Genomic DNA, 85,822 nt, shown 5'->3' with positions numbered 1-85,822 from the left:
TACGACGTGACCGGGGATCGGCATTGGAGAGACGCGGTCATGTTGTGCGAAGCCTGGTTCCGTGGCCGCAACGATATCGGGGTCCCGCTGCTCGAAACCGGCTGGTCATCAGGGGTAGGTATCCAGTCCAGGGGGGTCGCAAGCTCTGTGAGGTTGCTCAATCGGCACTAATTCTTGTTACGACCCTGGTGCGGTGGTGATCGGCTGTGCATCGATCAGATCTTCGACCAGGCGGCGAAAAGCAGGACACTGGGTGAGCGTCTCGGCTTCGCAGTCCATCGCGTGCTCGATCATCTGTTGTGACGCGAGCGCCGCGGCAATGTGATCGGCCAACTTCGCATGCTGGTCGGCCAGGATGCGGCGGCGAGCAGCGCGGCTCGGTGCGTCCAGCCACTCGCGTAACTGCTCCAGGCTCAGGCCCGCTGCCTTACCCCGCACGATCATAGCGACGCGGAGCACATGGTCCTGGTTGTACTTTCGCCTACCGTTCACCCGCTCTGCGGGGAGCAGCAGCCCCACCGATTCCCAATGGCGCAGTACATGTGTGGCGAGATCGAAGCGGGTTGCCAGCTCGCCGATCGTGAGGTGGTCGGTCGCGGGTCGGTCGGGTCGCCGCTCCGACTCGGCTATTGACTTCATGTTGACATTAACATGCAGAGTGGTCCGTGCTGTCAAGCGATGACATCACAAGGAGGACCGAGTGTTCGAGGTAATCATTGTCGGAGCCGGCCCGGCGGGACTGTCGGCCGCGCTGTCCCTGGGGCGCGTCCACCGGCGCGTCCTGGTGCTGGATTCCGGGTCGGGACGCAATGCGCCGGCTGCTGCGGTCCACAACTTCGTGACCCGGGACGGCGTCGCCCCGGCAGAATTCCGAGCGATCGGACGTGCCCAGTTGGCGTCCTACCCGACCGTCGAAGTGTGTGATGCCGAGGCGGTCGAGGCCGAACCGTTCGCCGAGGGGTACGGCTTCACCGTGCGGACCGCCGATGGCGCCGAGTACCTGACCAACCGGCTGCTGTTGGCCAGCGGGATGGTCGACCGATTGCCGACGATCCCTGGTCTGGCGCCCCTGTGGGGCCTGTCGGCCTTCCACTGCCCGTACTGCCACGGGTTCGAGATCAGCGGACAGTCGATCGCTGTCCTGGGTGGTGGACCGGATCGGATCCGACTGGCCCTGCATCTGAGCAGGTTCAGCAGCGATGTCGTGCTGTGCACCAACGGCCCGGCCGACCTCGCGTCGCCGGCGGCGCAGGTACTGTCCAGCGCGGGTGTGCCCGTCCGTTGCGGACCGATCACCGGGCTCGAAGCGACGGGTCCGAAGCTCGAAGCCCTCGCCTTTGCGGAAGGCCCGGTACTGCCGCGTGACGTGGTGTTCGTCAAAAGCTCGCCGGCGCAACGCTCTCCACTGCCGAGCCTGCTCGGCTGCGGCGTGTTCCCCGACGCGACCGTCGAGGTGAGTGAGTTCCATCAGACCAGCGTGCCCGGGGTGTACGCCGCCGGTGACATGGCCCGACGGGCGACCGTGCCCATACCCTTCTCCGCGGTGATCGCGGCGGCCTCCGCCGGGACCGTCGCTGCGGGGGCCATCGATCAAGACCTGCTGAGTGCGGACTTCGACCTGTCGAACCCTTTTGCTGTACAGGAGCGCTGACCCATGGCAACAACCACTTCCGGGACAGCGCCGGCCGTGCCGACCGGCAGTGTTGCGCTCGCTGCTGCCGGCCTCGGCCTCGGCATGCTGCTGTCGGTGCTGGATCAGACCATCGTCAGTATCGCGCTACCGGACATCGCGGCCGATCTGGGCGATATCGGCTCATTGAGCTGGATCGTGACCAGCTACATCCTCGCATCCACGGCGACCGGCGCACTGTATGGAAAGCTCAGCGACCGGTTCGGTCGACGACCTGTATTTCTCGCCGCTGTCGCTGTATTCACCGTCGCATCGGCACTGTGCGGGATGGCGGATTCGCTCATCCAACTGGTGGTGTTCCGTACCCTCCAGGGCATCGGTGCGGGCGCTCTGTTCACGATCCCGACGATCGCCCTGGCCGAATTGTTCCCGGTCGAGCTACGCGGCCGGGTCCAGGGTGCGGTGGGCGGAATCTTCGCCCTGGCCGCGGTGGGCGGTCCGCTCGTCGGCGGGGTCATCACCGATGCAGCGGGTTGGCGTTGGATCTTCTATGTCAATGTTCCGCTCGGTCTACTGTCGATGATTCTGGTCTGGATTGCGCTACGGCTGCCACGCAGTGCGCACACTGTGCGGTTGGATATCGGCGGGTCGTTGTTACTTGTCGGCGTAGTCGTCGGGGTGCTGCTGATCACCGAGTGGATCGGCGGCATCCATTCAGGTGGTGTCGGTCCGATCCTGGCCCCAACGGTGGCCGTGGCGATATTACTGGCCGGTTTCATCCGGCGGGAACGGCGTTTCAGCGATCCGGTACTGCCGATGCACCTCTTCACCACCCGGGCGACCGGCGTGGTCCTCGCCGCGACCCTGTTGCTCGGCGCGCTGATGTACGCGTCGATCGTCTACCTGCCGACCTACCTACGCAGTGCGTTCGATATGAGCGCGACGGAAGCCGGGCTGGCTTTGAACCCGTATGTCATCGCATTCATGATCGCCTCGTTTTTGTCGGGCAGTATCGCCGGTAAGACGGGTCGATACCGCGCCTTCATCTCCGCCGGCGCTGCGGTCATCGTGATCGGGCTCGTGTTGCTGAGCCTGCTCGACGCCGAGTCCGGCTATCTTGTAGTCGCGTCGAGCTTGCTCGTGCTGGGTATCGGTGTCGGGATGATTCTGCAACTGTTGGTTACCGTTGCGCAGAACAGCGTCGCGGCAGCAGATCTCGGCGCGGTGACCTCCGCGGTTTTGTCCGTGCGCGGACTCGGTATGTCTTTGGGGATTGCGATCTACGGCAGCATTCTCGGTCACCAGTTGTCCGGGCAGCCGGTGCACCCGGCAACAACCGCCGACGCCATTCCGGACATGCTGCTCTGGGCGCTTCCGCCAGCGCTGGTACTGCTCCTGCTGACCCTGCTGCTTCGCGATCGCCTCCCAGCGAAGGGAGAACTCGTCCGAGCCGTCGCTGCAGAATCGGGTTCTGAATCGCACCCCGGATGATTCGGTCGCTCCGCGCTGCAGCGTTCGAGTCCGACGATATAGGCGAGGTCGACGGCCACGACGAGTTCGAGTGCTGAAGCTGCCGACCCGGCCGTATCCGGCTGGGTCGGCACGGAAACGGTCGCCGAGGCGGTATCGAGCTCTGTGCCCACAGAGTTTTGCTTCGACCACCTCCGCGGGTAGCTTCGACCGGTCGCCGGCCGCGATCAGCCACCGGCCACCGACCGTCGAAAACCTCCGCTGAACTGCGTAGACATGCTGTGCCCTCGGCAGGACACACAAAACATGGGCAACAGGAAAACGCCTGGTCATCGCGGGTTCGTATCCGATGTGATGATCGCGACGTACAGGTCGGCCGATTGTTTTTCAGGTTCATGGTGCGCGGTCGGATCACCGGTATCCCCATCATCGCCGCCCCGAAAAGCTCCGGTTTCTCGGCGCGCGGGCGAATCGGCTGTCACATTCGGGCGACCTGTTCGGTTCCTGATAGTGCAAGGCGACTCGTCGGCCGATACGGAGGAAAAGATGACGAAGCGGATATTGGTTACCGGCGGTACCGGTCGGCTCGGGCGTGTCCTGGTGCGACAGCTGCTCTGCGGGATTCGCCAGGAGTTCCCGTCTGAGCTGCTTCAGTCGACCCTGGGCGACATCAAAGGCGGCAGCAGTGCGGTCCAGAAAAAGGGTTGGAAGCTGCTGAACGACAATCGTTTCAAGAAGTAAGGTAAGGAGTGCGTTAGTGGCCAAGAGCCCATACATCGCCATCACACTGTTCAAGTTCACCTCCGACGCTCCGGACTACGTGCCCCTGTACAGGGAGGATGTGACCCTTCTGTACGCGGACACCGAAGCGGAAGCGCGAGAACTCGCCGAGAAGAACTTCCGGAGCGACGCGGAGACCTACAAAAACGAAGCCGGCTACAACGTAACCGTCACTCCGACGGCATTGATCGACGTCGTGGCCGCATTGATCGACGACCTGTCCGAGGGCGGTGACTTGTATTCACGCCACTTCCATGACTTCGAGTCCTACTCGAAGTGGGAGCCAATGCTCAACGACTGAGTTTCCGACAATGACGTGATGACTATCGGTCGTGGGCGGCCGCCGCGGACACGTTCCCGGCACAGCCCACGACCATCGTCGTTTCAAGAGCCTCTGGGGCCATTGTTCGTCTCCGGTCTGCTCGACCGCGGACACGCTCCGAACACGAGAATCTGACCCGGTGGACCCGAACAACAGCGTGCCACGTCGAATGCTGTAGCAGAGCAAGTTTCGAACCGGCTCGCCACATCGACGAACAGACGGTGCAGGACGCGCCGGAGCAGGGAGGACTCAAATGCTGATGGATGTATCGGCGGTTCAGGGCATCGCCAGGGCCCTGGCCGCCGGGGATGCGGCTTGTGGTGCGCAAGGAACGACCACATCCGGGGGCGCAGTTCCCCGGCCGGTGTGGCTGGTCTCGAATCCCACAGGCGTGTCGGAAACGCGCTGTGCTGCATCATTGAGCGTCCAGTCGTCGTCGCCGAGGTCGTCGAGAGCAGGCAGATGACCCGGCCGCTCTGACCGCAGTCGCAACCCGCATCGGATACGGCGCCAACGCCCGCCACGGCCGGGCGTTGCTGCGGACGCGCGTCACGGGCAGCGGTGCCAGCCTGCTGTTGTGTTGTCTGACGAGACTCCGACCGCGAAGATGCATCACACCTCAGGGCTACGGCAGGACCGTGCGGGGCGTCCCCGAAGTCGGTGGTCGGGCATGACCATTTCTCCGTTGGGCGCGCGTTCCCATGTTGGCTGTGCCCTATACGGCACACGGGCCAATGCGACTGACCTGCGGTTTTGTAATTCAGGCTCGTCAGGATCGCAAGGGCGAAGCCGCTGAACTGCGGAAACCTGTCGCAGGTTTGTGCCCTCGGCAGGATTCGAACCTGCGACACCCGCTTTAGGAGAGCGGTGCTCTATCCCCTGAGCTACGAGGGCGTGACCTTCGGAATTCGTGGCGGAGTTCCGGGTGGTCAGTCCTCGGCCACGAGGTTCGCGTCGGTCGCGGTCCGAGGCGGGCGCCGGGCGCGCGAATCGGACCCTGGAAGTCTACGACAACCTCCCGGCCGGTAGCGCGATGGGTGAGGTGCGGGCGGGCGACCGGTTGTCCGGGCGTCAGGTCAGCGGGCAGATATCGAACCGGTCGAATTCGCTGCCGCACTGCCAGGAGTTGAGGCCGACCGCGTCACCGGTGAGCGCGGTGGTCCACCAGCCGAGTGGGTGCCGGTCGAGGGCGCCGTCGAAGCGGTAGTAGGCAGTACGCCGCGCGCGGCGTGACAGAAGAAATCACCGACCGGTAGCCCGCCGCCGGGTTCCGGGCGTCGTCCAGGTAGAACCGTACAGTGCCGCCGTCCTCCACGAAGGAGTCACGGGTGCTGTCGGCGCCCTCCGCGGCGAACCACACCTGTCGGATCGACCCGGTGCCCCAGGCCTCGGCGAGGACGAGAGGTTTCGGTCCGCCGGGGGCCGTGGTGGCGGCACACGCCAGGGCGAGTTCCTGTGCCACGCCGACGGTCCGGGTGCCTTCGGCCGATCGGAAACCCGGGGGAGCTGTGAGGTTCCGGCTCGCGGGTCCCGGCTGATCGCTGACGTCCGCCATGACGACTCCTGGCCGGCGCGATCGACGCGCGCCCGGAAATCGGGTTGGGTATCACGCGACCGGAATACGTTGGTGTGCAGCCTCTTTCGATCGGGTCGGTGATATGCCGGTGTTCCGACTGTCCCACGGGCGGCGGGTGTCCGTGCGACGTTCGGCGCGATCGTCACCGATTCCGCCGAACGGTCAGGCGGTGGTGGTGGTTTCGTAGTCGGCGGGGTCGAAACGGCGGGTCTTCCAGCGGTAGAGGATCGTGGCACCCGGCCAGTTGTTGGTGATCCGGCCCGAGGCGTTGCGATACCAGCTGGAGCAGAAATTCCAGGGGGTGTCCTTCAGGCGCTTCTGTAGCCAGTCGTCCCAGCGCTGCTCGGCTTCCGCGTGGGCTGATACCCCGCGGCCGGGGTGATTGCGCAGGTATTCGACGGCCTGGCGGATGTAGCGGGCCTGCGATTCCAGCATGTAGACGATGGAGCCGGATCCGACATTGGTATTGGGGCCGTACATCATGAACAGGTTGGGGAACTTCGGGACCGAGACGCCGAGGTAGGCGCGAGCGCCCTCGGCGGCCCAGGTGTCGGCGAGTTTGCGGCCGTCGGTGCCGTAGATGTTCATGGGGGCGAGGAATTCGGTGCCCTTGAAACCGGTGCCGTAGATGATGACATCGACTTCGTGGTGGATACCGTCGGCGGTGCGCACACCGGTGGGGGTGATCTCGGTGATGGCGTTGGTCTCCACGGTCACGTTCGGCCGGGCGAGGGCCGGGAAGTAGTCGTTGGAGAACAGGGCCCGTTTACAGCCGGGGGCGTAGTCGGGGGTGAGTTTCTCGCGCAGGATCGGATCGGGAACCTGCCGGGCCCGGTGTCCGTCGGCAACCTTCACCACGGGTTTCTGGATGCCCTGGAGATCGGTGAGGGCGAGCGCCATCACCTCGAAGAACATCCACCAGCCGAAGCGTTCGGCCCAGCGGACCGGGGGGAGGTACTTGAACACGGCGTGATGGCGGGGTTCGTAGGCGGCGTCGGCCTTGGGCAGTACCCAGGCTGCGGAACGCTGGAACAGGGTGAGGTGTTCGGCGAGCGGCTGGATGCGCGGAATGTACTGGATGGCGCTGGCGCCGGTGCCGATGCAGGCGATGCGTTTGCCGGTGAGGTCCGCGGAGTGGTCCCATTCGGCGGAGTGGAAAGCGGGCCCGGCGAAGGTGTCGATACCGGGGATGTTCGGCATGGCCGGCCGGGAGAGCTGGCCGACGGCGGAGATCAAGATGGCGGCGGTGAGCCGGTCGCCGTCGGTGGTGCGGATCTGCCATATCGCGTTCGCCTGGTCGTATTCGGCGTCGCTGATCTCGGTGCCGAAGCGGATATGGCGTTCGAGATCGTATCTGCCGACGACGCGGCGCATGTATTCGTGGATATCGGCCTGTTCGGAGAAACGGCGGGGCCAGTCGGAGCGTGGCTCGAAGGACCAGGAGTACAGCGGGGACGGTACGTCGCAGGCCGCGCCCGGGTAGGTGTTCTCCCGCCAGACGCCGCCGAGGTCCTGGGCGCGTTCGACGATGGTGAAATCCCGTACGCCCGAACGCAGCAGTTCCAATCCCATACCGAGCCCGCCGAACCCGGCCCCGATGATGACGATCGACGGCGATGGCGTCGGCGATGACGATGACATGTTCTCAGAGTAGGTCCGGCGGTAGCCGGTCCGAAGGTAACTGAGGACAGTGAATAGAGATTTTCGGCCAGGAAATCGGGCCGCCGGGGGGCGATGCGCGTGCATATGTAAGCAAGTGCTCGACACCTTCTGTGGTTCCGGCCGGAAATGCCGAAACCGGTGGTCCGCGGGCTCTGTAGCTGCGGATATTCGTCCCATCAATGGGTCATGAGCCGGGTCTGTGTCTCGTTTGGATGTCATTTCGTTATCTGACTTGGCGGCGGGCCGGATTCCCGGCTATCACAGTGGGGTGCTCGGCGGCGATGGCGCAGTGCCGGTGGCCCGCAGGGGGCGTCGCGGGCATTGCGTCCCATCCCGCCGTCGGGCGCCGATTCTGTCTTCCTACGGCCCCGCGCCGACCGGTGGTGCCGGGGAAGTCCGCTCGTTTCCGTCGACCTTCACCATGCCTGCGTACTCCACGGTAGTGTTCGGCCTGTGATGTGAGTCATGTCCGTTCCTGTGTCTCACAGGACGCGATCGGACTCACGGCACCGTCGCCCGCCGCCCAGATGAGTTAGGGGTATTTCCGATGCTGAGCACCATGATGGACGACCAGCTGTCATTGGCCACGCTGCTGCGTTACGCGTCCACCTTCGTCGGTGATTCCACGGTGTCCACCTGGACCGGGGACGGGGTGCGCACCATGACCTATCGCGAGGTCGGCGCGGATTCCGCCCGGCTGGCCAATGCGCTGACCGACCTCGGCATCGGCGAGGGCGACCGGGTCGGCACCTTCATGTGGAACAACAACGAACATTTCCTCGCCTATATCGCCATTCCCGCCATGGGGGCGGTGCTGCACGCGCTGAACATCCGGCTCTCGGCCGAGCAGTTGATCTACGTCGCCAACCACGCCGAGGACCAGGTGGTGCTGGTGGACGGCAGTCTGGTCCCGCTGTTCGATCAGTATCTGCCGCAGCTGAAGACGGTCCGGCACGTGATCGTGGTCAACGGTGACGTCGCGACCGTGCACGCGCCGGAGGGGGTGACCGTGCACGACTACACCGACCTGCTGGCGAAATACCCCGCGGAATACGACTTCCCGGTGCTCGACGAGCGCACGGCCTCGTCGATGTGCTACACCTCCGGCACTACCGGCGACCCCAAGGGCGTCGTCTACTCGCACCGGTCCAACTGGTTGCACGCCATGCAGGCCACCACGCCCGCGTCGATGGGGATCCGCAACGACGACACCATGCTCGCCATCGTCCCGCTCTTCCACGCCAACGCGTGGGGGCTGCCGTATGTGGCGTTGATGTCCGGCGCGAATCTGCTCATGCCCGACCGGTTCCTGCAGCCGGCGCCGCTGCTGGAGATGATGGAAGCGGTGCGGCCGACGTTCGCGGCGGCGGTGCCGACGATCTGGGGCGGGGTCCTCGCGGGGCTGAATGCCGCCCCGCAGGACATCTCCTATCTGAGCCGGGTCGTGGTGGGCGGTGCGGCCGCGCCGCCGGCGATGATGAAGGCGTTCGAGGAGAAGCACGGTGTCCGGGTGATCCACGCGTGGGGGATGACCGAGACCTCGCCGCTGGGCAGTGTGGCGCAGCCACCGCAGGGCGTGACCGGGGAGGATGTCTGGGCCTACCGGGTCACTCAGGGGCGGTTCCCGGCCGCGGTCTCGGCCCGGCTGGTCGGCGACGCCGGCGACGTGGTGCCCAACGACGGCAGTTCCCTGGGTGAGGTGGAGGTCCGCGGTCCCTGGATCACGGCTTCCTACTATTCACCCGACGGCTCGGACGTGGATCCGAGCAAGTTCGACGACGGCTGGCTGCGTACGGGTGATGTGGGCAAGATCAGCCCGGACGGCTACCTGACTCTCGTCGACCGGTCCAAGGACGTGATCAAGTCCGGCGGCGAATGGATCTCCTCGGTGGATCTGGAGAACGCGGTGATGGGCCACCCGGCGGTGGCCGAGGCGGCGGTGGTCGGTATTCCGGACGAGAAGTGGGACGAGCGTCCGCTGGTGGCGATCGTGGTGGCCGAGGGTGCGACGGTGGAGCCGGCAGAACTGCGGGAGTTCCTCGCGGACCGCTTCGCGAAATGGCAGCTGCCGGAATACTGGGCCTTCATCACCGAGGTGCCCAAGACCAGCGTGGGCAAATTCGACAAGAAGCGGCTGCGGGCCCAGCACGCGGACGGTGAGCTGACCGTCGCGACTGTTCGCTGACGGTTTCCTGGCTGTCGCACGCGGTCCCCGGCGCGAATTCGCGCCGGGGACCGGTGTTGTCAGCAGTTGCGCAGTTCCGGACTCTGGTTGAGCAACTGGTTGCGGGGACTGATGAACCGGCTGTAGGTCTCGCCGCCGACCGCCGACAGCGGGAACGCCGCCACCCGGTGGCAGTTCTGGAAAGCCAGCTTCACGCCGAAATGCCGTTCCAGCCCGCCTCGGATGGCATCCGAGGCCAGGGCACGGAGCAGCTGACCGCGTGCCGTCTCGTCGGGCGGTGCCACCTCGTTATCGGCGAATTCCGCGGTGCCCGAACCCAGTTCGCTCGCGACCCGGCTCACGACCTCCCAGGCATAGGGCAGCGAGGTACGGACACATTCGACGAATTCGGCGTCGGTGACATCACCGCGTTCGGCACGTTCCAGCAGAGCGGTGGGGACATCTAAGGACACGGCGACCTCCTGGGGTCAACTCGTCTTCGGCTGAGGGTGCGGGAAGCCCGCGTGCAGATCTGCCGGGTCGAGTCTAATCGAAATTGGTTGTCAATAGCAGTGGATTGAGCGCGAAAGTCGTTAGAGGGGTGAAACTTTCGGAGGGTAGCGAGTCCGTTGCCGGGCGGGTGACCGGGACTGCAAGAAGTGGGGAGAATGTCCTTTTTCGGGTCATACGGTCGTCGTGGGATGGGGTTGCCGGGGGGTGTCCGGGTCGGTCCCGGGGGTGTGGAACCGAGGCGCAAATATTACGAAAAAGGCAGTGTTCACAACTTGGCCGGCGGACTGTATTACCCATCTGAACTGGCCGTTCACCGGAAAGGTTGCGATATGGTCACGGGCCGGTAGAGTTACCGTCACAACGGATGCCGAAACGTTACGTTCAGCCGGCTGGAGTAGCCGGATCCGCGTACGGCGTTCGTGACCCTGATGATCGGATAGCGAGGACGGACCTTTGGCGCACCATCGATTAGGCCCCAGCTCCATCACCGTTATGAGCCTGATCGGTGACGAGGTGCAGGTCCGTCCCCGGCGCCATCGCGCGGATGCCACCGCGGCCGAAAAGGTACGTGCCGCAGCCGGAGCCGCCGTCGCGGCCGGCGCACTGATCGGCACCGCCTCCCAGGTCGCGCCCGCCATCGCCTATGCCGCGCCGTTGCTGCCCGGCGGCGGAAACGACGAAGCCGTGAAGGCCGAGGTCGCACCCGTGGCAGACGCGGTGGCCCCGGCCGCCGCGCGGATGGCCCAGGCGGCGCCGGTCGCCGACACCCAGCCCGCGCCGGTGCAGGCCGCGCCGGTCGCGGCACCGGCCCCCGCGCCGTTCGGTCTCCAGAATCTCCCGCCCGAGGTCGCCGCCCCGCTGACCCAGGCCGAGCAGACGCTGAAACAACTGCACCAGCAGATCGCCCCCGCGGCCGCGGTCCGGCCGGTCGCCGGTGTCGTCAGTTCCACCTACGGCAGCCGCTGGGGCGCCATGCACTACGGTGTCGACTTCGCCGATACACTCGGCGCGCCGATTCATTCGGTGTCCTCCGGCACCGTGATCGAAGCCGGTCCGGCGTCGGGATTCGGAATGTGGGTCCGGGTACTGCACGATGACGGGACCATCGGCGTCTACGGGCACGTCAACGATATCTACGTCAGCGAGGGACAGCGGGTGAACGCGGGTGATGTGATCGCCACCGTCGGCAACCGCGGACAGTCCACCGGCCCGCATCTGCATCTGGAGATCTGGGACCAGGGTGGTAACAAGATCGATCCGATGCCTTGGATGTTGTCGAAGGGGGTGCCACTGGAGTGGGGACCCTCGCACTGAGATCGACAGAATCGCTCGACCGTCCGATGCTTGCCACCCCCACCGGGTTGCAGGCAGAACTGCGAACCCCCGGCGTGACCGAACTGGCGGATATCTTCGAACCCGATTCGATCCACGGTCGCGTATACGCGGCCCTGGTCCATCGGCCGCGCTCGGGTCTCGCCGATATCGCACGGCACACCGGGTTGTCCGAGAACGAGGTCGGGAACGCGCTCGACGAACTGTGTGGATTGCGCGCGGTCATCCGGCTCACCGACCCGGACGGCACCCCGCGCTGGGACGCGCACGCGCCGGAATCGCTCTCCGAAGCCGAGGCTCGGCGGCGCCGCCAGGAGATCAGCACCATGCACGCGGCCGCGGCGCGGCTCAGCGAGACCTTCCGTTCCGTTCGGCGCTCGCAGGGCTGGAACGGCGTGATCTCCCCGGTGTTCGAACGTGCCGAACTACTCGCCGATTTCGAAGCCCTGCACGCGAACGCGGATACATCGGTGAAGATGGTCGAGCGCAGCCCGCATTTGAGCGACCCCGAGCGCGACACCCGCATCGCCGAGCTCAAACAGGCCCGGATGGCCGAGGGGGTGCGCTATCGGATCCTGTACCAGGACACGATCTACCAGGATGCGGACCGCCTGCGGCACACCCTGGCCACCAACGCCCGTGGCGCGCAGGCGCGCACCCTGCCCGATCCGCCGTTCAAACTCATCATCGCCGACGACGAACGCGCCAGTCTGGTGTTGCACACCGACGAACGCCGTCCCGATCCGATGGCGCTGCGGATCAACGGGTCACCGCTACTGGATATGTTGATCCGTAGTTTCGATGTGTTGTGGACGCTGTCCGCGCCGATCTCGGTGCAGCCGGAAGCCGACGAACTCGACGAACGCGATCGCGCGATCCTCACCATGATGGGGATGGGCGCGACCGACGATACGATCGCTCGCCGGTTGGGCATGTCCCGGCGTACCGTGGTCCGCCGCACCGCGCGCCTGCTGGAAAGGCTCGGCGCCAGCACCCGGTTCCAGGCCGGGGTACAGGCGATCCGGCGCGGCTGGCTGTGAAGCGGGTCGCCTGCCGGGTGCCGGCGCCCGCACCGGCCGACCGGGGGTAGCCGGCGCCGATCCGCGGTGCGATTCCGGGAACCTTCGGCGGCTCCCGGGAGGCTCGTTCCCCGGACAGCGGGCGGGGGCACTCCCGAATATGATGGCCACACCGCGCCGGCCCGATCGATATGCCCTTCCGCCCCCAGGGCACGCATGAGGCCGGGTTCCGGCTCGATGCGAGAGGTGAACGCACCCGAATGCAAACTGCCCGCCGTCCTTTCAGTGTCACCCGACGGCGCCGTTCGGGCAGTCCGCTGTTCGCACAGCTGCTGACAGCCGCGGTCGAATCCGCGGCCGCCGAGGTGGCGATCCGGTTCAATCCGACAGGCCGGCCCGGCGACCAACAGGAGATGACCTACCGGGAACTCGACGAAGCCTCCTCACAGCTCGCCCGGGAACTGATCGAACGCGGAATCGGGCCCGGTGACGTGGTGGCGATCGGGCTCGCGCGCAGCCCCGAATCGGTACTGGCGGTCTGGGCGATCGCGAAAGCCGGTGCCGCGCATCTGCCGGTCGACCCGGCGCTCCCCGGCGACCGCATCGACCGGATCGCCGCCGGCTCCGGTGCGGCCCTCGGCCTGACCACCTCCCGGCACCGATCCGCCCTCGGCCGGTCGCTGTACTGGATGGAATTGGACGACCCGGTGCAGTCGGCCCGGATCGCCCGGCGGCCCCGCCACCCCATCTCCTACGCCGACCGGGTCCGGATGCTCGACGAGCGTCATCCCGCCTATATCGCGCACACCTCGTGCCCCGCCGGCGATCCGGTCGCAGTGGTGGTACCGCACAGCGGGCTGGCACCGGTGGTCGCGGCGGCCACCGATCTCTACGGGATCACCAGCGATTCCCGGGTGACGCATATGTGTTCCCCGAACACCGACGTCTCTGTGCTGGAACTACTGCTGACCTTCACCACCGGCGCGACATTGGTGATCGTCCCCGCCGGTGTACTCGGCGGGCGGGATATCACCGAGCTGCTGGCCAGGGAGCGGGTGACCCATATGATCACCACCCCGGCCGCGCTGGAAGCCGTCGATCCGGCGGGGCTCACCGAGCTGCAGAGTGTGGCGGCGATCGCCGCGGAGTTCGACCCGGAACTGGTTCGCCGCTGGGCGCACGGGCGCAGCGTTCTCATCTCCTACGGTTCCACCGAGACCACCGTCCTCGCGACCGGCGACGGCGCCGTGAACCCGGGGGAGACGCTCACCGTCGGTACCGCGCTGCACGGGTTCGGTGCCTTCGTGCTCGATACCCGGTTGCGGCCGGTGCCGCCGGGGACGGCCGGTGAGCTCTACCTGTCCGGTCCGGCGCTGGCACACGGCTACCTCGACCGGCCCGGTCTCACGGCACAGCGTTTCGTGTCCTCGCCGTTCGGCGCCGACCCGGCCGGGCCAGGGGCCCGGATGTACCGGACCGGCGCGCTGGTACGCCGGATCCGGACATCGCGCGGCGAAGAGATCGAATATCTGGGCCGTGCCGATTCGCCGGTGCCGTCGCCCGGTATCGAAGCCGGCGAAATCGACAGTTCGCGTCACCCGCTCCCTGCTCCCCCCTCCCCGCTTCCCGGGGGTCGCCGTCCGGTCGCGCCCGGCCGTCCGGCGCCGGTCGCCCCCGCGTCCGATACGCCGCCACGCGCCCACTGGGCGGCGCGACCGGGCGGGCCCGGTCGCACGGTCGCACCGGTGCCCCCACCCGGGCCGCCGGTTTCGCGCGCACCGTCCGGTGAGCCGGAGGTCCGGCTGGCCGCCCTGTTCGCCGAGGTGCTCGGGTGCGATCACATCGGGGCCGACGATCCGTTCACCGCGCTCGGCGGAGACCACGCATCGGCTGTCCGGCTGGTGGAGCGCGCGAGTTCGACGGGTATCCGGTTCACACCGCGGGATGTGTTCGAATACCGGACGGTCGCCGGGTTGGCCGAGGTAGCAGTGTTCGGGAAAGCCCCGGGGGCGGTTCCGGCGGAGCTGCCCGGCGGCGGCACCGGGCCGATACCGCCGACTCCGATCCTGGCCGAGTATCTGGCCGGGGGCGTGCATTCCGGTTTCGCGCAGACGGTGGTGCTGGCCCTGCCGGAGGGGATCGATCGTGCCGGGCTGGCCGCAACACTGGGTGCCGTGCTGAGCCGGCACGAGATGTTGCGGGCCCAGCTGGTGGCCGAGGACGGGCGGTACCGGCTGGAAGTTCCCGATCTCGGGCCGGTCGCGGTGACCGCGCGGATCTCGGAGGTGGAGGTGCCGGCGGGAGCCCGGGCGGCCGAACTCGCCGACCTCACCGCTTCGGCAATGAATTCCACTGTGGCCCGACTCGATCCGCTGGGTGGCCGGATGCTCGCCGCGACCTGGCTGCGCCGCCCCGAAGCAGCTGACGCGCTGCTGCTCGCGGTGCACCACTATGTGCTGGACGGCCGGTCCTGGCATATCGTCGTCGCGGATCTGATGGCGGCCTGGTCCCAGGTGGTCCGGGGGCGGCGGCCCGTGCTGCCCGCGGTGGGCACCTCGTTCCGGCGCTGGGCACATGCGGTGTCCGAAGCCGCCGCGGCGGCCGGAACCGAACTCGCGCACTGGCGTGAGGTGCTGGCCACTCCTGATCCGCTGCTCGGATCGCGTGCGATCGATCCCACCACCGATACCCGGGCCTCGGTACGCGGATTCACGGTGGAGATCGCCGCGGATATCGGTGAGGTAGTGCGCACCGAGGTCCCCGCGCTGTACCGGACCGGATCCGCCGAACCGCTGCTGGCCGCCCTCGCGCTGGCGGTGCGGAATTGGCGGTCCCGGCGTGGCGTCGACTGCGCGACCACCCGGATCCGGGTCCACGGCGACGGACGCGCGGAATCGATACTGCCCGGGGCAGATCTCGGCCGCACCGTCGGCTCGTTCACCACCGCCTACCCCGTCGCTCTGGACCTCGCCGCCCTGGATCCCCGCGCCGCGCTGGCCGCGGGCCCGGTGACCGCCGCGCTGGTGCGTTCGGTGAAGGAGCAACTCGTCGCGACCGGCCGAGGCATCGATTTCGGGCTGTTGCGCCGCGCGCCGCACGGTACCGGTGAACTCGACGGCGCCGTGGCACAGATCGGCTTCGGCTATCTGGACCGGGTGTTCGACGGTCCGGTGTCCGGAACCGATGGGTCGGCCTGGCTGCCCACAGGCGATCTCGGCGGTTTCGGTACCGAATTCGACCGGGATATGCCGGCCGAGCTGGTGATCGATACCGGTGCCGCCGCCCGGCCCGACGGTGGGATCACATTGTCGTTCGCCTACGCCGCCGAAATCGTCGACGAGCCGGCGGTCCGGGAACTCGCCGACGAATGGCTGGCCGCCGTGAACGCGCTGGCCCGGCATATCAGCGATCCCGCGGCGGGCGGTCTCACTCCGTCGGATCTGCCGTTGGTCCGGGTCGGGCAGGCCGAACTCGACGCCTGGCGCGCGGACCGGCCGGGCCTGGCCGATGTGCTGCCGATGTCGCCGCCGGCGGAGGGTCTGTACTTCCGGTCCCAGTTCACCGTCGACGGACCCGACGACTACGTGATGCTGTTCGCCGTCGAACTCGGCGGTGTGATCGATACGGAGCGATTGCATATCGCCGCGCAGCGTCTGCTCGATCGGCATCCGGTGCTGCGCACCGCATTCGTGCCGGCGTCGGACGGGTCGCCGGTGCAGTTGGTGCTCACCGATGTCGAGTTGCCTTGGCGGGTGGCCGACGATGTCGGCGACTACGAGATCCCGGAGCTGTTGGAGAACGAGCGGCTCATCCGATTTCCCCTCGACACCGCGCCGCTGCTGCGGATCACGCTGTACCGCACGGTCTCCGGCCGGACCCATCTCGTACTGGCCACGCACCGGCTGCTCTTCGACAACAGGTCTTTCCCGATTCTCGTGCGAGATCTGCTGAGCGCTTACGCCGCTCGCGGTGATCTGTCCGCGCTGCGACCGGCCCCGGCATACCGCGACTATCTGCGGTGGCTCTCGGTCCGCGACACCGCGACCGCGCGCACTCGATGGTCGGAGGTGCTGCGCGGAGCCCGGCCGACCGAACTGGCGCCGGTCCTGACTCCGCCCGAGCAGCCGGGAACCGGAATCGGGGAGGTCGATCTCGTCCTCGGCGAGATCGAGGCTGCCGCCATGACGGCCTATGCGGCCGAGGCCGGAGTGCCGACCGGAATCGTGGTGCAGGCCCTGTGGGCGCTGGTGCTGGCCGGCCTGACCGGCGGTACGGACGTCGTGTTCGGGGTGGCGGTACCCGGTCGTCCGCTCGAACTGAACGGCGCGGACGATACGGCCGGACTGTTCGCGAATACGATCCCGGCCCGGGTCCGGTTCGCGACCGAATGGACCGTGCGCGACCTGCTGACCCGTATCCGATCCGAACAGGACGCCCTGGCCGAGCATCACTTTCTGAGCCTCGCCGATCTCGCGCCCGGCGCATCGGGACTCTTCGACACCCTGCTGGTCCACGAACCCCGGCCGGTCGCCGACGAGGTGCTGCGGGTGGCGGACGGGGGAGCCGACGGTCTCGAAGTGCTGGACCTGATCTCGCGGACCTTCACCCACTACCCGGTGACCCTGCTGGTGGAATCGGGGGACCGGTTGGCGCTGCGGTTGTCGTATCGGCGCGATCTCGTGGCCGAACCCGCTGCTCGTGCCCTGTCCGGACTGCTGCACGCGCTGATCGGGCAGCTGCTGGCGGTGCCCTGGTCGCCGGCCTCGGCACCGGTCCAGGACTGGTGGCAGGGTTGCGGCGGACCCGGCGACCACGGTGAGCTGCCCGCGGACCATCCGCGTCCGGAGGTTCCGTCCGGTCGCGTCGGCCAGGTGTCGCGTGAACTGGCTCCGCAGATGCTCGATTCGCTCAACGATATTGCGGCGCGGCAGAACACGACCGCGTTCACGGCGGTGCAGGCGGCACTGGCGATTCTGCTGGCGCGGCTCTCCGGGCACCGGGATATCGTGGTCGGTGCGTTCAGCACCGGCGAATCCGCGCCCGGTCTCTCCGTTCTGCACACCACGCTGGATCCGGCACTTCGCTTCGGCGAACTGATCGCGGCCGCCCGGGACGGCGGCGCGGTGACCGTCGCCGGTCGCGGCGCCGAACGCCTCGGACAGCTGATCGATACCGTGCGAACGGCGGCCGGCCGGCCGCCGTTCCGGGTGCTGCTGGCTTCCGGTGAGGGGCCCGCCAAGCTACCGGACACTCTGGACCTGCGGGTGAACCTGGTCGATACCGGTATCGATACACGGCTGATCTTCACCTACGCCCGCGATCTGTTCGACGCGCCCACCGTAGGCGATCACGCGGACCGGCTGCTGCGGCTGCTGCACGCCGTGGTCGCCGACCCGGGGCTCGTGGTCGGTGATATCGATCTGCTCGCACCCGGCGAACGCGATCTGGTTCTGCGGGAATGGAACAGCGGCGGTGTCCGGGTTCCGGCGGTGACCCTGGTCGATCTCATCGAGGCCCAGGCGCGGCTGCGGCCGCGTGCGCCGGCAGTGCGTTCCGGCGGGACCACCCTGAGCTTCGACGACCTGCTGCGCCGTTCGTATCGGGTGGCGCGTGCCCTGATCGCGGCCGGTGCGGGTCCGGAAACCCTGGTGGCCGTGGCGATGCCGCGGACCGAGGATCTGCCGGTCGCGTTGCTCGGCGTACTGGTTTCCGGTGCGGGCTATCTACCGCTCGACACCACCGACCCCCGGCGGCGGCTGGCCTTCGTTCTCGACGATGCCCGCCCGGTCGCCGTGCTCACCACCGCCGCCGAACACGATGCCCTACCTGCCGGGGACGTGCCGGTGATCCTGCTCGAGGACACCGCGCGCCACTCCGGTGAACCGGTCCGCGACGATGAGCGCCGTGCCCGGTTGCGCCCGGACAACCTGGCCTATGTTCTCTACACCTCCGGTTCGACCGGTCTCCCCAAGGGTGTGGGTGCGGTACACCGGAATGTGGTGGAACTGTTCGCCAACACCCAGCTGCTGTTCGAATTCGACGACGCCGATGTGTGGACCCTGCTCCACTCCTGCGCCTTCGATTTCTCGGTGTGGGAATTGTGGTGCGCGCTGGCCAGCGGCGGTTCGGTGGTGGTGGTCGACCGGCCGGCCACCCGGGCGCCCGAACTGCTGCGCGAACTGCTCGTCCGTGAACAGGTGACGGTCCTCAATCTGACTCCGTCGGCGTTCGACGAATTCGCGGAGGCCGATCGCGTCGCCGCGCTCGACGGCGCGGACGCGCTCGCGCTGCGCTATGTCGTGTTCGGCGGGGAAGCGCTGGATCTGCGCCGGCTGCGGCCCTGGTACGAGCGGCACGGTGGACCCGGTGGGGCCGAAGCCGATTCGCCGTGGCCGGTGAACATGTACGGCATCACCGAGACCACGGTGCACATCTCGTTCCTGGCGCTCGACGAACAACTCGTGGACAGTCCGGCCGGGGTGATCGGCCGGGCGCTACCCGGCTCGGACATATTCGTACTGGACGAGCGGCTGCACCCCGCGCCGGTGGGGGTGCCGGGTGAGATCTATGTGGCGGGAGCGCAACTGACCCGCGGCTATCACGCCCGCCCCGGCTCGACCGCGACCCGGTTCGTGGCCGACCCGTTCGGCCCGCCGGGATCCCGGATGTTCCGGTCCGGCGATATCGCCCGCTGGGCCGGTTTCGGGGGTCGCGCGAATCTGGAGTACGCCGGACGCGGTGATACGCAGGTAAAGGTGCGCGGACACCGGATCGAACTCGGCGAGATCGAAGCCGCGCTGCTGCGCTGTCCCGGGGTGACCCGGGCCGTGGCGCTGCTGGGTGCCGGCGACCGGCTGCTCGGGTATGTGGTGCCGGTCGCGGGCCGAGCGGAGCCTGCCGACCCGGTGCGACTGCGCGAGCAGATCGCGGAATTCCTGCCCGGCCACATGCTTCCCGATACCGTCGTCGTCCTCGACGCACTGCCGTTCACCCCCAACGGAAAACTCGACCGGTCCGCGCTGCCCGATCCGGCCGGGACCGGCGAGGTGCCCTACACCGCGCCGTCGGAGCCGGTCGCGAAGACGGTGGCCGGAGTCTTCGCCGATGTGCTGGGCGCCGAACAGGTCGGCGCCGATCACGATTTCTTCGCCCTCGGCGGGAACTCGCTGACCGCTGTCCGGGCAGTGGCCCGGATCAACGCGGCACTGTCGGCGGAGATCACGGTGCGCACGTTGTTCGACGCACCGACGGTCGGCGCACTTGCCACCCGGGTGGTGCCCCGGGTTCCCACCGAGGTGGAGCGCCCGGTACTGGTGCGCGCGGATCGGCCCGAACGGATTCCGCTGTCGCCGGCCCAGCATCGGATGTGGTTGCGCAACCGGGCCGATCCGGAGTCGGCGGCCGACAATATCGTGCTCACCATCGGTCTGACCGGCGCGCTGGACATCTCCGCGTTGCGCTACGCCCTCTCCGACGTATTGGAACGACACGAGCCGCTGCGTACCTGTTACCCGGCTGATCCGGACGGCCGGCCGTATCAGGAAATACTGCCGGTCGCCCGCGCGGTGCGTGGTGGGCTGGAATCGGTGACCACCGACGATGTGCCCGGCCGGATCGCCGAGATGCTCACGCCCGGTTTCGACATCACCGATCGGGCGCCGATTCGCGGTCTGCTGCTCACCACCGATACCGACGAGCACGTGCTGGCGATGGTGGTGCACAACATCGCCGCCGACGAAGCGTCGTCGATACCGCTGATGCGCGATCTGATGATCGCGTACCGGGCTCGGGTCGGCGGCGAATCGCCACGCTGGTCACCGCTGTCGGTCCAGTACACCGACTACGTCGTCTGGCAGCGCGCGCTCGTGGGTACGGTCACCGACGACAACTCCGTCGCGGCAGTGCAATCGGCGTACTGGCGGGATCGGCTCCGGGGATTGTCCGGGGTACCGGAACTCCCGCTGGATCGGCCACGCCCGGCCCGGCCTTCGATGCGCGGTGGCAGTACCGGTTTCGCGGTGCCGACCGAGGTGCACGAGGCGCTGGACCGGCTGGCGCGCGACCGGGGCGCAACACTGTTCATGGTGTTGCACGCCGCGGTCGGTGTGCTCCTGCACCAGTTGACCGGTGCGGACGATTTCGCCGTGGGTACCCCGGTCGCCCGGCGCGAGGAACGAGTACTCGACGATCTCGTCGGTAGGTTCGCCGATACGGTCACGCTGCGCACCCGGCTCGAATCGGAGCTGCCGTTCGCCGAATTGCTCGACCGGACAAGAGAAATAGATCTGGCGGCGTTCGCGAACGCCGATATCCCGTTCGAACATGTCGCGGAGCTGGTGGTGCCGGAGCGGGGCACCGCGCACGACGCGCTGTTCGGCGTGGTGCTGTCGGTGCGCGACCGGGAACCGGCCGCCCTGGAACTGCCGGGGCTGGTCGTGCGGGCGCCGTATCGCGGTGGGCTCGCCGCGAAATACGATCTGCGAATCGATATCGACCCGGGTCGTGACGCCGACGGCGCCCCCGGTGAACTGCGGGCCGCGCTGACCTATCCCACCGATCTCTTCGACGAGACGACGGTGCGGTCGTTCGGCCGCCGGTTGGCGCGAATCCTGACCGCGGTCGCCGCCGATTCGCGTATCCCCGTGGGCGAGCTGGATATCCCCGATATCGCGGGCCGCCGGCGGGAGATCGTCCCCGCCGATCCGGTCACGCCGACCGCCACCGCGGGGACCGCGCTGGCACAGACCCTCAGCGCATCGGTGGAGGACGAGCCGGACGGCCCCGCTGTGGTGTGGGGCGAATCCGCGGTGACCTATCGCGATCTCGACGCCCGGTCCTCGCGACTGGCGCGGGTGCTGATCGCGCGCGGGTTCGGACCGGGTACCGGCGTGGTCAGCGCACTGGACCGCGGTGTCGACGCGGTAGTGGCCGTCTGGGCGATCCTCAAGGCCGGCGCCACGCTGGTGCCCGCCGACGCTCTGGATATCGCGACGGGTGCCGATCTGATGGTCGAGGCCGGACTGGCCGTCGGGCGGGCTCCGGACGATCCCGCGGTGAAATGGTTGCTGCTCGACGATCCGGTGGTCGCCGGCGAGATCGCCGCCGAATCTCCGCGCCCGGTCACCTATGCGGATCGGGCACGGCCGCTGCGGGGCAGCGATCTGGTGGTGCTCGACGGTACCGGGAGCCTGGTGAGCTACGACCGGATGGCCGCCGCGGTGACCCGGGTGCATTCCGCCACGGAGCTGAACTACGAAGCTCGCACCTTCCGGGCCGGTCGCGGCGACAGTCCGGCGGGACTGCTGGAAATCGTGGCCGCGGGTGCCGCGGGTGCCGCCGTGGTGCTGGTCCAGGAGCCCGGTGCGACCCCGGCGGGTGAATGGGTCACCCATCTGTGGTCCGACGGTGCGAGCCTGGCGATGCTCGACCCGTACGAGCTGGAGGATCTGTTCGTACTCGTGCTGGACGAGGCAGGCCCGCCGGGCGCGGCCTGGGCGGAAATCGGCACGGTGCTGGATCTGCCCTCGCTGCTGGGCGGCTGAGGAACCGGGATGGGAAGGCGGCCGGTATCCGCGGAATGTAGCTGTGCGCGTCCCCGCCCGGTAACCTGCCGGGTGCCATACCGGGTACCGGCGCATTGTGGCAGGCTGCTGTCCAAGCCGCGGCCACGGTAGGGCGCGGCGGTGAAGTGCGACAGGCAGGCGAGGCGGACAGATGGATGCGGTAGTCGGTCAGCGGTGTGACCACCTCCGGAGGGCGGAGTCGGTATGACGCGGCCAGTCCGGACCCGGCCCCACCGAACCCGGCGGCCCCGCGTGACAACCCTTCCGCAGCTGATCGCGAACGCTGTCGAGACCAATCCCGACGGTGCGGCGTTGATCCTCGCCGACGGCACCGGTCCGCTGGAACAGGTGAGTTACGCGGATCTGGACGCGTGGTCCAGCCGGTTGGCCCGCTCGCTCATGGCGCGCGGTATCGGGCCGGAGGACCTGGTGGCCGTGGCCATCCCGCGCTCGCTGGACGCGGTGCTGGCGGTCTGGGCGGTCGCCAAGACGGGTGCGGGTTTCGTGCCGATCGATCCTGCCTATCCACCCAACTGGATCGCGCATCTGCTGGTCGACGTCGGCGCGGTGTACGGCCTGGCGGTGTCCTGGGTCCGCAACGAGCTGCCCGACGAGATCGAATGGCTGCAGGTCGATACGGTCGGCGCCGCCCGCGCCCTGGAGGAGTTCTCCGCCGAACCCGTCACCTATGCCGACCGGATCCGGCCGCTGCGGGCCGAGCATCCCGCGTATGTCAGTTACGCCAGTGACGGGGAGTCCTCGCCGGACGGCGTCGTCGTGACCCAGGCCGGCCTGTCCGGTCTGTGTTCCGAACAGCAGGGTCGCTACCGGGTGGAACCCGAGGACCGCACCCTGAACTTCGCGCCGCTTCCGTCGGATTCGTCGGTCCTGGAACTACTGCTCGCGCTCGGCGGCGCCGCGACCATGGTGGTGGTGTCACCGCTGGTGTCCACGGCGGACGAACTGACCGAGCTGCTGCTCCGCACCGGAGTCACCCACGCCTATCTGACTCCCGATGCGTTGGAAGTGATCGATCCGGCCGGGCTCGACGAACTGGGCGTGGTGATCACCGGTCGCCGGCCGTGCCCGCCCGAACTGGTGTCGCGCTGGGCGATTCCCGTCGGTGCGGGTTCGACGAGGGTTCTCTACCAGGGTTACGGTCCGGCCGAGTCCACCGTCATGACCAGTATCAGCACCGCGCTGACACCGGGCCGGCCCCCGACGATCGGTGCGCCGATCCGCGGTGTGACGGCCCATATCCTCGACGAACGACTCGCCCAGGTGACCGACGGTGAACCAGGGGAGCTCTACCTCGGCGGACCGCAGCTGGCACGCGGCTATCACCGCAGGCCCGGGCTGACGGCGCAATTGCTGGTCGCCGATCCGTATGCCGACGACGGCTCCCGGCTCTTCCGCACCGGTGACCTGGTGCGCCGCATCGGCGACGGCGAGATGGAATACCTCGGGCGGACAGAACTGCCCGATACACAGCCGGGGCCGGTGGACACATCCCGGCCGGCCGGCACCGAACAGGTCCCCACCGCCGAGTCCACCGCCGATCCGGTACTCGCGCCCGCCGGACCGCCGCCCGACTTCGAACAGAGCCTCCCGATCCGCGAGACACCGGCCGAACAGCCGCGGCCCGCCGACGCCGGGCGGTCGGCCGGTGACGATTCCTTCGCCGGGTACGGCTACGGCATGTCCGGCCCGGAATCCGGTGGTGCCGATGCCGCACCCGAACTGCCCGTGCGGGCCGTGACCGAAAGCCGCCTCGCGTCCGAACAACGCGATATGGAGCTGCCGGGTCGCGGTTACCTGGAAATGCCCGACCGCCAGTCTCCGCTGGGCGGCCGCAGTGCCCGGACCGCGGACCCACTCGCGTCCGCTGCCGGAGAACCGGATGCGCGGCGGTCGCCGGACAGCACCGACGACGGCTGGCTCGGCGGCGGCCACCGGTCTGCCGCGTCGGGCGACCCGCAGCTCTCCCGTGGCGGTTCGCCGGTGCCGACCGGTGGTGACGCCCTGGCGTTCTACGAGAACGCCAGGGACTACCCGGCGGCGAACCGGGCACCACGGCCCGCGGTGCGCCCGGAGGAATCGCACGCCTCGGATTTCCCGTTCGGTGCCCGGCAGGACAATTCCCCGAGTCCGCTCTGGCCCAGTCCTGCCGGTATCCCGGCCGTGGCCCCCGAATCCCCGGCGCCGGAACCGTTACCGGCACCGAGCGAAAGCCCGATCGCCGCACCACGTCCCGAGTCGATACCGCTCTCGCCGGGCCAGCTGCGATGGTGGGAACGTAACCGGTTCACGCCCGACGAGGGCTCCGATACCGTCACCGCCGCGATGACCCTCACCGGCACGCTCGACGCGACGGCCATGCAGGCCGCCGTCGCCGATGTCGTCGACCGGCACGAAACGCTACGCACCGTCTATCCGGAGACCGGCGGCACCCCGCATCAGGTGGTGTTACCGCGCGAACAGGCTGTACCAGAAGTGATCGCCGAACCGGTCGACCCCGCCGACCTGGCGGGTTGGCTGGCCGCGTTGTCGCGAACCGATTTCGACGCGGCCGACCCGGAGCAGGTACCGGTACGGTTCGCGCTGGCCGAAACCGGTCCCCGGGAACATGTGGTCGCGGTGGTCGTACACCGCATCCTGGCCGACGAGATGTCGGCCGGATTGCTGCTGCGGGACTTGCTGCGAGCGTTCCTGGGCCGGCGCAACCGGTCACGGCCGCTGTGGCAGCCGCTTTCGGTGCAGTACCTGGACTATTTCCTGAGCCGCCGGGCCGAACTCGGCGAGGCCACCGATCCGGATTCGCTCGCCGCGCGGCGGCTGATGTTCTGGCGGGAGTATCTGGCCGGGTTGCCGCCGCGGCTGGAACTTCCGGCCGCGGTCGCCCGGGGCGGAGCAGCCGGTTTCGGAGTGCACGGTTTCGAGATCGGTACCCGCACCCATCGCCGGATCGCCGATATCGCCCGCCGGGCCGAGGTATCGGAGTTCATCGTGGTCCGCGCGGCCTTCGCGGTGCTACTGGCCCGTTCGGCCGCGGTCACCGATATCGTGCTCGGCAGTTCGGTGCGTGGTCACGACGAACGCGAACTCGACGACGCGATCGGGCCCTATGCCAACACCGTGGTGCTGCGTACCCGGATCGACCCGGCCGAATCCTTCCTGGACCTGGTCGCGCGGGTGGCGGAATCCGATCGCACCGCCTTCGCCCACGCCGATCTGCCCTTCGAGATCCTGGACGCGGCCATCGGTGGCGGTGCGCCGCTGTTCGAGATGGCCATTTCGCTGCGGCACAACGATGTTCCGCGGCTGGAGATGCCCAGTCTGTCCACCGAGCCGATCGATATCGCGAACGCGGCCACGGAGTGCCCGCTCCGGCTGGTCATCGACCCGAATCGCGCGCCGGACGGCTCGCCGGACGGGATCACGGCGGCGTTCCAGTTCGCCGCGGACCGGTTCGATGCCGCCACGGTCGCCGAGATCGCGCGCCGGTTGCAGCGGGTGCTCACCGTCGCCGGCGGCGACCCCGACGGTCCGGTCGGGGACATCGATCTGCTGTCGCGGGCCGATCTCGACAGGTTGCTGGTGGTCTGGAACGACACCCGCTACCCGGTGGCGCCCGACCTGTTGCTCGACGGATACCGCCGCACCGTCGCTACCCGCCCGGATACGGTGGCGGTGGCCGACGCGACGACCGAGCTGACCTATCAGGAATTCGACGCGCGGGTGAACCGGCTGGCCCGGCGGCTGATCACCGCGGGGGTCGGGACCGAGACCCCGGTGGTCGTGGCGGTTCGCAACTCTCCCGAGCTGCTGGTCGCGATCTACGCGGTGCTGACCGCCGGCGGGGCCTGCCTACCGCTGGACCCGGACGATCCGGCCGGTTGGAACGCGCTGGTGATCGATACGGCCGGACCCGCCTGTGTAGTGGTGGGCCGGTCGGACGAATCGCGACTGGCGGCGGCCCTGAAGGCGACCGGGGCGCACCGGGCGGCACCGGTTCTCGTGGTCGATGTGGACGATCCCGCCGGTTACCCGGCCGGTCCGGTGCGCCCGGAGGAACTGATCCGGACAGTGCTACCGGGTAATACGGCGTATCTGCTGTGCGCATCGGTGACACCGGACGGGCCGGAGCTGGCCGCTCTCTCGCACAGCGCGATCAACAACCAGATCACGCTGATGCTCGCCCAGCACCCGATGGGTTTCACCGACGTCTATCTCCAGCAGAATCCGCCGACCCGCGACACCTCGCTGTGGGGGAACTTCCTGCCCTTGCGCGCGGGTGCGGAACTGGCGCTGGTCCCGGCCGGTGCGCAGGATCCGGAGCAGATCGCGGCGGCGATCGCCGCACGCGCGGTCACGGTCACCGATTTCGGACCGGACGAACTGGCCGCTTTCGCCGGCCACGCCGACCCGGGGCCGGTGCGCAGCCTGCGCGAGGTCTTCGTCACCGGTGGTCCGTTGGCGCCCGACACCGTGGTGGCGTTGCGGGAGCGATGCGGAGCGCGGGCACAGAACCTGTACGGAACCTGCGAAACCGCCGTTTCGGCGACCTCCTGGCCCGCCGCCGGCTCGGCGGAACGGTCGGTCCCGATCGGGCTGCCGCAGTGGAACACCCGGGTGTACGTGCTGGATTCGCGGCTGCGCCCGGTTCCGCCCGGAGTCCCCGGTGAGCTGTATCTGGCCGGTGACCAACTCGCCCGTGGATATGCCGGCCGGTCCGCGCCGACCGCGGATCGGTTCGTGGCCAACCCGTTCGGATACGGCCAGCGTATGTACCGGACCGGGGATACGGTGCTGTGGCACGAGGCCACCGCCACCACACCGCAGCGACTCGATCACCTGGGCCGCACCGACGACAGCTTCGGATACCGCGGGCATCGGGTCCGGCCGGCCGTGATCGCGGCCGCGCTGCGCGCCCTGCCCGGTATCGCCGAGGCCGTGGTTCTCACCCGCGATACCGGTCCGGCCGTATCGTCGGCCGCGCGTCCGGGTGCGCGTCTGGTCGCCTATGTGGTGCCCGAGCAGCCGGGGACCGAACCCGATCTCGCCGCGATACGTGCCGCACTCGGCCGGACGATACCGGGCAGGCTGGTACCCGCGGCCTTCCTGGCGGTCGAGCGGATCCCGCTGACCGGTACCGGTGCCCCCGATCACACCCGGTTGCCGGATCCCGGCAGTATCGCGCCCCTGCCCCCGGACCCGGGTCCATGGGCCGGGGAAGTTCTGCCCGGGCTCGACGAGGTCTCACGCAGCGCGGAATTCGACCCACCGGCCGCGGATGGGTCACCTGCCGCGGCGTCGTCGGACGGCTTCACCGCCGGTGCGGCACCGGAATCGTTCGCCGGCACCGTTTCGGAGGCCGTCGATGAGCTTCCGCCGACGCCGACCGCGGCGCGGTTGCTGGACAATCCCGTCCCCGGTGTCGAGATCCGGTCGATCGTGCTCGAACTGCCCGGCGACCGGCCGCTGAGCCGAACCGAGGCCGCGGTGCGGTCGCTGATGGCCCGGCATCCGATGCTGTCGGCCCGATTCGACCCGGCCGGGCGACCGGCCGTCCTGCGGATTCCGCCGCTGGAACGGCGGGGCGAACAGCAGTACTGGTGGCTCGGACCCGAATCCGGTGAGAACACGGTCGCCACCGACGATGTGGTGCAGGCCGCGGCCGACGCCCTGGACCCGGCGTCCGGGCGCAATATCCATTTCGTCGTCACCGGTACCGAGCCGGAACGCCGGTTGGTGCTGGTAGCCAACGGATTGGCGGTCGACGACCGTTCGTGGCGGATCGTCGTCGACGAGCTGATCGCCGGCTGGGCCGCCGCCGATCCTGCCGCGGCCGCGCCGGAGAGCGAACTACCGCAGCTGGTGCATGCGCTGGACGCGCGTGCCCGCTCCATCGAACTACTCGACGAGTCCGGCTGGTGGCGCCGCAACCTGGCCGGCGCGCAGATCGCGCCCCCGCTGGAACCGGCCGATCTGCGGTTGCGGCGGCGGGTTTCGCTGGCCATCACCGCCGAGGGCACCTCCGCGGTGACCGCCGCGGCCGACGTCTATCGGGCGACCGTGACCGAAGTACTGCTGACCGCCGTGGCCATCGCACTGCGGACCGGTGAACAGGGTGCGGTGGCCCGCGCGATCGGGTCGCTGGTGCGCTGTGACACCGACGCCCGCTCGTTCGCCGGCGGAAGCACCGATCTGGTGGGCGGTTTCGCTACCGAATTCCCCCTGTCGGTCCGGGTCGCCGATATCGATACCGCCGAGGCGCTGGTCGGCGGCCCTGCCGCGGGCCGGGCCCTGGTCCAGATCCGCGATCTGTATCGGTCGGTGCCCGACGGCGGTGCGGGTTACGCGCTGCTGCGGTATCTGAATCCGGAGACCACCGCCGAGTTCGCAGCCGCCGAATCGGGCCGGTTCACCCTGCGCTACCGGGATCTGCGCCCTGCCCGCGTCCACACCGACGGCCCGGCCGACGGTGTGCCGCTGGTCCTGACCGTCGATGCCACCGACGACGGCCTGCTGTGCCGGTTCGACTACGCGACCGAGGTGTTCGTCGGCGAGGATGTGAAAACCTTCGCCGAACACTGGGTCCGGGCACTGGGCGGTCTCGCCGAACACGGGTTGCGCCCGGGGACCGGTCACGCGGAGCCCGCACCCGAACCGGAGCCCGCCCGCGCGCCCGAACCGATCCCGGATGCCGAGGTCACCTCCCTGCTGCGTCCGATCACCGATGCGACCGGTCCCGGTGGGTCCGCGGCGAGCCGTGGCGTCCTCCCGCGCCGGCAGCCCACCGGGGATCGGATCCCGGAGGGGCCGGGTGCCGCAGGAGGCGGTCTTCCACAACGTGCCCCGGCCGGAGATCGGGTGCCCGATGCTTCCGGTGCCGGTTCTGTCGGGCTCCCGCAACGGTCGTCGGTGCAACCTCCGGTCCCGGACACGACCGGCCCGTCCCCCACCGGCGGGCTTCCGCAGCGCCGGTCCCGGCCGGCCGATTCCGTTCCGTCCACGGAGTCGGCTGCCGCCACGTCCGCGCCGACCGATCTTCCGCACCGCCGGCCGGCCGATACGGCCGGATTGCCTGCGGAACCGGATGCGCGGGCCCGGCCGACAGCCACTCCGCTCCCGCGATACGGCACCGGGGCCGCGGCGGGTACCGAGACCGAATCGGCAGAGCACGAAGTGGATTCGGTAGCGACCCCGTCGCTGCCGCGACGGCGTCGACGGCCCGAAACCGATCCCGCTTCCGTATCGGGCCCGTTGCCGCACCGCCGGCCGGATCCCGGTTCGGCGCCGGTGCCCACCGATTCCCGGGCCGGGGATCCGGGTGGATCCGGATCGGGCCCGATTCCCGCGCATTCCGCCGACTCTTCGCCGGTGTCGTTGCCGAACGGATCCGGCGCGCCGCCGGAAGAGGAGCGTTCCGGTACCGACCCTGTGTCGGCCGAAGCCCCGGGGGTACTTCCGCGGCGCCGGTCCGGACTCGACGACGGGGCTGCCGCGGAGCCGGTGCCGCAGGCCGCCGATCCCTCGCCGGTATCGCTGCCGCAGCGACGGTCCCGGCTCGGTGCGCAGCCCGATGCCGAACCCGTTCCCGCCGCGTCGGATCCACTGCCGCAGCGGGGTCTCGGGTCGGCTGTGCCGGAGTCGCGCACCGGTTCCGAGGCGGGGGCTCCCGCGCTGCCGCAGCGTAGGTCCCGGTCCGACAGCGGAGCCGACGGACCCGCCGACCTCCCGCGCGACCCCGCTCCCGCGCCGCTGCCGCAGCGCGGCGTGCCGAGCGAGCCGGTGGCGGAGTCGGCTCCGGCCCCGCTGCCGCAGCGCCGCCCGAAGCCCCTCCGCGACGAGACGGAGGGCCCCCGGGACTGGACGCTGAAGCGGTCGCGGCCCGCGGCGGCCCCGGAGTCCGAACTCACTTCCGGGCCGGCTCTCACCGCGGAACCGGAACCGATCGCGGATCCGGAACTCACTGCCGATCCCGAACCCACCACTTTCCTGCGGCCGATCGCCGATGTGGAGACCACCGCCTATATGTCGCCGGTCATCGATCTGGGTGGACGGGACGACCAGAGCACGCTGCTGTCGCTGTTCGACGAACAGGTGGCCCGCACTCCGACGGTCCCGGCCGTGCGACAGGGCGCACGGGTGCTCAGTTACATCGAACTGGACCGTAAGTCCCGGGCGCTGGCCGTGGAGCTGATCCGCTTCGGTGTCGGGGCGCAGACCCTGGTCGCGGTGGCCATGCGTCCCGGTATCGACCTGGTCGTCGCGGTGTGCGCGGTATTGCGGGCCGGTGGCGGATACCTGCCCGTGGACCCCGGGCGTCCGGCCGGAGAGCTCGACGAGTTGCTGGCCACGGCCGCGCCGATCTGCGTGCTGAGCACCTCGGACGAGGGAGTCACCACCGGTACCGGGATCTCGGTGGTCGCCATCGATCTGCTGTACCTGGACCTGCCCACCGACCCTGCCGCCGATCCGGCGGTGGTCGCCGACGATCTCGCCGATATCCGGTACGTCCCGGATGGGGTGGCCGGTGTCGCGAGTACGCACCGGCAGCTGGTCGAGCGGCTGCGCCGGGCTCAGCGCAGCCATCCCTACGATTCGGCCGATCTGGTGCTGCACGCGGCGCCGACCGTCGCCGATATCACGCTGTGGGAGCTCTTCCGGCCGCTGCACCACGGCGCCCAGATCCTGATGCCCGATCATCCGGGCCGGGCCGCCGATCTGTCGCGCTCGATCGCCGCGAACAGGGTGACGATCGTGCACGTCGTCCCGTCGCTGCTCGACCGGTTCCTCGATTCGGTGACCGACGGCGGCGGCCGGTCCTCGCATCCGAGCCTGCGGCGGGTGGTCGTGGACGGTGCCGCGCTGCCGCCCGGTGGCGTCGAACGGTTCATGACCCTGCTGCCCGGCGCGGAGCTGGTCATCTGGTACGGCCACAACGAAACCGGCGTGATCACGGTGGGTTCGGTCGGCGGGCGGCCGGTCACCAACGACCGGGTGTACCTGCTCGACGAGCAATTGCGCCCGGTTCCGCCGGGCACCGTCGGCGAAATGTATATCGGTGGCCCGCAACTGGCCCGCGGCTATTACGCTGCCGGCGGCGAGACGGCGGCACGGTTCATCGCCACCGGTGGCGGGGGCCGGCTGTACCGGACCGGCGATTTGGTCCGCCGGCGGGACGGTGTGTTGGAATACGTCGGGCGTGTCGAACATGTCGGCGGGTCGCTCATGAGCGGTTCCGGCCGGGGCGGGCATGATTGACCCGGCCCGGAGTGTTACAGGTCACCGGGCGGACGCCCGTACGTACCGAATCGTCACGATCCGCTCGACCGGAACGAGATGTTCGGGCAACGCTACGGTAACGATATGTCCGCAAGGTACGACTACAGGGACAGAACTCCCGGGGTGGGTGAACCATGCCCGGTTACTGTGAGGCGTTCGGGCCCTGGAGCCGGTAGTTGCGGTGCGGAAAGAGCCCGATGGAAATTCGAGACGAAGCGAAGGTGCGAAATTGATACGTCGACTCTCCCGGCGTGGCGGTAGGCGCGCCGCGGCGATGGTCGCGGCTACAGCAGTGCTGACCGGTGTGATGACGGGGCTCGGCGGTAGTACCGCCGGCGCGGATCCGATCATCGAATCCAAAACCCTGCTGGCCGACCCCACCGCGCCCGACGGGTCGCGCATCGTGAAGGCCGAGTACAAGGACGACCGTAGTCTGCGGCTGTACGTCAACTCGGTGGCCATGGACAAGGACATCATCGTCGATGTCCAGCGCCCGGCCGATGCCTCGGAGCCCCGGCCGACCCTTTACCTGCTCAACGGTGCGGGTGGTGGCGAGGATTCGGCATCCTGGCAGGCCCAGACCAACACTCTCGAATTCCTGTCGGACAAGAACGTCAATGTCATCCAGCCCGTCGGTGGTGCCTGGAGCTACTACACCGACTGGATCAAGGACGACCCGGCTCTGGGCCGCAACAAGTGGAAGACCTTCTTCACCGAGGAGCTTCCGCCGCTGGTCGACGGCGCGCTGGGCACCAACGGCGTGAACGCCATCGCCGGTCTGTCCACCTCGGGCACCACGGTGCTGGCCCTGCCGATCGCCAAGCCCGGTCTGTACAAGGCGGCCGCTGCCTACAGCGGTTGCGCCCAGACCAGCGATCCGGTCGGTTCGGAGTTCGTGAAGCTCACTGTCAACACGTGGGGTGGCGGCAACACCGACAACATGTGGGGCCCGGAAGGCTCGCCGGAATGGGTCGAGAACGATCCCTTCGTCCACGCCGAGGGTCTGCGTGGTCTGGGGCTCTACGTCTCCACCGGTAACGGCCTGCCCGGCCGCTGGGACACCCTGAACGGCCCGCATACGCTGCCCGGCGCCTACGGCCTCGCCAACCAGATCCTGGTCGGCGGTGTCATCGAGGCGGGTACCAACTACTGCACCCACAACCTGAAGACCCGGCTCGATTCCCTCGGTATCCCGGCCACCTTCAACTTCCGTGATTCGGGCACCCACTCCTGGGGCTACTGGGAAGACGAGTTCAAGGCTTCCTGGCCGGTCCTGGCCGGTGGTCTGGGCATCTAGTCCCAGCTGTTCTGCCACGCCCGTGCCGGGGCGGCCGACGGCCGCCCCGGCACGGGCGTTTTCGTACCCGGGTGACCGGATATCAGGCGTTCTGAACGGAGCCCTGCGGGAGGAACGCTTCGATATTGCGTGTGCACCAGGCCGCGAAGGTGCCTGGACGGCGGCGAAGAATGTGTTCGACGGTCTCGGTGCGCAACCCGGTGGTGTCCCGGCGCATCAGCGTGAATCCTTCGAGGACGGCGTCGGCAAGTGCCGGTGGAGCGCCGTCGGGGTACCGGGACGCTACCGCCTGTTCGGGCGTCGTGGCCTCGTGGATCTCGATATCGCGGCCGATCGCCGCCCCGATGACCGCCACCTGTTCGGCGATGGTGAACATCTGCTCACCGGTGAGGCAGTACTCCTTTCCCTCGTGGCTGTCCTGGGTGAGAACGACTGCGGCCACTGCCGCTATATCGGCCGGGTCGACCGGTGCGTAGCGACCGGGGCCGGTGGGGTCGTCGACGGCGCCGCCGGCGCGGATCACCGGTGCCCACTCGAGGGCATTGGTCATCAGGCCGCCGGGGCGCAGGATCGTATAGGGGATGCCCGAATCCCGGATGATCGTTTCGCGTCTGTGGTGCCAGCGCCCCATCGCGGGTATCGGGTCGCCCAGCACGTTGTACGACGACAGCAGCACGATCCGGCCGACCCCGGCTTCTCGCGCAGCGGCGACCATATGGCGGGTGTGGTCGATGCCGATGCCGGGGACGAGCAGGAACAGTCGGTCGACTCTGTCGAGAGCCGGTGCGTAGGTGCTCGGGTCGTTCAGATCGCCGACTACGCGTCGGGCTCGCTCCGGGAGCCCGACGGCGCGGCGCGTATCGCGGACGAAGATGCGGAACTCGGTATCTCGGGCCGCGAGTTCGCGTACGAGCTCGCGGCCGATGTTCCCGGTCGCTCCGGTGACAAGTAGCATTACCACTCCAAGTTGTTAGCCGTCTAATGAAAACGATAGACGGCTAACGACTTGTGGACAAGCCGCCGCTGCGAAGGTTCTGGAGGGTTTCGGTGCCGGAGTTTCTCGATCTGCACAGCCGTACGTCGAAGCTGCTGCGGGCGCTGGTGGAGCGCGGCGTACGCCCACTCGGCCTGTATCCCGGTCAGGATCTGGTCCTCGGTGTGCTGTGGGACCACGACGGCCGGACGCCCGGCGAGGTGGCCGCCGCACTGCACGTGACGACCCCGACGATCGTCAAGACGGCCAACCGCATGACCGAGAGCGGGCTACTGACGCGACGCCGGGACCCCGCCGACAACCGGCTCGTCCGGTTGTGGCTCACCGAGAAAGGGCGGGATCTGCAGGAAGCGATCGAGGCCGGCCGTAGAACGCTGGAGGAGTCGATCACCGCCGACCTCACCGACACCGAAATCCGGGCCCTGCTCACCGCGTTGGACAAGATCCATAATTCGGCGACGCGGCTGCTCGAACAACCACCGCGATCCGGCCCGGCCTGACCGGGGGCGAGTGCACGCCCTACGGCAACGACCGGGATTTCCTCGGCAGGGGGGGATCGCGCCTACTCCGCGAATACCGCTTTGCGTTTACCGAGCATGGCGCCGGCGCCTTCGAAGAAATCGGGCGACTGCAACAGTTCGACCTGTCCCGCTTTCTCGTCGGCCAGCGCCGTGTCGAGGGCGGTCAGGGTGGCCCGGTTGAGCGCCTTCTTGGTGAGTTCGAGGGCGCGACGCGGACCGTGCGAGATCTTCTCGGCCGCGGCCTCTACGGCGGCGTCCAGTTCCTCGGTATTCGCCAGGACCTCGGTGAACAGTCCTTCGGCATGTGCGGCCGGGGCGGGCAGGCGTTCGCCGAGCAGCGCCATCCGGGCCGCCAGCGGGCGGCCGGCGGCGGCGGCGACCAGGGCCGCGGCGCCGCCGTCGGGCATCAGGCCGATATTGATGAAGGCCAGCAGCAGATAGGAGTCCGCTTCGGCGTAGACCAGATCGGCGGCCAGCGCGATACCGACACCCACTCCGGCGGTCGCGCCGCGCAGGCGGACGATCACCGGGACCGGTAGGTCGACGATGGCGCGGACGAGCCGGTTGGCGGCATCCATCACCTGGTCGGGGGTGATACCGCGAGCACCTTCCGCGGCGCTGGCGGCGAGGTCGGCACCGGTGCAGAAATCGCCGCCCTCACCGGTGAGCACGACCACCCGCACAGCCTTGTCCTGTGCCGCGGCGAGGAAGGTATTGCCCAGTGCGACCATGGAGTCGTAGTCGAGCGCGTTCTTCCGTTTGGGCTTGGTGAGGGTCACCCGCAGTACACGGCCGTCCTGCGCGGCGGAGAAACCCGCCGGCTGCGTCGCAGGGGGAGGTGTGGGGGAATCTGTGTCGACCATGCGCGCTCCATCGGGTGCGGTCCGGTGCCAACCGGGTGGCGAATAGCGGTTAACGTTGCGAATTGTGGTTAACTTAGGTTGACTTGTCGGGCGCTGTCAACACCGGCGGCGCCGCCGAGGCGAACGGAGAATGCATGGTCGCGGATAGCAGCCGGGTGGACCCGGTGCGCGTGCGTCCGGCCGACCGTGGCAACGGCCAGGGCGGGCGGCGCCGGCCCAAGGACCGCAAGGTGCAGATCATGCGTGCCGCGGCCCGGGCCTTCAGCGAACGTGGCTACTACCCGGTCGGCGTGGACGAGATCGCCGCCGAGGTCGGGATCTCGGGTCCCGCACTGTATCGCCATTTCGCCAACAAGTACGCCCTTCTGGTCGCGGCGGCTGAGGAAGGCGCGCGGCAGCTGCTCGAGGCCGCGCGCGCCGCGGACGATCCTGGGGCGAGCCCGGACGCACGCCTCGACGCTCTGATCCGGGCCGTCGCCGAGCACACCATCGAGATCCGTCGCGAGGCCGGTCTGTACCGGTGGGAGGGCCGCTATCTGGAGCAGCCCGACCGTGCCCGGATCCGCACTCTGTACAACGAGATCAACAACGCGTTCGCCGCGCCGATCGAGGAATTGCGCCCAGGCGCCCCGCCGGAGGACATCGCCCTGCTGGCCGCGGCCGTTCTCAGTGTGATCGGCAGTATCTCGGCCCATCGCACCGCGCTGTCGAGCGCCAAACTCCTCCCGTTGCTGCACGATATGGCCTGGTCGATCGTGCGCGCCGAGCTACCGCCGGCGCCCGGCGCCGGGGAACCGGACAACACCCCGCGTGGTCTGCCGGTGACCTCCAAACGCGAACAATTGCTCACCGAAGCGATCCGGATCTTCGGTCGCCGCGGCTATCACGAGGCCAGTATCGAGGAGATCGGCGCGGCTGTCGGCATCAACGCCTCCAGCGTCTACCGCTACTTCAGCAGTAAATCCGATCTACTGGCCGCGGCGTTCCACCGCACCGGCGACCGGCTGGCGTTCGCCATCACCGAGGCGCTGGCCGAGGCCAGCGGGCGCGCCGACGCGGTCGACAAGATCGCCGACCGCTATGTCCGGCTCAGCTTCACCATGCCGGAGATCATGCCGGTGTACTACGCGGAGTTCCCGAATCTGCCGCCGGCCGAACAGCACAAACTCCGTGCCATTCAGCGCCAGAACGTGCACGAATGGGCCAACCTGCTCGACGGCGACCCAACCGAGGCCCGCTTCCGGGTGCATTCGGCGATCGGCCAGGTGATCGATGTGGGCCGGTTGATCCGCTTCGATTCCCGGCCGCCGCATACCGCCCGGGTCCACGCCCTCATGATGGCGGTGCTGCTCGGATCTTCGAACAGCTGACCGGTATTCGCCCGAGCGCGGCAGATACGGGCATATCTCGGGAGGGCGTTGTCCGTCGACTCTGTGTCCGCACATCGGCGGCGGCGTTGCGCTGCGCTCGATTCTGTCCGGCGTCGTTGTGGCCCTGAGCCCGAAATCCGGGTTCGGGGCTTGACCTTGCCCCTGGGGCAAGGTCGGACGATCGTTTCCATGAACGAGATGGAACAGAAACTGGCGGAATTCGTTGCGGCTTCGGCCGCGGAGCTGGGGGTACCCGGTGTGGCGGTCGGCGTCTGGGCCGACGGTCGTGAGCATTTCGTATGCCACGGTGTGACCAGTGTGGCGAACCCCCTTCCGATCGATCGGGACACCGGTTTCGTCATCGGGTCGGTCAGCAAGACGTTCACCGCGACCGCCCTCATGCGGCTTGCCGACCGCGGGCTCGTGGAACTGGACGCGCCGGTAAGCCGATACGTTCCGGAATTCGCCGCTCCCGATGTGGCGGCGCGCGATATCACCGTGTCCCAGCTGCTGAACCACACGGCCGGACTGGAATGGAAACTCGGTGCCGACACCGGGGAAGGGGCCGACGCACTGGCCCGGCATGCCGAGCTGCTGGCGGCGGCACCGCTGCTCACGGAGCCGGGAACCCGGGCGTCCTACAGTCAGGCCGGTTTCAACCTGGCGGGCCGGATCATCGAGAACGTCACCGGCGAGACCTTCGAACGAGCTGTGCGCACCCTGCTCTTCGAGCCCATGGGCCTGGCGGGCAGTCAGTACTCGCACAATGACGTGATGACCCGCCGGTTCGCGGTCGGGCACAACACCGGCGCGGACGGCACGCTCATGGTGGCCGGGCAGTGGAAGGACAACCGCTCGAACAATCCGGGCGGTGGTGCGGTGTCCTCGGTGGCCGACCTGCTGCAGTGGGCCCGGTTCCACCTCGGTGACGGCCGGACCGCCGAAGGCGATCGGCTGCTGTCCACCGCGGCGCTGCACCGGATGCGGCGGCAGACCGTGGAACTGCGTGGCAGCAGCCTGGGTGACGCATTCGGTCTGTGCTGGTTCCTGCGCGAGATCGACGGCGTGGCGACCATCGGGCACGGGGGATCGGGTAACGGCCAGTTCGCCGACCTGCTGATCGTGCCCGAACGGGACTTCGCCGTGATCGTACTGTCCAACGCGGGGCCGGACGCGGGCCTCGAATTCGATCGCGGCGTGGTGCGGTGGGCGCTGGAACATTTCCTCGCCGTGCTGGACCGCGATCCCGAACCGTTGCCCTACGACGCGGTGCGGGCAGCGGAGATCACCGGTGCCTACGAAAACGAGATGATGCGGCTCACCCTGGACACCGACGGGTCGGCGATGACCATCGGATGTGCCATCAAACCGGAGGTCCGCAGTGCCGCCGACTCCGAACTGCCGCCCGATCTGCCGCCCGCGGCCCTCGGCCTGCTGCCCGGTGACGCCGGCGAATACATCGTGACGGCCGGTGGCCTGGTCGGGCAGCGCGGGTACTTTACCCGGGACGCATCCGGTGCCGTGATGGCCATCGACCTCGCCGGCCGGATGTTCGAGCGAACCCGGTGACGGATCCGGATCGCGCGGCGAATCGTCGGAAGGGCACAGAGTGATCACCATCGGCCAGCTCGCGCGGTACGCGGGCGTCACGACCAAGGCCGTGCGCGTCTACCACGATCGCGGTCTGCTTCCCGAACCGCCGCGCGACTCCTCCGGCTACCGGCGCTACCGAGCCGAGGACGCCGTCGCCCTGATCAGGATCAGGACATTGGCACAGGCAGGGGTCCCGCTGGCGCGGATCGAAGAGTTGCTCGCGGCCGACTCCGGGGAATTCGCGGCAGCGCTCGCCGAGATCGATTCCGCGCTCGCCGAACGTGCCGAGGAGATCGGGCGGATCCGCGCCCGGCTCGCTCAGCTGGACAGCGGCGAGCGGCTTTTCGTATCCACGGAGGTGGCGGGATACCTCGATCGGCTGCGCTGCCTGGGCGCGAGTGACCGGGCTGTCCGGATGGAGCGCGATATCTGGATCCTGCTGCAATCCTCGGCTCCGGCGCAGGCGGCGGCCTGGCTCGCCGATAAATCGGAGGCCGTCGACGATCCGGAATTCGCCGCGCTGTATCTCGACTACGATCTCGCGTTCGACTGGTCGCCCGATGATCCGCGGTTACCGGATCTGGCCGAGCGCACCATGCGTTGGACGGCGGGGCGAAGTACCGAGGCGGGCAGTGCGATTCCGGCGCTGGATTTGGAACTGCTCGGCTTGGTCACCGCCTCGATCGATATCACTTCACCCGCCTGGGATCGTCTGGCCCGCCTCACCCGGCACGCGGACGGATGAGGCGGAGAACCAGGTCTCACCGGGCGATCCAGGTGCGGTGAGCGCTCGATGCCGGGAGCTACGTGGGACACACGAGGATCGGTGTCCGGCGGACCTCGAAGCCCCCGTTCAGCCGTGCCGGAACCGGAAAACCGTGCGCGCCAGGCGCAACCGTCGGCCGTTGCGGTTGAAGCTGGACAGGCCCAGCGGTTCGCCGTACCGGTTGCGCGCGATGGACAGGGTCCGGCTGAATTCGCGTAGCCCGTGGACGCCGTGGCTGTGGCCCTGCCCGTATTCGCCGATGCCGCCGAACGGTAGCGCCGGAATACTGGCGTAGGTGGTGGCGGTGTTGACCGTGACCACTCCGACCCGCAACCGTTCGGCATAGACCTCGACCTCGGCGATATCACGGGTGAACACCGATACCGCGATACCGCGTCCGGCATCGTTGATCCGAGCCACCGCATCGTCGAGGTCGCGCACCTTGTTCACGATGAGGACCGGGCCGATGCCCTCCTCGGTGATGGCGATGCTCTCCTCCGGTACATCGACCAGCACGATCGGCTCGACATAGGGTTCGCGAATCGAATCCAGCCCGCCGACCACCGCGCGTCCGCCACGGGCCAGCGCGTCCCGGACCTGTTTGCGTACCACCTCGGTCTGCGATTCCAGGATCATCGGTCCGTAGGACGAGCGGCGGTCCCCGCCAGGTTTGAGCGCGCGGGCCCGCTGGACCACGAGATCGAGGAACTGCTCGTAGACCGAGGCCGCGACATAGGCCCGCTGGACGCCGGTCGCGTTCTGCCCCGCGTTGGCCATCGCCCCGAATACCGCGGCGTCGGCGGCATCGTCGAGTTTCGCATCGACGTGCACGATCATCGCGCCTTTCCCGGAGTTCTCGACCACCACCGGGGTCATGGTCCGGGCGCACAGTGAGATCACTTCGCGGCCTTCGGCTTCCGGTCCGGCGTAGGCGATCTTGTCGACACCGGACCGGCACAGCGCCGCCGCGGTGGAATCGTCGCCGGTGACCGCCGCCAGGACGGGCCGATCAGCGGCGACCTCACGCCAGGTATCGGCCAGCCACAGCCCGGTGCCGCTGGTCACCTCGTGCGGTTTGAACACCACCGCGTTACCCGCGGCCATGGCGTAGGCGATCGAACCCATCGGCGTGAAAACCGGGTTCTGCCAGGGTCCCAGGACGCCGATCACGCCGAGCGGCAGGTAACCGACCGAGGCGCGCTGGTTGCGGGTCAGCCAGTTGGAGGCCAAGGGGCTGCGGCTCAGCGCGCGCTGCGCGTTGCGGGCCGCCCAGTCCAGGTTCTCTACGGCGAGCATGACCTCGATCGCGGCGTCGGCCTCGGGTTTACCGGTTTCCTCCCGCAGGATCTCCACCAATTGCGCGGCCCGCCGCGCTATCACCCGTTTCCACTCCAGTAGCAGCCGCTTACGGGTTCCGAAACCCGCTGTCGACCACCAGCTCTCGACAGTTCGCGCGGCGTGGACCGCCCGTTCGAGATCGCTGGGACCGGCAACGGCGTAACTGCCCACGACTTCGCCGGTCCGGGGGTCGTGGGATGTGAGCACGCTCGGTCGGCCGGATCCTCCCGAACGCGCTGCCACCTCGGGCTGCGCGGTATCGGCCATGAAAATCAGATTATGGTGGTGCAGTAGCGCCGACAAGGTGCCGTTACTGCCCATCGACTGTCCCTGCGCCGCCGACCAGGGTGGATAACCGGCCACAGCGCTGCTGTGAGCAAAGGCACAATTGATTCGACCCGGCTCGGGGTAGAGGCGGCGCTCCAGCGTCCCGGATCCGAGCCGGTAACATCGCGCCCGGCGCCAGGGATCATCCAGGGGGATACCGATGCGCCGGTCACCCCGCAGCCCCATCAGGCCGATAGTGGAGAGTTGATGCCGAGTTCGAACGAAGCCGGAGCAGCCACCGGCGAGAATGCCCCGCCGATTGTTTCGGTGGATTCCCGCCCGCCCGCTGTGGACATACCGGACTCCGTGCCCGTCCACACCAACGGCCACGGCCCCGCCGCGACGGCGACCACGGACGCGGTCCGAGTCGAGGACATCACCAAATCCTTCGGTGATGTGCACGCGTTGCGCGGGGTGAGTTTCTCGGCCCCACGCGGCACGGTGCTCGGCATCCTCGGACCCAACGGCGCGGGCAAGACCACCAGCGTCAAGATCCTGTCCACGCTGCTGCGTCCCGATTCCGGGACCGCCGTCGTGGCCGGTCACGATGTCCGCAAGGATCCCGCGGGGGTGCGCCGGTCGATCATGATGACCGGCCAGTACGCCGCCCTCGACGAGAACCTTTCGGGCCGCGAGAATCTGGAGCTCTTCGGCCGGTTGATGGGCCTGGGCAAATCGTCGGCCCGTAAACGCGCCGATACGCTGCTCGCCGAATTCGACCTCGTGGCCGCCGGTCGGCGGCCCGTGCGGCAGTACTCCGGCGGTATGCGGCGGCGGGTCGATATCGCCTGCGGTCTGGTGGTGCGGCCGGAGGTGGTGTTCCTCGACGAACCGACCACCGGTCTCGACCCGCGCAGCCGTCAGGGGGTGTGGGATCTGGTGAGCGCGCTGAAAGAGCAGGGCATCACCGTGCTGCTCACCACCCAGTACCTGGAAGAAGCCGATGTGCTGTCGGACAACATCATCGTGATCGACAAGGGCACGGTGATCGCGGAGGGCACCGCCGACGAACTCAAGGAGAAAACCGGCGGCAGCTACTGCGAGATCGTGCCGCTGGACCCCACCCAGCTGGGCCGGGCCGCCGATGCCCTGGGGGATCTGGTTCCGCCCGCCCATGCCGCCGATCTCGTCGGGGCCGAGCGATTGTCCATTCCGGCACCGGACGGTGCCGCGACCCTGGCCGAGGCCTTGCGCCGCCTGGACGCCGCCGATATCGCGCTGGCCGATATCGGGCTGCGTCGCCCCTCGCTCGACGATGTGTTCCTGTCCATCACCGGCCATCCGGGTGGCGACCGGCAGGGTGGCCCCGCGTGAGCCGGTCGGGCCCGGAGACGGTGACGCGGCAGAAGCACGCGGTGCTCGCGCCCGCGCGCGGAGAACAGAGCGTGGCCGGCGCCGCGGTGGCCCGCCCCGACCTGTTCGCGGACCTCGCACGCACCCGGTTGTCCTCGTTCGCGCAGTGGCGGGCGCTGACCGGACGCGTCGTCTGGACCATGGCCACCAAAGGCGAAATGATCGCCGCGATCGTGATGCCGCTCGTGTTCACCGTCGGTTTCTATCTGCCGCTGCGCTACGTGATGCAGTTCCAGGGCATCGACTACGCGCAGTTCGTCATGCCGATCGTGGTGCTGCAGACCATGGCGTTCACCATGATGTCCAATGCCCAGCTGGCGGCCGTCGAGGCGCTCACCGGGTTCAGTACCCGGTTGCAGACCATGCCGATCGGCCTGCTGGTACCGCTGACCTCGCGTATCGCGGCGGGCCTGGTCCGCTCGACCGTCTCGCTGATCGCGGCCCTGATCTACGGACACGTCATCGGATTCGAGTTCACCGCGGGCTGGGGCCAGACGGTGGGTTTCTGCGCCTTCGCGATCGCCGTCGGCACCGTGCTGGCCGTCGGTGCGGACGGGCTGGGCAGTCTGACCAAGAGTCCCGCTTCGCTGAGCCAGGCGCTGACCCTGCCGACCTTGATCTTCGGCATGATGTCGTGCGGCTTCGTTCCGGAGACGGGCTTCCCCGAGTGGGTCCGGCCGTTCGTGCGCAACCAGCCGATCACCCAGTTCGCCTACGCATTGCGCGATATGGCCGGGGACGGGGTGACCTGGGAGGTGCTGCGCGTGGGGTTGCTGTGGCTGATCGGCGCGGCCGCGCTGTTCACCCCGTTCGCGGTATGGGCGAGTGTGAGGCGGTCATGACCAGAGGACACGGCATGAGCGAATCGGGCCCGGAGGCGGTAGCGGAGCGTGACCACGCAGGGCTCTCGCTCATGACCAGAGGACACAGCGCATGACCGTAATCGAACGATCGGTGGCGGTCGACGAATCGCCGCTGGATATCGCTGCACTCGAACTGCCGCGGGTCGACGCCCGGTCGGAGCGGTCGCCGGTGGTGTGGGCGGCGCACAGTTCCATCGAGTGCAAGCGACTGCTGACAGCCTGGCTGCGTGACCCGGCCACCACCATTCAGACGATCGTGTACCCGGCGCTGACCCTGGTGATGTTCTGGATCGTGCTCGACGATTCCATCTCCGGTTTCACCGGGAAACCCGCGGTCTACGGCACCGTCCCGATGATCACGCTGGTCGCGGCGATGACGGGTGCGGTGGTCAGTGCCCTGGGCTTCAAGGTCGAAAAAGCCACCGGCCTGCTCGGCCGGTTCTGGACCATGCCGATCCATCGTGCGGCGGGCCTCACCGGCCGGCTGCTCGCCGAGACGATCCGGATCACCATCACGACGATCATCATCATCGCCGTGGGTTTCGCGCTCGGATTCCGCTTCGACCAGGGGCCGTGGGCCGCGTTCGGGCTCATGGGAATCCCGATCCTGTTCGGGCTGGCGTTCGCCGTCTTCATCACCGCGCTCGCGACCATCTCCGAAGGCCCGCTGCTGGTCCAGCTGGTCGGCATCATCATGAACCTGCTGCTGTTCTTCAACTCCGGTTTCGTTCCGGTGCTCGCCTATCCGAGCTGGCTGCGATCGACAGTGGAGAACCAGCCGATGAGCTGTGCCATCGAGGTGATGAAAGGACTGTCCTACGGCGGGCCGGTCGCGGAACCGCTCGTCGACACGCTGCTGTGGGTGGCCGGTGCCGTGCTGGTGTTCGGCTACCCGGCGATCCGCGGCTACCGGAAGGCCGCCGAGAGCAGCGGCTGATCGTGGCGGGCTACTTCCGGGATCCGGTCTCGGAAGTAGCCGGCGCGAACGGGTAACCGACCCAGCGGTCGCGGTTGGTCCAGCCGACGAGGTCGTAGCGCCAGCGGAACGGCCAGGTACGGGAGACGGTGTTGAACAGCACCGCGCCCAGCACCGCGTAGTCGTCGTGGGCCGACAGCAGTGCGCGCTGCCCGCGCGGTGAGGCCGAGAAGAAGGAATCGAACATGGCGATCGACTGTTCGGTGGTCAGCCGGCCGAGCCCCCACAGTCCGCGCATCCGCATCCAGTAGGTGAGACGGGCCTGCCACGGCCACAGTGCGGCGATCGGATCCGACCCGGCCAGAATCGCGGTGACCGCGGTATCTGCCAGCGCGAACGAATCGGCGACACTGTAACCGGTGCACGGGTGCATCATTCCGCCCCGCGAACCATAGGGCACCACCCGGCCGACCCCGTTCTTCGGCGGCGGGGTGTCCAGTGGATAGTGCGCGGCCTCGCTGGGCTCTTCACCGGTCAGTTCGATACCGTGCGCGGCCAGCCGCGTGAGGGTGCGTTTGCGGAGTTCGTGCTGGGGCATACCGCCGCGCAGCCCGAGGCTGGTCTCCTCGAAGATCACCGTGCCGTCACCGAGCGGTACCGCGTACAGGAACGATGGCGGCTCATCGGGTCCGGCGCCGTTCTCCGGCCGCCAGTCCAATAGCAGACCCTCACCCTCGCCGACCATCGGCGCCGCGGTTTCGGCGTTCACGAAGATGCCGTGCGCACTGGCCGCCCGGCGGTCGCCGAGGGTGGGCATACCGCGCGAATCCACCACCACCGCGGCACGTATCAGCGTCCCGTCGGCGAGCTCGACCTCGCGCGCCGCCACCCGGATCGCCCGGCCCGCGTAGACCCGGGCGTCGTCCAACGGCAACGCATCGCGGAGCAGCGGCTTCGACAGCACACAGTAGGGGCGTTCGATCTCGATCTTTCCGGTCGTCCAGACGACCGGAGCGGGGATCCGGCTCGCGATCACACTGTGCGGCAACCAGTCCGGGAGTTCGTCGATCCAGCAGGAGAAGGTCGGCGGCCACAGGCGGTCGGGGCGGGGGTCCACCGCGGCGACACGCAAACCGGCAACGGTAGCCCGGTGGGCGAGCGCACGCCCGGACGGGCCCAGCCCGACCACACAGATATCGAACTCACCGACCGCGCTGTCTGCCATGTAGTGCATTCAACGGGGTACGGCGGGGGAGAGCAATAGGGGGTGGGTCCTACCAGATGGGGCGGCGGGGTCAGGATTTGGGGGTGACCCAGGTGGTGATGTCGGCGTGGACTACTTCTCCGCCGGTTTTGTCGTAGATCGAGACGGGGACGGTGAGATCCTGTCCTTCGGTGATGGTGGTGAAATCCGGGATCTCCGGTAGTTCGGCCACGGCTCGCAGGCCGGTGGTGGCCTTCGTCAGGTACTGGACCTGCATCGCCTTGGGGATCCAGCGATGGGTGGTGGGTACCGTCGCCTCGCTCAGCATGCCCATGGCGATCTCGGCGAGGTTGCAGGCGGCGATGGCGTGGAAGGTGCCGAGATGGTTGTGCACGCCGAACCATTTCGGCGCTTTCACCTCGCAGATGCCCGGTTCGAGGCGGACCACCCGGGGCAGCACCGTGGCGAAGTACGGGACCCGCGCCACCATCGACAGGGAGAACAGGCCGTGGCCGAAGGGGTTGTCGGGCAGTTTTCGCCAGCCGCGGTAGGTACCGGTCTCGTTCGTCATACCGCTATCTTACTCATCGGTAAGATAGCGGTGGCGCGGTATGGTTGCCGCAGTGCCGGAACTCGGCCGACCCCGATTTGAAACGCCTCGGGGGGCTCGTGCATACTGTTCGGGTTGCCTTGCCCCGGGTGGCGGTTGTTTCCGTGAAACGACCAGGCCGGGCGGGGTGAGCAAAACCAGCGAGTACCTCATCGTTCACCGATGTGGGTACGTCCGGGACATAGTTCCGAAGGCCATGACGAAGTTTTCTTCCGGGGCCGAGGAATGAGCGGCGGGGCGACACGCCCGACCGCGTGGACCGGAGAACCATGACAGATGAACAGCGGCACGGACTGGGTTGACCCCTGGTCGTGGTCTCCACTGCGCCGGATTCATCCTGGTCGGGGCCCTGCGTGGTTACGCAGGCTGCCTCCTCCGGGCCTGATCCGCCCAGGACGGGACGTCATCGTGTGTTCGGGCTGTGCAAATGAAGGTGGTACGGACGCCCTAGCCGGTATCCGGATCACGGACGAAAGCGGAGAAAAGGACACTTAGCGTGGCGGGACAGAAGATCCGCATCAGGCTCAAGGCCTACGACCACGAGGCGATCGACGCGTCTGCGCGCAAGATCGTCGAGACGGTGACCCGCACCGGGGCCCGGGTCGTCGGGCCGGTGCCGTTGCCGACCGAGAAGAACGTGTACTGCGTCATCCGTTCGCCGCACAAGTACAAGGACTCGCGCGAGCACTTCGAGATGCGTACGCACAAGCGGCTTATCGACATCCTCGACCCGACGCCGAAGACGGTGGACGCGCTCATGCGCATCGACCTGCCGGCCAGCGTCGACGTCAATATCCAGTGACGGGGACTCGAGCTATGACTGACAACAAGAGCAGGCCCGCGGCCGGCATCCTGGGCACCAAACTGGGCATGACCCAGGTGTTCGACGACAAGAACCGGGTCGTCCCGGTCACCGTCGTCAAGGCCGGACCGAATGTGGTCACCCAGATCCGCACTGTCGAGCGCGACGGCTACAGCGCCGTTCAGGTCGCCTTCGGTGCCATCGACCCCCGCAAGGTGAACAAGCCGGAGTCCGGCCAGTTCGCCAAGGCCGGTGTCACCCCGCGCCGGCACGTCGCGGAGATCCGGATCGCCGACGCCTCGACTTTCGAGGTCGGCCAGGAGATCTCGGCGGAGGCCTTCGAAGAGGGCACCTACGTCGATGTGACCGGTACCAGCAAGGGCAAGGGCTTCGCCGGCACCATGAAGCGTCACGGCTTCAAGGGCCAGGGCGCCTCCCACGGTGCGCAGGCCGTGCACCGCCGCCCGGGTTCCATCGGTGGCTGCGCCACCCCCGGCCGTGTGTTCAAGGGCATGCGCATGTCGGGCCGGATGGGTAACGACCGTGTCACCACGCAGAACCTGTCGGTTCACAAGGTGGACGCCGAGAACGGCCTGCTGCTGATCAAGGGAGCGATCCCGGGTCGCAAGGGCGGCGTCGTGATCGTCAAGAGCGCCGTGAAGGGTGGTGCGCACGCATGAGCAGCTCCGCTGTGAATACGGAGAAGAAGTCCGCAAACCTCACCCTGCCGGTGAAGGAACTGGGCGGTAAGACCAACGGCACCGTCGATCTCCCCGCGGAGATCTTCGACGTGACCGCCAATATCGCGCTGATGCACCAGGTGGTCGTGGCCCAGCAGGCCGCCGCCCGCCAGGGCACACATTCCACCAAGACCCGCGGTGAAGTCCGCGGTGGTGGTAAGAAGCCATACCGGCAGAAGGGCACCGGCCGCGCCCGCCAGGGTTCGACCCGCGCGCCGCAGTTCGCCGGTGGCGGCATCGTGCACGGCCCCAAGCCGCGCGACTACAGCCAGCGCACCCCCAAGAAGATGATCCAGGCCGCCCTGCGTGGTGCGCTGTCGGATCGGGCGCGTAACGAGCGGATCCACGTGATCAGCGAACTCGTCGCGGGCCAGGACCCCTCGACCAAGACCGCGAAGACCTTCCTGTCCGAGATCTCGGATCGCAAGAAGTTCCTCCTGGTCGTCGGCCGCGACGATATCGCCGCCTGGAAGAGTGCCCGCAACCTGGAATACGTGCACACCATCGCACCGGACCAGCTGAACACCTACGACGTGCTGGACAGCGACGAAGTCGTTTTCAGCGTCGAGGCGCTCAACGCCTTCGTGCACGGCCCGGCTGAGGCTGCACAGGAGGAGAGCAAGTGAGCACCATCGCCGATCCGCGCGACATCCTGCTGGCGCCGGTCATCTCGGAGAAGTCCTACGGCCTGATCGAGGAAGGCACCTACACCTTCCTGGTCCACCCGGACTCCAACAAGACCCAGATCAAGATCGCGGTCGAGAAGGTCTTCGGGGTGAAGGTCACCAGCGTCAACACCGCCAACCGTCAGGGCAAGCGCAAGCGGACCCGCTTCGGTTACGGCAAGCGCAAGGACACCAAGCGCGCGCTCGTGACCATCTCGGCCGACAGCAAGCCCATCGAGATCTTCGGAGGCCCGGTCGCGTAAGCGGCGGGGAATCCAGAAAGTAGAGAAGAACTCATGGCAATCCGTAAGTACAAGCCGACTACCCCGGGCCGCCGCGGGTCGTCCGTCTCGGACTTCGCCGAGATCACCCGGTCGACCCCCGAGAAGTCGCTCATCCGCCCGCTGACCAAGAGCGGTGGCCGTAACGGCCACGGCCGCATCACCACCCGGCATCGCGGTGGCGGTCACAAGCGCGCCTACCGGCTGATCGATTTCCGCCGGCTGGACAAGGACGGCGTGCCGGCCAAGGTCGCTCATATCGAGTACGACCCCAACCGCACCGCCAATATCGCGCTGCTGCACTACCTGGACGGCGAGAAGCGCTACATCATCGCGCCCAAGGGCATCGCGCAGGGCACGAAGATCGAGTCCGGTCCGACCGCGGATATCAAGCCCGGCAACAACCTGCCGCTGCGCAATATCCCGACCGGTACCACCATCCACGCGGTGGAGCTGCGTCCGGGCGGCGGGGCCAAGATGGCCCGCTCGGCCGGTGCCAGCATCCAGCTGCTGGGCAAGGAAGGCCCCTACGCCACGCTGCGCATGCCCTCCGGTGAGATCCGCCGCGTCGACGTGCGCTGCCGCGCCACCGTCGGCGAGGTCGGCAATGCCGAACAGTCGAACATCAACTGGGGCAAGGCCGGCCGTATGCGCTGGAAGGGACGTCGTCCCACGGTCCGTGGTGTCGTCATGAACCCGGTCGACCACCCGCACGGTGGTGGTGAGGGCAAGACCTCCGGTGGTCGTCACCCGGTCTCGCCCTGGGGTCAGCCGGAAGGCCGTACCCGTAAGCCGAACCGTCCGAGCGACAAGCTCATCGTCCGTCGCCGTCGCACCGGCAAGAAGCGCTAAGGAGGAGGTAAGAAATGCCACGCAGCCTCAAGAAGGGCCCGTTCGTCGACGACCACCTCCAGGCGAAGGTGGACGTGCAGAACGACAAGGGCACCAAGCAGGTCATCAAGACCTGGTCGCGTCGTTCGACCATCACCCCCGATTTCATCGGCCACACCTTCGCCGTCCACGACGGTCGCAAGCACGTGCCGGTGTTCGTCTCGGAGAACATGGTCGGGCACAAGCTCGGTGAGTTCGCGCCGACGAGGACGTTCCGCAGCCACGTCAAGGAAGATCGGAAGAGCAAGCGGCGATGAGCACAGAAACTCAGAATCCGACTGCGCGCGCGACCGCCAAGCACGTGCGCGTGACCCCGATGAAGGCCCGCCGAGTGGTGGACCTGGTCCGCGGTAAGCGCGTCTCCGACGCGCTCGACCTGCTGCGGTTCGCCCCGCAGGCCGCCAGCGAACCGGTCGCCAAGGTCGTGGCCAGTGCCGCGGCGAACGCCGAGAACAATCTCGGCCTCAACCCCGACACCCTGGTCATCTCGACGGCGTATGTCGACGAGGGCGCGACCATGAAGCGGTTCCAGCCGCGCGCCCAGGGCCGGGCGTTCCGGATCCGCAAGCGCACCAGCCACATCACCATCGAGGTCGAGAGCGTCCCCACCGCCGGTGGCACTCGTGGCCGCCGGAAGGGAGGGGCAAAGTAAATGGGACAGAAGATCAACCCCCACGGCTTCCGCCTCGGTATCACCACCGACTGGAAGTCCCGTTGGTACGCCGACAAGCAGTACGCGGACTACGTCAAGGAAGACGTCGCCATCCGCAAGCTGCTGAGCACCGGTATGGAACGTGCCGGCATCTCCAAGGTGGAGATCGAGCGCACCCGTGACCGGGTCCGCGTCGATATCCACACCGCGCGTCCGGGCATCGTGATCGGCCGCCGCGGCGCCGAGGCCGACCGGATCCGCGCCGAGCTGGAGAAGCTCACCAAGAAGCAGGTCCAGCTGAACATCCTCGAGGTCAAGAACCCCGAATCGGATGCGCAGCTGGTCGCCCAGGGTGTGGCCGAGCAGCTGTCCAACCGGGTGGCCTTCCGTCGCGCGATGCGTAAGGCCATCCAGTCGGCCATGCGTTCGCCGAACGTCAAGGGCATCCGCGTGCAGTGCTCGGGCCGCCTCGGTGGCGCCGAGATGTCGCGCTCGGAGTTCTACCGTGAAGGCCGCGTCCCGCTGCACACCCTGCGTGCCGATATCGATTACGGCCTGTACGAGGCCAAGACCACCTTCGGTCGTATCGGTGTCAAGGTCTGGATCTACAAGGGCGATATCGTCGGTGGCAAGCGTGAGCTGGCTGCCCCGAGCGCGCCGGCCGGGGATCGCCCGCGCCGGGAGCGCCCGAACCGTCCGCGTCGTTCCGGTTCCTCCGGCACCACTGCGACCAGCACCGAGGCCGGGCGCGCCGCTACCGCGGTGGCCGAGCCCCCGGCAGAAAAGCAGGAGGGCTGACCAATGCTGATGCCCCGCAAGGTCAAGTTCCGCAAGCAGCATCATCCCGGTCGTTCCGGTATGGCGAAGGGCGGCACCTCGGTGTCGTTCGGCGAGTTCGGCATCCAGGCGCTGGAGCCGGCCTACGTGACCAACCGGCAGATCGAGTCGGCGCGTATCGCGATGACCCGCCACATCAAGCGTGGCGGCAAGATCTGGATCAACATCTACCCGGATCGCCCGCTCACCAAGAAGCCGGCCGAAACCCGCATGGGTTCCGGTAAGGGTTCGCCGGAGTGGTGGGTCGCGAACGTCAAGCCCGGTCGCGTGATGTTCGAGATGAGTTTCCCGAACGAGGAGATCGCTCGTGAGGCCCTGCGCCGCGCGATGCACAAGCTCCCCATGAAGTGCAGGATCGTGACGAGGGAGGAGCAGTTCTGATGGCAACCGGTACCCCTGCCGCAGAGCTCCGCGAGCTGACCGAAGAGGAGCTCGTCTCCCGTCTGCGCGAATCGAAGGAAGAGCTGTTCAACCTGCGCTTCCAGATGGCGACCGGTCAGCTGACCAACAATCGCCGGCTGCGTGTGGTGCGTCACGAGATCGCGCGTATCTACACGGTCATGCGTGAGCGCGAGCTCGGTTTGACCACTGCCCCCGCTGACAAGGGAGATGCGGCATGAGTGACAAGGTGGAGGAGCAGCGCAGTACCCGCAAGGTGCGGACCGGCTACGTTGTCTCCGACAAGATGCAGAAGACGATCGTCGTCGAGCTGGAGGACCGTCACCGGCATCCGCTGTACGGCAAGATCATTCGCACCACCTCCAAGGTGAAGGCGCACGACGAGAACGAGACCGCCGGTGTCGGCGATCGCGTGCAGCTGATGGAGACCCGGCCCACGTCGGCCACCAAGCGGTGGCGGCTGGTCGAGGTCCTGGAGAAGGCCAAGTAAGGTCGCTCTTCGGCTGCGAAGGTCGTAAACGTAAGGCCCGCTTCCCGGTTCGGGAGGCGGGCCTTCGTCGTTCCGGGTTCGTCCGGTGGTGGGCTCGTTCGAGCAGCGATCCGAGCGCGAACTGCTATCTGTCGTCGGGGTGGGCAGCCGGGACGACCGTGACCAACCCTTCGAGTCCCGGAACGTCCTTCGGGTTCGCACGGCTGCGCAGACCAGGGCTATGAGGGCCGGTGAACGCATGGTGCCGAAGGTAGGGGTGCGCTACGGAAGGGCACATCGGATTGTGGTACAGCGTTTCATCGCCCCGGAGTACCGGCACCGATCGCACTCGGCCCGTTTCGTCGAGTGCGCCCGCCGGAGGAGTGGTGCTATGGGCTCGGGGTGCCGATCGGGCCGGCCGGAGGTAGCCGATCCCTGCGGGTTCGCCCACTGTCCGGGCTCAGGGTGGTTTCGCGGGACCGAGCGCAGGGCGGGCGAGCCGGGCACGGTCACACTGCTTCTCGCCGATATCGCTCGCCCCACAATTCGAGCAACCTCGCGACCGGCTGCAGGCTCGCGCCGAGCTCGGTGAGGTCGTACTCCACCTTCGGCGGCACCTCCGCGTACACCGTTCGCCGGATCAGTCCGTCTGCTTCCAGCTCGCGGAGCTGGCGGGTGAGCATGCGCTGGGTGACCGAAGGCATGGCGCGGCGGAGTTCGCCGAAGCGCAGGGTGCCGTCGAAGAGATGGTTGACGATGGCCATCTTCCATTTGCCGCCGACTACTTCCATAGCCGCTTCGACGGTGCAGTAATCCGGTACCTCGTCGTGCATGTGACCTCCATGGGTATACAAAATGTGCCTACAGCACAGAAAAGACCGTACTTGTTCGAAGAGTTCGTAACACGGAATCTGTTCCCGAGAAGTTTCCGGTGAGTGCGAGGAGTTCCCGTGACCATCCATCCTGTTCTGTCCGAGGTGCGTATCGGCACGCTGCGGCTGCCCAACCGTGCAGCGGTGGCTCCCATGTCGCGGGTCAGCACGGCCGGTGACGGCGTGCCCACGGCCGCTATGGCCGAGTACTACGCGCGGTTCGCCGCGGGTGGGTTCGGGCTGATCACCGCCGAGGGGACATATATCGACGAGGAGTTCAGTCAGGCATACCCCGATCAGCCCGCCATCGTGACCGCACGTCAGATCGACGCATGGCGGGCGGTCACCGACGCGGTCCACGCCGAGGGCGGGACGATCGCGCTGCAGCTGATGCATGCCGGGGCGCTCCTCCAGGGCAATCGTCACAGTGACCGGAGTATCGCGCCCTCGGCCGTGCTGCCCAAGGGGGCCAAGATGCCCTCGTACGGTGGTGCGGGCCCCTTCGCGTTACCCGCGGCGGCCGACCGGGCGGATATCCGGCGGATCCAGGGTGGATTCGCCGCGGCGGCGGTGCGGGCCCGGGCGGCCGGGTTCGACGCGGTGGAGATCCACGGCGCGAACGGGTATCTCGTCGACCAGTTCCTCACCGAATACACGAATCGCCGCGAAGACGAGTACGGCGGCGATCCGGCCGGGCGGGTGCGGTTCGCGGTCGAGGTGGTCGGGGCGGTACGGGCGGCAGTGGGGCCGGAGTTCCCGGTGGGCTTGCGGCTCTCCCAGACCAAGGTGAACGACTTCGGCTATCGGTGGGCCGGCGCCGCCGAAGCCGAGACGATCTTCCGCGCGGTCGGCGGGGCGGGCATCGACTACCTGCATCTCGCCAGCGAGGGGCGGGACTGGTACGACACCGCCGTCCTCGACACCGGCGAGACGATCACTCGGCTGGCCAGGACAGTCACCGGGCTCCCAGTGATCGCCAACGGCGGTATGCATATTCCTGATCTCGCGCGGACGGTGCTCGAGGAAGGGCACGCAGACCTGGTGGCGCTCGGGCGTGGGGCGCTCGCGAATCCGGATTGGCCGCGGGTGATCGCAGCCGGAACCCGGCCGGCCGCATTCGATCGCGCGATGCTCGATCCCGAGGTGACGCTCGCCGGGCAGGCATCCTGGGAGCGTGCGCACAGCGGGCGGCGCGTGCTCCGATAGGAGGTCCAACAGGCGATGGGAGCGGAGTTCGCGCAGGCACGGCTGGCGGCGGGCGCGCTGTTCGCGCGGCCGTGCGCGGGCGGTGTGGCGGTACTGCTGGTGCACAAGACCTACGGCATCGGCTGGGATCTGCCGGGCGGATATGTGGAGCCCGGCGAATCGCCGTCGGTGGCCTGTCGGCGGGAGGTCGCCGAAGAACTCGGCATCGACTGTTCGCCCGGGCTCCTGCTGGTGCACGACTGGGCGCCGAATCCGGGCGAGGGGGACAAGGTGCTGTATGTGTTCGAATGCGGGCAACTCGACGATCGGGGCATCGTATTGCAGGCCGCGGAACTCGACCGGTGGGAATGGGTCGCGGCGGATCGGTTGGACAGCCTGGTTGTGCCGCGGCTCGGGCGCCGGCTGCGGTGGGCGCTGGCGGCCCGGCGGCAGGGATCGGGAATGTATCTCGAACGGGGTGAGCCCGTGACGGGAACGCGGCAGTAGTGAACGGTGGCGGGCGGAATCTCGGGATCGTCTACCTGCCGGCACGCGACTACAGCGTCGAGACCGGTCGCTGGGCGCCGCTCGACGACCACGGGTACCCGATGCGGCACGGAAGTTTTCGCTGAGACCGGCATGGCATACCCGGTGCGTCCTGCCTGTGACGGATGTCGTATCCGGGTGCCGAAATGTGATATAGGGGAGGGCGGTTGACGAACCGGGGGGCCTCGGGGCTACGGTGTACGAGCTATGAGGGACGCTGCGACAACGATTTCGGGGGCCTGGCAGATCGAGGACGGCACAGCGGTTACCTTCCGCGATGCCGCGGTGGCCTGGGCGATGGCCGCCTACGAGGTGCTGGGCGAGACCGCGACAGAGTACGGGTACTACGTCACCGTGCAGGAATTGGCCGATCGGGTGCAAGAGATGTCGGGGGTGCGTACCGACGCCCCGACCCGCACCTGGATGGACGCGATCCTGCGCAAGGTGGCACGCCGCTGCCACAATGCCGGCGAGCCGCCGCTGACGGCGCTGTGCGTCAAACGCAACCTCAAGGTCGGCGACAGCTACAAATATGTGCTCGAACTGGCCGCGTTGCCGATCCCGGCCGATATCGAGACCCATGCGGCCTACGCCCGGTGGGCCTGCTACGCGGCCTACGGCGCGGATGTCCCGGCCGACGGGGGAACGCCGCCGCTGATCCGGGGTGGCAGCGCCCGGCAGGCCGCGGCCGTCACCAAGCAGGCCGCGGCCAAATCGGATCCCGGGGTGCGCACCGTGGTGTGTTCCAGCTGCTTCATCCAGTTGCCGGCCACCGGGATCTGCGAACACTGCTGAGGCCCGGCGTGCTCATGCCAGCGTCGTATGCCAGAGCAGTGCCGCGGTGAGAGCACCGGCCCCGTTGACCGCCCAGTGCAGGGCGATGGGTGCCAGCAGGCTGCCGCTGCGGTGGCGCAGCCAGGTGAACACGACGGCGGCGGCCGCGGTGGCGACGACGGCGATCAGCACACCGGCGATCCGGCCGAGCGGACCGCCGCCGATCAGCTCGGACAGACCGCGGTTCCCTGCGGTGAGTCCCAGGGACGAAGCGATATGCCAGAGTCCGAACAGCAGTGATCCGGCCGCGAACACGCCCCGGGCGCCCCACGCCCGATCGAGGGTCCCGTGCAGGACCCCGCGGAACGCGAGTTCTTCGGGGATCACGGTCTGCAACGGGATCACGATCATCGAGGCGATGAGCGCGCCGGAGATGGTGGCGTAGCGGTCGGCCAGGAAGAACGGACGGGTCAGTGGTAGCGCGGCCCCGATGATCACCGCTGCCAGTACCACCCCCACCGCGGCGAGTGCGTATTTGGTCCCGGTCCGCCAATGGCGGGGCGACAGGCCCAGCTCCGACCAGTGCAGACCACGTCGGCGCATGATGCCCAGCAGTACCAGCGCGGCGACCGGCACGCTCACGATGTTCGCCCACGCGGTGGTGAAATGGGCGATCAGATTGGTGCAGGTGAGCACGACCACGACGACCGCCACATCGGCGTAGGCGTGGAGGCGCGGGCGCGGAGCGGCAGCTGTTTCCTCGGTGACCGGGTAGAGCATTCGGCCCAGTGTACGGATGGCCGATATGTGCCCGCTGTGCGTACCGGAACGGTGCTCAGGGGGCGTCGGCCCCGGCCCAGCCCCGCGGGTCGGTCCAGGCATGGAGGTCGCGAGTGCTGTCGAAGCGCCTGTTCTCGCCGGTCACCGGATCGGTGAAGGCGAGGGTGGCGGCGAGCAGCTGTAGCGGGCGGGTGAAATCGTCGACGGACTTGTCGGTGATCACGGGGTAGAAATCGTCGCCGAGGATGGGGATCCCCAGTGAGTTCATGTGCAGGCGCAACTGATGGGTGCGACCGGTCGCGGGATAAAGCCGGTAGCGGGCTATATCGCCGCGCCGCTCGAGTAGTTCGACCCGGGTGCGCGCGTTGGGTGTGCCGGGCACCTCCTGGGCGGCCAGGACGTGCTTCTCCTTGATGATGCGGCTCTCCAACGAGAGCGGGAAGATCAGCCCGCTGCGGTATCCGGCGACGGCCTCGTACTCTTTTCGCACCAGCTGCCGCTGGAACAGGGTCTGGTACGCGCCGCGGCGGGCCGGGTCGACGACGAACAGGACCAGACCGGCGGTGGCGCGGTCGAGGCGGTGCGCCGGGATCAGGTCGGGCAGGTCGAGTTCGCGCCGCAACCGGACCAGTGCGGTCTGCAGAATATGGCTACCGCGCGGAATGGTGGCCAGGAAATGTGGTTTGTCGACGACCAGGATGGTGTCGTCGCGATAGACGATGGGCAGGTCGAAGGGCACCGGCTTCTCGTCGGGCAGATCGCGATGGAACCAGACCGCGCCACCGGGGATGTAAGGAGCGTCCGGTGCGAGCGGTCCGTCGAGGTCGACGATTTCACCCGCGCGCAGCATTTCGTCGATCCGCGCGGGTTCGACCCGGGGCAACCGGTGGACCAGGTGATCGCGGACGGTCGCCCAGTCGCCTTCCTCGGGTAGCCGCAACCGGGCCGGGTCCAGCCCGAACCGTTTCGGCAGCGGAGGCTGCTGCCTTCTCCTCATCGATCGGAGCATAGTCCGCGCGGCGTGGACGGCATCCGGCCCGCCCGCGCCGGGTGACGACGGTTACTTCCAGTAGCCCTGCGCCTTGATCTGGGTTTTCGGCAGTGCGTGGGTGGTCCGCAGGCTTTTCACGATGGACCGGGTGCTGGCGGTGTCGCAGGCGACCCAGGCGAACGCGTCCGCGGCGACGGTCAGTTGTTCGGCTTGTTCGCGCATACCGCGGCCGTCGTCGATGCGCTGGATCCAGGTGACCTCGTGGTGCGGTTTGTTGCGGACGGGCAGTCCGGTATCGGATTCGTACTGCCATTCCAGCCAGACCCGGGCCGGGACGTCGCCGATGGATTCGAGCAGGGTGTTGATCGCGGGCAACGAGGCGGAATCGCCGAAGACCAGGTACTCGCCGGGGGCGGTCGCGGGCAGTTCGAATCTGGAGCCGAGTACGGAGGTTTCGATCACGTCACCGACTCGGGCGCGTTCGGCCCACTGGCTGGCCGGTCCGCTGTGCACGGCGAATTCGATGTGGAAGTGGTCGTTGTCGGGGTCCTGATCGATCAGGGTGTAACCGCGGTGGTGCAGTTTGTCGGTATCGGCGTCGGGGATCCACAGCCGGATGAACTGGGTGGGGTGCACCGGGTGGTCGGCCAGCAGACCGCCGGCGGTGAATCCGATGCGGATGTACTTATCGGTGATCCGCTCGGTGGAGGTGACCGTCAGCCGGTAGTCGTCGGCCCGCCATACCTTCATGATTACGCCATCGCTGCCTCTTCCCATGCAGGTTAGCTTAACCTAAGTTCCCCGGCGGGTCAGTGTTTCGCCGGGTGGGTCGGAGCAGGCCGAAGGCCGGGGATTGCCAACTTAGCCTTACCTATCTTTTTGGTGGTTGCTATGTGAAGATGAGTCGCGAATTCAGCACATCGGCCGAAAGGCGAGGGATATGACGGTGGAGGCCGCGCCGCCGACGGCGGTGGAAACGGGGAATCGGCCCCCGCGCGCACAACAGAAGGCGCAGAAACAACGGGAAGCGCAGGCGCGCAAGGAGATCCTGGCGCCGGTCAACGGGGTACTCACGGCGGCGAGCGCGCTCGTCGCGGTGGCCTCGGTGCTCAATGTCGTACCGTTCGTGCTGATCGTGGAGGCATGTCGGGAACTGCTGGCCGGCCGGGCCGATACCGACCGTGTCTGGATGCTGCTGTGGACGGCGGTGACAGTGCTGATCGCCCGCGGCGTGCTCCAGGCGGTCGCGCTGACGTGGTCACATCACGTGGACGGCGGCTTCCAGCTGGCTGTCCGCCGGTCGCTGGCCGATAAACTCACCCGGGTGCCGCTGGGTTGGTTCGGCGAACGCACATCGGGGGATGTGAAGAAGTACCTGCAGGACGATGTCGAGGCCCTGCACTATCTGGTGGCCCATGCCCGGCTGGACTTCGTCGGCGGCGTCGTGGTTCCGGTGGTGACGCTGGTCTACCTGTTCACCGTGGACTGGCGGCTCACGCTCGTACTGCTGATCCCGTTGCTGGCCTACGGGATCGCGCTGAGCCGGATGCTCGATCAGACCAGCCGGGACCGGATCGCGGTGTACAACCGCTGGGAGCGCCGCGTGCAGGCGGCCACCATCGAATTCGTGGACGGCATCCAGGTGGTGCGGGCCTTCGGCCAGGCCGGTAAGGCCCACCACGAGTTCCAGGCCGCAGTGGACGGGCAGACCGCAGCCTTCACCCGATGGAAGACGCCCATGATCCGGTTGCAGGCGATCGCCGATATCGCGCTGACCCCGGTCTTCGTCATGATCGTGATCGTGGCGGCCGGTCTGGGCGCGGTGGGTCTGGACTGGGCGCAGCCGCTGGATCTGCTGCCGTTCCTGCTGGTCGGACTCGGTCTGGGAAGTTCGCTGCTCGGGCTGGGTTACGGCGGGGAGGCATTGCGCGCGGCCGGGGCGGCGGCGATGCGGTTGTACGACCTGCACCAGGCCCCGGAATTACAGGCCGGTGCCCCGGAGCCGGTGGCGGAGAACGACAGTGGCGTACCCGGTCTCGTCCGGTTCGAAGGGGTGACCTTCGGATACCGCGACGATCACCAGGTGTTGCGCGATATCGACCTGGAGATGCGTCCCGGCACGCTGACCGCGCTGGTGGGACCCAGCGGTTCGGGTAAGTCCACCTTGGCGAAACTGCTGCCCCGCTTCTACGACGTCGATTCCGGCCGGATCACCATCGGCGGCCGTGATATCCGCGATTTCGGCAGCGACGAGCTGTATCGCACGGTCGGGTTCGTCTTTCAGGATGTCCGGCTGATCCGCGGTTCCCTCCGCGACAACTTGTTGCTGGCCCGGCCCAGCGCGGACGACGCGGCGCTGGAGATCGCCGCGCGGGCGGCACAGATCCACGACCGCATCACCGCCCTGCCTCGCGGGTACGACTCCGAGATCGGGGTGGACGCGATCCTGTCCGGCGGTGAAGCGCAGCGGCTGTCGATCGCCCGGGCGCTGCTGGCCGACACCCCGGTACTCGTCCTGGACGAGGCGACGGCCTTCGCCGACCCGGAATCGGAGGCCGCGGTGCAGGACGCGCTGGCCCGGTTGGTCGCCGGGCGCACCGTACTGGTGATCGCGCACCGGTTGCACACCATCGTCGGGGTCGACCGGATCCTGGTGCTGGACAACGGTGCCCTGGTGGAACAGGGCGAGCACGCGCAGTTGAAGACCGCGGGTGGCATGTACCAGCGGCTGTGGGAGATCAACGAGGCCGCCGTGGGCGCGGTCGCGACGGTGGACAGCGGGGATATCCGATGATCAAGAAATTGCTCGCGCTGATACCCGCCGAATTCTCGCCGCTCACCCCGAAACTGCTCGCCGCGATTCTCGCCCAGGCATCGAGCCAGGCCCTGGCGTATCTGCTGCTGGTACCGGTACTCGAGGCGCTGTTCGGTGACGATCTGCCGCGCGCGTGGTTCTGGGCGCTGTTGATGCTGGTCGCGGTCGGTGTGGCGGCCGTATCCGGTTATCTGCAGACGATTTTCGGGCTGCGTATCGCGGTCGGAATGCAGCGCGGTCTGCAGACCCGTATCGGCGACCATCTCAACGCGCTCCCGCTGGGCTGGTTCGAAACCCACGGCGCCGGACCCCTCTCGCGGCTGGCGGTCGAAAATGTCCGCGAAATCCAGCAGGCGCTGGCCTATCTGATGGCCAAGGTGCTCAACAGCGTCGTGGTGCCGCTGGGCGTCGCGGTGGGCATGGTGTTCGTGGACTGGCGTATCTCGCTGGCCATGCTGCTGTCGGCCCCGGTGCTGCTCGTGGTGAACAATCTCGCGGCCCGGTCGTACGCGGCCGCGGACGCACGGGCGCACGCCGCCGCGGCCGAAGCCGATGCGCGGGTGGTGGAATTCGCCCAGGCCCAGCCGGTGCTGCGGTCGCTGGGTGCGGTCGGCGCGGGGAACCGGGCCCTCGATTCCGCACTGGCCGAGCAGAAATCGGCGTCGACCCGGGTGCTGTTCGCGTCGGTCCCCGGCCTCATGGTCTTCTCGCTCTGTGTCCAGGCGGTGTTCCTGGTCCTCGCCTATGTCGTGGTGAGCCGGGTGACCGGTGGATCCCTCTCGGTACCGGCGGCGATCGCGCTCATCGCGGTCAGCGCGCGGTTCATCGAACCGCTCAATCTGGCGGCGCAGCTGGGCAACGGACTGCGCGGTGCGGCGGCTGCTGTCGATCGGCTGACCGAGTTGTTGAACGAACCGACACTGCCGGAGGCGACGGAGCCGGTCACGCCCGGGGCGCCGGGGGTGGAATTCGACGATGTCGGCTTCTCCTACCGCTCCGGCGCGGCGGTGCTCTCGGGTCTCACCTTTCGGGTGCCGCCGGGAACCACCACCGCGGTGGTCGGCCCGAGTGGTGCGGGAAAGACCACGCTGCTGCGGCTGGCGGCGCGTTTCTACGACGTGGACTCCGGCCGGGTGACCGTGAGCGGGCACGATGTGCGGGATCAGCCGTCGGCGGTACTGCTGGACCAGGTGTCACCGGTATTCCAGAACGTCTACCTGTTCAACCGGTCGGTGGCCGAGAACATCCGCATCGGGCGACTCGACGCCACCGATGAGGAGGTACGGCGGGCTGCCGAGGCGGCTCGGGTGGACGAGATCGCGGACCGGCTGCCGGAGGGTTACGAATCCACCGTGGGTGAGGGCGGATCATTGCTGTCCGGTGGTGAACGGCAACGGGTTTCGATTGCCCGGGCGCTGCTCAAGGACGCGCCGATCGTTCTGCTGGACGAGGCGACCAGCGCGCTGGATCCGCACAGCGAGGCCTCGGTGGTGCGCGGTATCCACGAGCTCACCAGAGGTAAGACGGTGATCGTCGTGGCGCATCGGCTGGCGACCATCGCGCACGCTGATCAGATCCTGTTCCTCGACGCCGGCCGGATAGTCGAACGCGGGACCCACGCCGAACTCCTGGAGCTCGGCGGCCGCTACGCCGATTTCTGGAACGAGCGGTCCCGGGCCGGCGGCTGGCGATTGGAACAGACTGTCGGATAAGCGATTCCGGAGTATCCAGGGAGAGAGCGGGGCCGCGGGTGTGTCTCCGGTCGAGCCCGCGACCAGGTGTGTCAGCTTAGCCTAAGCAATTCTTTCCATTGGGTGGGCATCCGGTATGGAGAATCGCACTCTCGCAATGTAAGGTGAGCCTAAGCTCAGGCGTGACAGTGGTGGTTCGGCGGTGGCCGTACCGAGCAGTGAAGGAGGTCCGGTGGTCGATCCGCTCGTGGTCCACGCCGTCTCCGCTGCCCGTAGCAGGAGGTGACTGATGACCGTCGTCGACGATATCAGGAGTGTCGAGCCGCGCACCGCGGCCGCCCCGACCACGGTCGAGCGTGAGCGGATCCTGGGGGAGTGGGCCACCGGCGTCGAACCCTACGACGTGTCCGCGCTGGTCACCGTGATCCGGCACGGTCATATGGTTCCGACGGGCCGTGCGGCCGCCCGCTGCGCCGACGAACACCTCACCTACGGCGATCTCTTCGACGGACTCGACCGATTCCGGGGTGTGCACCGTTCCTCGGCCGTGCCCACGGCCACCGGTGTCGCCGCGTTGCTGGCCGAATTCGTCACCGCCTCCCGGGTCGGGGTCGGCCGTTTCGGCGGCGACGGCCTGCTGCTGGGTGCCGACGCGCTCGCGGTGGCGGTCGCCGACCGTCGCGGCGTCGCCGCCGACCGCCGGTTGCGCCGGTACGATCCGGCGGCCCGGCCGGCGGATGTGCGCCTGCTGGCGCTGCCGTGGGGCAATCCGCAGAATGCCGTGGATCTGCTGGCGGCATGGTCGGCCGGTGCCTCCGTGGTGGTGCCGACCGAGATCCAGCGCCGGGACCCGGCGCTGCTGGCCGGGCTGATCGAGAGCTACGGGGTCACCCAGGTCGTGGCCGACGCCGAACTGCCGGTGCTGCTGATGGCCGAAGGTGTCGACCGGCTGCCGACGGTGGCCCGCTGGGACCTCGTCGGCACCTATGGCGGCTCGGCGCTGGGGGAAGCGGTGCGCTGTCTGTCGCCGGACGCCGTGGCGACCGTCGCGTTCCACTCGGCCGCCTATCTCGGAGCCGTCTCCCGGGGGCCGCTCGCGCCGACCAGCTGGACCCGGCCGGTGCCGGGAGCGAAGGTCCTGGTGCTGGACGACGGCCGGTTGGTCCCGCCGGGCGTGATCGGCGATATCTACGTGGGCGGGCGAGCTCTCGCGGCGGAACTGGCCGGCGGCCGCGACCGGGAGTGCTTCGTGGACGATCCCTACGAATCCGGCGCCCGGTTGTTTCGGACATCGCGGCGCGGTTGGTGGACTCCGGAAGGCCGGTTGATCGTCGAATCGTGACGCGCGCGCCCGGCCGGGCGTCGGCGTGACAACTTGCGGGGGGTATGGAATACGGCTTCGTCGCGGGTTCGCCCGCGGCGGAGCCGTCGGTCTATCCGGCCCATTGCCGGGTGGCTCCCGTCTGTAGGTGTCCGGACCTGCGGTTTCGTGAATTCCTGTACTCAGGCAGAGGTTTCGCGACCCTCCCTCATGTAAGGTAAGCCTATGCGAAGTCGGGTGGATCGGATCGCGCCGTCGCGCGATCGCCACCACGCCAGATGAGGCGCGACGCCAACGGGGCTGTCGGGAAAGTTGGGAGAACCAGTGGACAGACTTCTGGTCGTCGGTGCGGGTCCGAAAGCAATGGCGGTAGCGGCCAAAGCGTATGTGCTGCGGGAGCTGGGATTGCCCGCGCCGCAGGTCACTGTCGTGGAACCGAACGCGGTGGGCGGGAACTGGCTGGCCGCGGGTGGCTGGACCGACGGCAGGCATCGTCTGGGTACGAGTCCGGAGAAGGATATCGGCTTCCCGTACCACTCCACCTGGGCCCGCGGGCACAATCATGCGGTCGACGAGGCCATGATGGCATTCGGCTGGACGGCTTTCCTGGTCGATCGCGGCACCTACGCCGAATGGGTCGACCGGGGTCGGCCGAGCCCGGAACACAATCTGTGGGCGAAATACCTGCAGTGGGTCGCCCGCCGGTCCGGTGTCGAGATCCTGCGCGGCAGGGTGCGAAGCATTCGCGCCGAAGGCGCGGGCTGGCGGGTCACGGTGGCCGATGCCGAGGGCGGCACCGTCGAGACCGAAGCCGCCCGGCTGATGATCACCGGCCCTGGCGACAGCAGGCGCGCGCTCGCGCAGCATCCGAAAGTGCTGAGTATCGCCGATTTCTGGGATCTGGCCGGGCGGCGGCAGTTGCCGGTGTCCTCGCGGGCCGCGGTGATCGGTGGCGGCGAGACGGCGGGTTCGGCGATGGACGAACTGGTCCGTCACGATGTGCTGACCGTATCGGTGATCTCGCCCGGGGCGACCATCTACACCCGTGGTGAGAGCTACTTCGAGAATTCCCTTTTCAGCGATCCCGCGAAATGGCGGGCGTTGAGTATCGCCGAACGCCGGGATGTGGTGCGGCGTACCGATCGCGGTGTGTTCTCGGTGCGGGTGCAGGAGACCCTGCTCGCGGACAACCGGGTCCATCATCTTCAGGGGCGCGTGGTACGGGTCGCCGATCAGGGCGACGGTGTCGCGCTGACGCTGCGCAACGAATCGCGGCCCGACCAGATGCACGCCTTCGATCTGGTCGTGGACGCCACCGGTGGGCAACCGCTGTGGTTCCTGGATCTCTTCGACGAGGAGGCCGCCGATCTGATCGAACTGGCCGTCGGCGGTCCGCTCACCCAGGCCCGGATCGAGGCGGCGATCGATCACGATCTGGCGGTCGGCGGGTTGCCCGCGAAGTTGTATCTCCCGAATCTCGCGGGTTTGTCGCAGGGGCCCGGATTCCCGAATCTCAGCTGTCTGGGCGAACTCTCGGACCGTGTCCTGGCGTATTCGCCGGCGGAGGCGTCGGCCGGCGGCGGGTCGGCGGTGCGGTCCGGGGATCCGGCCGGTACCCAGCGGGCGGCGGTCTGAAACTAGGCTAGGCTTGCCTTACTTTTATCGGCTATATGAGGATGAGGTTGGTTCATGCGTATCGTCTCGTTCGGGTTCCAGACCTGGGGGCGAAAGACTCTGCAGGCGCTGATCGACTCCGAGCACGAGGTTGTGCTCGCGGTCACCCACCCCGCCAGTGAGGACTCCTACAAGGGGATCTGGTCGGATTCGGTGGAAGAGCTCGCCCGCGAACACGGCATCCCCGTGCACCTGACCGAACGCGCCGACACGGAGACCATAGACCTGGTCGAACGCGCCGAGCCGGACGTGATCGTGGTGAACAGCTGGTACACCTGGATGCCGCCGGAGCTGTACAACATGCCCACTCACGGCACCCTGAACCTGCACGATTCGCTGCTGCCGAAATTCACCGGGTTCTCCCCGGTGCTGTGGGCGTTGATCAGTGGTGCCACCGAATTCGGCCTGACGGTGCACCGGATGGACGAACAGCTCGACACCGGCGATATCCTCGTCCAGCATTCGCTGCCCATCGGGCCGCGGGCCACCGGGACCGAACTGGTGCTCGCGGGTATGGAACTCATCCCCGGCGCGGTGCACGAGGCCCTCGCCGCGCTCGCCTCCGGTACGGCCCAGTGGCGGCCGCAGGACAAGGCCGCCCGCACCTACTTCCACAAACGTTCCGATCGGGACAGCCGTCTCGACTGGAACCGGTCCGCGACGGATCTGGATCGATTCGTGCGTGCCCTCTCGGCCCCGTACCCGCGGGCGTACAGCCACTACCGGGGCGAGCGGATCGAGGTGCTCGAGGCCGCAGTTTCCGCGGCCCGCTACGGCGGCACCCCGGGCCGGGTCATCGTGCAGGAGGACGGCGGTGTCGTGGTGTCGGGTCCCGATGCCCATCGCGGCGACAACCACGGTCTGCTGATCACCCGGATCCGGACCGCCGACGGTACCGAGCACACCGGCGCCGAATTCTTCCGGCGCGGCGGATATCTGACCGACACACCGGAATGACCCGGTCGGGCCGGCGCGTCGGCACCGGCCCGACCGGCCGCATCGAAGCGAACCAGTTCAAGGGCCGAAGGGAATCATGTCGATCATCGCCAACGACGCGAATCACGAGGTCCGGCCCGTCGAACCCGTCCCGTACGGCCGGGACACGACACCGCGGCGCCCGCTGTCGTCCGGGCAGCGCCGCGCCTGGTTCCTGCAGACCCGCGATCCCGACGACAGCACGCTGAACATTCCGCTGGTCTACCGGATGCGCGGGCCGCTCGACCCCGAACGGCTCTGCGCGGCTGTGGAGGCGATCGTCGAACGGCAGGACGTACTGCGCACCACCTACGGGCTGGGTCCGGACGGCGAGCCGTATCAGGTGGTGCGCACCGATCTGCCGTTCCGTTGGCAGGAGCACGACCTGTCCGCGCTGGCCGAGGAACCCGCCCGCCGGCGCGTCGAGGTGCTGACCCGGCGAGCGCTGGCGCAGCCCTTCGATCCGGCCGATGAGGCGCCGCTGCGGATCACCTCGATCCACCTCGGCCCGCGGGATCATGTGCTCCTGCTGGTGGCGCATACGATCGCGTGGGACGACGAATCGGCGTCCGTTTTCGCCACCGAGCTGACGGCGGAATACAACGGCACACCGCTGCCGCCGCCGGTCCGGTCCGAGGAGATCCCGGACGCTGCGGACGACGCCGGTATGGAGTACTGGCGCCGGGTGCTGCAACCACTGCCCGATCCGCTGGAACTGCCGGGTGGATCCGCCCGCCGGGTGACGGGACCGGATACGGCCGTACATACTTCGGTGCCGCTGCCGGCGGATCTGCTCGCGCGAGTACGAGCTGTCGCCGCCGCCCGGGGCACCGGCGAGTCGGCGGTGCTGCTCGCCGCCTTCGCCGCGCTGATCCATCGCTACACGGCCACCGACGATTTCCTGGTTGCCGTACCGGCCGGGCTGCGCGGCCCCCGCGAATCCGCCACCATCGGTTATTTCGGCAACACCCTGCTGGTCCGGGCCACCCCGCGGCCGGAACAGACCTTCGCCGAGTTCCTCGACGAGATCGCGACGACACTGGCCGCCGGTCACGATCATCGGCATATCGGTATCGACCGGGTGGTCCACGCGATCAACCCGGACCGGACCGGGGCACGGGACGGGCTGGAGCAGATGGCCCGGATCGCGTTCGGGGTGCGCTCGCCCGTCACCGTCCCGGAACTCGACGGCATCGAAACCACGCTGGAGACATTCGGTTCGCCCGGCGTACCGGTTCCGTTGCGGGTCACGGTGGTACTCGACGAGCGGGCGCCGCGGTTGGAGGCCGGATACCGGCCGCGACGACTGGCCCGACCGCTGGTCGAACAGCTGCTCACACACTGTGTCCGGCTGCTCGACAGTGCAACCGCCGATCCGCGGGCGCGGCTGGGCGATCTCGATCTCTTCGGGGCACGGGAGCGGGACCTGCTGCTCGCGCGGTCGCACGGTGAACTGGTGGCGAACGCACCCGCGACACTCGTCTCGCTGGTCGAGGAGCGGGTCGTTCGCGACGGTGCCGCAACCGCCGTGATCGCTCCGGGCACGAACGGCGAGCCCGATCTCGAACTCACCTACGCCCGGCTGAACGGCCGCGCAAATCGGCTGGCCCGCTGGTTCGCCGGACAGGGCATCGGTACCGAGGATCTCGTCGCCCTGCGCATCGCGAACTCGGCCGAATTCGTGGTGGCGGTCCTGGCCGTACTGAAGTCGGGCGCCGCCTATCTCCCCATCGACCCCTCCTACCCGGATCAGCGCATCGACTTCATGGACACGGACGCGCGACCGCGACTGGTACTCGGCCGGGTGGAGCTGGCGGTCGCCGAGGAGAGCGCCGCCGGGCTGCCGGAGCACGATCTCGGCGACGACGACCGATTGCGGCCGCTGCGCCCGGACAACCTCGCATACGTGATCTATACCTCGGGATCCACCGGAACTCCGAAAGGTGTCGAGGTCTCGCATGCGGCGATCGCCGACCATCTGCTCGGCTTCGGCGCCGAATGGGAGATGACCGCGGCCGACCGGCTGTTGCAGACCTCGTCGGTGAGCTTCGATGCCTCGCTGCTCGATATCTTCGTGACGCTGAGCCTGGGTGCGTGCCTGGTGATACCGAAACCCGATGCGCTGCGCGATATCCCTTATGTCTCCGATCTGATCACCCGGCACGGGGTGACCGTCCTGCATATGGTCCCCTCGCTGCTGAGCACCTTCCTCATGCTGCCCGAGGTGACCGAATGGCGTGCCCTGAGCCGGGTGCCGGTCGGTGGTGAGGCGCTGCTCGGTGAGGTGGCCGACCGGTTCGCCCGGGTCTTCGACGCCGAACTGCGCAACCACTACGGCCCGACCGAAGGGGTCGTATCGGCCACCCACCTCACGGTTCGAGGACCGCAGGGTACCCGGATCGTCCCGGTGGGCTCGCCCAACCGGAACGTGTACGTCCATCTGCTCGACGATCGGCTGCGATTGGTACCGGACGGGGTGATCGGGGAGATCTACCTCGGCGGGGAGCAGCTGGCCCGCGGATACCTGTACCGGTGCGGGCTCACTGCCGAGCGGTTCGTGGCCGATCCGTTCCGGCCCGGGCGGCGGCTGTACCGGACCGGTGATCTGGCGCGGCGCAACAGTGCCGGGGAGATCGAATTCATCGGGCGCGCCGACGAGCAGGTGAAGGTGCGCGGGTACCGGATCGAATCGGGTGAGGTGCAGGCGGCACTGTCGGCGCATCCGGGCGTCGGCGCCTGCGCCGTGGTGGCGTACCAGGATCCGGCGACCGGCACCGCGCTGGCCGCCTACCTCGTTCCCGCCGCGGGCGAACTCGATATCGCCGAGGTCCGCGCGTACGCGGCGCGCTCGCTTCCCGACTACATGTTGCCGACGGCGTGGGCGGTACTCGACGAGATCCCGCTGACCGAGCACGGCAAGCTGGACAAACGAGCCCTGCCCGCGCCCCGGCGCATCGGGACCGCGCAGGTCCGGCCGCCGAGTACCCCCACCGAGGCGCGGCTGGCCGCGTTGTTCGAGGAGATCTTCGGATGCGCGGGTGTGGGTGCGCACGATTCGTTCTTCGAACTCGGCGGCCATTCGTTGCTGGCGAATCGGCTCGTATTGCTGATCTGGGAGGAATTCGGCGTCACCGTCGACGTCCGGGCGCTGTTCGACGAGCCGACCGTGGCGGGACTGGCGGCGGTGATCGACGCGACCCCGATCGCGGGTTCGGGCCGGCCGCAACTGGATCGCCGGCCCCGCCCCGAACGGATACCGCTGTCCTACAACCAGCGTGCACTTGCCGGAGTCGGCGCGGTCCGGCTCGCGGTCCGGCTGGACGGTCCGCTCGACCGTGCTGCGCTGGCCACCGCCTTCGGTGATGTGTACGCGCGGTACGAGATCCTGCGTACTGTCTTCGCCGGGGAGGGCAACGCGCGGTATCAAGTGGTACAGCCGGAATCGGGCGCCGAACTGATCTGTACCGAACCGGACGAGGCCGGATCGGCGGCGGCGTTGTCCGCGCCGGTCGTATCGGATCGCGCTTCGGGGCCCCTGCTGCAGGCCCGGCTGTTCGTACTCGGCGCGGACCGGTACACACTGCTGCTCACGGCGGATCGGCTGGTGGCCGACGACCGGTCGTTGCGAATTCTGCTCGCCGATCTGGCCACGGCCTATCGCAGCAGGGCCGGGGCGGATGCTCCCCCGCAATGGGCCGGGCCGGCGATCGATTACGCCGACTACACCCTGTGGCAGCTGGCCGTCGTCGAATCGGCGGGGCCGCAGCTCGAGCAGTGGCGTGCCGCGCTCGCCGGATTGCCCGGTATCCCGGCAGCGGGCCGGGACACCGCGACGGAGTTCCGGTCGGCGCACTTCGCGGTGCCCGCCGGTCTGCGCCGCCGGTTGCGGGCCCACGCCGAAACGATGGGGGCCTCCGAGTACATGCTCTATCAGGCAGTGGTGGCCGCGCTGTGCTGTGGGCTCGGCGCGGGTACCGATATCGCGCTGGGCGCACCGCTGTCGGGCCGGGCCGACGATTCCGTTGCCGAGGTGGTCGGGCCCCTGGCCGCGGGTGTGGTGCTACGCCACGATCTGTCGGGTGATCCCACCCTGCGTACCGTGCTCGACCGGGCACGGGCCACCGCGCTCGGGGTCTACGGCAGCCGCGACATGGTGATCGACGGGATCGCCGCCGCGGTGCGCCCGGACCGTTCTCCGTACGACCTGTGCCGGGCGGTAGTGGATTTCAGCGAGTATTCCTGGCCCGGGCAGGCCTGGCTCGGCGACGAGGTCGCGGTGCGCGTGCTGGATACGGGTGTCGATCCGGTGCATCCGCTGGTCTTCGCGTTCGGGTCCACGGCCGGCGGGGATCTGCGGGTGGCCGTGCACGCCGCTACCGAGATCTGTGATCCGGCCGGGGCCGAGCAGCTGGCACGGCAGCTCGAAGGGCTGCTCACGGCCTTCGTCGACGCCCCGGATGTACCGGTCTCGGAGGCGGTTCCGGCGAGTGCGGTACGCCTGCGGTGGGTGGTCGGGGGCGAATCCGAACGGTTCTGATCATGGTGTGTTCCGGATTATGGGGCGAGGGCTGCACAACGCTTCCGGCATCGTTTAGGATAGGCTAACTTTCCTCGACGAGGCGCCGACACAGTCGTTCGCGCCGACCGGGGATTCCATCGGTGAGCTGAGGATCGCAATGCCAGATTCACTCGTGCAGCAAGCGGATACGCGGGCAGTCCCCGGCGCCGTCGCAGCGCCCGGGCGGTCCGCCGCGGGGCGCCCGGTGCCGTTGTCGCTGTCCCAACAGGCGGCGCTGCTGCCGGAACGGTTGCGCGCCGGTCAGGGCGGATCTCCGGTGCCGAATCTGTTCGTCGCGGTGGAGATCACCGGGGGACTGGACGTGGCCGCGCTCGATCGGGCGGCCCGCGCCCTGCTCACCGAACACGAGATCCTGCGCAGTGTGTTTCCCGACGATCGCCGGATGCCCTATCAGCAGCCGCTTCCCGAGCCGGAGTCGGTGCTGGAGATCGCGGAAGGGGTGACCGACGAGGCCGCGCTGGTCGCGGCCCTCGCCGGCGATGCCGGGCATCGGTTCGATCCCGTCCGGCGGATTCCACTGCGGATGCGGCTGTACCGGCTGTCCGGGCGCGATGTCCTCACCGTCGCCGTCCACCCCGTCGCGGCGGACAACGCGGGCCTCGATCTGATCGTCACCGGTCTGTTCGCGCACTACACCGGCGAATCCGTGCCCGCCGCGGGCCAGTACCGCGAGTACGCCGCCGCCCAGTTGCGCAATCTCGCCGCGACCGCGGCCGACGATCCGGCTCTCGCCTATTGGACCGATCGGCTCGCGGGGGTGCCCGAGCGGACGCCGGTCATCACGGTGGGCGCGGGTGGCGGTCTCGCGCATCGCACCGTGGAGCTGCCCGCGGAAACGCTCGCGGCCCTGGCCGCTCCCGGCGTGGAGAGTGCGCCGTTGCTCGCATCGGCGGCGGCAGCGCTGCGTGCCGCCGGGCTCGGGGACGATATCGTGGTCGGATTGGCCGATCCGGCACGTACCGCGCAATCCGCCGCGGTGATCGGTAATTTCACCAACTATCTCGCGATTCGCCTGGATGCCGCCGGTGGGACCGCACGTGACTCGATCGCTCGGGCGGCCGCGGCCGTCGCGACGGCGCGGGAGCACGCCGGACCGCGTATCGAACGGCTGACCCATCTGCTGCGCGGGCACGCTGTTCCGGCCGAGGGCGGGCTGTTCCAGGCCCTGGTCCAGATCCGAACCGGCGGCCCCCTCGAGCTGGAAGGTCACGGGCTGTCGGTCCGGGAGATCGGGCGGCAGGTGGCGCGACCCTACGGCGTGGACATCGTCTTCGATATCGTGCCCGCCGCCGACGGTTCCGCCGCGGTGCACATCGTCTTCCCGCCGCAGCTCGCCGGACGCCCCGAGATCGACACCTTCGCATCCGGTTTCGCGCAGCGCGCCACCGCCTGGGCGGCCGACCCCGACACTCCGATCGGGATCGACGATGCAGCTCCCGCGCTGTTCGCCGCGGCCGCCGGATTCGTTTTCATGACTTCCGGTCTGGGCGGGCCGCCGCAGTCGGAGCCCGAACGCGTGATCGCCGCGGCGATCCGCACCGTGCTCGATCTGGACGAGGACGACGAGGTTGGTCGCGAGGACACCTTCTTCTCACTCGGCGGCGACAGTATCGCTGCCCTGCGCATGGTCACCGACCTGGCCGACCAGGGCTACTCGCTGGACGTCCAGACCGTTTTCGGGCATCCGGCCGTGCACGATCTGGCCCGGCAACTCGAGCGGGCGGAGGCGGGTGCCGATGCCGGTGCCGAGGCCGGCCAGGCGCCCACGATCTCGCCGATGGGGGCGTCGGGGCTCGATGCGGCGACACTGAGCGCGCTGGGGAAGAAGTTCGGCGCTCGCTGAGCGGCCGCGGACCTTTCCGCTCGGCGCACCGCCGTCGGCCGGGGATAAGTCCGAATCGACCGGATTTCCGCATCGCCGCAGGTGAATCGGTCTCGGTGGCCGATTGCCGGGCGATTGTCCGGAGGTTCCCCAGTAGTGGGCACCTCCGCTATTGTTAGGCAAGGCTTGCCTATATTCTCTGGGCAGGTTCTTGTGGTTGAGGAGTGGGATGCTCGACAAATCCGAGGTACGCGACGTTGTGGCGGTAGCCATCGGCGTACCGCCCGAGTCGGTGGGCTACGACGACGATCTCGTCGGTCTGGGCATGCATTCGATGCAGCTCATGAAACTCTCCGCAGCCTGGCGCAAACAGGGACTCGAGGTCCGCAGCTCGGAGTTGGCGCTGGAGCCGACGATCACCGCGTGGACCCGCCTGCTCACCGCGTCCGGGGGTGCGGCGGAGCCGCCCGCGCCCGCAGCCCGGCCGGTCGCCGCCCCCGAACCCGGCGGTGAATTCGGTCTCGCGACCATGCAACACGCGTACTGGATGGGCCGGCGCGGCGACCAGCGACTGGGCGGGGTGGCCGCTCATCTGTACGTCGAATTCGACGGGCACGGGGTACGAGCGGATCGGTTGGAACGTGCGGTGGCCCGGTTGGTCGCCCGCCACGATCAGTTACGCGCACAGTTCCTCGACGCCGGTACCCAGCGAGTACTGCCGGTGGGCCCGCAGGTGTTCGGCACAGTCGATCTGACCGGATCCGCCGACCCGGACGCCGAACTGGAACGGTTGCGCCAGGACAAGAGTCATCAGCGGATGGACGTCGAACAGGGGCGGGTGGTCGATATCACCCTGAGCCTGTTGCCCGGCGGCCGGCACCGGCTGCATCTGGATGTGGACATGCTCGCCGCGGACGCGCAGAGCTACCGGCGGATCCTCGACGACCTGGCACAGCTCTACGACACCGACTCCGAAAGCCTCGAACCCGTCGGCTACACCTTCCGGGACTATCTCGGGGACAAGGAACGTAGGGCCGCGGACAATACCGCCGATCGGGACTGGTGGGCCGAACGCCTGGCCGATATGCCGGATATTCCGGCGTTGCCGGTGGTCCCGGAGACCGAGCGCGCCGATCCGACCCGCAGTATCCGGCTGCACCACTGGTTCGACGCCGAGACCAGGGCGCGGTTACAGCGTCGCGCCCACGGCAACGGGGTCACCCCGGCGGTCGCGCTGGCGACCGTGTTCGCCGAGGTGATCGCACGCTGGTCGGTGCGTCAGCGCTTCCTGCTCAACGTCCCACTGTTCGCCCGCGAACCGCTGCACGACGCGATCGACTCCGTGGTCGGTGATTTCACCAATTCCGTGCTGGTGGACGTCGATGCCACCCGGCCGGAATCCATGACCGCCCGGGCCGGGCGGTTCCAGCACGCTCTGCACACCGGTGCCGCGCACGCCCAGTACGAGGGCCTGGACGTACTGCGCGATCTCGGCCGGCTACGCGGTGCCCCGGTCACGCCGTCGGTCGTTTTCACCTCCGGTCTCGACCTGGGTGAACTGTTCTCCGACCGGGTCACCCGGATCTTCGGCGAGCCGGTGTGGATCCTGTCGCAGGGACCGCAGGTGGATCTGGACGCGCAGGTCGCGGAGGTGAACGGCGGTCTGCTGGTGAACTGGGACATCCGGCGCGACGCGTTGCCCGCGGGTGTCGCGACGGCGATGTTCGAGCAGTTCCGGCTCATCCTGGCGGCCCTGGTCGAACCGGATGCCGACTGGTCGGCGCCGCTGGCGATCACGCTCCCCCAACAGCAGCGTGCCGTACGAACGGCAGCGAACGCGACCGCCGCGGACCTCGGCGCGCGCACCCTGCACGACTCGTTCTTCGCACAGGCGGCCCGGGACCCGCACCGCATCGCGCTGGGGTGGCGTTCCGGCTCGCTCACCTATGGTGACCTGGCCGGACAGGCACTGGCGGTGGCCGGTGCGCTGGACGCGGCCGGGGTGCGGCCCGGGGATACGGTCGCGGTGATCGTGCCCAAAGGCTATCGGCAGATCCCCGCGGTACTGGGTGTGCTGGCGGCCGGGGCGACCTATCTCCCGATCGGTACCGGGCAACCGGCCGCGCGCCGGGAGAAGATCCTGCGGCGCGGTGGCGCCCGGATCGCTGTGGTCGGCGATGCCCTCGAACTGCCGGACGAGGTGACGGCGCTGGCGCTGGAGAGCGCATTGTCCGGTGCGCCCCTCGCGGCGCCCCGGGAGGTGGCCGCCGACCGGGTCGCCTACGTGTTGTTCACTTCCGGCTCCACCGGTGAACCGAAAGGTGTGGAGGTGGGGCACCGCGCGGCGGCCAACACCATCGATGCGCTCACCGCGTATTTCGGTCTCGGTTCCGGTGATCGCACGATCGCGCTGTCCTCGCTGGAATTCGATCTGTCCGTTTTCGATATCTTCGCTCCGCTCGCCCTGGGCGGTGCCGTGATCTGTGTGGACGAAACCACCGAACGCGATGCCGTGGCGTGGAGCGAACTGATCGAAGAGCATTCGGTCACCGTGCTGAACTGCGCGCCGGGTCTGGCCGCGATGCTGGCCGATACGGCCACCGCCGCTCAGCTCGCCGCGGTGCGGCTGGTGATCACCGGCGGCGACCGGGTGCCGGCCGATCTCGGCCACCGGCTGCGTGCCCGGGTGCCGGGCCTGCGGTTCGCCGGGCTCGGCGGGACCACCGAAACCGCTATCCACTCCACCGTTTACGAGGTCACCGACGAATTCCCGGCCGGATGGGCCACGGTCCCCTACGGTGCGCCGTTGGCGAATGTGGCGCTGCGGGTGGTGAACGAGCGCGGTGAGGACTGCCCGGACTGGGTGCCGGGTGAACTGTGGATCGGTGGAGTGAGCGTGGCCGACGGCTACCGCGGCGACCCCGAGCGCACCGCCGAACGGTTCGTCGAACTCGACGGAACCCGCTGGTACCGCACCGGTGATCTGGCCCGCTATCTGCCCGACGGCACGGTCGAATTCCTGGGCCGGGCCGACCATCAGGTCAAGATCCGCGGTTACCGGGTCGAACTCGGGGAAGTGGAGTCGGCGCTGGCCGCGCTACCGGATATCCGCGCGGCCGTCGCGCTGGTCACCGGGTCCGGCCGGTTGGTGGCGGCCGCGGTGACCGTGCCGGGTACCACCCCGGCCGACCCGGCCGCGCGGCTCGGGGAACTGCTGCCCGCACATATGATCCCGGACTCGGTCCGGTTCCTGGACGAGATGCCGTTGACCGCCAACGGCAAATCCGACCGGGCCGCGATCCGGGCGCTGTTCGCCGACACCGACAGCGAACCCGCGGCCGGTTACATCGAACCCGCCGGTGATATCGAGGCGGCTCTCGCCTATATCGCGGCCCAGGTGCTCGGAGTGCCGCGGCTCGGCGTGGAAACCGATTTCTTCGAGGCCGGTGGTAATTCGATTCTGGCGACCACCCTCACCGCCAAGATCCGCAGTCTGCTCGCTGTCACCGATTTCGGGGTCACGGTGGTCCTGGCGGAGCGGACCGTGCGGGGGATCGGCGCGGCGCTGCGGGCCGCGGATACCTCCGGGCGGCTGGAGCGGGTGGCCCGCATTCTGCTGGAGGTCGCCGCCGTCGGTGCTTCCGAGGGCGTGGAGGTCGCCTGATCATGCCGACATTGGATGAACTCGCGGAACTGATGCGGGTCCGGCTGGCCGAGGAAGGGCTGGCCGCCGCACCCGAGGTACCGGCCCGCCGTGATCCCGGGCGGGCCCCGCTCTCGTTCGGGCAGCGGTTCGTCTGGGCCCATCAGCAGATCGACCCGGACAGCACCGCCTACAACGTATGCCAGGTCCTGACCTTCCGCGGCGAGGTGCGCGATACCGCGCTGCGCGCGGCGTTCTCGGCACTGGCCCAGCGGCACGAAGTGCTGCGCACCACCTATCACGTCGACGAATCCGGCAATCCCTACCAGCGGATACACGCCGATCTCCCGCCGCGGATCACCGAGACCGAGCTGATCGGCGTGGACACCGCGACCGCGCGTCTGCGGGTCGACGAGCTCGTGGCCGCGGCCGCGCGCGAGAGCTTCGATCTGTCCGCGGATTCCGCCATGCGGCTCACCTTCGTCCGCCTGGATACCGAGACGGTGGTCGTGGTGGTGGTCATCCAGCACATCGCCTGGGACGGAATGTCGCTGCCGGCGTTGTCGCGGGATGTGGGGCGTTTCTATCGGCAGGCGCTCGCCGGTGCGATCCGGGTCGAACCGCCGGTCCGGCAGATCGCCGACTACGCGGAATGGGAGCAGGATCGCTACGCCGACGCCGACCATACGGCCGCCGGCGAATTCTGGGCCGGGCGGTTCGACGGGGAGCTGCCGGAACTGGCGCTGCCCTACGACCGGCGGCCGAGTGCCGTCACCGAGCGCGGAATGCGGTCGGACCGCTTGCTGGGCGCCGCCGCGGAGGCGACACTGCGCACCCTCGGCGAGCGGCTGCGGGCCACGCCGCTACAGGTCTTCCTCGCGGCCTGCTATCTGTCGCTGCGCCGGATCACCGGTACCCGGGACATGGTGGTGGGCACCGCGGTCGCCAACCGCGAGGAATCGGGCACCGAGGATCTGATCGGCAACCTGATCAATATGCTGCCGCTGCGCCTCACCGGCGGAGCGGCCGCCACCTTCGCGGATCTGGTCCGGCATACCGGGGAGGTCAGCAACGCGGCCTTCGCGCACAAACACTTTCCGCAGGAGGCGATCGTCCGGGCCGTCAACCGGGCCACCGGCAATATCGGTTCGCATTTGTTCGATGTGCTGGTGCTGTTCGTGCAGCAGCAGTTCGCCGGACCCGACCTACCCGGTGTGCGCACCAGCTGGCGGCTGGCCGACCACGGCGCGGCCCTGCTGCCGCTGGCGGTGGAGGGATTCGTCCACGCCGACCGGGTGGAGGTGCAGATCACCTATCGCACCGATCTCTTCGACGCGGCCACCGTCGACCGGCTGCACGACTACCTCGATCGCATCCTGGCGAACGCGGCCGCCGATACACCACTGGACCGGCTGCTCGAGCTGTCGGACGCCGATGCCACGAAACTCGCCGGCTGGTCGGCCGGACCGCGAGTGCCGATCCGGCGCGACACTCTCGACGGGATGATCCGCGACGCCACGGCGACCCATCCCGACCGGGTGGCCGTGGTGTTCGGCGATATCGAACTGAGCTACGCCGAATTCGGTACCCGGGTGGCGGCGCTGGCCCGGCTGCTCGCCGACCGCGGTGTGCGACCGGGCGACCGGGTCGGGGTGTTCGCCGAACGCAGTGCGCAACTGCCGGTGATCTTCGCCGCGGTACTGCGGGCCGGGGCGGTCTACACCCCGATCGATCCGAGTTATCCGGCCGACCGGATCGCGTTCCTGGTCGCCGATGCGGCACCGGCGCTGCTGGTGCGCTCGGTCAACGGTGATCGTGCACTTCCCGGGGCCGACGGTATCCCGGTCGTCGACCTGGCCGACGACGAGATCGTCGCCGCGCTGGAGCGGCTGCGGGGTGTCGCCGCCGAACCCGCCCGGCCGGTGCACCCCCTCGATGCCGCCTATCTGCTCTACACCTCCGGTACCACCGGGCGGCCCAAAGGCGTGGTGGTCGGCCATCGTGCCGCCGCCAACCATGTGCAATGGATGCACGACCATTTCGGCTTCGGTGCCGAACGTATTCTGCAGAAGGCGCCCATCGGGTTCGACGTCTCGGTGTTCGAACTGGTCAACGCGCTGTGCACCGGTTCGGCCACCGTACTGCCGCCACCGGACTGGTGGCAGGCGGATGTGGAGGCGCTCACCGAGATCATCGCCCGGCACCGCATCACCCAGATCTCGCTGGTACCCAGTGTGGTGCGCGCACTCCTGGATTCCGGACCCGATCCGGACCGGTTCCGGTCGATGCGGTTCGTGTATCTCGGCGGGGAGGCGGTGCCGCCGGCGCTGGTCGCGGAATCGACCCGGGTGTTCGGCGGGACGGTACTGGGTCTGTACGGGCCGACCGAAGCGGCCATGGACATCACGCACGAGGACTTCGCGGGAGCGCCCGAACAGGGGCCCGCGCTGATCGGGATTCCGGAGGCGAACTCCTCGGTCTTCGTACTGGACGAGCAGTTGCGCCGGGTACCCGTCGGGGTCACCGGTGAGCTGTATCTCGCGGGCGTCCAGCTGGCACAGGGATATCACCGGCGTCCCGGCACCACCGCAGCGACCTTCGTGGCCTGTCCGTTCCCGGTCGAAGCCGGGGCGCGTATGTACCGGACCGGCGATATCGCGCGGTGGAATTCCCGCGGACGTCTGGAATACCTGGGCCGGGCCGACGATCAGGTGAAGATCCGCGGGCACCGGATCGAGCTCGGCGAGATCGGGACGGTGCTGAAGCAGGTACCCGGGATCGCGGCCGCGGCGGCGATCGCGGTGGCCAGGGACACCGATACGGCATTGGCCGCCTACTACGTACCCGAGACCGATTCGGTCTTCACGACCGACAGCGAGGCGGAGAACGCCACTCGTATCCGGGCCCGGCTGGCCGAACGGTTGCCCGATTACATGATTCCCGCGGCTCTGGTCCGGCTGGACCGGCTGCCGCTGACCGCCAACGGGAAACTCGACCGCAAGGCGCTGCCGCTACCCGATCTGGGCAGCGACGCCGGGCGCGGCCGGGCATTGCGCGCCGGTGCCGAACAAGAAGTGGCGCAGTCCATCCGGTCGGTACTGGAGATACCCGCGGCGACGATATTGGCGGCCGACGACGATTTCCTCGCCCTGGGTGGTGATTCCATCAGCGCGATCCGATTGGTCTCGGCGCTCAGGAAACGCGGCCTGGCCGTCACCACCAGCGCCCTGTTCGAGGCGCGCACGGTCGCCGCGATCGCGGCCGCCGCCGCGCCGATACCGGCATCGGATGCCCCGGTTCTGCCCGACGCGGGTGACAGCGGCTGGATACCGCTCGGCCCGGCAGCGCAACGCACCGATCCGGCCGCCGCGTCCCACCGCACCCGCGGCCGGGCCACGGCGCTGGTGACCCCGGCGGGTACCACCGCACCGGATCTCGCCGCCGCGCTCCGGGTTCTCGTCGACCGGCATCCGCTGCTGCGAGCCCGGATCGGCACCGGCCCCGACGGCCGGAGTTCCTACTGTGTACCGGCGCCCGGCGAGCCGGTGCGCTATCCCCGGATCGGCGAGATCGAACTACCGGCCGGGCAATGGGACCGGGCCGCGGAGGTTCTGGCCGAACAGGCACAGGCCGCCGCGGCAACACTGGACCCCGCGACCGGGGCCGTGCTGGAAGCGGTCTGGGTGCGGACGCCCGATGCGGTGATCGGCCGGCTCCTCCTGGTGATCCACAACCTGGTGACCGATGCGGTGACGTGGCAGATCCTGCAGGACGATCTGCGCCGGTTGTGGGCCGGTGAACCGCTCGCGCCCGGATCGGGTACCTCGGTGCGGACCTGGAACACCAACCTGATCCGCTACGCCGATACCGTGACCGGGGAACTCGAGCATTGGCGGCGGGCCACCGCGGGCCCGGACCCGCTACTGGGCACCGGAGAACCCGACCCCGCCGATACCGATACCGGTACCGTGACCGTCACCGCCGAACTCGACCGCCACGACACCGCTGTGCTCGCCGAGACCGCCACCCGGGCTTTCGGCTGCGATTTCGCCGATATCCAGATCGCCGCGCTGACTGTGGCCGTACATCGGTTCCGGCGCGCCCGGGACCGGGACGCGGCCACCGTTTCGCTCATGGTCACCGGGCACGGCCGGGCCGAGAAGCTCTTCCCCGGAGCTGATCTGACGCGTACAGCCGGCTCGTTCGCGAGCCCCTTTCCGGTGGTGTTCGATATCGCCGCCGAATCCGATGAACCGGATATGACCGCCGCGGTCAAGGCGGTCAAGGAACAACTGCGCGCCGTACCCGGATCCGGTATCGGCTACGGGCTGCTGCGCGGGTCCACCGCCGGTGCGTCCCTGCGGAACGCCGCGGAACCACAGCTGGGCTTCGGCTATCTGGGCCGGTTCCCGATGGGTGGCGCGGACGAGGTGGGCGCGATCGCGCCGGAGTCGATCCTTCCGGGCGCGTACGCCGCGGCCGATCAGCCCGCAGAGGTACCGATCGCGTTCGAGACGGCCGTGCTGGCAGACACCGGTGAACCGATACTGCGCGCTGTATTGCGCTGTGCTGCAGGGGAACTGACCTGGGCCGAAGCCCGTGAACTGGGCTACCTGTGGCTGGGTGCGCTGCGCGAACTGGCGAAGACGGTACGCGAGGATCCGGGCCGCCGGCCGACCCCCAGCGATGTACTCGCCCGCGAGGTGACCCAGCTCGATCTGGATCGCTGGCAAGCCGGTCACGGCACCTATGCGGATGTCTATCCGCTGGCGCCGATGCAGTCCGGCCTGTTCTTCACCGCCCTCAGCGCCGGATCCGCCGACCTCTACAACGTGCAGACCCTGATCGGTGTGCGCGGCGACCTCGATATCGGGCGGCTGGCCGCCGCCTACGACACGGTGCTCAACCGCTATCCGAATCTGCGGATCACGATCTCGGTCTCGCATGCGGGCACCCCGTACGGCATCGTGGCCCCGCACGTCGATATCCCGGTCCGCGAAGTCGATTTCGCCGACGACCCGGATTCCGACATCCGGGTGGCGGAGTTGATCCGGGCCGACCAGGCCGAACAGTTCGACCTCGGCCGGGGGCCGATGTTCCGGGTCACCGTGGTAAGGCTGCCCGGAGCACGCCACCTGATCGTGCTGACCATGCATCACCTGCTGCTGGACGGTTGGTCCGGACAGCTGCTGACGCAGGAGATCTTCGCCGAGTTCGCGGTACCCGGGGCCGAACCCCTCGCCGACCCGGAGACCTTCGCCCGCTTCCTGGACCGGGTCCGCGACGACGAAGCGGCCACCGAGGCGGCCTGGAGCGCAGTGCTCGACGGGATCGAACCGTGCCTGGTCGCGCCCGGGCGCGCACCGGGTGGATCGACCCAGCCGGTCGCCTGCGAGTTCGCGATCGACGACGACCTGGTGCGCCGCCTGACCGCGTTGGCGACCGAGCTCGGTACCACCTTCGGTGTGGTGTGCCAGCTGGCCTGGGCGAACGTCCTGCGCTACGTGACCGGGAACGAGACCCCGGTGTTCGGCGAATCGGTGTCGGGCCGCCCGGCCGATCTCGACGGCGTGAACGAGGCCATCGGCTGTTTCGCCAATATCGTGCCCGCCGTCGTACCGATCCGGCGGGAGCTGACCTGGCGGGAACTGCTCGCCGCGACCCGATCGCGGCGGGTGGAACTCATGGAGTACCACCAGTACCCGCTGACCTCGGCCATCCGGGCAACCGGGGCGCGCAGACTCTTCGACAGCATGTTCGTGCTGGAGTCGTATCCGGCGCGCCGCCGGGAGCTGGCCGGACTGCTCGATGACGCGGGGCTGGAACTGGTGTCCTTCGACGCGGGCGGCGCCACCGACAACGCGCTGCTGCTGATGATCTTCCCGGCGAATTCGCTGCTGCTCAGCGACAAGGTCGAGGCCATCATCTTCTACGCCGAGGACGCCTTCGAACCCGATGACGCGCGGATCGTGCAGGCCGCGTTCCTCGACACCCTCCGCGCTGTCGCGGAGCATCCGGACCGTCCGGCCGGTGCGGCATCGATTCTCACCGAAGAAGACGAAGGACTGCTGGTGATGCGGAGGATGTGGCAGTGAACGCCGAGATCGAAGACGTCCTGGCGCTGAGCCCGCTCCAGGAGGGGCTGTTCACCCTGGCCCAGCTGACCGCCGCGGGACACGATGTGTACTCGATTCCGTTCGCGGTCGATATCACCGGCCCGCTCGATATCGCGGTGCTGCGCCGCAGCCTCGAGGCACTGCTGGTCCGCCATCCGAACCTGCGGGCGGTGTTCTGGGACGAGGATCTGCCCAAACCGGTGCAGATCATCCCGACCGCGATCGATCTGCCCTGGCTCGAACTCCACGCCGACGACACCGAGGTGGACGCGGTCACCGAGGCCGAAACGCGGCGGCCGTTCGATCTGCGCAAGGGCCCGGCGCTGCGTGCCGCCCTGGTGACCCGGCCCGCGGCCGCGGACGGTACCGAGCGGCACCGGCTGATCGTGACCGCGCACCACATCCTGCTGGACGGCTGGTCGCTCGGCTTGTTCTTCGCCGAACTGCGGATGCTGTACGCGGCCGGTGCCGCACCGGAGGTACTGCCGCCGGTGCGGCCGTACCGGGATTACATCGGCTGGCTGGCCGGGCGGGATACGGATCTGGTGCGGCAGCAGTGGATGCGGTACCTGGAACCGGTGAGCGGCCCGCTCATGGTCGGCGAGGGCGGGGCCGCGCTGAGCCTCGGCGGACCGGCCGACCCGGTACCTCCCGAGATCACCCGGGTCGGCCTGACCGTCGCGGAGACCCGGACACTGCGGAACTGGGCACGCGAGCACGGGATCACGCTGAACACGGCGGTGCAGTTCGCCTGGACGGTGGTGCTGTCCCGGCTCACCGACCGCGCGGACACCGTCTACGGCACGGTGGTCACCGGGCGTCCCGACCAGATCGCGGGCGTGGACCGGATGATCGGCCTGTTCATCAATACGGTGCCGGTCGCCTTCCGGCTCGACCCGGCCGAAACCGTGGCGGCGAGCTGTCGACGGCTGCAACATGAATCCGCCGCGATGCGGGAAATCGGCTACCTCAGCCTGTCATCGGTGCAGCTGGCCGCCGGGCACAGCGCGCTGTTCGACACGATGTTCGTGTTCCAGAACGCCCCGCTGGACGGGCTTGCCGGAGACCTCGGATCCGGCGGGGTCGCCTTCGAGCCGGTGCTGTCGAAGAACCTCACCCACTATCCGCTGACGGTGGTCGCGCACATCTACGAGGACGAACTGCTGGTCGCGGTGGAAGCCGTACCGGGCGCGCTGCCGTACCGGCCGGACGATATCGGGTCGATGATGCTCACCGTGCTGCGCCGCCTCCCCGGCATCGCCGGGGCGGCGACCGGCACCGTCGAGGTGCACTCGGCCGCCGATGCCGCGGGGCTGTTGCGCGGCGCCGTGGTTCCGGAATTGCCCGAGACCGATTCGGGGTCGACGGTTTTCGAGCTCTTCGAACGTCAGGTCGCGGCCACTCCGGACGCCGTGGCGCTCGCCGACGCCACCCCGGGCGCGACCACTACGAACATCTCGACGCCGGACGCCGTGGAGCTGACCTACCGGCAACTGCACGATCGGGCGACCCGGCTGGCCCGGGAACTCGTCGCGGCCGGGGTCGGGCCGGAGGACACGGTCGCGCTGTGCCTGCCGCGCGGTGCGCGGTCGATCGTGGCGGTGCTGGCGGTGTTCGCGGCCGGTGCCGCCTATGTGCCCGTCGACATCACCCTGCCGGCGGCGCGCATCGGATCGATCCTCCGGCAGTCCCGGCCGCGGCTACTGCTCACCGCAACGGGTTACGCGGCCGATCCGGACGGCCCGCCCGCGCTGGACCTCGACGATCCGGGGGTCGCCGGCCGTATCGAGCGGCGTCCGGTAGGGGCGCCTCCGGTGCGCCGTCATCCGGACCACTGTGCCTATGTCATCTTCACTTCCGGCTCCACTGGTGAGCCGAAAGGGGTCGCGAATACCCACCGGGCGCTCGTCGCCTATTTCGCCGACCACCGGGAGCGGGTGTACCGGCCCGCGGTCCGCGCACTGGGTCGGCCGCTGCGGATCGCGCACGCGTGGTCACTGAGTTTCGATGCCTCCTGGCAACCCATGATCGGCCTGCTCGACGGGCACAGCGTCCACGTGTTCGGCGAGGAGACGATGCGCGATGCGACGGGCCTGGTCACCGGACTGACCCGGTCCGGGATCGACATGATCGATACGACACCGTCGATGTTCCGGCAGCTGGAGGCCACCGGGCTGCCGGACGGGCAGCTCACTGTGCTCGCCCTCGGCGGTGAGGCCGTCGACGCGCAGCTGTGGGCGCGGCTGCGCTCGCTGACCGGTGTCGCGGTGCACAACTGCTACGGGCCGACCGAGACGACCGTGGAGGCGGTGGTCGCGAATGTGACCGCCCTCCGGCCCGGTGATCCGGATCCGGATTCGGCCATCATCGGTATGCCGACCGCCGGAATGTCGGCATACGTGCTGGATTCGCGGTTGCGGCCGGTACCGGTCGGTGTGGTCGGGGAGCTGTATCTGTCCGGACCGCAGGTCGCGCGCGGCTATCTCGGCCGGTCGGCCGCCACGGCTGGACGTTTCGTCGCCGACCCGGTACGCGCCGGAGAACGGATGTATCGCACCGGCGATCTGGTCCGGCACCGTCCGCACGGTGGTCTCGAATATCTGGGTCGTGCCGACGATCAGGTGAAGATCCGCGGCTACCGGATCGAGATCGGCGAGGTGGAGACCGCGCTGCGCGATCTGCCCGGAATCGCCGCGGCCGCCGCGATCGTGCACCGCCGCGGTGACGGCGCGGGACTGGTGGGGTTCCTGGTGCCCGAGCCCGGCGGGCCGGTGGACCCGGCCCGGCTGCGCGGTCTGCTGGCCGAGGTGCTGCCCACCTATATGGTTCCCGCGCGGCTCGCCGTGCTGGACACCCTGCCGGTCAATACGAACGGCAAACTCGACGTCCGCGCCCTCGCCGAGCGTGCCGACGAATTCGTGCGTGCGCAGCATCGTGACCGGGCGGAGCCGGCCACCGCGACCGAACACGCGCTGAGCGCGGTGCTCGCCGAGGTGTTCGACGGCGGCGCACCGGGTGTCGACGAGGATTTCTTCGCGCTCGGTATGGACAGTATCGTCGCGATCTCGCTGGTGAACCGGGCCCGGCGGCACGGTCTCGCCGTGACCCCGCGAATGGTGGTGACCGCGCCGACTGTTCGCGATCTCGCCGCCGCGATCGATGCCGGTTCGGCCGTGACCGCGGAATCCGACGAACCCGATTACGGACCGGTGCCGCCACTGCCCATCGTGTCGTGGATGTATGCACAACAGCACTATCGGCGGCTCGCGCAGGGAGTGCTGCTGACGGTCCCGGCCGAACTGGACCGCGCCGATCTGCAGGCGGTACTGCAGGCGGTGCTGGATGCGCACGACACACTGCGAGCAGTACTGACCGAGACCCCGGACGGCCCGCGCCTGGTCACCCGGGAACCGGGCACCGTCTCGGCGGCGGCTGTCCTGACCGATATCGAGTTCGACTCCGGCCGCGGCGAATCCGATCTCGCGGCCATGATCCACGGCGCGGCCCGTGACGCGCTCGACGAACTCGATCCCCATGGTGGGCAACTGGTGCGCGCGCTACGTTTCCGTGGCACACCCCGCGGTGACCTGCTCGTGCTGGCAGCCCACCATCTCGCGGTGGACGTGGTGTCGTGGAGCATTCTCATCGCCGGACTCGCCCAGGCGTGGGAGCAGATCGCCGCCGGCCGGACGCCCGCGCTCGCGGCGGAACATACGTCGTACCGCCGGTGGTCGCAGCTGCTGTGGCAGCGGGCCGGGGAATCGGAGGTGGCCGCGCAGCGCGACTATTGGGTGTCCCGGGTACGGGATCCCGATCCGGTACTGGGTGTGCGCGCGGTGCGGGACAGCGATACCTGGTCGTCCCTGCGATTCACCGAGGTGCCGGCTTCGACTGCGACCACCGCGTCGATCCTGGCGGCGGCGACCGGCCAGGACGGCATCCGCGATCTACTGCTGGCCGCGCTGACCGCGACACTGGCGTCGTGGCGGCGGGAACGCGGTGACGATCATCGCGCCGGTGCGCTGATCGCAATGGAGAGCCACGGCCGGTCCGATATCGTGGCCGGCTGCGATATCTCGGCGACCGTCGGCTGGTTCTCGAACGTGTACCCGGTCCGGCTCGGCGCGGGCGCGGACACGGTGGATGTGACGGGGGCCGAGGAAGTGCCGGGCGCCGCTCGCGCGCTCCTGGATTCGGTCGCCGCGCAGATGCGCGCGGTCCCAGGGCAGGGGCTCGATTTCGGACTGCTGCGCGAGATCGTGGGTGTGCCCGAACTCGTCGCCGCCGCGGACCCGCAGGTCGAGTTCAACTATCTCGGCCGGCTGGACCTCGGCGGATACCGGGACGGCGACTGGTCGATGATCACCGATCCCGGCCTCGCCGCGGCCCTGCCGGTGGATACCGAACCGGATCTGCCGGTGCGCTATCCGCTCAGTCTCATCGCCACGGTCGACGCCACTCCGGAGGGACCGCGGCTGATGACCCGTTGGCGCTGGAGCGAGGGGCCGTTCACCGCCGCCGATATCGATCGGCTGGCCGGATTGTGGAGCCGGGCCGTCGCCGCGCTCGCACTCCGGCCCCACATCGCACGGGAGTCGTGAGAACCCGTGGATCTATTCGTCATCGAGCCCCGCGGTATCGGGTCGCGTCCAGCGCTGGACCCGCCGCCGGCCGGGCACTGGACCGGGATGCCCCGGTCGTTTCGACACAGCAGCAGAGCGGAGTGATCGTATGCAGAGTCCAGGGTGGATCAGGAAGTTCCACAGATCGAAGGCGGCCGATCCGCTGCCGCTGCTGATCTTTCCGCACGCGGGGTCGGGGGCCTCGGCCTACCGGGCCCTGTCCAAGGCCTTCAGCGCGGATTTCGACGTCTTCGTCTTCCAGTACCCGGGCCGGCAGGACCGGGCGAACGAACCGGCGCTCACCTCGCTGGTCGATATCGCGAACGGTGCGTTCGCGGAGTTC

At 68.6% G+C, this 85,822-nt stretch carries 55 protein-coding genes and 1 tRNA gene (1 of these 56 only partly in view); 42 read left to right on the top strand and 14 right to left on the bottom strand.

The genetic code is table 11. From position 1 onward, the window contains the following. Positions 1-177: 177 nt before the first annotated feature. A complete protein-coding gene (locus ACWCPQ_RS23025) occupies positions 178-639 on the bottom strand; it encodes a MerR family transcriptional regulator (protein ID WP_449902124.1) in 462 nt (153 codons plus the stop codon). A 61-nt stretch (positions 640-700) separates the two neighbouring features. Between ACWCPQ_RS23025 and ACWCPQ_RS23020 the strand changes: the two genes are divergently transcribed. The 4 genes from ACWCPQ_RS23020 (at position 701) to ACWCPQ_RS23005 (ending at position 4,181) form a co-directional block, all read left to right on the top strand. Next, complete coding sequence (locus tag ACWCPQ_RS23020) at positions 701-1,651, top strand: NAD(P)/FAD-dependent oxidoreductase (RefSeq protein ID WP_449902123.1); 951 nt, start codon at positions 701-703, stop codon at positions 1,649-1,651. Between the two features lie 3 nt (positions 1,652-1,654). Then, the gene (locus ACWCPQ_RS23015; protein ID WP_449902120.1) at positions 1,655-3,121 is read left to right on the top strand and encodes an MDR family MFS transporter; all 1,467 of its coding nucleotides are present in this window, start codon (positions 1,655-1,657) and stop codon (positions 3,119-3,121) included. Between the two features lie 525 nt (positions 3,122-3,646). Beyond that, positions 3,647-3,841 (top strand): hypothetical protein, encoded by a 195-nt coding sequence (locus tag ACWCPQ_RS23010; protein WP_449902118.1) that lies wholly within the window; start codon positions 3,647-3,649, stop codon positions 3,839-3,841. 16 nt (positions 3,842-3,857) lie between these two features. Next, positions 3,858-4,181 (top strand): DUF4288 domain-containing protein, encoded by a 324-nt coding sequence (locus ACWCPQ_RS23005; RefSeq protein WP_449902115.1) that lies wholly within the window; start codon positions 3,858-3,860, stop codon positions 4,179-4,181. 842 nt (positions 4,182-5,023) lie between these two features. Here ACWCPQ_RS23005 and ACWCPQ_RS23000 read toward each other — a convergent pair. The 3 genes from ACWCPQ_RS23000 to ACWCPQ_RS22990 form a co-directional block, all read right to left on the bottom strand. After that, positions 5,024-5,096: transfer RNA gene (locus ACWCPQ_RS23000), tRNA-Arg, on the bottom strand. Between the two features lie 247 nt (positions 5,097-5,343). Next, positions 5,344-5,757, bottom strand: coding sequence for a hypothetical protein (locus ACWCPQ_RS22995; protein ID WP_449902113.1), 414 nt, complete (start codon positions 5,755-5,757; stop codon positions 5,344-5,346). 183 nt (positions 5,758-5,940) lie between these two features. Continuing rightward, positions 5,941-7,419, bottom strand: coding sequence for a flavin-containing monooxygenase (locus tag ACWCPQ_RS22990; RefSeq protein ID WP_449902112.1), 1,479 nt, complete (start codon positions 7,417-7,419; stop codon positions 5,941-5,943). Between the two features lie 568 nt (positions 7,420-7,987). Between ACWCPQ_RS22990 and ACWCPQ_RS22985 the strand changes: the two genes are divergently transcribed. After that, a complete protein-coding gene (locus tag ACWCPQ_RS22985) occupies positions 7,988-9,625 on the top strand; it encodes a long-chain fatty acid--CoA ligase (protein ID WP_449902109.1) in 1,638 nt (545 codons plus the stop codon). Positions 9,626-9,684: 59 nt separating this feature from the next. On the opposite strand, the gene ACWCPQ_RS22980 is transcribed toward ACWCPQ_RS22985, so the two are convergent. Further along, positions 9,685-10,077, bottom strand: coding sequence for an SCO5389 family protein (locus tag ACWCPQ_RS22980; protein ID WP_449902107.1), 393 nt, complete (start codon positions 10,075-10,077; stop codon positions 9,685-9,687). A 532-nt stretch (positions 10,078-10,609) separates the two neighbouring features. Between ACWCPQ_RS22980 and ACWCPQ_RS22975 the strand changes: the two genes are divergently transcribed. The 5 genes from ACWCPQ_RS22975 to ACWCPQ_RS22955 all read left to right on the top strand — a co-directional run bounded on the left by ACWCPQ_RS22975 (position 10,610) and on the right by ACWCPQ_RS22955 (position 32,619). Next, positions 10,610-11,431, top strand: a complete 822-nt coding sequence (locus ACWCPQ_RS22975) for a M23 family metallopeptidase (protein WP_449902105.1) — start codon at positions 10,610-10,612, stop codon at positions 11,429-11,431. 26 nt (positions 11,432-11,457) lie between these two features. Continuing rightward, positions 11,458-12,489 carry a LuxR C-terminal-related transcriptional regulator gene (locus ACWCPQ_RS22970; protein WP_449902102.1) on the top strand — a complete coding sequence of 344 codons (1,032 nt, stop codon included), beginning with the start codon at positions 11,458-11,460 and terminating at the stop codon, positions 12,487-12,489. A 239-nt stretch (positions 12,490-12,728) separates the two neighbouring features. Next, positions 12,729-22,010, top strand: coding sequence for an amino acid adenylation domain-containing protein (locus ACWCPQ_RS22965; RefSeq protein WP_449902100.1), 9,282 nt, complete (start codon positions 12,729-12,731; stop codon positions 22,008-22,010). A 273-nt stretch (positions 22,011-22,283) separates the two neighbouring features. After that, positions 22,284-31,301: an AMP-binding protein gene (locus tag ACWCPQ_RS22960; protein ID WP_449902097.1), complete on the top strand. Its 9,018-nt coding sequence runs from the start codon at positions 22,284-22,286 to the stop codon at positions 31,299-31,301. A 295-nt stretch (positions 31,302-31,596) separates the two neighbouring features. Next, positions 31,597-32,619: an alpha/beta hydrolase gene (locus ACWCPQ_RS22955; RefSeq protein WP_449902141.1), complete on the top strand. Its 1,023-nt coding sequence runs from the start codon at positions 31,597-31,599 to the stop codon at positions 32,617-32,619. A gap of 82 nt (positions 32,620-32,701) precedes the next feature. On the opposite strand, the gene ACWCPQ_RS22950 is transcribed toward ACWCPQ_RS22955, so the two are convergent. Next, positions 32,702-33,574, bottom strand: a complete 873-nt coding sequence (locus tag ACWCPQ_RS22950; protein WP_449902094.1) for an NAD(P)H-binding protein — start codon at positions 33,572-33,574, stop codon at positions 32,702-32,704. Between the two features lie 92 nt (positions 33,575-33,666). Between ACWCPQ_RS22950 and ACWCPQ_RS22945 the strand changes: the two genes are divergently transcribed. Beyond that, positions 33,667-34,113 (top strand): MarR family winged helix-turn-helix transcriptional regulator, encoded by a 447-nt coding sequence (locus ACWCPQ_RS22945; RefSeq protein ID WP_449902092.1) that lies wholly within the window; start codon positions 33,667-33,669, stop codon positions 34,111-34,113. Positions 34,114-34,175: 62 nt separating this feature from the next. On the opposite strand, the gene ACWCPQ_RS22940 is transcribed toward ACWCPQ_RS22945, so the two are convergent. Beyond that, positions 34,176-34,997 (bottom strand): enoyl-CoA hydratase-related protein, encoded by an 822-nt coding sequence (locus ACWCPQ_RS22940; protein WP_449902090.1) that lies wholly within the window; start codon positions 34,995-34,997, stop codon positions 34,176-34,178. A 134-nt stretch (positions 34,998-35,131) separates the two neighbouring features. Between ACWCPQ_RS22940 and ACWCPQ_RS22935 the strand changes: the two genes are divergently transcribed. The 3 genes from ACWCPQ_RS22935 to ACWCPQ_RS22925 all read left to right on the top strand — a co-directional run bounded on the left by ACWCPQ_RS22935 (position 35,132) and on the right by ACWCPQ_RS22925 (position 38,705). Further along, the gene (locus tag ACWCPQ_RS22935; protein ID WP_449902087.1) at positions 35,132-36,367 is read left to right on the top strand and encodes a TetR/AcrR family transcriptional regulator; all 1,236 of its coding nucleotides are present in this window, start codon (positions 35,132-35,134) and stop codon (positions 36,365-36,367) included. 189 nt (positions 36,368-36,556) lie between these two features. Next, positions 36,557-37,936: a serine hydrolase domain-containing protein gene (locus tag ACWCPQ_RS22930; RefSeq protein ID WP_449902085.1), complete on the top strand. Its 1,380-nt coding sequence runs from the start codon at positions 36,557-36,559 to the stop codon at positions 37,934-37,936. 40 nt (positions 37,937-37,976) lie between these two features. Then, on the top strand, positions 37,977-38,705 hold the full coding sequence (locus ACWCPQ_RS22925; protein WP_449902083.1) for a MerR family transcriptional regulator: 729 nt from the start codon (positions 37,977-37,979) through the stop codon (positions 38,703-38,705). Between the two features lie 108 nt (positions 38,706-38,813). Here ACWCPQ_RS22925 and ACWCPQ_RS22920 read toward each other — a convergent pair whose 3' ends face one another. Next, positions 38,814-40,331 carry an aldehyde dehydrogenase family protein gene (locus ACWCPQ_RS22920; RefSeq protein ID WP_449902138.1) on the bottom strand — a complete coding sequence of 506 codons (1,518 nt, stop codon included), beginning with the start codon at positions 40,329-40,331 and terminating at the stop codon, positions 38,814-38,816. Between the two features lie 267 nt (positions 40,332-40,598). Between ACWCPQ_RS22920 and ACWCPQ_RS22915 the strand changes: the two genes are divergently transcribed. From ACWCPQ_RS22915 to ACWCPQ_RS22905, 3 genes are all read left to right on the top strand, one after another. Further along, a complete protein-coding gene (locus ACWCPQ_RS22915) occupies positions 40,599-41,705 on the top strand; it encodes an ATP-binding cassette domain-containing protein (protein ID WP_449902081.1) in 1,107 nt (368 codons plus the stop codon). 71 nt (positions 41,706-41,776) lie between these two features. After that, complete coding sequence (locus ACWCPQ_RS22910; RefSeq protein WP_449902135.1) at positions 41,777-42,586, top strand: ABC transporter permease; 810 nt, start codon at positions 41,777-41,779, stop codon at positions 42,584-42,586. Positions 42,587-42,677: 91 nt separating this feature from the next. Next, the gene (locus tag ACWCPQ_RS22905; protein ID WP_449902078.1) at positions 42,678-43,544 is read left to right on the top strand and encodes an ABC transporter permease; all 867 of its coding nucleotides are present in this window, start codon (positions 42,678-42,680) and stop codon (positions 43,542-43,544) included. 10 nt (positions 43,545-43,554) lie between these two features. On the opposite strand, the gene ACWCPQ_RS22900 is transcribed toward ACWCPQ_RS22905, so the two are convergent. Both ACWCPQ_RS22900 and ACWCPQ_RS22895 read right to left on the bottom strand, forming a co-directional pair. After that, on the bottom strand, positions 43,555-44,748 hold the full coding sequence (locus tag ACWCPQ_RS22900; protein WP_449902076.1) for a lycopene cyclase family protein: 1,194 nt from the start codon (positions 44,746-44,748) through the stop codon (positions 43,555-43,557). 70 nt (positions 44,749-44,818) lie between these two features. Beyond that, positions 44,819-45,298: a hotdog fold domain-containing protein gene (locus ACWCPQ_RS22895; RefSeq protein WP_449902074.1), complete on the bottom strand. Its 480-nt coding sequence runs from the start codon at positions 45,296-45,298 to the stop codon at positions 44,819-44,821. Between the two features lie 535 nt (positions 45,299-45,833). On the opposite strand from ACWCPQ_RS22895, the gene rpsJ reads away from it, so the two are divergent. Genes rpsJ through rpsQ form a run of 11 tightly spaced genes read left to right on the top strand, consistent with a single transcriptional unit; the run spans position 45,834 to position 51,094 of the window. Further along, positions 45,834-46,139: a 30S ribosomal protein S10 gene (gene rpsJ / locus ACWCPQ_RS22890; protein WP_003938093.1), complete on the top strand. Its 306-nt coding sequence runs from the start codon at positions 45,834-45,836 to the stop codon at positions 46,137-46,139. Positions 46,140-46,153: 14 nt separating this feature from the next. After that, positions 46,154-46,819 (top strand): 50S ribosomal protein L3, encoded by a 666-nt coding sequence (gene rplC / locus ACWCPQ_RS22885; protein ID WP_449902071.1) that lies wholly within the window; start codon positions 46,154-46,156, stop codon positions 46,817-46,819. Next, entirely contained in the window at positions 46,816-47,505 is a 690-nt protein-coding gene (gene rplD / locus ACWCPQ_RS22880; RefSeq protein ID WP_449902069.1) for a 50S ribosomal protein L4, read from the top strand. The genes rplC and rplD overlap by 4 nt, the downstream gene beginning before the upstream one ends. After that, a complete protein-coding gene (gene rplW / locus ACWCPQ_RS22875; RefSeq protein ID WP_019045018.1) occupies positions 47,502-47,807 on the top strand; it encodes a 50S ribosomal protein L23 in 306 nt (101 codons plus the stop codon). Before rplD ends, rplW begins: the two co-directional genes overlap by 4 nt. Before the next feature lie 33 nt (positions 47,808-47,840). Beyond that, positions 47,841-48,677 carry a 50S ribosomal protein L2 gene (gene rplB, locus ACWCPQ_RS22870; protein WP_063035577.1) on the top strand — a complete coding sequence of 279 codons (837 nt, stop codon included), beginning with the start codon at positions 47,841-47,843 and terminating at the stop codon, positions 48,675-48,677. Positions 48,678-48,691: 14 nt separating this feature from the next. After that, positions 48,692-48,973, top strand: a complete 282-nt coding sequence (rpsS, locus tag ACWCPQ_RS22865; RefSeq protein WP_030522695.1) for a 30S ribosomal protein S19 — start codon at positions 48,692-48,694, stop codon at positions 48,971-48,973. Then, entirely contained in the window at positions 48,970-49,368 is a 399-nt protein-coding gene (gene rplV / locus ACWCPQ_RS22860; RefSeq protein ID WP_030522694.1) for a 50S ribosomal protein L22, read from the top strand. The genes rpsS and rplV overlap by 4 nt, the downstream gene beginning before the upstream one ends. Next, on the top strand, positions 49,369-50,166 hold the full coding sequence (gene rpsC, locus ACWCPQ_RS22855; protein WP_062999054.1) for a 30S ribosomal protein S3: 798 nt from the start codon (positions 49,369-49,371) through the stop codon (positions 50,164-50,166). A 3-nt stretch (positions 50,167-50,169) separates the two neighbouring features. Next, positions 50,170-50,586, top strand: coding sequence for a 50S ribosomal protein L16 (rplP, locus tag ACWCPQ_RS22850; protein WP_449902066.1), 417 nt, complete (start codon positions 50,170-50,172; stop codon positions 50,584-50,586). Beyond that, positions 50,586-50,825 (top strand): 50S ribosomal protein L29, encoded by a 240-nt coding sequence (gene rpmC, locus ACWCPQ_RS22845; RefSeq protein WP_449902064.1) that lies wholly within the window; start codon positions 50,586-50,588, stop codon positions 50,823-50,825. The genes rplP and rpmC overlap by 1 nt, the downstream gene beginning before the upstream one ends. Next, on the top strand, positions 50,822-51,094 hold the full coding sequence (rpsQ, locus tag ACWCPQ_RS22840) for a 30S ribosomal protein S17 (RefSeq protein ID WP_449902062.1): 273 nt from the start codon (positions 50,822-50,824) through the stop codon (positions 51,092-51,094). Before rpmC ends, rpsQ begins: the two co-directional genes overlap by 4 nt. Positions 51,095-51,582: 488 nt before the next feature. Here rpsQ and ACWCPQ_RS22835 read toward each other — a convergent pair whose 3' ends face one another. Continuing rightward, positions 51,583-51,906, bottom strand: coding sequence for a winged helix-turn-helix transcriptional regulator (locus ACWCPQ_RS22835; protein WP_449902059.1), 324 nt, complete (start codon positions 51,904-51,906; stop codon positions 51,583-51,585). Between the two features lie 117 nt (positions 51,907-52,023). Here ACWCPQ_RS22835 and ACWCPQ_RS22830 point away from each other — a divergent pair, with 117 nt between their 5' ends. The 3 genes from ACWCPQ_RS22830 (at position 52,024) to ACWCPQ_RS22820 (ending at position 54,471) form a co-directional block, all read left to right on the top strand. Continuing rightward, positions 52,024-53,151 (top strand): oxidoreductase, encoded by a 1,128-nt coding sequence (locus ACWCPQ_RS22830; RefSeq protein ID WP_449902057.1) that lies wholly within the window; start codon positions 52,024-52,026, stop codon positions 53,149-53,151. Positions 53,152-53,166: 15 nt separating this feature from the next. Beyond that, positions 53,167-53,637: an NUDIX domain-containing protein gene (locus ACWCPQ_RS22825; RefSeq protein ID WP_449902055.1), complete on the top strand. Its 471-nt coding sequence runs from the start codon at positions 53,167-53,169 to the stop codon at positions 53,635-53,637. Positions 53,638-53,883: 246 nt separating this feature from the next. Next, positions 53,884-54,471 (top strand): hypothetical protein, encoded by a 588-nt coding sequence (locus tag ACWCPQ_RS22820; RefSeq protein WP_449902052.1) that lies wholly within the window; start codon positions 53,884-53,886, stop codon positions 54,469-54,471. 12 nt (positions 54,472-54,483) lie between these two features. On the opposite strand, the gene ACWCPQ_RS22815 is transcribed toward ACWCPQ_RS22820, so the two are convergent. From ACWCPQ_RS22815 to ACWCPQ_RS22805, 3 genes are all read right to left on the bottom strand, one after another. Then, positions 54,484-55,230, bottom strand: coding sequence for a CPBP family intramembrane glutamic endopeptidase (locus ACWCPQ_RS22815; RefSeq protein ID WP_449902051.1), 747 nt, complete (start codon positions 55,228-55,230; stop codon positions 54,484-54,486). A 55-nt stretch (positions 55,231-55,285) separates the two neighbouring features. Further along, the gene (locus ACWCPQ_RS22810) at positions 55,286-56,227 is read right to left on the bottom strand and encodes an RluA family pseudouridine synthase (RefSeq protein ID WP_449902049.1); all 942 of its coding nucleotides are present in this window, start codon (positions 56,225-56,227) and stop codon (positions 55,286-55,288) included. Positions 56,228-56,290: 63 nt separating this feature from the next. Next, positions 56,291-56,998, bottom strand: a complete 708-nt coding sequence (locus ACWCPQ_RS22805) for a siderophore-interacting protein (protein WP_449902046.1) — start codon at positions 56,996-56,998, stop codon at positions 56,291-56,293. Positions 56,999-57,161: 163 nt separating this feature from the next. On the opposite strand from ACWCPQ_RS22805, the gene ACWCPQ_RS22800 reads away from it, so the two are divergent. The 11 genes from ACWCPQ_RS22800 to ACWCPQ_RS22750 form a co-directional block, all read left to right on the top strand. Then, positions 57,162-59,015, top strand: a complete 1,854-nt coding sequence (locus tag ACWCPQ_RS22800; RefSeq protein WP_449902044.1) for an ABC transporter ATP-binding protein — start codon at positions 57,162-57,164, stop codon at positions 59,013-59,015. Further along, positions 59,012-60,748 carry an ABC transporter ATP-binding protein gene (locus ACWCPQ_RS22795; protein ID WP_449902040.1) on the top strand — a complete coding sequence of 579 codons (1,737 nt, stop codon included), beginning with the start codon at positions 59,012-59,014 and terminating at the stop codon, positions 60,746-60,748. The genes ACWCPQ_RS22800 and ACWCPQ_RS22795 overlap by 4 nt, the downstream gene beginning before the upstream one ends. A gap of 268 nt (positions 60,749-61,016) precedes the next feature. Then, positions 61,017-62,069: an AMP-binding protein gene (locus ACWCPQ_RS22790; RefSeq protein WP_449902038.1), complete on the top strand. Its 1,053-nt coding sequence runs from the start codon at positions 61,017-61,019 to the stop codon at positions 62,067-62,069. A gap of 303 nt (positions 62,070-62,372) precedes the next feature. Then, positions 62,373-63,683: a SidA/IucD/PvdA family monooxygenase gene (locus ACWCPQ_RS22785; protein WP_449902036.1), complete on the top strand. Its 1,311-nt coding sequence runs from the start codon at positions 62,373-62,375 to the stop codon at positions 63,681-63,683. A gap of 54 nt (positions 63,684-63,737) precedes the next feature. Next, positions 63,738-64,679 carry a methionyl-tRNA formyltransferase gene (locus tag ACWCPQ_RS22780; protein ID WP_449902033.1) on the top strand — a complete coding sequence of 314 codons (942 nt, stop codon included), beginning with the start codon at positions 63,738-63,740 and terminating at the stop codon, positions 64,677-64,679. A 76-nt stretch (positions 64,680-64,755) separates the two neighbouring features. Then, positions 64,756-69,234 (top strand): amino acid adenylation domain-containing protein, encoded by a 4,479-nt coding sequence (locus ACWCPQ_RS22775; protein ID WP_449902031.1) that lies wholly within the window; start codon positions 64,756-64,758, stop codon positions 69,232-69,234. A gap of 139 nt (positions 69,235-69,373) precedes the next feature. Beyond that, positions 69,374-71,119, top strand: a complete 1,746-nt coding sequence (locus ACWCPQ_RS22770) for a condensation domain-containing protein (RefSeq protein ID WP_449902029.1) — start codon at positions 69,374-69,376, stop codon at positions 71,117-71,119. A 208-nt stretch (positions 71,120-71,327) separates the two neighbouring features. Beyond that, positions 71,328-74,762, top strand: a complete 3,435-nt coding sequence (locus ACWCPQ_RS22765) for an amino acid adenylation domain-containing protein (RefSeq protein ID WP_449902026.1) — start codon at positions 71,328-71,330, stop codon at positions 74,760-74,762. A 2-nt stretch (positions 74,763-74,764) separates the two neighbouring features. After that, positions 74,765-80,836: an amino acid adenylation domain-containing protein gene (locus ACWCPQ_RS22760; protein WP_449902024.1), complete on the top strand. Its 6,072-nt coding sequence runs from the start codon at positions 74,765-74,767 to the stop codon at positions 80,834-80,836. Then, entirely contained in the window at positions 80,833-85,458 is a 4,626-nt protein-coding gene (locus ACWCPQ_RS22755; protein ID WP_449902022.1) for an amino acid adenylation domain-containing protein, read from the top strand. The genes ACWCPQ_RS22760 and ACWCPQ_RS22755 overlap by 4 nt, the downstream gene beginning before the upstream one ends. A gap of 130 nt (positions 85,459-85,588) precedes the next feature. Then, positions 85,589-85,822, top strand: the start of a protein-coding gene (locus ACWCPQ_RS22750) for a thioesterase II family protein (RefSeq protein WP_449902020.1). 522 nt of this gene lie beyond the right edge of the window; 234 of the gene's 756 nt are visible here — the first part of the coding sequence; the start codon lies at positions 85,589-85,591; the stop codon falls past the right edge of the window.

The sequence above is a fragment of the Nocardia sp. NPDC001965 genome (assembly GCF_053594175.1).
This window is presented reverse-complemented; position numbering and strand designations above follow the sequence as displayed.

Bases quoted from the DNA above. Each gene is read 5' to 3' on its own strand.
- rplD (WP_449902069.1), top strand. From the start codon at position 46,816: ATGAGCAGCTCCGCTGTGAATACGGAGAAGAAGTCCGCAAACCTCACC.
- ACWCPQ_RS22815 (WP_449902051.1), bottom strand. From the start codon at position 55,230: ATGCTCTACCCGGTCACCGAGGAAACAGCTGCCGCTCCGCGCCCGCGC.
- rplB (WP_063035577.1), top strand. From the start codon at position 47,841: ATGGCAATCCGTAAGTACAAGCCGACTACCCCGGGCCGCCGCGGGTCG.
- ACWCPQ_RS22950 (WP_449902094.1), bottom strand. From the start codon at position 33,574: ATGCTACTTGTCACCGGAGCGACCGGGAACATCGGCCGCGAGCTCGTA.
- ACWCPQ_RS22915 (WP_449902081.1), top strand. From the start codon at position 40,599: ATGCCGAGTTCGAACGAAGCCGGAGCAGCCACCGGCGAGAATGCCCCG.
- ACWCPQ_RS22975 (WP_449902105.1), top strand. From the start codon at position 10,610: ATGAGCCTGATCGGTGACGAGGTGCAGGTCCGTCCCCGGCGCCATCGC.
- ACWCPQ_RS22900 (WP_449902076.1), bottom strand. From the start codon at position 44,748: ATGGCAGACAGCGCGGTCGGTGAGTTCGATATCTGTGTGGTCGGGCTG.
- rpmC (WP_449902064.1), top strand. From the start codon at position 50,586: ATGGCAACCGGTACCCCTGCCGCAGAGCTCCGCGAGCTGACCGAAGAG.
- rplP (WP_449902066.1), top strand. From the start codon at position 50,170: ATGCTGATGCCCCGCAAGGTCAAGTTCCGCAAGCAGCATCATCCCGGT.
- ACWCPQ_RS22800 (WP_449902044.1), top strand. From the start codon at position 57,162: ATGACGGTGGAGGCCGCGCCGCCGACGGCGGTGGAAACGGGGAATCGG.
- ACWCPQ_RS22835 (WP_449902059.1), bottom strand. From the start codon at position 51,906: ATGCACGACGAGGTACCGGATTACTGCACCGTCGAAGCGGCTATGGAA.
- ACWCPQ_RS22990 (WP_449902112.1), bottom strand. From the start codon at position 7,419: ATGTCATCGTCATCGCCGACGCCATCGCCGTCGATCGTCATCATCGGG.
- ACWCPQ_RS22970 (WP_449902102.1), top strand. From the start codon at position 11,458: ATGCTTGCCACCCCCACCGGGTTGCAGGCAGAACTGCGAACCCCCGGC.
- ACWCPQ_RS22955 (WP_449902141.1), top strand. From the start codon at position 31,597: ATGGTCGCGGCTACAGCAGTGCTGACCGGTGTGATGACGGGGCTCGGC.
- ACWCPQ_RS22985 (WP_449902109.1), top strand. From the start codon at position 7,988: ATGCTGAGCACCATGATGGACGACCAGCTGTCATTGGCCACGCTGCTG.
- ACWCPQ_RS22795 (WP_449902040.1), top strand. From the start codon at position 59,012: ATGATCAAGAAATTGCTCGCGCTGATACCCGCCGAATTCTCGCCGCTC.
- ACWCPQ_RS22805 (WP_449902046.1), bottom strand. From the start codon at position 56,998: ATGGGAAGAGGCAGCGATGGCGTAATCATGAAGGTATGGCGGGCCGAC.
- ACWCPQ_RS22790 (WP_449902038.1), top strand. From the start codon at position 61,017: ATGACCGTCGTCGACGATATCAGGAGTGTCGAGCCGCGCACCGCGGCC.
- ACWCPQ_RS22760 (WP_449902024.1), top strand. From the start codon at position 74,765: ATGCCGACATTGGATGAACTCGCGGAACTGATGCGGGTCCGGCTGGCC.
- ACWCPQ_RS22810 (WP_449902049.1), bottom strand. From the start codon at position 56,227: ATGAGGAGAAGGCAGCAGCCTCCGCTGCCGAAACGGTTCGGGCTGGAC.
- ACWCPQ_RS22770 (WP_449902029.1), top strand. From the start codon at position 69,374: ATGCCAGATTCACTCGTGCAGCAAGCGGATACGCGGGCAGTCCCCGGC.
- ACWCPQ_RS23015 (WP_449902120.1), top strand. From the start codon at position 1,655: ATGGCAACAACCACTTCCGGGACAGCGCCGGCCGTGCCGACCGGCAGT.
- ACWCPQ_RS22920 (WP_449902138.1), bottom strand. From the start codon at position 40,331: ATGGCCGATACCGCGCAGCCCGAGGTGGCAGCGCGTTCGGGAGGATCC.
- ACWCPQ_RS22905 (WP_449902078.1), top strand. From the start codon at position 42,678: ATGACCGTAATCGAACGATCGGTGGCGGTCGACGAATCGCCGCTGGAT.
- rplV (WP_030522694.1), top strand. From the start codon at position 48,970: ATGAGCACAGAAACTCAGAATCCGACTGCGCGCGCGACCGCCAAGCAC.
- rpsS (WP_030522695.1), top strand. From the start codon at position 48,692: ATGCCACGCAGCCTCAAGAAGGGCCCGTTCGTCGACGACCACCTCCAG.
- ACWCPQ_RS22995 (WP_449902113.1), bottom strand. From the start codon at position 5,757: ATGGCGGACGTCAGCGATCAGCCGGGACCCGCGAGCCGGAACCTCACA.
- ACWCPQ_RS22895 (WP_449902074.1), bottom strand. From the start codon at position 45,298: ATGACGAACGAGACCGGTACCTACCGCGGCTGGCGAAAACTGCCCGAC.
- ACWCPQ_RS22935 (WP_449902087.1), top strand. From the start codon at position 35,132: ATGGTCGCGGATAGCAGCCGGGTGGACCCGGTGCGCGTGCGTCCGGCC.
- ACWCPQ_RS22825 (WP_449902055.1), top strand. From the start codon at position 53,167: ATGGGAGCGGAGTTCGCGCAGGCACGGCTGGCGGCGGGCGCGCTGTTC.
- rpsQ (WP_449902062.1), top strand. From the start codon at position 50,822: ATGAGTGACAAGGTGGAGGAGCAGCGCAGTACCCGCAAGGTGCGGACC.
- ACWCPQ_RS22765 (WP_449902026.1), top strand. From the start codon at position 71,328: ATGCTCGACAAATCCGAGGTACGCGACGTTGTGGCGGTAGCCATCGGC.
- rplC (WP_449902071.1), top strand. From the start codon at position 46,154: ATGACTGACAACAAGAGCAGGCCCGCGGCCGGCATCCTGGGCACCAAA.
- ACWCPQ_RS23010 (WP_449902118.1), top strand. From the start codon at position 3,647: ATGACGAAGCGGATATTGGTTACCGGCGGTACCGGTCGGCTCGGGCGT.
- ACWCPQ_RS22780 (WP_449902033.1), top strand. From the start codon at position 63,738: ATGCGTATCGTCTCGTTCGGGTTCCAGACCTGGGGGCGAAAGACTCTG.
- ACWCPQ_RS22775 (WP_449902031.1), top strand. From the start codon at position 64,756: ATGTCGATCATCGCCAACGACGCGAATCACGAGGTCCGGCCCGTCGAA.
- ACWCPQ_RS23025 (WP_449902124.1), bottom strand. From the start codon at position 639: ATGAAGTCAATAGCCGAGTCGGAGCGGCGACCCGACCGACCCGCGACC.
- ACWCPQ_RS22965 (WP_449902100.1), top strand. From the start codon at position 12,729: ATGCAAACTGCCCGCCGTCCTTTCAGTGTCACCCGACGGCGCCGTTCG.
- rpsC (WP_062999054.1), top strand. From the start codon at position 49,369: ATGGGACAGAAGATCAACCCCCACGGCTTCCGCCTCGGTATCACCACC.
- ACWCPQ_RS22940 (WP_449902090.1), bottom strand. From the start codon at position 34,997: ATGGTCGACACAGATTCCCCCACACCTCCCCCTGCGACGCAGCCGGCG.
- ACWCPQ_RS22820 (WP_449902052.1), top strand. From the start codon at position 53,884: ATGAGGGACGCTGCGACAACGATTTCGGGGGCCTGGCAGATCGAGGAC.
- ACWCPQ_RS22930 (WP_449902085.1), top strand. From the start codon at position 36,557: ATGAACGAGATGGAACAGAAACTGGCGGAATTCGTTGCGGCTTCGGCC.